This is a genomic window from Thermogemmatispora carboxidivorans, from assembly GCF_000702505.1.
Taxonomy (GTDB): domain Bacteria; phylum Chloroflexota; class Ktedonobacteria; order Ktedonobacterales; family Ktedonobacteraceae; genus Thermogemmatispora; species Thermogemmatispora carboxidivorans.
In genome coordinates, this window is the sequence record NZ_JNIM01000001.1 from 1,901,344 (window position 1) to 2,016,686 (window position 115,343).

At 59.2% G+C, this 115,343-nt stretch carries 77 protein-coding genes and 1 riboswitch (1 of these 78 running past the window's edge); of the genes, 24 read left to right on the forward strand and 53 right to left on the reverse strand.

All coding sequences use genetic code 11. The features are described 5' to 3' along the window. The first annotated feature begins 224 nt into the window (after positions 1-224). Positions 225-497, forward strand: coding sequence for a hypothetical protein (locus N688_RS07535; protein ID WP_052888708.1), 273 nt, complete (start codon positions 225-227; stop codon positions 495-497). Between the two features lie 305 nt (positions 498-802). On the opposite strand, the gene N688_RS23745 is transcribed toward N688_RS07535, so the two are convergent. The 17 genes from N688_RS23745 to N688_RS07620 all read right to left on the reverse strand — a co-directional run bounded on the left by N688_RS23745 (position 803) and on the right by N688_RS07620 (position 34,672). Next, positions 803-8,254, reverse strand: a complete 7,452-nt coding sequence (locus N688_RS23745; protein WP_052888709.1) for a non-ribosomal peptide synthetase — start codon at positions 8,252-8,254, stop codon at positions 803-805. A 69-nt stretch (positions 8,255-8,323) separates the two neighbouring features. Then, entirely contained in the window at positions 8,324-11,698 is a 3,375-nt protein-coding gene (locus tag N688_RS23750; protein WP_052888710.1) for a non-ribosomal peptide synthetase, read from the reverse strand. 10 nt (positions 11,699-11,708) lie between these two features. Then, positions 11,709-12,956, reverse strand: a complete 1,248-nt coding sequence (locus N688_RS07550; protein ID WP_052888711.1) for a cytochrome P450 — start codon at positions 12,954-12,956, stop codon at positions 11,709-11,711. Positions 12,957-13,090: 134 nt separating this feature from the next. Further along, positions 13,091-15,136 carry a non-ribosomal peptide synthetase gene (locus N688_RS07555; protein ID WP_052888712.1) on the reverse strand — a complete coding sequence of 682 codons (2,046 nt, stop codon included), beginning with the start codon at positions 15,134-15,136 and terminating at the stop codon, positions 13,091-13,093. Positions 15,137-15,510: 374 nt separating this feature from the next. After that, entirely contained in the window at positions 15,511-16,656 is a 1,146-nt protein-coding gene (locus N688_RS07560; protein ID WP_052888713.1) for a hypothetical protein, read from the reverse strand. A gap of 95 nt (positions 16,657-16,751) precedes the next feature. Next, complete coding sequence (locus N688_RS07565; protein ID WP_052888714.1) at positions 16,752-17,483, reverse strand: polysaccharide deacetylase family protein; 732 nt, start codon at positions 17,481-17,483, stop codon at positions 16,752-16,754. A 54-nt stretch (positions 17,484-17,537) separates the two neighbouring features. Then, on the reverse strand, positions 17,538-18,794 hold the full coding sequence (locus tag N688_RS07570) for a glycosyltransferase (protein WP_156025338.1): 1,257 nt from the start codon (positions 18,792-18,794) through the stop codon (positions 17,538-17,540). Further along, positions 18,791-20,059 (reverse strand): glycosyltransferase, encoded by a 1,269-nt coding sequence (locus N688_RS07575; RefSeq protein WP_052888716.1) that lies wholly within the window; start codon positions 20,057-20,059, stop codon positions 18,791-18,793. Before N688_RS07575 ends, N688_RS07570 begins: the two co-directional genes overlap by 4 nt. Further along, positions 20,056-21,738, reverse strand: coding sequence for a lipopolysaccharide biosynthesis protein (locus N688_RS07580; protein WP_052888717.1), 1,683 nt, complete (start codon positions 21,736-21,738; stop codon positions 20,056-20,058). Before N688_RS07580 ends, N688_RS07575 begins: the two co-directional genes overlap by 4 nt. Further along, positions 21,735-23,981 carry a glycosyltransferase family 4 protein gene (locus N688_RS07585; RefSeq protein ID WP_052888718.1) on the reverse strand — a complete coding sequence of 749 codons (2,247 nt, stop codon included), beginning with the start codon at positions 23,979-23,981 and terminating at the stop codon, positions 21,735-21,737. Before N688_RS07585 ends, N688_RS07580 begins: the two co-directional genes overlap by 4 nt. Positions 23,982-24,022: 41 nt before the next feature. Continuing rightward, positions 24,023-25,489 carry an O-antigen ligase family protein gene (locus N688_RS07590; protein WP_052888719.1) on the reverse strand — a complete coding sequence of 489 codons (1,467 nt, stop codon included), beginning with the start codon at positions 25,487-25,489 and terminating at the stop codon, positions 24,023-24,025. A gap of 71 nt (positions 25,490-25,560) precedes the next feature. Continuing rightward, entirely contained in the window at positions 25,561-27,624 is a 2,064-nt protein-coding gene (locus N688_RS07595; RefSeq protein ID WP_052888720.1) for a tyrosine-protein kinase domain-containing protein, read from the reverse strand. Positions 27,625-27,896: 272 nt separating this feature from the next. Continuing rightward, positions 27,897-29,438 carry a sugar transferase gene (locus N688_RS07600; protein WP_052888721.1) on the reverse strand — a complete coding sequence of 514 codons (1,542 nt, stop codon included), beginning with the start codon at positions 29,436-29,438 and terminating at the stop codon, positions 27,897-27,899. Positions 29,439-29,478: 40 nt separating this feature from the next. Continuing rightward, entirely contained in the window at positions 29,479-30,798 is a 1,320-nt protein-coding gene (locus N688_RS07605) for a glycosyltransferase family 4 protein (RefSeq protein WP_052888722.1), read from the reverse strand. A gap of 71 nt (positions 30,799-30,869) precedes the next feature. Beyond that, the gene (locus tag N688_RS07610) at positions 30,870-32,318 is read right to left on the reverse strand and encodes a nucleotide sugar dehydrogenase (protein WP_052888723.1); all 1,449 of its coding nucleotides are present in this window, start codon (positions 32,316-32,318) and stop codon (positions 30,870-30,872) included. 54 nt (positions 32,319-32,372) lie between these two features. After that, complete coding sequence (locus N688_RS07615) at positions 32,373-33,554, reverse strand: Gfo/Idh/MocA family protein (RefSeq protein WP_052888724.1); 1,182 nt, start codon at positions 33,552-33,554, stop codon at positions 32,373-32,375. Next, positions 33,545-34,672 carry a DegT/DnrJ/EryC1/StrS family aminotransferase gene (locus tag N688_RS07620; RefSeq protein WP_052888725.1) on the reverse strand — a complete coding sequence of 376 codons (1,128 nt, stop codon included), beginning with the start codon at positions 34,670-34,672 and terminating at the stop codon, positions 33,545-33,547. Before N688_RS07620 ends, N688_RS07615 begins: the two co-directional genes overlap by 10 nt. A gap of 1,012 nt (positions 34,673-35,684) precedes the next feature. On the opposite strand from N688_RS07620, the gene N688_RS07625 reads away from it, so the two are divergent. Continuing rightward, positions 35,685-36,020, forward strand: a complete 336-nt coding sequence (locus tag N688_RS07625; protein WP_156025340.1) for a hypothetical protein — start codon at positions 35,685-35,687, stop codon at positions 36,018-36,020. A gap of 260 nt (positions 36,021-36,280) precedes the next feature. On the opposite strand, the gene N688_RS07630 is transcribed toward N688_RS07625, so the two are convergent. The 7 genes from N688_RS07630 to N688_RS07670 form a co-directional block, all read right to left on the reverse strand. Beyond that, on the reverse strand, positions 36,281-37,540 hold the full coding sequence (locus tag N688_RS07630; RefSeq protein ID WP_052888727.1) for a lactate racemase domain-containing protein: 1,260 nt from the start codon (positions 37,538-37,540) through the stop codon (positions 36,281-36,283). 301 nt (positions 37,541-37,841) lie between these two features. After that, positions 37,842-38,846: a GAF domain-containing protein gene (locus N688_RS07635; RefSeq protein ID WP_052888728.1), complete on the reverse strand. Its 1,005-nt coding sequence runs from the start codon at positions 38,844-38,846 to the stop codon at positions 37,842-37,844. Between the two features lie 179 nt (positions 38,847-39,025). Further along, positions 39,026-39,865, reverse strand: coding sequence for an SDR family oxidoreductase (locus N688_RS07640; protein ID WP_052888729.1), 840 nt, complete (start codon positions 39,863-39,865; stop codon positions 39,026-39,028). A 48-nt stretch (positions 39,866-39,913) separates the two neighbouring features. Next, positions 39,914-40,603: a HesA/MoeB/ThiF family protein gene (locus N688_RS07645; RefSeq protein WP_052888730.1), complete on the reverse strand. Its 690-nt coding sequence runs from the start codon at positions 40,601-40,603 to the stop codon at positions 39,914-39,916. After that, positions 40,600-41,691, reverse strand: a complete 1,092-nt coding sequence (locus N688_RS07650; RefSeq protein WP_052888731.1) for a hypothetical protein — start codon at positions 41,689-41,691, stop codon at positions 40,600-40,602. The genes N688_RS07645 and N688_RS07650 overlap by 4 nt, the downstream gene beginning before the upstream one ends. A 291-nt stretch (positions 41,692-41,982) precedes the next feature. Further along, positions 41,983-43,464, reverse strand: a complete 1,482-nt coding sequence (locus N688_RS07660) for a vWA domain-containing protein (protein ID WP_052888733.1) — start codon at positions 43,462-43,464, stop codon at positions 41,983-41,985. 1,006 nt (positions 43,465-44,470) lie between these two features. Next, positions 44,471-44,692 (reverse strand): hypothetical protein, encoded by a 222-nt coding sequence (locus N688_RS07670; protein ID WP_052888735.1) that lies wholly within the window; start codon positions 44,690-44,692, stop codon positions 44,471-44,473. Positions 44,693-45,154: 462 nt separating this feature from the next. Between N688_RS07670 and N688_RS07675 the strand changes: the two genes are divergently transcribed. Then, on the forward strand, positions 45,155-46,468 hold the full coding sequence (locus N688_RS07675) for an Nramp family divalent metal transporter (protein ID WP_081838629.1): 1,314 nt from the start codon (positions 45,155-45,157) through the stop codon (positions 46,466-46,468). Between the two features lie 4 nt (positions 46,469-46,472). Then, positions 46,473-47,516, forward strand: coding sequence for a universal stress protein (locus N688_RS07680; protein ID WP_052888737.1), 1,044 nt, complete (start codon positions 46,473-46,475; stop codon positions 47,514-47,516). Between the two features lie 56 nt (positions 47,517-47,572). Here N688_RS07680 and N688_RS07685 read toward each other — a convergent pair whose 3' ends face one another. From N688_RS07685 to N688_RS07725, 9 genes are all read right to left on the reverse strand, one after another. Continuing rightward, complete coding sequence (locus N688_RS07685; RefSeq protein WP_052888738.1) at positions 47,573-48,304, reverse strand: metal-dependent transcriptional regulator; 732 nt, start codon at positions 48,302-48,304, stop codon at positions 47,573-47,575. A 168-nt stretch (positions 48,305-48,472) separates the two neighbouring features. Continuing rightward, positions 48,473-49,099 (reverse strand): hypothetical protein, encoded by a 627-nt coding sequence (locus N688_RS07690; RefSeq protein WP_156025341.1) that lies wholly within the window; start codon positions 49,097-49,099, stop codon positions 48,473-48,475. Positions 49,100-49,865: 766 nt separating this feature from the next. Further along, positions 49,866-51,287 (reverse strand): GH1 family beta-glucosidase, encoded by a 1,422-nt coding sequence (locus tag N688_RS07695; protein ID WP_081838630.1) that lies wholly within the window; start codon positions 51,285-51,287, stop codon positions 49,866-49,868. A gap of 510 nt (positions 51,288-51,797) precedes the next feature. Continuing rightward, the gene (locus N688_RS07700; protein WP_052888740.1) at positions 51,798-52,889 is read right to left on the reverse strand and encodes a LacI family DNA-binding transcriptional regulator; all 1,092 of its coding nucleotides are present in this window, start codon (positions 52,887-52,889) and stop codon (positions 51,798-51,800) included. A 224-nt stretch (positions 52,890-53,113) separates the two neighbouring features. Then, positions 53,114-53,890, reverse strand: coding sequence for an ABC transporter ATP-binding protein (locus N688_RS07705; RefSeq protein WP_081839177.1), 777 nt, complete (start codon positions 53,888-53,890; stop codon positions 53,114-53,116). Positions 53,891-53,940: 50 nt separating this feature from the next. Next, positions 53,941-54,723, reverse strand: coding sequence for an ABC transporter ATP-binding protein (locus tag N688_RS07710; protein ID WP_081838631.1), 783 nt, complete (start codon positions 54,721-54,723; stop codon positions 53,941-53,943). Between the two features lie 37 nt (positions 54,724-54,760). Continuing rightward, positions 54,761-55,840, reverse strand: a complete 1,080-nt coding sequence (locus N688_RS07715) for a branched-chain amino acid ABC transporter permease (protein ID WP_052888741.1) — start codon at positions 55,838-55,840, stop codon at positions 54,761-54,763. 41 nt (positions 55,841-55,881) lie between these two features. Beyond that, positions 55,882-56,754, reverse strand: a complete 873-nt coding sequence (locus tag N688_RS07720; protein ID WP_052888742.1) for a branched-chain amino acid ABC transporter permease — start codon at positions 56,752-56,754, stop codon at positions 55,882-55,884. Positions 56,755-56,912: 158 nt separating this feature from the next. Then, positions 56,913-58,247, reverse strand: a complete 1,335-nt coding sequence (locus tag N688_RS07725) for an amino acid ABC transporter substrate-binding protein (RefSeq protein ID WP_052888743.1) — start codon at positions 58,245-58,247, stop codon at positions 56,913-56,915. Between the two features lie 426 nt (positions 58,248-58,673). Here N688_RS07725 and cobS point away from each other — a divergent pair, with 426 nt between their 5' ends. Together cobS and cobU are read left to right on the forward strand one after the other, a co-directional pair. Next, positions 58,674-59,525 (forward strand): adenosylcobinamide-GDP ribazoletransferase, encoded by an 852-nt coding sequence (cobS, locus tag N688_RS07730; RefSeq protein WP_052888744.1) that lies wholly within the window; start codon positions 58,674-58,676, stop codon positions 59,523-59,525. Positions 59,526-59,549: 24 nt separating this feature from the next. Continuing rightward, positions 59,550-60,197 carry a bifunctional adenosylcobinamide kinase/adenosylcobinamide-phosphate guanylyltransferase gene (cobU, locus tag N688_RS07735; RefSeq protein ID WP_238321070.1) on the forward strand — a complete coding sequence of 216 codons (648 nt, stop codon included), beginning with the start codon at positions 59,550-59,552 and terminating at the stop codon, positions 60,195-60,197. Positions 60,198-60,275: 78 nt separating this feature from the next. Here cobU and N688_RS07740 read toward each other — a convergent pair whose 3' ends face one another. Both N688_RS07740 and N688_RS07745 read right to left on the reverse strand, forming a co-directional pair. Beyond that, positions 60,276-61,460 (reverse strand): MFS transporter, encoded by a 1,185-nt coding sequence (locus tag N688_RS07740; protein WP_052888745.1) that lies wholly within the window; start codon positions 61,458-61,460, stop codon positions 60,276-60,278. Positions 61,461-61,607: 147 nt separating this feature from the next. Next, positions 61,608-62,192, reverse strand: a complete 585-nt coding sequence (locus N688_RS07745) for a cation:proton antiporter (RefSeq protein ID WP_052888746.1) — start codon at positions 62,190-62,192, stop codon at positions 61,608-61,610. Positions 62,193-62,332: 140 nt separating this feature from the next. Next, a riboswitch (Fluoride riboswitch) is annotated at positions 62,333-62,431 on the reverse strand. A 177-nt stretch (positions 62,432-62,608) separates the two neighbouring features. Here N688_RS07745 and N688_RS07750 point away from each other — a divergent pair. Both N688_RS07750 and N688_RS07755 read left to right on the forward strand, forming a co-directional pair. Next, positions 62,609-63,940, forward strand: a complete 1,332-nt coding sequence (locus N688_RS07750) for an MFS transporter (protein ID WP_052888747.1) — start codon at positions 62,609-62,611, stop codon at positions 63,938-63,940. A 117-nt stretch (positions 63,941-64,057) separates the two neighbouring features. Beyond that, a complete protein-coding gene (locus tag N688_RS07755; RefSeq protein ID WP_052888748.1) occupies positions 64,058-64,831 on the forward strand; it encodes a dienelactone hydrolase family protein in 774 nt (257 codons plus the stop codon). Positions 64,832-64,873: 42 nt separating this feature from the next. Here the strand turns inward: N688_RS07755 and N688_RS07760 are convergent, their stop codons facing one another. After that, entirely contained in the window at positions 64,874-66,007 is a 1,134-nt protein-coding gene (locus N688_RS07760) for a hypothetical protein (RefSeq protein WP_052888749.1), read from the reverse strand. A gap of 396 nt (positions 66,008-66,403) precedes the next feature. Between N688_RS07760 and N688_RS07765 the strand changes: the two genes are divergently transcribed. The 3 genes from N688_RS07765 (at position 66,404) to N688_RS07775 (ending at position 69,745) form a co-directional block, all read left to right on the forward strand. Continuing rightward, positions 66,404-67,711 (forward strand): MFS transporter, encoded by a 1,308-nt coding sequence (locus N688_RS07765; RefSeq protein ID WP_052888750.1) that lies wholly within the window; start codon positions 66,404-66,406, stop codon positions 67,709-67,711. Positions 67,712-67,772: 61 nt separating this feature from the next. Beyond that, on the forward strand, positions 67,773-68,789 hold the full coding sequence (locus tag N688_RS07770; RefSeq protein WP_052888751.1) for a CapA family protein: 1,017 nt from the start codon (positions 67,773-67,775) through the stop codon (positions 68,787-68,789). 281 nt (positions 68,790-69,070) lie between these two features. Next, complete coding sequence (locus N688_RS07775; protein WP_052888752.1) at positions 69,071-69,745, forward strand: sugar transferase; 675 nt, start codon at positions 69,071-69,073, stop codon at positions 69,743-69,745. A 225-nt stretch (positions 69,746-69,970) separates the two neighbouring features. Here N688_RS07775 and N688_RS07780 read toward each other — a convergent pair whose 3' ends face one another. The 6 genes from N688_RS07780 to N688_RS07800 all read right to left on the reverse strand — a co-directional run bounded on the left by N688_RS07780 (position 69,971) and on the right by N688_RS07800 (position 76,392). Beyond that, positions 69,971-71,215 (reverse strand): glycosyltransferase family 4 protein, encoded by a 1,245-nt coding sequence (locus N688_RS07780; protein ID WP_052888753.1) that lies wholly within the window; start codon positions 71,213-71,215, stop codon positions 69,971-69,973. Positions 71,216-71,247: 32 nt separating this feature from the next. Beyond that, a complete protein-coding gene (locus N688_RS07785) occupies positions 71,248-72,510 on the reverse strand; it encodes a glycosyltransferase family 2 protein (protein ID WP_052888754.1) in 1,263 nt (420 codons plus the stop codon). Then, positions 72,507-74,120, reverse strand: coding sequence for an O-antigen ligase family protein (locus N688_RS07790; RefSeq protein ID WP_052888755.1), 1,614 nt, complete (start codon positions 74,118-74,120; stop codon positions 72,507-72,509). The genes N688_RS07785 and N688_RS07790 overlap by 4 nt, the downstream gene beginning before the upstream one ends. A gap of 72 nt (positions 74,121-74,192) precedes the next feature. Beyond that, a complete protein-coding gene (locus N688_RS23755) occupies positions 74,193-74,324 on the reverse strand; it encodes a hypothetical protein (protein WP_272945032.1) in 132 nt (43 codons plus the stop codon). 30 nt (positions 74,325-74,354) lie between these two features. After that, complete coding sequence (locus N688_RS07795) at positions 74,355-75,308, reverse strand: CpsD/CapB family tyrosine-protein kinase (RefSeq protein ID WP_052888756.1); 954 nt, start codon at positions 75,306-75,308, stop codon at positions 74,355-74,357. 25 nt (positions 75,309-75,333) lie between these two features. Next, entirely contained in the window at positions 75,334-76,392 is a 1,059-nt protein-coding gene (locus N688_RS07800) for a GumC domain-containing protein (RefSeq protein WP_052888757.1), read from the reverse strand. Between the two features lie 528 nt (positions 76,393-76,920). Between N688_RS07800 and N688_RS07805 the strand changes: the two genes are divergently transcribed. Then, positions 76,921-77,478 (forward strand): acyltransferase, encoded by a 558-nt coding sequence (locus N688_RS07805; protein WP_052888758.1) that lies wholly within the window; start codon positions 76,921-76,923, stop codon positions 77,476-77,478. Between the two features lie 120 nt (positions 77,479-77,598). Then, positions 77,599-78,435: a PIG-L deacetylase family protein gene (locus N688_RS07810; protein ID WP_156025342.1), complete on the forward strand. Its 837-nt coding sequence runs from the start codon at positions 77,599-77,601 to the stop codon at positions 78,433-78,435. 119 nt (positions 78,436-78,554) lie between these two features. On the opposite strand, the gene N688_RS07815 is transcribed toward N688_RS07810, so the two are convergent. From N688_RS07815 to N688_RS07830, 4 genes are all read right to left on the reverse strand, one after another. Then, a complete protein-coding gene (locus tag N688_RS07815) occupies positions 78,555-79,874 on the reverse strand; it encodes a chitinase (RefSeq protein ID WP_052888760.1) in 1,320 nt (439 codons plus the stop codon). Between the two features lie 140 nt (positions 79,875-80,014). After that, a complete protein-coding gene (locus N688_RS07820) occupies positions 80,015-82,279 on the reverse strand; it encodes a glycosyl hydrolase family 18 protein (protein WP_052888761.1) in 2,265 nt (754 codons plus the stop codon). Positions 82,280-82,753: 474 nt separating this feature from the next. After that, complete coding sequence (locus N688_RS07825; protein ID WP_156025343.1) at positions 82,754-83,998, reverse strand: carboxylate--amine ligase; 1,245 nt, start codon at positions 83,996-83,998, stop codon at positions 82,754-82,756. Between the two features lie 68 nt (positions 83,999-84,066). Next, positions 84,067-85,239, reverse strand: coding sequence for an FAD-dependent oxidoreductase (locus N688_RS07830; protein WP_052888763.1), 1,173 nt, complete (start codon positions 85,237-85,239; stop codon positions 84,067-84,069). A 473-nt stretch (positions 85,240-85,712) separates the two neighbouring features. Here N688_RS07830 and N688_RS07835 point away from each other — a divergent pair, with 473 nt between their 5' ends. Further along, positions 85,713-86,945 carry a glycosyltransferase gene (locus N688_RS07835; protein WP_052888764.1) on the forward strand — a complete coding sequence of 411 codons (1,233 nt, stop codon included), beginning with the start codon at positions 85,713-85,715 and terminating at the stop codon, positions 86,943-86,945. A 163-nt stretch (positions 86,946-87,108) separates the two neighbouring features. After that, entirely contained in the window at positions 87,109-88,161 is a 1,053-nt protein-coding gene (locus tag N688_RS07840; RefSeq protein WP_052888765.1) for a lipid II:glycine glycyltransferase FemX, read from the forward strand. 356 nt (positions 88,162-88,517) lie between these two features. Here the strand turns inward: N688_RS07840 and N688_RS07845 are convergent, their stop codons facing one another. From N688_RS07845 to N688_RS07870, 6 genes are all read right to left on the reverse strand, one after another. Next, the gene (locus N688_RS07845; protein WP_052888766.1) at positions 88,518-89,258 is read right to left on the reverse strand and encodes a response regulator transcription factor; all 741 of its coding nucleotides are present in this window, start codon (positions 89,256-89,258) and stop codon (positions 88,518-88,520) included. A 163-nt stretch (positions 89,259-89,421) separates the two neighbouring features. Further along, positions 89,422-90,228, reverse strand: coding sequence for a LuxR C-terminal-related transcriptional regulator (locus N688_RS07850; protein WP_052888767.1), 807 nt, complete (start codon positions 90,226-90,228; stop codon positions 89,422-89,424). Between the two features lie 333 nt (positions 90,229-90,561). After that, positions 90,562-91,920 (reverse strand): polysaccharide deacetylase family protein, encoded by a 1,359-nt coding sequence (locus N688_RS07855; protein ID WP_052888768.1) that lies wholly within the window; start codon positions 91,918-91,920, stop codon positions 90,562-90,564. 78 nt (positions 91,921-91,998) lie between these two features. Further along, the gene (locus N688_RS07860) at positions 91,999-93,012 is read right to left on the reverse strand and encodes a Gfo/Idh/MocA family protein (protein ID WP_052888769.1); all 1,014 of its coding nucleotides are present in this window, start codon (positions 93,010-93,012) and stop codon (positions 91,999-92,001) included. A gap of 292 nt (positions 93,013-93,304) precedes the next feature. Next, complete coding sequence (locus tag N688_RS07865; protein WP_052888770.1) at positions 93,305-94,429, reverse strand: DegT/DnrJ/EryC1/StrS family aminotransferase; 1,125 nt, start codon at positions 94,427-94,429, stop codon at positions 93,305-93,307. A 199-nt stretch (positions 94,430-94,628) separates the two neighbouring features. Next, positions 94,629-95,009, reverse strand: coding sequence for a GspE/PulE/PilB domain-containing protein (locus tag N688_RS07870; protein WP_052888771.1), 381 nt, complete (start codon positions 95,007-95,009; stop codon positions 94,629-94,631). Positions 95,010-95,511: 502 nt separating this feature from the next. Between N688_RS07870 and N688_RS07875 the strand changes: the two genes are divergently transcribed. The 6 genes from N688_RS07875 (at position 95,512) to N688_RS23760 (ending at position 105,748) form a co-directional block, all read left to right on the forward strand. After that, positions 95,512-98,886 carry an ATP-binding protein gene (locus N688_RS07875; protein WP_052888772.1) on the forward strand — a complete coding sequence of 1,125 codons (3,375 nt, stop codon included), beginning with the start codon at positions 95,512-95,514 and terminating at the stop codon, positions 98,884-98,886. Between the two features lie 528 nt (positions 98,887-99,414). Beyond that, positions 99,415-99,996: a VOC family protein gene (locus N688_RS07880; protein WP_052888773.1), complete on the forward strand. Its 582-nt coding sequence runs from the start codon at positions 99,415-99,417 to the stop codon at positions 99,994-99,996. Then, entirely contained in the window at positions 99,993-100,646 is a 654-nt protein-coding gene (locus tag N688_RS07885) for a GNAT family N-acetyltransferase (RefSeq protein ID WP_052888774.1), read from the forward strand. Before N688_RS07880 ends, N688_RS07885 begins: the two co-directional genes overlap by 4 nt. 64 nt (positions 100,647-100,710) lie before the next feature. Beyond that, positions 100,711-101,379, forward strand: a complete 669-nt coding sequence (locus N688_RS07890; RefSeq protein WP_202901862.1) for a cyclase family protein — start codon at positions 100,711-100,713, stop codon at positions 101,377-101,379. Between the two features lie 200 nt (positions 101,380-101,579). Then, on the forward strand, positions 101,580-102,779 hold the full coding sequence (speB, locus tag N688_RS07895) for an agmatinase (protein ID WP_081838634.1): 1,200 nt from the start codon (positions 101,580-101,582) through the stop codon (positions 102,777-102,779). Between the two features lie 782 nt (positions 102,780-103,561). Next, positions 103,562-105,748: a multicopper oxidase family protein gene (locus N688_RS23760; protein WP_052888776.1), complete on the forward strand. Its 2,187-nt coding sequence runs from the start codon at positions 103,562-103,564 to the stop codon at positions 105,746-105,748. Between the two features lie 293 nt (positions 105,749-106,041). On the opposite strand, the gene N688_RS07905 is transcribed toward N688_RS23760, so the two are convergent. Next, complete coding sequence (locus N688_RS07905; protein WP_052888777.1) at positions 106,042-108,645, reverse strand: glycoside hydrolase family 15 protein; 2,604 nt, start codon at positions 108,643-108,645, stop codon at positions 106,042-106,044. Between the two features lie 419 nt (positions 108,646-109,064). Here N688_RS07905 and N688_RS07910 point away from each other — a divergent pair, with 419 nt between their 5' ends. From N688_RS07910 to N688_RS07920, 3 genes are all read left to right on the forward strand, one after another. After that, entirely contained in the window at positions 109,065-113,597 is a 4,533-nt protein-coding gene (locus tag N688_RS07910) for a serine/threonine-protein kinase (protein ID WP_052888778.1), read from the forward strand. 301 nt (positions 113,598-113,898) lie between these two features. Continuing rightward, positions 113,899-114,672 carry a cytidylate kinase-like family protein gene (locus N688_RS07915; protein ID WP_052888779.1) on the forward strand — a complete coding sequence of 258 codons (774 nt, stop codon included), beginning with the start codon at positions 113,899-113,901 and terminating at the stop codon, positions 114,670-114,672. A gap of 223 nt (positions 114,673-114,895) precedes the next feature. Further along, positions 114,896-115,343: the start of an MFS transporter gene (locus N688_RS07920; RefSeq protein WP_052888780.1), read on the forward strand. It continues 1,334 nt past the right edge of the window; only the first 448 of its 1,782 coding nucleotides appear in the window; its start codon is at positions 114,896-114,898; the stop codon falls past the right edge of the window.

Here is a 115,343-nt window from a genome sequence, read left to right on the forward strand (position 1 = left end):
CTCGTTGAATAACGCTAGTGTAGCGCTTTCTTTTTTCTCTTTCGCTTGGCAAGATAAAGCCGATGCGATTGTGAACTCAGGGGCCTCTCTCAACGTATGTTGTAGTGAGGCCCCTTCATGCTTGTTTGTCAGCCTCAACGGACAAGCGAGCCTGAGCCTGGCTCTCCTGGTTGTATCGGTTGGTCAATGATCGGAAAGGCTTCTGCTGCAAAAGAGGAGTGTGCATGAGCAGACGTTTCGCCTATCGTCCACGCTACTTCTCTCTTTCTCACCGCCAGATTCGTACTCTCCCCAAACATCAACGCGCTTTCTTCCCTCGCCAAAGCCCTGCTCGGCAGCAGCCCCTGCGCTCTTCGCTGGGGCGTGGCCCTCTTCCCCAGCCTCATCTGCCTTTCGTTCCCTTTGTGCACTCGCTGGCTCTGCCCCAGCTTCCCCCTCTCTGGTGGAGGGCGGTGCAGCCTGCTTCGCAGCCGCTTCTTCCCAAGAAAAAAGGTTGAGGCTTGCGCATGGGCCACCTCTGCGCAGACCCCAACCGTGATCCCAGATCTTTTCTCCCAGACACTGACTGCGGAGCTTGCTAGCTGGATCGCCGGCTGGCGTCCCAATCCAGCCTGCCCCAGGCAGATCTCTGGGTTCTGTCTACGCCACCTCTAGTATGGCCTGACACCTCCATTATAGTAATTCCTCGAAAGCTCTGCAAGAAGGTAGGACTCATGGAGTGGCTTGCTTCCCTCAGGAGAAGTGGCTACTCTAAAGGATACCTATTGTCTGGGTACTGTAGTCAGGTGCAATTATCTCGATCTCATTCACCACGTGCCGTTGTTCTGTCTAGTGGATGATTGTCTTGCTCTTCTACAGCATCCAGGCGACGCTTGAGCTCCGCGGCAAAGACCGCGAGGTAGGTCGTGCGACTGGTAATGTGTGTGCCAGGCAGCTCCTGACTGTCGATGCGCCCCCGGCCTTCCTGCTGATGGCGCTGGGCGAAGGCGAGCCAGGGCTTGCGGCGCCAGCGCTCTTCTTCGGCGGCCCAGAAAAAGGTAATGTCCCCATGATAAGGGCCTGAGCGGTAGCGTGTGAGTATCCAGCTACACGTGCTTGTCCAGTGCTGGCGGCCCTCATTGGGTAGAGGGGGGTCATTCTCTCGTGGGCCTTTCCGCCAGCGGGCGAGCCGATAGCGCCAGAGACTGTAGCGGTACCGCCAGCGGCGGAAGTACTCCAGCTGTTGCTGCTCGTTGTGCTGCAGAAGAGTGCCCAGCACTCTGATGAAGGAGCAGGCCAAGCGGGCGCGGCTCCATCCTCGCTCGGGGGCGGTGGGATCAATGAGCACGAGTAGCTCGACCTTTTCTCCCATCGCTTGTAGCTGACGTGCCATTTCATAGGCTACCAGACCGCCATTGCACCAACCGGCCAGCCGATAAGGCCCGCTGGGTTGAATCCGGCGGATCGCCTCAATATGTGCGGCGGCCATCTCTTCAAAGCTCGGTGGTGGGGCCCCCCGGGGAAAGCGGTAGGGTTCAACGGCGTAGAATGGCTGGTCTTCTCCCAGCTGCTTTGCCAGCTCGATGCAGTAGAAGGCTCCACCGGTCCAGTCACCGTGAAGATAGAAAAGCGGTCGCTTCTTTCCCTGACGTTGCACGGCAATGATGGGGGCGCGTGAATGTTCCTCAGATGGGCCCTCTTCGATGGCTTGGGCCAGCCTCTCTATGGTCGGCTCTTGGAAGAAGAGGGAGAGTGGCAGTTGCTTGCCGAGCTGTTGCTCGATACGGGCGAAGAGGCGGGCGGCAAGCAAGGAATGGCCCCCGATCTCGAAGAAGTTGTCGCGCGTACCGATTGGCCGAACGTTGAGCAGCTCTTCCCAAATCTGCGCGAGTTGCCGCTCTAGCAGAGTCTGCGGGGTTGTCTGCTTCTCTTGCTCGCTCTCATTCGCGGGAGCTGGTAGCGAGGCAAGGGCCTGGCGGTCGATCTTGCCGGTAGAGGTGTGAGGGAGAGAGTCCAGGACGACGAAGGAGGCGGGGACCATATAGGCGGGCAGCCGCTCGGAGAGGAAGGAGCGCAGGGAGCTGGGAGTAGGCTGAGCGCCGGGGCGAGCGGAGACGAAGGCGACGAGGCGGGCGGAAGAAGGATCGTGAGGGGAAGGCTGGAGGAGGAGGACGGCGGCCTCTTGCAGGGCGGGATGAGCCGAGAGGAAGGCCTCGATTTCGCCGAGTTCGATGCGGAAGCCGCGGAGCTTGACCTGATGGTCGAGGCGGCCCAGGAAGAGGAGGGAGCCATTGGGGAGCCAGCGGACGAGGTCGCCGGTGCGGTAGAGGCGAGCGTGAGGGTCAGAGGAGAAGGGATCGGGCAGGAAGCGAGAGGCAGAGAGGGAGGGCTGGCGGAAGTAGCCGGGAGAGACGGAGGGGCCACCGATGAAGAGTTCGCCGGGGACGCCGATGGGGACGGGTTGGAGGGAGGGATCGAGGACGTAGAGGCGGCAGTGGGGGAGAGGGCGCCCGATGGGGGAGGAAGGGAAGGGGTCGGAAGGGGAGCAGAGATGGACGGAGGCCCAGACGGTTGCTTCGGAGGGGCCGTATTCATTGAAGAGGGGGGTGTGAGGGAGGAGGGCGTAGTGCTCGCGGACGAGGGCCTGTGGGCAGGCTTCACCCCCGATGATGACACAGCGCAGGGAGGCAAGCCGAGAGGGAGCCAGATCTTCCAGAAGCTGGCGGTAGAGAGAGGGCACGACGAGCAGGTGTGAAGCCTGGACCTGCTCTAAGAGAGCAGGTAGTTTGCTGAGATTTCTCTTCTGCTCTTCGGTCAGCAGTATCACCTTACCTCCTTCGCACAATGTCCAGAAGACGCCTGCCAGGGCGCTATCGAAGGTGAAGGAGAGCAGGGGCACATGAACCCCAGGCGGAAGCGACTTGTAATACTCCAGGCGTGAGGCGAGCGAGGCCATGAGGTTAGCGTGAGAGATGGTCACGGCCTTGGGGGAGCCGGTGGAGCCGGAAGTGAAGATGAGGTAGGCGAGCTGGTCAGGGGAGCCGGACCAGGGGAGATTCTCGCCTGGGAGAGAGGCGAGCTGTGCCTGTGTCTCTGCGGTATCCAGGCAGAGCACCAGGCAAGGAGTGGTCAGAGGTGGCAAGGAGGTTGCCAGGGACCGGGTTGTCAGCAAAAGAGAAGGTTGCAGCTCATCTAAAAGCGCCTGTAAACGCGCTGGGGGAGCCGTAGGGTCCAGAGGTACAAAGCAGCCGCCAGCTTTGAGGACGGCGAGCAGTCCCACGAAGAAGCTGGGCGAAGCGGGCAGGAGGAGCGGAACAGGTGCATTGACGGCGAGGCCGAGGGAGAGCAGGAGGCGAGCGAGCTGGTTGGCCTGGCAGTTGAGGGTCTGGTAGGAGAGGGAGGAGCCGGAGGCCGGTTCCAGCAAGGCGCAGGAGGAGGGGGAGCGGAGAGCCTGAGCTTCGAAGAGGAGATGGATGGTCGGAACGGGGGAGGGAGGCAGGGGCTGAGGAGAGGAGCAGAAGGAGGAGAGAAGGAGCAGGCGCTCCTGGTCGTCGAGGAGAGGGAGAGAGGCCAGAGAGCGGGCGGGATCGGAGACGAGGGAGGAGAGCAAGGTCTGCCAGTGGCGGGCGAGACGCGCAATGGTCTCCTCCTCGAATAGTTCCTGACTGTACTCAAAACAACCGGTTAGAGTTCCGTCGGCGCGCTCCTCCAGGCTCAGAGTCAAGTCGAATCTGCTCGTTCCGTTATCGATGGCCAACTCTTGAATCTGCCACACGTCACTGGTCAGCCTGCGATAAGAGTTCATGGCCATCGCTACCTGAAACAAGGGATTGCCTGTAGCGGACCGTTGTGGGAGCAGATGGCTGATCAGCAGAGGAAGTGGAAGGTCATCATGTGCCAGGGTTTGGGCCAGAGCCTGGCGGGTTCTCTGGATAAGCTCGTGTCCGCTCAGATGATCAGGATCAGTGATGCAGCTGCGCAGCGGAACAGCGTTGAGAAAATAGCCAGGGATCTCCTCAAACTCTGGCCTCTTGTGACGATTCGTGCTGAATGTTCCGATGACAAAGTCCTCCTGTTGGCTATAGCGGTAGAGGAGAATCTGAAAGGCGGCCAGCAGTACCGTATAGAGGCTGACCCCCTCCTGGCGAGCCAGCTGTTGTAAATCCGAAGCGAGCTCGGGAGATACTGAGAAGTAGTAGCAGCCGCCCTGGTGGTAGAAGGTTGGCGGGCGCGGGTGGTCTGCTGGCAGCGCGAGCGTGGTCGGCGCGTTTTGCAGATACTCTTGCCAGAAGGCAAAAAGCTGCTCCAGGCGTTCAGGGGTCAGGTGAGCCTGCTCCCAGAGGACATAGTCGACATACTGACAGCTGGGGGCGGGCAGATCAGGCTGCTGGCCCTGGCTGTAGGCCTTATAGAGCTGCTCAAGCTCGGTCGGCAAGACTGTGTAGAGCGTCTGCGCGTCGGCGATGATGTGGTGAATAACCAGGCAAAGCCAATGGAGTTGAGGAGAGAAGCGTAGCAGGAAGGCGCGCAGCAAGGGAGCCTGAGAGAGCACGAACGGGAGGCGTGCTTGTTGCTCGACCAGGGAACGAGCGGCGGTGAATTGCTCGGGAGCGGGCAGGGACGAGAGGTCGGTCACAGGGAGAGAGAGCGCAGGACAAGCTTGCACTACCTGCACCGGGGCCTCGTCCAAAGAAGGGAAAGATGAGCGCCAGAGATGATGGCGGTGTAAAAAGGTCTCAAGGCTCTGCTGAAGAGCCTCCTCATTCAGGTCTCCTGCAATGCGGATGACCAGCGGAACTGTATACAAGGGGCTCTCTTTGAACAGCTGGCAAAGGAACCAGAGCTGTTGCTGGCCATAGGAGAGCGGGGCCGGCTGCTCTGGATTGTGGTGAGGCAGTGCGGGCAACGTTGCGGGATCAGCCTGTGTCTTCTCCAGGTGTTCCTCTGCGGCTCCTCCTTTTGAATGGCGTAGTTCTTCCTCGATCACCTTGGCCAACTCTGCAATCGTTGGATGTCTGAAAAGCGTGCTCAGGTTCAGCCGAACGCCGTAGCGTTGCTCAATACGTGCAAAGAGCTGGGCGGCAAGCAGGGAATGGCCACCCAAAGAGAAAAAGTTGTCTTGGAGACCGGGCGAGCGGACCTGAAGCAACTCTCCCCAAAGTTGGGCTATGGTTGCCTCTATTGGGTTGCTGGCTGCTTGCATCTTTTCGCTCTCTGCCTCGCTTGTCTCTGGCGGAAGCAGGGAAGCTAGTGAGAGGCGGTCGATCTTGCCGGTAGAGGTGTGAGGGAGAGAGTCCAGGATGACGAAGGAGGCGGGGACCATATAGGCGGGCAGCCGCTCGGAGAGGAAGGAGCGCAGGGAGCTAGGAGTAGGCTGAGCGCCGGGGCGAGCGGAGACGAAGGCGACGAGGCGGGCGGAAGAAGGATCGTGAGGGGAAGGCTGGAGGAGGAGGACGGCGGCCTCTTGCAGGGCGGGATGAGCCGAGAGGAAGGCCTCGATTTCGCCGAGTTCGATGCGGAAGCCGCGGAGCTTGACCTGATGGTCGAGGCGGCCCAGGAAGAGGAGGGAGCCATTGGGGAGCCAGCGGACGAGGTCGCCGGTGCGGTAGAGGCGAGCGTGAGGGTCAGAGGAGAAGGGGTCGGGCAGGAAGCGAGAGGCGGAGAGGGAGGGCTGGCGGAAGTAGCCGGGAGAGACGGAGGGGCCACCGATGAAGAGTTCGCCGGGGACGCCGATGGGGACGGGTTGGAGGGAGGGATCGAGGACGTAGAGGCGGCAGTGGGGGAGAGGGCGCCCGATGGGGGAGGAAGGGAAGGGGTCGGAAGGGGAGCAGAGATGGACGGAGGCCCAGACGGTTGCTTCGGAGGGGCCGTATTCATTGAAGAGGGGGGTGTGAGGGAGGAGGGCGTAGTGCTCGCGGACGAGGGCCTGTGGGCAGGCTTCGCCGGCGACGATGCAGCAGCGCAGGGAGGCGAGCTGAGCGGGGGAGGAGTGGGTGAGGAGGAAGCGGTAGAGGGAAGGGACGGCGAGCAGGTGAGAGATGTGGGTCTGAGCGAGCAGAGAGGGGAGGAGGGAGAGATGGTCGGAGAGGGGGGAAGGAGGCAGCACGAGGGTAGCGCCGGAGGAGAGGGACCAGAAGATGCCGGCGACGGAGCTATCGAAGGAGCAGGGGGAGAGGAGGAGGAAGCGGGAAGGGGGGAGGTGGTGGTAGAAGAGGAGGCGGGAGAGGGTGGAGGCGAGCAGGTTGGCGTGAGAGATAGAAACGGCCTTGGGGGAGCCGGTGGAGCCGGAAGTGAAGATGAGGTAGGCGAGCTGGTCAGGGGAGCCGGACCAGGGGAGGTTGTCGGAAGGCAGGGCGGCGAGCTGCGCCTGAGTGCTGGGGGCGTCGAGGGAGAGGAGGGTGGTGCCGGTGGGGAGAGAGGGAAGAGAGGAGGCAAGGGACTGGCAGGTAAGCAGGAAGGAGGGCTGGACCTGGGAGAGGAGGGAGGTCAGGCGGGCTGGGGGAGTGGAGGGATCGAGGGGGAGATAGAAGGAGCCGGCCTTGAGGACGGCGAGGAGGGAGACGAAGAAGGAAGGAGAAGGAGGGAGCAGGAGGGCGACAGGGGAGGAGGAAGAGAGGCCGAGGGAGAGCAGGAGGCGAGCGAGCTGGTTGGCCTGGCAGTTGAGGGTCTGGTAGGAGAGGGAGGAGCCGGAGGCCGGTTCCAGCAAGGCGCAGGAGGAGGGGGAGCGGAGGGCCTGGGCTTCGAAGAGGAGATGGATGGCGGGAACGGGGGAGGGAGGCAGGGGCTGAGGAGAGGAGCAGAAGGAGGAGAGAAGGAGCAGGCGCTCCTGGTCGTCGAGGAGAGGGAGAGAGGCCAGAGAGCGGGCGGGATCGGAGACGAGAGAGGAGAGCAAGGTCTGCCAGTGGCGGGCGAGACGCGCAATGGTCTCCTCCTCGAACAAATCGCTGCTATATTCAAAGCTGCCGGACAGAGAGCCGTCGGACAACTCTTCCAGAATCAGTGAGAGATCAAAGCGGCTACTTCTGCTGGACAGCGCACTCTCTTGGACGCGCCAACCCTCTGGCAGCGAGGCAGGCGCTGGGGCCAGTGAAATGGCGACCTGAAACAGTGGATTCTGAGAGAGGTCACGCTCGGGGAGAAGTTGCTGAACCAGGTAGTGGAATGGCATATCGCCGTGGGCCAGCACCTCTGTCAGATCGTGCCACGTCTGTTTCACCAACTCGTGACCACTTAGCGTATTGTTCAATTGGCTCCGCAGCACGAGCGTATTGAGAAAATACCCTGGGATGGACTCAAACTCGGGGCGATGATGGCGATCGCTTGAGAAAATGCCAATCAGAAAGTCCTCCTGGTAGCTATAGCGATAGAGCAAGATCTGGAACGCTGCCACCAGGACGGTATAAAGACTGGCACCCTCCTCCTGGGCGAGGTGACGCGCCTGTTCCATGACATCTTTAGCAATAGTGAAATGATAGATGCCTCCCTGGAAGCTCTGCTGAGCTGGGCGTGGGCGATCAGTTGGTAAACTGATAGTAGTAGGAGCGCCCTCTAAATAGCGTTTCCAGAAAGCGGTCAACTGTTGGAGCCGCTCGCTAGAGAGATGGGCTTGTTGCCAGAGCGTGTAGTCTGCGTACTGATAAGGGGCCGGCTCGATGCTTGAAGAAGGCTGCTGACAAAAGCGCTGATAGAAGTGGGAGAGTTCAGGGAGCAAGATACGCTGGACAGTGTGCCCATCGCAGATAATGTGGTGAACGATCAGAACAAGCCAGTGCTGCTGTGGAGAAAAACGGAGCAGAGAGGCGCGCAGCAAGGGAGCCTGAGAGAGCACGAACGGGAGGCGTGCTTGTTGCTCGACCAGGGAACGAGCGGCGGTGAATTGCTCGGGAGCGGGCAGGGACGAGAGGTCGGTCACAGGGAGAGAGAGCGCAGGACAAGCTTGCACTACCTGCACAGGAGAGCCATCGATCATGGAGAAAGAGGAGCGCCAGAGTTGGTGACGCTCCAGAAATGCCTGCAGGCTCTGCTCGAGGGCAGCCTCATCCAGAGTTCCAGAAATTTCGATGACAATAGGTGTATTGTAGACAGGAGAATCAGGCTGTAGCTGAGAAAGGAACCAGAGCTGTTGCTGGCCATAGGAGAGCGGAGCTGGTTGCTCTGGATTGTGGCGTGGTAACGGCGGCAGCAGTGTCCTTGCAGCCTGCTGTGTCACATTCCCTTCACGCAGCTTCTCAAGTAGCGCACGTCTCTTGGCTGAAAGATCTCTCTGTGATGCCATATCTACTGCACCTGCTTCCTAGCTTTGGTCAAGTAAACTTTCTGTGAATATTTAAGCTAAATATTGCTTTTATGCAAGACCAAGGCGAGAGAGCCACTCTTCGGCCTCCTCATCGCTCATGTTCTCTATCTTCTCAAAGAGCAGCTGGTCAACCTCTGCTGCCAGCGCACGTAGCGAAGTACTTCTGAAGAGGACCTGGAGCGGCAAATTAACGCCGAATGCTTCGGAGATGCGAAGGAGAAGCTGGGCGCCCAGCAGCGAATTCCCTCCTGATCGGAAGAAATTCTCCTCAAGGTCGATGTGCTCTCTATGTAAGAGCGACGCCGCCAGCTCTGCAATCTTCGCCTCGACTGGATTGCTAAGGCTTGCTTCTGTTTGATTGTCATTGCGCAGAATATGGGCCTCCTCTGGCCTTGGCAGACGGGCACGGTCAATTTTTCCATGCTCGTTCTTTGGTAATCGCTCCAGTTTCACAAATGTATTTGGAATCATATAGTCAGGCAAGTGCTCTTTTAAGTACTGGTGCAGATTGGGCAGAGTAAGCTCTGCTTCTGGCCGAGGCACGACATAGGCGACCAGTTGGGCGGAAGAAGGATCGTGAGGGGAAGGCTGGAGGAGGAGGACGGCGGCCTCTTGCAGGGCGGGATGAGCCGAGAGGAAGGCCTCGATTTCGCCGAGTTCGATGCGGAAGCCGCGGAGCTTGACCTGATGGTCGAGGCGGCCCAGGAAGAGGAGGGAGCCATTGGGGAGCCAGCGGACGAGGTCGCCGGTGCGGTAGAGGCGAGCGTGAGGGTCAGAGGAGAAGGGGTCGGGCAGGAAGCGAGAGGCAGAGAGGGAGGGCTGGCGGAAGTAGCCGGGAGAGACGGAGGGGCCACCGATGAAGAGTTCGCCGGGGACGCCGATGGGGACGGGTTGGAGGGAGGGATCGAGGACGTAGAGGCGGCAGTGGGGGAGAGGGCGCCCGATGGGGGAGGAAGGGAAGGGGTCGGAAGGGGAGCAGAGATGGACGGAGGCCCAGACGGTTGCTTCGGAGGGGCCGTATTCGTTGAAGAGGGGGGTGTGAGGGAGGAGGGCGTAGTGCTCGCGGACAAGGGCCTGTGGGCAGGCTTCGCCGGCGACGATGCAGCAGCGCAGGGAGGCGAGCTGAGCGGGGGAGGAGTGAGTGAGGAGGAAGCGGTAGAGGGAAGGGACGGCGAGCAGGTGAGAGATGTGGGTCTGAGCGAGCAGAGAAGGGAGGAGGGAGAGATGGTCGGAGAGGGGGGAAGGAGGCAGCACGAGGGTAGCGCCGGAGGAGAGGGACCAGAAGATGCCGGCGACGGAGCTATCGAAGGAGCAGGGGGAGAGGAGGAGGAAGCGGGAAGGGGGGAGGTGGTGGTAGAAGAGGAGGCGGGAGAGGGTGGAGGCGAGCAGGTTAGCGTGAGAGATAGAAACGGCCTTGGGGGAGCCGGTGGAGCCGGAAGTGAAGATGAGGTAGGCGAGCTGGTCAGGGGAGCCGGACCAGGGGAGGTTGTCGGAAGGCAGGGCGGCGAGCTGCGCCTGAGTGCTGGGGGCGTCGAGGGAGAGGAGGGTGGTGCCGGTGGGGAGAGAGGGAAGAGAGGAGGCAAGGGACTGGCAGGTGAGCAGGAAGGAGGGCTGGACCTGGGAGAGGAGGGAGGTCAGGCGGGCTGGGGGAGTGGAGGGATCGAGGGGGAGATAGAAGGAGCCGGCCTTGAGGACGGCGAGGAGGGAGACGAAGAAGGAAGGGGAAGGAGGGAGCAGGAGGGCGACAGGGGAGGAGGAAGAGAGGCCGAGGGAGAGCAGGAGGCGAGCGAGCTGGTTGGCCTGGCAGTTGAGGGTCTGGTAGGAGAGGGAGGAGCCGGAGGCCGGTTCCAGCAAGGCGCAGGAGGAGGGGGAGCGGAGGGCCTGGGCTTCGAAGAGGAGATGGATGGCGGGAACGGGGGAGGGAGGTAGGGGCTGAGGAGAGGAGCAGAAGGAGGAGAGAAGGAGCAGGCGCTCCTGGTCGTCGAGGAGAGGGAGAGAGGCCAGAGAGCGGGCGGGATCGGAGACGAGGGAGGAGAGCAAGGTCTGCCAGTGGCGGGCGAGACGCGCAATGGTCTCCTCCTCGAACAAATCGCTGCTATATTCAAAGCGTCCGATCAATCTCCCATCAGGTCGGTCATCAACCTCCAGCGAAAGATCAAATTTGGATACCCCTGCACTCACATCCATCTGTGTAATTGTCCAGCCCGAAGGCAATACTGGCAGCTGCGGCTCAAGCGTCAGTGCCACCTGGAACAGTGGATTCCACGCAGCAGAACGCTCAACCTGGAGCTGCTCCACCAGGTAGCTGAAAGGGATATCCTGATGAGCAATTGCTCCTATTACTCTCTCTCTCACCTGGTGCAGCAGCGAGCGGAAGCTCAAGCTATCTGTCAACTTGCAAGAGAGCGGAAGCGTATTCAAAAAATAACCTGGCATGTTGGCGAACTCAGGACGCTGTTCGCGGCTTCCCAAGACAGCCCCGACTACGATCTCCTCCTGCCGGGTATAGCGGTACAGCAGAAGCTGGAGAGAGGCCATCAGGACCATATAAAGGGTTGCACCCTCCTCACGTGCCAAACTTTTGAGGGCCTCCGTTAGCTCTCTGCTCAACGCAAAAGGCACCATTCCACCACGAAAACTTTGAACTGGCGGTCTCGGGAAATCCGTAGGTAAATTCAGCAGCGCTGGTGCCTCAGCAAGTGTCTCTTGCCAATAAGCGAGCTGCCTATCAAGCAAATCCTGATTGACGGTGACCTGTTGCCACAGCGCATAGTCAGCGTACTGATAGGTTGGCTCGGGTAGGGGTGAGGGGAGACCGTTGCAAAACGCCTCGTAGTGTGTCCACAATTCTGGCAAAAAGACCTGATAAAGAGTAACTCCATCGAAAATAATATGATGTAAAGTCAAGTAGAGGCGATGAAGCTGATCATCGATCTGAACAAGTAAACCGCGCAGAAGGGGACCACTTGCCAGATCAAAAGGCAGGCGAGCCTGCTCGGCGGCCAGGCGTTGAGCCTCTTGCTCCCGCTCTTCTGGGGAGAGGTGGCGCAGATCCACGAAAGGCAAGGCCAGTGGCTCGAAAGGATGAATCTTCTGAAAAGGCTGGCCATTCTCTTCGGGAAAACTTGTGCGCCAGATCTCGTAGCGTCTAATAAACTCATTAAAGCTGCGCTCAAAAGCCTTGCGGTCCAATGTGCCTGGCAGGTGGACAGTTACGCACTCATTATAGGCTGGCTCCTTTGCCAGGCGGGACAGAAACCAAAGCTGCTGTTGTCCAAACGAGAGTGGTGCAGGCTGTCCTGACTCATGTCGGGGAAGAGGGGTTAGCAACCTCTGGGCCAATGGTGCGCCGGCCAACTTCTTCTGACGCAACTGCTCTAGCAGTAGTTGTCGTACATCCACCGCAGGGTGGTTCTCGCTCATCGTTCACCTCTCACCTTTCCCAAGATATCGGCAAACTCTTGAGGCCACGCAGGCCGAGATTCTCACGCCAGACGAGCGGGCCGGGCTTCAACTGCAAGCCGGGCAGGCGACGCACGATCAGCTCGATAGCGGTCTGGCCCTCGATACGTGCCAGAGCTGCCCCGAAGCAGAAATGACTGCCCCAGGCGAAGGCCACATGGCGGTTGTCCTGGCGTCGAATATCGAGGCGGTCAGGATCGGGGAAGCGCTCTGGATCGCGATTGGCTGCGCCCATAACCGCGATCACAGCATCGCGCTTCCGAATCTGCTTCCCACCCAGTTCCGTATCCTCGGGGGCCAGACGAGCCGTATGCTGGCTGGGACTCTCGTAGCGCAGCAACTCCTCTACTGCCGATGGGATCAGTGAGAGATCTGCGCGTAGCAAAGCAAGCTGATCCGGGTGGCGCAGCAAGCTCAGCACGCCATTCCCGATCAGATTAGTAGTTGTCTCCTGCCCTCCCACCATCGTAATAATCGTATTAGCGATAATCTCCTCCTCGCTCAGGCGGTCGCCGTCGATCTCGGCGGTCAAGAATGCCTGGATCAAGCCCTCGCGTGGATGGTGTTCCATTTCCCTGATGGCTGCGCGAAAATAGGCAGTCATCTCATTGAGGCTGCGGATCACCTGTGCCGCCCGGTCCGGGTTATGCTGGAAATTCCCGAGCACCTGTGCGAAGTCAGCTGACCAGGCTGTCAACTGCTGCCAATCGGCTGTAGGCACCCCCAGCATCTCGGCGGTCACAATGGCAGGTAAAGGATAAGCCAGATCTGCGATCACGTCCATCTCTCCCTGGGCCTGAACGCGATCGAGCAAGCTATTCGTGATCTCGCGGATATGCTCGCGCAGCACGGCCACGCGGCGAGGAGTAAAGGCCTTCGCGGCCAAACTGCGCACCCGCGTATGAGCTGGTGGGTCCAGAAACAGCATCTGCCTGACCATCACGCGGGCCAAAGGTGCCAGGGCCTGCATCCCCATAGCCTCCAGCTGCTCAGGGGTTGGCGTACGTTGGGCAGAGAAGCGCTGAAAGACCGTGATCACATCGGCGTAGCGTGTTACCACCCAGGCGTGCAAAAACGGGTCCCAGTGAACGGGGTCCTCGCGGCGCAGGCGGTGGTAGAGTGGATAAGGATTCGCCAGAACCTCTGGATCAAGTAGATGATACAGACTTAGTGGTGGTTCCTGCTGTTGTGGTGGCGTCACCGACTTCGGTTCCTGCATAATTGTCTCGGGCTCCTCTTGTCCAGAAACAAGACCGACTGTACCTTCTCCTTCCATTGGCAACTGTGCTGGCAGCGTTCTCCCCCGTATTCTGGCGGCCAGCGTAGCATGCCAAACCCTCTCCTCTCCTGGTCTTAGCTGTTCTGAAGCTGCTCTAGCAAGCTATGGGCCTCCTGCTCACTCATGGTCGCCAGGCGTTCAAGCAGTAGCTGCTCGATGCGAGCGGCGAGCTGGCGCACTGTTGGAGCGGTAAAGAGCGTGTGCAGTGAAATCTGCACTCCAAACAGCTCAGTCAAGCGCAAGATGAGCTGGGCCCCAAGCAGAGAATGGCCGCCGAGCATAAAGAAGTTAGCGTTAACATCGATAGCCGGGCGTCCCAGCAGCGAGCAGACTACCTCTGCCACCTGTTGCTCGATAGCGTTGGTTGGGGCCGCGGCCTCCTCTCTCACGGGAGACGGAGCTGGACCTGCCATCCCTGCCTCTTTCGTTTCTAACGCTGCTGACAGGATCTTGCCAGTCTCGGGTGGTGGTAGAGCCTCGCGGTCAATCTTGCCATGAGCAGTCAATGGCAGGGTTTCCAGACGCACGAAGATCGTCGGAAGCATGTAATCGGGCAACTGCTTGGCGAGCGCCGTGCGCAGCTGAGAGGCGGTGAGTTGCGTTTCGGGCGAAGTAACCACATAAGCGACGAGCTGCTTCTCGCCTGGCCGCTCCTCGTGGGCAACAACAACGCTGGCGGTAATGCCTGGCTGCTGGTTGAGCATGGTGGCTATCTCATCCAGCTCAATGCGGTAGCCCCGAATCTTGACCTGATTATCCAGGCGGCCCAAAAAAGCGATCTGGCCATCCGGCAAGAAGCGCGCCTGGTCGCCCGTGCGATACATGCGGCCCCCGGGCTGCTGAACAAACGGATCAGGAAGGAAACGCTCGGCGGTCAGCTCCGGACGACCTCGGTAACCGCGGGCTACTCCCTGGCCACCGATATACAGTTCGCCAGGAGCACCCCAGGGCACGGGGCGAAGCGCTTCATCGAGAATATAGATCGATGTATTATCGATAGGCCAGCCAATGGATGGCGGCTCTGCCAGTGGCTCGCTCACTGGTGGCACTGGTCCGGAGGTCGCTACAACCGTGGCCTCGGTTGGCCCGTAGTTATTGACCAGGGTAAAGGGCAGGCCGGGCTGTGGATAGCGATGGAGCGTATCGGCTCCTGTCAGCAAGAAGCGTAAAGCCGTTTCGCGAGGCCACGAGAGTTGAATCAGGTGCTCGGCCAGTGGGGTTGGCAAGAAAGCGATGGTGATGGCCTGTTCGACCAACCAATCGCGCAGCGCTGGTGCCGAGAAGCGCAGCTCATCGGCAGGCAGATAGACAGCTGCGCCACATGTCAGATAAGGCCAAAGCTCCCAGCCGGTTGCATCGAAAGCCGGACTGGTCACCTGGCTGGCCCGATCGGCAGCGCTCACCGAGAAGGCGCGCTGGTGCCAGAAGATCAGGTTCAGCAGGCTATCGTGTGTGACCTCCACCCCCTTGGGGCGCCCGGTTGAACCCGAGGTATAGATCACATAGGCCAGATCATCTGGCGTGGCCTGCTGCTCCTCGATCTCCCCCGTTGGCTGGACTGCCAGCCGGGCGGCATCTTGATCCAGGTAAACACGCTGCTGAGTAGGGAGCGCTGCTTCCCGCTCAAGCTGGCTGGCCAGGCGCGAAGTCGTAACCAATACGGGGGCCTGGGCATCCTCCAGCATAAAGCGAACGCGCTCATGCGGATAAGACGGATCGAGCGGCAAGTAGGCCCCACCGGCTTTAAGAATAGCCAGTAGCCCCACTACCATCTCTGGCGAGCGCTCCAGGTAGAGGCCGACGGGCACACCGGGGTAGACCCCCTGAGCTCGCAGGTAATGGGCCAATTGATTGGCGCGCCTGTTCAGTTCCTGGTAGCTCAATGTCGTCTGCGCTGTCACTACTGCTGGAGCCAGTGGGTGCTCATGTGCCTGTTGGGCAACAAGAGACGGGACACAGGCATTACGCGGATAATCTCGCCTGACCGCGATCCATAGGCTAAGTGGCTGTTCTACTTCGCTCGGCAGAAGATTACCGGGAATCTTCTCTATTGCATCTCTAGCTGTCATTGTTAGCCCTGAGAAATTGCTGCTGTACAGTTCTTCTTGCTTAAAGACCATATAAATAGTTTGCTCCTGCCACAAATTGAATCACATATTCCTTGCCTCTCCCGGGAGGAGGCTATGATTGAAACAGCCTGCTGATTGAGTGTAGACAGGCAGCACCCTTGAGGATACGTCCTTTTGAAACGTCGCTGAATCCGTTGTGGTTGTAGTTATTCTGGAATGCTACGTTTCTGCCTGGTATCCTCCCTGTCTACCAGCCTGCCTGTTCAGGTGGCGCGCGAGAGCGGACGCGCCTTCAGATGAGTTGGAAAGAAAGACGCCAGATAACAGTATACTGCTCTATTGGCTGGAAAGCTCCTCTTGGATGGCTCTTTTGGCAGAACATGATAACCGTCTTTACCGGCATTGATGACCGCTTTCTGGCGGACCTAATCTACCGTCAGGGGGGTTCCCTGTTCCGCTGTGGTCCAAATATGCTGGCAAGCAGCGATACCCTGACGGATGCCCTCCTGAATAGCGTGATTATTGGCTGGCGTTTGGGTTTGCGAGCTGTAGAGATTGGCGTCCCAGCCGTAGTAAGCGATGCCGGTGGCTCCATGCTGGCAGAAACTCTGGCTTTGCTGGACAATATCGGCGGTACTGGGCAGCGGCCAGCTCAGGCCGGCCCGAGTCGAAGGTCCGCCGAAGGCCTGCGCGATCCCAATCACCGGGGTCTGAGCGTAGTTCCAGCCGCGTTTCTGCAGGCTGGTGAACATAGCATTCAGGGTACTACGCATTGACCAGTCATAGCGGCTGGCGGAGGCATCTTCCCTGGCTTGCAAGACCGTGAAGATATAGAGGCCGATCAGGTCGCAGCCCTCGGCGGTGAAGTTAGCTGCGACCTCATCATGCCAGCCGGTATCGAAGCCTGTAGGTGGCGAAGCACCAAAGCCGCAGATGGCAGGGCGCTGAGGCGTATACTGCTGGATCAATTCGTGAAACTTGATTAACAGCTCACGAGCGCTGCCAGGGTCCCACAGCACCCAGTCATCAAGCACCCAATACCCCAGAATGAGCGGATTAGACTGAGTCTCTTCGAGGTGCCGTCTGACAAGCTGGAGCAAAGCCTCTTCGCTCGCAATCGGCACCGAATCCCGCCCGCAGTAAGGATGAGCGCCGGGTGGTGGCGGCTTGACCGTTTTGGTACGGTGGCACTCGTAATACTGCAGGTAGCTAGAGATATAGCCGTCGATGACCTGCATGTGTGCGGCCTGGAGCGCTCGCCCTAGCTCGCTCTCTGGTGAAGGTGGATCACCATACTCAAAAACCACTTGTATCCCCAATGCTGCGGCTTCTGCAACCTCGGCGGGGGTTCCAACGGTGAAGCCGCCGGTCAGATGCAGATCCTTGAAACGGCTATCCTGCCCGCTGGAACTGGCAAAGTGCGGGCTGCTCGTTGTCAGCTGCGAAACCAGCGGCGAGTGGGTGATCAACCACCAGGGATGCAGCAGCCAACCTATCCCTACCAGAATAGCCATAACCGACGCGCTGAGCAGCAAGAAGGCGCGCCTCTGCCAGTGATGCTCCTGCCTCATACGTTCGTCGCTCCCTGCTTGACTTCCTGGGCAACTACTGAGCTGGCTCAGCTACCGACCTTGCCTTGCTGCTCTTGGGCTTCCCTCTCTGGTGACTAGGCTGTCTCGGCCTCCTGTTGGCCGAAAAGCTTGGGAAGAAAGGTTTTGGCCAGCTCCAGGTTCCCCTCATAGCTGTGATAGAACCAGCTTTCCAGCTTCTGCCTGGGTGTTGCTCCCTCGGCTACCCACCAGATGGGATGCGTCAGGAGTTGAATCGCCTTCCCTTCCCGAAAAGCCGCTGACTGCAGAGGATGGCCATAGCGCCAGCGTCCGGTCGAATCGCTGATATAAGCAAGGTCGCCTCGCTGAGCTAAATGGTAGACCGCATAGATCGGCCTGGCCTCTTCTACTGGAATGCTGGCGAGTGTGCGCGGACTGTGGACACTCGCAATCTCTCGTTTGACATAGGGGTAGAAGTGTGCCAGGATCTCTATTTCGTGAACAACGTCGAGATGCTGACCATGATAGTCCTGTAAATCAATGTGAAGGGCAATATCATGCCCATAATTATGAATCTGCTCCAGAAGACGAGCACTTTCTGTACTGAGTACATTATAAAATGGGGAGGACAGCATCACAAAATACGTGGCCTGGAAGCCAGACTCATATTCCACGCGAGCAAGCTCTAACGCAGCTTTTAGACTAATATCGATATCGTGCCTCAGTAGCAATATACGCTCGCCTTGCTCTAGTCGCTCTTCAAGACCATCGAAGAGCGAGCAACGATAACCTCGACTCGCAAAGGCCGAGAGGAGTTGACGGTAACTCTGTAAAGTAAAATCTTCCAATGCTCTTCTACCTACTTCTAGTATTGAATAGATAGTTTTAATGATCTTTCGCTTTCACTGTTTGATGATCTGCCGGTAGAGTTGCAGCAAGTTTTCCTGTTCCTTCTCCCAACGCAGATCGGTGGAGGCCGCCTGTAGAGCGTTCTGCCGCATAGTGGCCAGCATGTGCGGCTTGGCAAGCATCCTGTTAATGGTGCTGGCGATGGCTTCAGGAGTGAGCTCGCTGACCACCTCACCCAGACCGTAGCGCTGCACGAGTTCCACGACTGCTGGCAGGGCTGAGGTCAGCACGGGTACGCCGGCCATAATGTACTCAAACAGCTTATTGGGTAGGAACATCTGCACGTTCAGCGAATAGTCGGGTGAGGCGACCAGCAGGCCCAGATCTGCCGAAGCTGTCCAACGCAGCAGCTCGGCGTAAGGGACGGCGGGCAAGAGCTTCACGCGGTCGCCGACCTGTTCTGTCGCAATCAGCTGCTCCAGCTCCTCGGCGGCGTTGCCCAGACCTTTTCCCAGCAGCACGATAACAATCTCGGGATCGAGGTAGCGGGCGGCCTTGACGAGAAGATCCAGCGAGCGATTGGCCTGGAGGCGTCCTTGATACAGAGCCAGGCGTATCTGAGGTGCCAGGCCGAGGGCCTCGTGTAGTCGCTTACTGCGCGTCACCTGCTGATAGGGAGGAATATTGCGCACCAGGGCCAGGTGTTTGATCCGATAGCGGCGCTGAAGCTCCTCAACAATCGGCGGAGAGACAGTAATCACGCCATCGCTGGCTGGAATCATACCTTTCATGAGCAGGGTCAGCAGATGGTGAAGCAGCCGTCGACCCCGACTCATTGAAGAAAGGGGGTGCTCCTCCAGGGGCATCTCGTGAGCCTCGAAGACCAGCCGTTTCCGGCGCAGGCGCGAGGCCAGGTAGCAAGCTGGCAGAGCGCTAACATCATGAGCGTGATAGACATCGGCGTCTGTGCTCAGCACCTGCCACGTACCGCGCACGAAGAGGGAGGCGGCCCTGAGCAAGGCATGGCGCTTGAAACGAGACGAGAAGAACTCGGGGGGCTGCCGTACGTGCTGCAGCGCAATGCCCTGGAGTTCCTCACGCGCAGGTTGCCCTTGCGACTCCAGATCGACCACGCTGACATGGCATCCGGCGGCGCTCAGAGCGGTTGCGGCCCGCATTACTCGTACATCGCTCTTGCCCTGGCCCAGCACATGCATACAGACCCGCAGAGGGGATAAGCTCCCGGGGGAGTCGCCCCGTGAAGTCTCGGTGGCCTGATTGGCATGCTGGCTGACTATCGACTCTCTCAACGTGATCCCTCCTGCTGTGGCGCTGCTGCGCTGGCTGGCCTTGCTGGCAGCAGCGCCTCATAGAGTTCGAACAGATGAAATTGCTCGCGGTTCCAGTTGAACTCGCGGTGAGCAATCTCCAGGGCGTGCTGCCTCATGCGCTCCAGTGCCTCCTGATCGTGGATGACCCGATTAATGGTGGCGGCGACGGTAGCCGGATCAAGTGATGGCTCGACTACTCCCAACTGGTGGGCTTGAATCAGCTCGGCAATCACATCGAGTTGGGAGCTGAGTACGGGAAGTCCTGCCATCAAGTACTCGAAGAACTTGTTAGGCAGGCAGTAGCGGATGCTCAGTGAGTAATCGGGAGGGAGCAAGGTCAGGCCGAGATCGGCTGAGGCGGTCCAGGTGAGGAGCTCCTCGTAGGGAACGGGAGGTAGCAATTTCACACGTTGCTCCACTCCAAGCTCAGAGATCAGCTTCTGCAGTTTCTGATGTGTTGGCTCGCGCGCCGCCCCAAGCATGACAATCACGACGTCTGGCTCTAAAAATGGAGCGGCTCGCACGAGCAGGTCGAGGCCGCGGTTTTCCTGAAGATTGCCCTGATAAAGGGCAATGCGGGTCTCACTGGATAAGCCCAATTTTTCGCGTAGCAGATTGGTGCGCGCAACCTGGCGGTAGGGTGGCACATTACGCAAGAGCGTGACACGCTGTCCGCCATACTCGCGCTCGATGAGGGAGACAATGGGGGGCGAGACTGCGATCACCCCCTGGCTGCGCCTCACGAGGTAGCCCAGTACCCGGCGCGCGATGGCGAGGAGGCGCGGCCAGCGCTGGACCGCCCGATCTGACAGTGGCAGCTCTGGCGAATCAAAGATCAGGGGCTTGCGCCGCAGTCTGGCGGCCACATAGGCGGCGAGTAGCGCATGCTCCACAAATGAATGATAGATGTCGGCCTCTTCTCGAAGGAGATGGAGGGCGCTCAGTATATTGATGCGAAGTAGCTTGACCAGGAACCAGGGCTTAAAACGCGCTGGGATAAACCAGGCGGGCATGACGATATGTTTTAGTCTGATCCCCTGGTGAATCTCCTCATGGGGGGAGGTGCGCGACCTGACAACGTCGACAATGGTCACTTGCAGACCAGCCTCCTTCAGAGCAGTGGCGGTGCGCCACAAACGCGCATCGCCGAGGGCCGGCGCAAACCTGAGCATGACAACGTGCTGCCCCTGAAAAAGCGGTGTGGGGCCAGCAGCCACATCTGTAGCTTCGGATAACGTGGTCATAGGCTTCTTTTCACACTCCTTCCGGGAAAGGAATGGCGCAGGCGGGCAAGCTGCCGCAGCGGCAGGCGTGCCAATAGCAGCAGGATGACGACATAGGTCAGCCAGATCAGCCCATAAAGGACGGCACTGCTCAGCGGATCAAGACCTTGGACCAAGAATGCGGCGATGAAATAGAGAGCAATCCCAATGGTCAAGGCGCTGAGAAAGAAGCCGATCTCGAAGGGCACAGGGTACATCTGGTTGTTCACCAGGTAGGCGAGGAACGAGAGGAACGCATAGGCCAGCAGTGTTGAGAAGGCTGCACCGAGGGCGCCGGTTAGCGGGATAAGTAGCACATTCAACACCACGTTAAAAATAGCTGCCTCTGCCGTAAGAACTACTGCATACCATGTTTTTCTCTTTATTGATATGCCCACATTGAAAACGTTGTAGATGCCGTAAAAGACCATAGACATGGCTACTAATGAGATCACGGGCGAGGCTCCGTGATAGCTGTCTGGGAAGAGGACTTCCAGCAAAAACTTCCCGGCCAGCGAGAGGCCAAAGGCGGCCAGCAGGAGGGCGACGCTGAACCAGCGGAAGATCAATCTGAAGATCTGCGGTGCATCGCGGCGACGTGCCACGGAGAACATGGTCGTAGGCCAGGCCAGATTGAAAGGTGAGATGACCAGTACCCCCAAGACGTTGCCCAGCGTATAGGCAATCGAGTAACTGGCGGTTTCGGCCAGTGAGCCAAAGCGACTCAGCAGATAACGATCCGAGAGCTGCAGCACCCAGACAGACACGAAGCTTGCCACCAGGGGCACGCCAAAGGACAACATATTGCCTGCCATTTCGCGGTCAAAAGTCAAGCCTGCCTCCCAGAGGATCACCGGTAGCATGCTGAAAACCACGATGGCATATCCGCTGGCCGTGCCCAACAAGGCCCCAGTCATGCCCAGATGCAGCGGCCCTATGAAGAGTAAGGTTGCAACAAGGCCCACGAGTAGGTTGGCGATCGAAAGGGTCGCATAGAGTGTGGGACGGTTCTCGGCTCGCAGCCAGGCCAGGCCCGGCACGCTCAGATTCTGCAGCAACACTACCAGGGCGGCGGCCTGCACTGGCGCTGTCAAGAGGGCCGACTGGAAGAGGAGCAGGGCGATGAAGGCTGCGCCTAGTGACATGGCCAGCGTTGCCACAATTGAGATCGCCAGGAGCAGCCCTACTAAGGTCGAAAGCACGCGCAGTCGCTCGCGGCGTGATTCGTAGTCGTAGCCGTAGGCGCGGAAGAAGGCGTTCCCCAGGCCGAGCTGTGTGATGCCAGCGATCAGCGAAATGGCTGCGAGCAGCACGGAGAGGGCGCCATATTCATCGCGCGAGAGTGTATGTGTCAGAACTGGGGCCAGCACAAGCGAGGTCAGAGGGCCTGCCAGAGAAGAGAGGGCATAGATCCCACTGCTCTTCACCAGAGTACGCAGCTGACCCACATAGCCATTGCTCTTCTCTTGCGCTGGTGCTGGGGTACTGGGTCCCGAGGTCGTCGGCGGGGCTGGCGCAGCTGGTGGGGCTGCCAGCGCCGGCTGTGCCGGCTGGACTGGGCGTGCTATCTGCACCGCTGGTGTTGGCTGATAGCCCGGCGCGTACTGTGGATACTGCGGCCCCGGGTAGGCTGGATAGGGCTGTTGTGTTGTTGGCTTCAATCCTCAACTTCCCCCTCTAGGCCGCTACGGGCCACCGATTCTGTAAGGAGCTGCTCCAATGCTGCCCAGCCAGAGGCCCGGAGCAGAGTCCTGCGGAAAGTCTCGGGACTATGCTGCGTGGCGATATAGGCTCTGGCTGCCCGACCCATCTGGCGGCAGAGGGCAGGATTGTCAAGCAGGCGCACGAGGGCATTCGCCGTCTCCTCGGTATCTGCCGGTCTCACTGCAATGCCGCGTCCCTCAGCGAGTAGCAAAGCATTTGAGGGGGGGCGGGTTGAAGCAATCACAGCGCAGCCGGCAGCCATTGCCTCCAGCACGGCCATTGAGAAGCAGGCTCCGCGGGTACTGGTGTAGAGAAAAATATCGCTGATCGACAGGAGACGAGCAATCTCTGGCGCAGCCAGCTCGCCCCAGAGAGCGCAATGGTCATGGAGCTGGAGCCGATCGATCGTTCGCTCTAGCTCCTGGCGCAGAGGCCCATCTCCGGCGATGATCAGGCGCACTCTGGCTCGAGCTGTAGGCTTTAACCGCTCCAGGGCGCGAGCCAGACTTGCCAGCGCAAGATCGAGGCCTTTCTCCGGGGTGAGGCGGCAGGCGACCGCTACCACCATATCGTCCTGTCTTAGCCCATATTCCTGGCGGCGGTCCACGCGCTCTTCCTCAGAGAGCATTGGGTAGCGCTCGATGTTGACCATGCTGGCGAAGCGTACCACGCGGCTGGCGGGGATGCCAAAGCGTGCGGCCATCGTCTCCACGCCGTCGCCTGGGACGCCTGGTACCAGGTACTGGTCAACGAACCGGGCTGCTAAGCGGAGCATCAGGCGATAGGAGGGCCAGTAGCACCACTCCTGCAAGCGTCCGATGAGGCGGCGCAGGCGGCTGCGGTGGGCGAGCAGGCGCCGACGCTCGGCCAGGTGCAGCGGATGAATGTCCTCCTGGAGCAGGGTCAAATGGCCGTGATCAATGCAAACGACGCGTGCGCCGGCCAGGTGACCCAGAGGAGCAGAAAGCAGGGCAGAGAAGACGGCATCCTGGGGCAGTACAAGGTCGAAAGCGGTCCCCTGACGCAGCAAGGCGAAGAGCCTGGCGGCGCCAGTCAAAACATAGAACCAGACAAATGGAAAGTGAGAGGCGCCCATCCAGGAGCGGCCAAAACGGTGGATGATGTACCTGTCGGTCTCCTGGTCAGTAATGGCTCGGGTGAGGTATTCCATGCGCCAGTGGCCCTGAGTCGCTTCTTCGATACCTTCCAGGACGGTAAGAACTCCGCCAATGGCTGGGAAGGCCGGAAGAGGGACGCAGACACGCAATCGACTGGGGGAGGCCACTGGACGTGGAAAGAGGTGCGGTTGCCAGAAGCGCCAAAGACGCGCACTCAAGGAGTGTCGGGCGTGCCACCAGCGAGAGCGCAGACGGTTCAGCCAGCTCCTTGAATAGCGCTGCCAGTGCTGGCGGGCGCGAGCGCAAACCTCGCTCTTTGTCGAGGCTGCCAGAGCATCCAGCAAAGCGATCTGGAGAGCTAACTCCTGGGGCGTAGCCAGGCAGCGCGTAGCCAGGTCGCGATAGGGCCAGAAGCGCCCAGCAAACTCTTGCAGACTCCGTTCAAAGGTAGCCAGTGCTTGCCGGAAAAGCTCTCGACATCCCTCCTCGCAGGCGGGCCAATAGGCTATCAGTTCATGGAGGCTGAGCAAAGCCAATGCCATGCCAGTGAAGCTATGGGTGGCTGGATACATGGCCAGCTCTTCAAAGAAGATCCCGTCAGCATAGAGGGGGGAGCCGATGCCCCCATCCAGAATATCGCAATGGAAAGTCTTCAGGCAGCGCTCCAGGGCCAGCGTATAGAGCTGATCGCCGGTCATGCTCAGAGCGCGCAGCAAGACGGCCAGGGCGCAGCTCTGCACGAGAGCGGAGAGGCAAAGTACGGGACTCCCACCTGACCGGAGCAAGACCAGCGGCCAGCCGCCTGCTTCCTTGCCGAGAGGCTGCTCCAGAGCGAGCAAGCGCCTCGCATCTTCTAGGAAGAGATCCTTTTCCTGGTGATCGCCGCTTGCTAGAGAGCGGTTCCAATGGATCAGAGCACGGCAGGCCGTTTGCAGGGCAGTCGTGCTGGTAACCAGCGGATTACTCTGGCTTAGACAAAGCTCTAGAACCGCCGCAGGATAGGGGCCGGGCTGCTGAGGCCAGCCGCCTTCCTGATGCTCACTACCGCTACGCACTTTTTCATATTCATAAGAGATAGACATTGATCTTCTCCAGTGTCAGATAGAAGAGATCTGGTATATCATCACTCGTGCAGAGATACAGGTGCATCCCTCGTAGCAGAATGAGAGGCCAGGCTGGCCAGCAGCAGAGGAGAAGAGAGCAGGCCGAGCATCAGCCAACCGAAGCAGGCCAGCGGTGGCAGGGTCCAGCCATTGATACTGATGCTATTGATGCACAGCGCTCCAACAGCCGCCAGGCCACCAGCGAGCAAGGCACGTTGGCGCTGATCACACAATCGCCAGGTGCACCAGGCTTTCCACAGGTAGCAAATCAGGAGAGAGAGAAAGGCTGCTAATACAGGTAGGCCGCCCATTGCTCCAAATTCCAGATAGGAATCGTGAGGATGAGCCAGGGGAACATACTGGAGTGGCGAGCGATAGGGGGCCGAGTCCTGCATATAGATACTCAAGCCGAAGCCCACGCCCGTAAGCGGATAAGCCATGATCACGTTCAAAGCTGTTTCCCAGGCGCCCAAGCGCAGCGATAGCTCTCCCTGGCCTGTCAGGTGGGCGAAGAGGAGCTGGAGTTGATCAGAGAAGAAGAGAATCAGAATCAGTGAGACGAGGAAGATGCTCAAAAGGATTTGCAGGCGCAAACCCCAGCTATCCACAAAGAGCAAGAAGAAGACCAGGCCGCAGCAGGCGGCCACCCAGGCGCCGCCGCTGAACGTGAACAGCAGTGCTGGGCCGATCACCAGCGCTTCACCAAGGTAGAGCAGGCGGGCCAGCCAGGAACGACTATGCGCATAGAGACCCAATGGAATGAAGAGGACGAAGGCGAAGAATGTGCCATTCCAGTTCGGATCTATAAAAAATCCCCCTACGCGCTGGACGCCGGTATCACCGAGAGTAAAATTCGAAACGCTCTTCAAGAAAGGGTCGTGGAGGGAGGTGCCCAGGAGAAATTTCCCTGTCAGGGCGATGACGATCGTATGAACGGCGATCAGAGCGCCGACGGCTGCCAAGAATTCCAGGATCAGCCAGAGGCTTTTCAGATTGCGTGCCGTATTTAGGCCCAGCCAGAAGAAGAGGAAGGAGCCGACAATAATATTTGGATAGTAGAAGAGGGCGTCATCCAGATTGATGGCTCCGCGCAAGGCAGGAAAGAACGTCAAGCCCAGAAAGAGAAGCCAGAGCCAGAGCGGGCGAGGCTCAACCCAGGGGCGCTGCTGGGAGCGACCGAGGAAAAAGACCAACAGAAGGGTGAGCGCGAGCAGCTGAGCCGTCGCGATGAGGGACATATAGAAATCAAGGTAGAGGTGAACCAGGGCGACGGTCACCGCCAGGATCTCGTCGCAGCGCAAGTAAAGCAGCAGAGCCAAAAACAGCAGCCCGGTGATCAAAGCGGTTGCCATCGAAGCGGCCTGACGGGTCACGCTGGTTGAGGGAATCACAGTGCCAACCAGTAAAGGAGCAAAAACCTCCACCATGCCCACCAGGATCAAGGCTCCGACAAGGAGGGCAATAAAGCCTGTGGAGGGAGTGAGCATCTCCCTCCTCCCTCCGCGCTCGCTTGACGCAGATCGCTGTGTTGTCTTCTGAACGATGCTCATAGCCCGTCTTATCGCTCTCCGCGCTGTCTATGTGGTTCTATCGAAGGCATCTCCAGCGTTTTCAAGTCGGTGATATCGGAACCGCGCTGTCCTCGAGGGGGAGCGGGGCTTTCAGCTACCTCCCCTGCAGTAGGAGCGTTGGGGCTAGGGAGACGCTCACGTGTCAGGCGAGGGCGGGCTGGCACCGGCGAGCTTTTCCCATCTCCCCCAGATCCGACTCCTGCCGTAGAAGTCATGACCCGTTGGACCTGAGCAGGAGTGGCCGGCTCCGTCGGCGGCTGCCCCGGGCCTGAACGCTGCTGGCTAGCCGTTGCAGCCAGCCCTCTCGGCTGTGGAGTGGGCGAAGGCTGGCTTACTCCCCGTGGCGATGCTGGCGAGAGTTCTCTCTCGGCCAGAGCGACCTGTGGGTGATCCTGACTCCATCGGCTGCTGGCAAGGGCTGTTCCTGCCTGCTCGCTCTGCTCGTCGCCGGCTGCCTGATAATAGTAGGGGGTGATGCTGCCGCGCTGCTGTTGCTGCTTATTGGCGACGCAGCCGATGATGCGTACGCCTGTCTGGCGCAGGAGGGCACGCGCCTGGCGGATATGCTCCTTCCGAGCGCGGGTGATATCGGCTACCAGCAGAGCACTGTCGACCCGCGAAGCCAGGATACTGGCATCGGCCAGACCCAACAGCGGCGGCGCATCGAAGATCACAATATCGAAATAGTAATCTGCCAGGTTCGACAGCAGGTTACGCATGGCCTGCGAATCCAGTAGCTCGGGAGGATTGGGTGGCAGATGCCCGGCTGGCATCAGCCAGAGATTGGCGGTCGTGGTCTCATAGAGGAAGCTATCGAGAATGCCTCCTTGCTCAGTCGGGCGCTTGCGTGAAGCCGAGACACTTGGCAGAGGAGTCGTGGATGATTGGCTCATAGCCATAATAGCGCTGCTCAGCCCGGCTTCGGCGGCGGAGACCCCAAAGAGGCGGTGCAGCGTTGGACGGCGCATATCGGCATCCACAAGCAGGGTACGTTTTCCGGCTTTAGCCATAAAGATCGCCAGATTCGCGGCCACCGTGCTCTTCCCCTCTCCCGGCACAGAGCTGGTGATTAAGAGATAATTGACAGGTGTATCAATAGAGCAGAAGCCGATATTTGTGCGAAGGATGCGGTAAGACTCGATGAGGCCAGCGTGCTCCTTGGGGTTAAAGATCTCCTTCTCCTCCGAGGAGCGCACTCGCCAGACGGTCGCGAGGACAGGATAGCCAAAGAGCTGGGCCAGCAGCTCGCCGGTGCGCACGCGCGTATCAAGCTGCTCCAGGAGCAGAGCCAGCAGCACACCGATGAGAAGGCCGGTGACCAGCCCTGCCCCAACATTGAGCAGGACGCGGGGCTGAGCTGGACTCGTCGGGGGAGTGGCCTGTTGGACAACCCGCAAAATATTCCCGTTTTCCGCCTCTGTCAGCTCCAGCTGGACAAGGGCATCTTGAACCTGAGAATAGCGGTCCTGCAGGGCCTTAAGGCGAGACTGCAAGACGCTGATCTGCTGCGCATCGTTCGTGGTGCTCTCAATCTTACTGATTTGATTGCTGACACTATTGATTTGCTGTTCTGTAGAAGTAAGCTCTTGCTGTAGCTGTTGCTGGGAACGTTGATTATCCTGTTGAAGAGCAGCATCTTGCTGCTTGATAAATGTCTGAGCGATATCATTAGCCAGAGCTGCGGCCCGTGTCGGGCTTTCATCCAGGACGGAGACCTTGAACAACTGAGTATTTGTCTCTGTAGTAGCAGAGACACGAGAAGCCAGAGTGGAGGCACTCAGACCTGGATAATGCGAAGCCACTTCTGTCAAGACTGGCTGGCTCGTGATCAGCATTGCCTCGGTATCGACGAGCTGGTCACTGGCCAGGAGATTATTATAATCAGCTAAATTGTTGCCTGTGCGGACGGTGACCTGCATAAGGACCGACGCCTGGTAGAGGGGGGTCATCAGCTTGCTGGCGATCAGGGCCCCAGCGCCGACCGCCAGGCAGCAGATGGCAACCAGCCACCAGCGCTTGGCCAGCACGGCTGCGTACTGAGCAATCGTCATTCTAAGTGTTCCTCTCTTGCAAATACCTTTGCCCTGTCTTTGCTCTCGTTGTTATATGTATCGATCTTGGCTACGAATTGTAAACTTCTGGGGAAAGAGTGGTAAGAAGGTCCTGCTCCCTGCATGAGTAGATTTGGTACCGGTCCCTGTCCGGGCTGCTCTCCCTCCTCACCAGACAGCGCGGGCTCCTGACCTCTCTTCCTGTTTACCTACCAGCCTCTCTTCGCCAGGGGTTGCCAGCCACGAGGGCTGGCTCATGGCGTCCACGCCACTTAGACACCCCGCAATCTGATTACTTCAATGATCGTTCTCAAGAGAATAAGGATATCCAGTATATATGATTGATGCTTAATGTAATAAAGGTCGTATTGTAGCTTTTCCAGGGCCTGTTGACTTGTAAAAGTATAGTGGTATTTGACCTGAGCCCAGCCTGTCAGGCCCGGGGGAACGCTCAGCCGGCAGCGATAGAAGGGAATAGTTTTTTCCAAGACGGTGACGAACTCTTCCCGCTCGGGCCGGGGACCGATCAGGCTCATTTCCCCGCGCAGAATATTGAGTACCTGGGGAAGCTCGTCCAGGTGAGTGGCCCGCAGAAAGCGCCCAACGCGCGTCACCCGTGCATCGTTGTGACTGGCCCATTGAGCTTTCCCTTCTGGCTCGGCGTCGACACGCATGGAGCGAAATTTGTACATCTTAAACTTGCGTCCGTTCTTCCCCAAACGTTCCTGGCTGTGGAAGATGGGGCCGGGCGAGTCAAAGCGGATCAGCAGCGCGAGTGGAGGAAGCAGCAGAAGTAGTAGCAGCGATCCCATCAGACCAAAGGTGAGATCGAGTAATTTTCGCCAGCAGAGGTACAGAGGGGAGAGGTTGGCGCCTGGCAAAGCGATATACCATTGGCCGCCGATCTGCTCCACCGGGATCTTCCCGCTGACGTTCTCATAGACGCAGAGGGCGGGTACGAGTGAGATCCCCAGGTGGGTCCCGGTAATGGCCTCCTGTACCAGGGCTGGATTCTCCCGATACTCGGTTGCCATAATCAGTACATCAATGGCTTGCTGCTCGATCAGGCGCTGCAGCATGAGGCGTCCGCCAAGAACAGGTACAGGCAGCGCTCGCTCGCGCTCAGCCTGTGCCTGCCGGTTCTCCTCTTCTGAGATATAGCCCACGATATCGATGGTCGAGCGCCGGGGCGCGGCCTGCAGCTCTCGTGCAATCGCCTCCCCGATGGGGCTGATCCCGACAATCACTCCCTGGCGCCGGAAGGGGGGCAGGTGCAAACATTGGGCAATAGCCAGGTGCCAACTGGCGATCAGGGGGAGGCTGACGCCGGTAAAGGAGAGGGTTGTGAGCAAGATGGTGCGCAAGGCGCGGCCTTCGAGCGTGGCACTGAGAGCAAACCAGAGACCAGCCAACAGAAGCTGTGTGATGATAGCCCGTAAGGGGCTTACCAGGCGGCTTGACATTCCATTGAGGTCGTAGGCGCGAGTCAAGCGAGCTGCAAAGCCCCAGAGAAGAGCGGCGCAGCCGATCCAGGTGAGGTGCATCTCCCACGGCATGATCAGGCGGCTACTACTTGCGACTGGTGGCTGATTACGCACTATCAGCAAGGTGAAGGTTATCAGCAGCAGTAAGCTATCGCCGCCAATCAGGATAAGCCGCCAGTCGTTGCTGGAGATGCGCCGTCTCGTTCGCAGGCTGAGCTGCCCCTGCTCGCACTGAGAGGCAGTAGACCAGGCAAGGGTGGCGCTATTCCCCTGATAATTTCGCCTTGGCACCGGTTCACTCTGTTGTGGATATTCTTGCTCTTTCAGCATATGTTTCCCTTTCTCTCCTGAATTATCCATCTACCACATTCTATCTATATGACATCGATGTATTGGGGTCGTATTCTTGTTGTCTTTGATTCTGCTGCTCTTGTGAAGAAGAAGGCGCTAAAGGAGTGGAAGAGGAAGGTGACAGGAAGGCGGCGATTTGAGCGTCGAGGCGAGCGCTCAGTTGGTCATAGTCAAAGCGCTCTTCCGCCAGTGCGCGACCGCGGGCGCTGAGGGCCTGAGCCAGGGCTGGCTGCTTATAGAGCTGCACAATGGCTTGAGCCAGGGCGGTGGGATTCTCCGGTTCGACGAAAAGAGCGGCGCCGGCCTCTTCCGCCAACCGGCGGGCCTCGCCATCGACAGCGAGCAGAATCGGGCGCCCGCAGGCCAGGGCCTCATACATCTTGCAGGGCAAAGCCCCCTCAAAGAGAGGAAGCTTGCGCATCATGATCAGGCAGGCATCGGCGGCGGCCAGTAGCAAGGGGACTTGCTCATGGGGGAATGGGTCCATGAAGACGACGTTCTCCAGCCCGCGGCGGCGTGCCTCGGCCAGCAGCTCGGGCTTGGCGCCGCCGTCGCCGACCAGACGAATGCGAATGGCAGGATAGGGGCGCAGCTGCTCGGCGGCGTCCAGTACAGTAGTCAAGCCATGAGAGATGCCGAGAGTGCCAGCGTAGAGCACAGTAAAGGACTCTTCCCAGCCCAGGTGTTGACGGGCCTCAGCCTGTGGACGAGGAAAGAACTTGCTGGTGTCAACGCCGTTCGTCAAGAAGAAAACCTTCTCAGCTGCCAGGCCGCGGCGCAACAACTGATCGCGTATCCCCTCGGTAAGGACCCAGACCAGGCTGGCACGCTTGTAGGAGGACCACTCCAGCCACTCGGCCAGACGGATCAGCAGGCGATTCCGTAGGACGCCAAGCTGAACCGCTGACTCAGGCCAGAGGTCCGAGACCGTAAACACATAGGGGCTGCCTTTCCAACGAGAGAGCAGGCGCCCGGCGATGGCATTAAAGAGGGGATGCGACTCGACAATCAGCAGATCCGGGCGACCGACGGCCCGCGCTCCCAAAATCGGAGCCAGGCAGCCAAAGGAGAGATGGGCCAGGATGCGTCGCAAGAAGCCCCGATTGGGACTCGTGTAGCTCCAGACACGCACCACGCGCACACCTGCCCGCGTTTCTTCCTGGAGCAGACGCCCGCGGTACTCGGGTGGAACCACACCGGTCGGATAGTTCGGCACGGTTGTCAGAACCGTAACCTGATGGCCTCGTTGCACAAGGTGCTCAGCGTACTGACTGATTCGTGAAGCTGCGGCCCCTTTCTCGGGAGGATAGTACAGGGTTAGAAAGAGAATATGAGCCATAAATCGTTTTGTCCTTATCTTTAGCACTGTAAGAATAAGAGCTATATGAGTCAATCAACGTCGACAGTCTCTTAAAGAGCACTTTCTGAGTGATGGTGCGTGGTTGCTGTTGTTTCCTGGCGAGAGGCTGTAGCCTCGCAGCGGCGGGAGGCCGCCAGCTGTCTCTGCTTTGTTCTGCCTGGGCTGCCATCGCCGATGGTCAGGTAGCGTATTCCGAGCGCCTCAATGGCGGAGCGTTGCCTGTGCCAGGCCTGGCGACCATCGAGCACCACCTGGCAGCTGCTAAAGGGACGAAAATCAAAAGAGCCATAAGCTGTGTGGGCTGCTTGCAAAAGAATGGCGCTCACCGTGGCAGCCTCTGAAGGAGAGAAGGGGGTATAGCCAGCGGCCTGGATTTCTTCAGGGCTGAAGAGCGGATCATCAGCCAATACGCGCGCCCCCCGTTGCTCCAGAGCGAGGCGCAGCAAAACAGCGCTGCTAAAAGCCAGCTCGCGTACATCGCCGCGGTAAGCAATACCGAGAATCAGGATGGTTTGCCCGTCTAAGGAACCGAGAGCCATTTCGAGGCGCCGGACAGCATAGGTAGCCATACTATCGTTGATGGCGCGGGCCTGGCGAGGGAGCTGAAGCAGCGGGGCGAATCCATCGACCTGCTCGCTGACTTCTTCAGCGCCGGCCAGCAGGAAGTAGGGGTAGACAGGAATGCAGTGGCCACCGACGCCAACGCTCGGCGTATGGATATGGGAATAAGGTTGGCTATTGGCGGCGGCGATCGCTGCCTGCACATCCAGGCCGTGGGCATCGGCGAAGCGAGCGAACTCGTTAGCCAGGGCAATATTCACATCGCGATAGGTCGTCTCGATCAGCTTCACAAACTCAGCGTCATCCGTCGATGGCATGACAATGATGTCAGAGGTGTCGAGCACTGAGCGATAGAAGGCCGCAGCCACCTCCGTGCTGGCGAGATTGATCCCTCCCACAACCTTGGGATAGAGGCGCAGGTCGCGGAAGATTGTGCCAGAAGAGACCCGCTCGGGACTATAGGCCAGCCAGAAATCAGAGCCGGCCTGCAGGCCAGACTCGCTCTCCAGCAGCGGGGCCAGGCGGTGGGCGGTTGTGCCCACTGGCAGGGTCGTCTCATAGAGCACCAGGGTCTCGGGCTGTAGCCCTCTAGCAATCGCGCGAGTGGCGGCATCCAGCGCTGTAAAGTTGGCGCGGTGGGCGGCATCGATAAGGACTGGAACAATGACCACAACGGCGCGTGCCTGACGCACTGCCGCCGTTGTATCGCTCGTAGCGCGCAAGCGCCCCTCCTGGACCAGCTTGGCCACGGCCTCTTCCAGGCCAGGCTCCTCCTGAACATGAGAGCGACCAGCATTGATCTGCTCAACCACGTGAGGATTCACGTCACAGCCAATGACATGCCAGCCGTGGCGAGCATACTGCACGGCCAGGGGCAAACCGATCTTTCCCAGGCCAACGATGGCCACTGTAGCTGGTGACAGGGCAGTTATTGACATGTTTGAAAATCTCTTCTCCATGCTCTTCTCTGCGCTACTGTCTCTCATCCTCGTCTATCCGTCTCCCAGAGTGCTGGGATGTTCCTCGTGCCTCTGTGGCAGATTGAGAGAGGTGGGACTGGCAAGGCGGCGAGGGAGAGCCTGACCATTTAGCCCTTGCTCGTGAGAAAGGGCCGCGGTAGATCCTGGAGCCGGACTGCGGTCGACCTCTTCACACGAGGTAGGGGATTGCTGAGTTTGAGAAGGATGACCGTTGTTCGCTAGTGCCGAAGCCAGCAGCTGCTGAACCACCTTCAGAACGGCCAGGCCATCCTCTCCCGAAACAGAGGGGTGGCTATCGGTTGCAATCGACCGAATCACATCCTCGTACTCGCGGCGCAGTGGTTCGGCTTTTTGGACCTTGAGACGGGTCATGGTGCCCTCGCTCACCCCTGTCAGGGAGCGTAGTGCATCCCAGGAGGTGGGGGAATAGTCGTTCTCATAGAAAAAGACATCCTGGGTCAAATAGTTCAGCAAGAACATTCCCTTCTCGCCGGTGATGGTCAGCTCGCGCACCTTTGTCGGCGTCAGCCAATTAACGTCCAGCACTCCCAGTGCGTCGTTGCTGAAGCGTAGCAGCCCGAGCAGCAGATCCTCGCAGGTGCGATGAATATGCTGCTGGATTTGAGCCGAAACCTGCCTGATCTCGGCATCTACCAGGTAGCGCATTGTATCGATCTCATGCGAGGCCAGATCGAGAGTCACGCCGACATCGCGGATACGCGGGGGGAAAGGCCCGATTCGTCGGGCATGCAGATGAAAGATGCGTCCGAGAGCGCCGGCACCCAAGCGATGCTTGACCTCTGTCACTGCGGGGTTGAAGCGCTCGATGTGGCCCACAGCCAGGCGAGCATTGCGCTGATGAGCCAGCTCGATCAGGGCCTCGGCCTCCTCGACTGTGCTGGTGAGCGGCTTCTCCACCAGGACGTTGAGGCCGAGATCGAGGGCGAAAGCGGCCACCTCGCAGTGAAGATGAGTTGGGACGACCACCGCGACCAGCTCGGGGCGCTGCTCATCCAGCATCTGGCGGTAGTCGCTATAGCCGGCGATGTGGAAGCGCTGGGCGGCGCGCTGTAGAGCGCTGGGATTCGTTTCGGCAACAGCGACGAGCTGAATTGAGTCCTCCAGCTCTTTCAGGACGCGCAGGTGATTCCAGCCCATTGAGCCAGCTCCGACCACTGCCACCCTCAGCCGCATAGCGCGATCACCTCCCGGGCGATGGTTTCCAGGTCATCCTGAGTCAGGGCAGGATGTACTGGCAACGAGAGCACCTCACGCGCTGCCCGCTCTGTCTCTGGCAGCCGGGCCAGGGGACTGTCACCACGTACGCGCTGTCGCTGCTCTGGGTTCACTACATAAAAGCGGTTCGCCTGGCTACGATAGAAAGGTTGCTGGTGGATAGGCGTGGGGTAGTGGACGGCGGTCCCGATGCCGCGCCGGTTCAGCTCGGCGGCTATCTCATCGCGGTGTGCTGGAACGCGGATGGTGTACTGATGGTAGGTATGACGGCAACCCGGGCGAGTAATCGGCGTCGGCACAACGCCAGCCAGCCGCTGATTCAGGTAGGTGGCGTTGGCGATGCGTCGCTGTGTGAACTCCTCCAGTTTCGTTAGCTGGACCAGACCCAGAGCGCCTTGCAGATCAGTCATGCGCAGGTTATAGCCTAAGCCGATCTGGTAATAACGGCTGGCCTGCCCGTGATTGCGCAGAAGACGCAAGCGAGCGGCCACCTCGGGGTCGTCGCTCGTGATCATCCCGCCCTCGCCGGTGGTCATGTTCTTCGTTGCATAGAATGAGAAACAGCCTGTGCCGAAGCTGCCCACCGGCTTACCTGCGAAGCTGCTGGCGTGGGCCTGACAGGCATCCTCGATCAAGATCAATTTGTGGGCCTCGACCAGGGGCAGCAAGCGGCCAAGGTCACAGGGATGTCCATAGAGATGCACAGGAAGAATGGCGCGCGTGCGCTCACTGAGGGCCAGCGCCACCTGTGCAGGATCGAGCGTGTACGTTTCCGGCTCGATGTCGACGAACACCGGTGTGGCACCCACCAACAGGATCACATTGGCGGTGGCTGCAAAGCTGAAGGCTGTGGTGATCACTTCATCGCCCGGGCCGATGTCATGAGCCAGAAGGGCGAGATGAAGGGCTGCCGTGCCAGAGGAGACGGCAATCGCAGCACCGACCTGGCACAGTTCGGCAAAACGCTGCTCAAACGCGGCGACATATTTGCCCTGAGCAAGCAGGCCCGAGGTCAAGACCTCGTGGATGGCGGCCTCCTCCTCAGCTCCCAACAGGGGGCGAGCAATCGGAATCATCGCTTTCTCACTTCTTCTCACTGCGCCATCATGCGAAGCTGGTCAAATCAACCTGCGTATGACCAAGCGGAGCAGTGCTAGAGCCGTGGATCGCTCACTGGTCAGCGGCAAGATACGGGAGGTGGCCTCTCTCTGCTGGGCAAGCGGAATACTTCTCAATGCCTGCATGCTGGCCAGATGATAGTTTTGAGACATAAGCTGAAGGATGTGGTCTCAACGCTCCTGCGCCACTTAGCAACGCTCTTTCTTGGCGAGTTGCTTAAATGAAAAAGTCTTGAGAAGACAGTCCCTTCTATCAGCAAGCACCATGTTAGAGGCGCTTCCACACTGCCAAAGACCAGTATAGCTGACCTGGTGGCAATTGTCGTCCCGTTGATAGCTATTTTTCCAGGAACTGATGACCGTTTTTTCTGGCAACTTTTGCCGCCGGCGTCGGTTAACAATTACACACCGCTCAGCAGCGGCTGGCGGTAGCCAGAAAGGCCTCAATCGGCTTCCTGAGCTGATAGAACCCGCTGATCGCTCGTAGGACCTCCCCGGCAATTCTGGCTACTCACCTATGGCTCGTCCGATGCCTATGCTATATATCCCTTCAGCGAAGGCTGTGATTGGTATGTGTCGATGCGCTCATGGATACTCCAATCGCTGCCGGGGCGTGGGATCAGTTGCTCTTCGGGGTGGAACCGACGGCCTGGTCCTGGTCCCCTCGCTGGAATGGGCAAACGTACTGACAGACAAGCCCTGCTACGGCGTGACTTGTCCTGGTTGTGGAGGAGAGTGCTGGGCCCTTCCTGGGTCTGTCAGCTCTTCTCTAGCTTGTATGACTTGGGTTGTCGCTTAGGCATGAGGGAAAAATGCTATGTCAGAGCAGACCTTAACTCGTTTGAGAAAACGTCGGAAGGGGACAGAGACGCGTATTCTTCATTTTGCTTTTCAGGATCTCTTGCCTCCTGGGCAGACGCTAGCCTTGAGCTTAGGCACGCGGACGCTCTCTTTGCTGTGTGATGGAAGAATGGTGCTCGATCAGCAATTCAGTATCAATGAGTTGCGTATCCTTGAACCTATTTTGCAAGCTTTTCCTCATTATTGTCCCTACGAGGTTTTGCTAGCCAGTTTATCGTCAGCGCCGGTCACTGGCAGTTCGGTCGCTCGTTGTCGCCAGCGTCTGTTAGAGGCGCAGGGGAGTCAGCGCTGGCAGCAAGAGCTGCGTCCGATCCGCCGTGCCCTCTCATCCGTGCGCAGCAAGCTGCACCGCTTTGGGTTGGAGATTTCGAATGTCCGTGAGCGTGGCTGCAGTCTCACATGCCTGACCTATGATGGCGATATGGCCCAGCGAGAGGTGGTCTAGACTGAGATAGGGATAGGCATAAGGTGCGCGCGCTGCTCTGGGCGGCGGCCTGCGGCACCGCTAGTGTCAGGAGATTGGGCGGGAACTCCAGAGCCGGACTATCTGATAGCTGGGGGACAAAGCCACTGGCCGAGAGAGGCAGGCTCAGCATTGCCGATGTCTCTTTGCTGATCCTGGCCTCTCTCCTGGCGTTGTCTGGTTCGTGAACCGCAAAGAGCGGTCTCTGCGGCCTGGCGGTTCTGGCAGCTGCGTCTGCCTGCTCAGGGGTGATGGAGACGGTGAAGCACTTCGCCGGCATGCTCGACTACCAGGATGCCCTCGGCCTCGCGTCCCTTCCAGGCTTCTGGGTCGATGGTTCGCGGGTCGCGGTAGCCCAGGTTAACGCGCTGGCAGCGTTCGGCGTCGATGCCGGTTGCGAGGGTGACCTGGATGCGTGGCTGTTCGCGCCCGGTTGTGGCATCGTAGCTGCCAGCGCCTTTGACATGAGTGCTATGGGCTTTAATAGTGCCGGGAAGCGTGCGAAAGCGCTCAGGTTGCTTGAGAAAGTAGTCGCGCACGTGGTAGCCGACGCGCTCGATCAGGGGGCCGTGGGTAGAGGAGAACTCGCTGATCCAGGGGGCATAGATAATGACCTCGCCGCCGTCGGCCACGATTGGCTCAGTCTTGTACATGGCTTTGGCGCCAGTCCAGAGGTCGGGATAGAGCGGTGCAGCCACCGCCAGCACCAGCTGATAGGGGTGTGGATGAGTAACGATGTTGAGGCGGGCGGAGAGGTCCGCCGCGGCCTCGAAGGCCCGCTGATAGTCGCCGATGTAGAGTCCGTGCAGATGCTGCCCTTGCACCACAAGGGCGAGGACAAGCAGGGGTCTGGGCACAAGTTCGGCGGCGCGATGCAGCAGGCGACGTACCGGGGTGTCTTTTATGCCAATGGTATGTAGGCTGGTGACCAGGGCCCCCAGCCAGTGGGTGGTATTGATAATGTCCGGTCCGGCGATGCCAGGGAAGAGGTATTTGGCCCCGCCTGAGAAGCCAGCAACCTCGTGTGGAAAGACTGGGCCACAGATGATCAGTTGATCGTAGTCAAGGATGCGGCGGTTGAGGGAGACGACGATCTCTTCTCTGAGCAGTCCCTCTGTCAGGAGCTCAACTTCCTCGGCGCTGAGGGTGCCGAGAACGTGCAGCATCTCGGGCCGATCCCACTGGTGGTTGAAGATTCGCAGACCGGGATAGACCTGAGCGCGCTCTTCCATTGAGAGGCCAACCAGCGCCGTAATGGCGGCCTCGCTGAGCGGGGGGTGCGTGCCAAGGGCGATGAGATAATCTACTTGCGCTACTCGACCGTGCAGTTGCTCATTCAGGAGACGGAAGAAGAGAGGAATAGGAGCGCTGCGTGTTCCATCGGGGATGATGATCAGGACGCGCTTGCCTGCCAGGGCGAGTGGTTCGAGGGCGCGCTGGAGCAGGTTGCTTACCTGGCTGGAATTGAGTGTTTTGTCGGTGCTTCCCTCACCAAGCAGCATCGAAAAGCTCTCTCCTTTGGTGGTTTTGTCTGAACGCTGGCTTTGTCGTCGATGGTCCCGTCTGGTTGAGCACTGCCGCATATGAATCCGGGAAAACGGTGCCAGCGGTGATCAACCTGGTATGGGCTGGGCTGAAGATGGGGTGATGCCAATGGGCTTTCTTGCTTCCCCCTATCTCCTCCCTGATTGTATCACCTGAATGGTGGGGTAGGGTCTGGTGTCGAGATGGTGGGGAGGCTGTGCTCTACTGAATCAGCTGTCTGCCTACCTATTGACTGGCCTGCCGCGCTGGCAAAGGACTCTAGTGAATAGTGAGGCCTTGCCAGCGCTGACCAAGCAGCAAGAGTTCCTCTTCAATCTCATGCAGCACACGGATCTCGGCCTGCATATGCGAGAGGGGAATGCCACGCTGAGCGGCCCGCCGCAACTGCTCCAGCACGCGACCAACAAAAGTGGAGGTATAGGGACGCTGCTCGGCTGCGGAGGGCATGATGCCCAGCGCAATCTGGCTGCTATCGAAAAACTCTTCTGGCCCACAGCTCAAAGCCAGCAGATAGGCGTAGTCGCGGGCCAGGTCAAGCTGAGCTTGATGGAAATAGTTGCGCTGGGTGCTGGCAATAGAGAGACAGCCAGCGATCTTCCCCCCTTGCAAAAGAGGATAGGCCAATATGCTTTCCGCGAAAGGCTCGCTATGGGTAGGGAAATAGTAGGTGAGATCCTCCCGGCTTGGAATGACGGCATAGTGACCAGAGGCTACGCAGTGACCAGCCAGTGATTCGGCCCCCAGAAGGAGTAGCTCCTGCTCTGGCAGCGAGCGCCAGGGCGGGGTGCCACGTCCCTGAACGATGCGCAGACTGCGCACTGGCTCAGTAACCACGCCAGGGGGCACGCACTGGATAAGACTGATTTTCAGCCCAAGCTCGTGAGGATCAAACTGACTCAGCATCTGCTGCAAAATAAGATTGCGCATGGTTATGGAGCGGAGCGCTGGGGCACATTCCAGGCAGGTGGTGAGAATACGGCGGTAAAAGGTCGACGGGATCTGTTGGTCTTCATTATTACTGGCAGCTAGCTTGCCCAACAGCTCAGGATGGGCCTGTCGCAGATGCTCCGCCAGCACTGGGTGAGAGCGAAACACGGCCTGATAGAGCTGCCGCAGATGCTCCGTGCGCGGAGTGCTCTGCCCTTTGGCCCAACGCATGATGGTGACGCTGTTGACACCGACAACCTGCGCCAGGCGCCGAAGCTCATGCGTATTGCTAATGGCCTGCTCCAGCAGTCTCCGCCAGGTCTCCAGCTTTGCCATAATCGCCTCTGCCTAGGGATTATTGAGTGCTGTCTCGCCGGTCCTGATCTGCCTACGACTGTCTCATTTTAACCCAATCCTGTGTAAATATCAACGCGAATCGACCCTTTCTGTGACAGCGAAATATACGCTCGCTTCACTATGTATTATCGATCAACGATCATCGATAGGCGATGGCTTCAGACACCGGCGTAAGCGGAGAAACCGCCATCAACCGGAACCACGATGCCTGTGACGAAAGCCGAGGCAGGACTCACCAGCCAGTGCAGGGTGCCGAAGAGGTCCTCTGGCTGGCCGAGGCGGCGCATGGGAGTATGATCGAGAATACGGTGCCCGCGCTCGGTCAGGCTCCCTGTCGAGGGATCAATGAGCAATCCACGGTTTTGCTCTGTCAAGAAGAAGCCGGGAGCGATGGCGTTGACCCGAATGGAGGGGCTGTACTCCTGAGCCATATAAACGGCCAGCCACTGGGTCAGATTTACAACGCCTGCCTTGGCGGCGCTATAGGCGGGGACGCGCGTCAGCGGGCGCAGTGCGGCCATAGAGGCAATATTAACGATGCTCCCTCTCCCCTCAGCAGCCATGCTGCGCCCGAAGACCTGGCAACAGTAGAAGGTGCCGACGAGGTTGAGGGTCAGCACCTCCTGAAGAGCCTCCGGCCTCAGATCGAAAAAAGGCAGCTGTGAGGTTGTCGAAGCGGCCTCGCGATTCCCACCGGCAGCATTGATCAAGATGGTCGCCCGTCCGAAGGTCGCCTCGATCTCTTTGGCCGCTTGCTCAATAGCTTGACGATCGCCTACGTCGCAAGGCAGGCCCAGGACCTCCCTACCCTCGTCGCGAAGCGCGCGCACGATCTCGCTTGTTGGGCTGGCGCTGCGGCTGAGGAGGGCGACGCGGACTCCCTGCCGGGCCAGGAAGCGGGCCATGCTTCCCCCAAGCACGCCGGTGCCTCCCGTGATCACGGCTGTCTGGTTGGCAATGGTGAATAGCTCCTGTTCGTAAGCAAGACGATCACTCATGCAGCGATCCTCATTTCCCTCTTTCTGGTGGAAAAGGTGAAGAAGACCCTATGGTTTGCCCTGCTCTTCTTCCGTAAAAGTAGTGGGACGGTAGACGAGGTGCAGGTCATTCCAGGTAACCTCGAAGGTATAGGCGATGCCCTGGCGGAAAAAATCAGCAATGGCCCGCCCGGCCAGGGCGACCAGCAGTAGAGCGAACGGGCGAGTGAGCGGATAATCACAAGGGTCGCTGGAGCCGGCCTGTGGCGGTTGATAGTCAGGCTCCCACTCGCCGCTACCATAGAGACCGTCGGCGCTGAAGCCGACGTGGAGACAGGGCAGGGCCAGCGCACGACTGGCAGCGCTCACGGCGCCGCGGGCGGCCTCATTATCAAACGTGTCAACGACGAGATCGCTGCCTTGCAGCAGCTGAGCGGCGTTCTGTTCCGTGAGCGTTGCCGTTACTGGCTCGAGGCGGGCCTGCACGGCGCGATAGAGCGTTGCGGCTAAAGCGCGAGCCTTGGGAGCGCCGATCTCGCCGCGCAGATACGGCTGCGTTGACAGATTGCGCATCTCGACCCGATCGTGGTCGATCAGTCGCAGGCGTGCAAAGCCCATTCGGGCCAGTGTCTCGCAGAGATTGGCGCCGAGCGCCCCCGCGCCGCAAATCGTAATCTGACGCCTGGCGACTGCGGCCAGCGAGGCGTGGCGCTCCTCATGGAAAAACGGATCGTTTGGGTTAAGATTGATTGTGCTCATTCTTCCAGCTCCTCCTCGCTCCAGGGCGAGTCGCGCATCACGCTCACAATACTGGTCAAATCAAAGTCACGGTCACGTCCACTCAAGCAAATGCCGCTGGAAACGATCGTCAGCTCAGGATCGATCACAGAGCGATAGCGGTAGGGTCGTCCCTCTTCGCTCCACTCAACAATGATTTCTGAGGTCGAGCCAGAAGACGCTGGCAGCAGTGTATAGCTATGTAGCACCGCGCCGGCCTTAGCCAGGGCGTGGCGCAGGCGCTCGCTGAGCTGGAGGCGCAGGCGCTCCTGTTGTAGCCACGCCAGTTGGGCCCGGCGACTCTGGGCCTGCGCCACTTGCTCTGGCACAGACCTGCCAGCTGTAGAGACAAAGTGGCCTCTGGTTCGCTGCTCGGTGTCGAGAGCCTGATCATGGCCGAGGCTGCTAGTCCGCAATTCCTGGCGGAGAGCTTCCTCCTCCAGGCGGTGGAGGTCCCAGAGCAGCAGAGCGCGGCGCTCCGAAGCGCTCAAGCCGGCAGGAAAACGCTCGTGCCCTTCCCCGGGGGTGGCAACGGCCTCGCGCATCCAGACGGCATGCGTGGGATCGGCCCGCGGATCAGGACCATCGAACCAGAGGGTCTGGCCATCAACACGGGCTACAATGCGCTCAAAAGGCTCTGCCCCATTGAACGGATCACAGAGTAGCACTGGCAACGGTTCGTCGGGAAGGCCGAACCGCTGACGGGCATCGCTGGGATTAAAAGGCAGCGCCAGCCAGAGTTGAGCCTGGCTGGCCCTTGGCCCTGAGACGGGCCAAAGTAAGATCATTCGGAGCGCTGGCAGCAGCTCCAGGTAGGCCCCACGCTGCCAGGGCAAAGCTTCCCCCAGTAGTTCAGCCTCCTGTTCGTCGCGAGGACGGAAGCGGCCCCAGCCAGCAAAGGAGGCCCGCACCTTGAACTCATAAACCAATCCTTCGATGCGTGTGCGAATACGTCCACCGGGCAACAAGGGAGCAATGATTTCCTGCTGGCGCAAGCGCTCTGCTGCTGCGCTCAGGCGACTGATCAGGCGCAGCAGCTCCTCTGGCGATGGAGGTGGTGGGGTTGGCATGGGCAGGCCTCTTTCTTCTCTCAGAAAGCGCTTGAGTGCAAGCGGAAAGCAGCTCGTCGGTCATTCCGAATGGGTGCCTGCCCAGGTGGGGGACAGGCAGGACAGCCAGGCAGACGAACTGGCAGCACTCAGCTCAGGCTCCTCTAGGAGCATGATAGCGCTGGCAGTCAATGGCAGAGAAGGCCCAAAGAAGGGCGGGATCACGCTCCTGCGTGCGCTCCGCTAAGAGCTGGCAGGTAGCGCAGGAGCGTGACCACTACCAGAGCAGGGTCGCCATGCAACAGTAGCCACTCACGCTTGAGTGACCGCCTGTGTTGAAGAGAGTGGCCGCTGTGGCAAAGGATAGGCCATGATTTCGTCGACCAGCTCGGCGCGCGTTGGCAATGCCAGCAGAGGGAGCAGATTGGGCAGACTATAATAATCGCCGGTGAAATGGTAGCTCGTTACCTCGATACCGGCTTCTATCAGTTGCCTCTCAAAGTGCTCCCCGTACTCCCCGACAACAACCAGAATCACTGACGGACCAATGCCCAGCGCCCGGCGATACTCCTGCCAGGCCGTGTGGAAGAGCGGAGGAGTATTCTCGCCACAATCGGTAACTACCAGAATCTGCTCGACATACACCTGCTCACGGGTCATCTTGGCCAGCGGAGCACCAATACTGGTGCCGCCGTCAGCTCGCACAAACTTAAAAGCCTGCTCCCAGTCACTCAGCCTTGGGCGCCGCTTTCTCGCTGGCGGCTCGATGGAGAAAGCAGCCAGGTCGAAAGCATAGACGTAGAAAGGAGCCTCGATGACAGCGCTGATCAGAGCGGCCAACTGCTTGGCCAGCTCGATAGCTGACGTCATAGATCCGCTCTTGTCGATAAAGAGCGCTGTTGGTCGTCTAATCACCACCTTGTTGGCCACGCGCTCATCGGCGACGTGCAGCAGACTGCGGGTGGTTGCCTCATCGGGCTGAGCGGCCTCGATGGCCTTCTTGACCTTCATCGTTGAGACACGCTGATCGCTGCTGGCCAGGGCCAACTTCTGGTCGATCAGGGCCTTGACCTCTGGGTGATCGAAAGCTCCGCGGCGCTTCAGCGAGGCCAGGGCATTAATAACCTCCTGGGGAGACATTGCATTGATCAGCGCCACAAGCAATGCTGGAGTGATGGTGCGCACAGCCCCGATGGCCGTAGTATACGGGATGCTCCCCTCGATGATCAGGCGAGCCTGCTCCTCTGCGCTCTCTGCCCTGGCCAGCTGCTTCAGCAGCGCCTGGGGGCTATCAGCTGGAGGCTGCTCGTCGAAGAGCAGAGCCTGGGCCCGTGGTCCGGGCTTAAGGCGCAGGCTAGCGTACAGGTGCTTCAGAGCTGAGCGAGCGCGGAGAGCGGCCCTGTCGAGCTGACGTGGATTCGCCTCGCGCGTCCGCAAGTAGTGCTGGATGGCGCTGCGCAGCGAGCGCGGAGTCTTACCGATCACCTGCTTCGTATGGTCGAGCACGCGCGCCACCTCATAAGGGGCCAGCTGCTGCAGCAGCACCCAGGCGGCTCCGCGAAACTCCGGGTAGGCGCTGGTCGCCAGGTGAGCCACAAAGAGCACCTTGTGATCGCGCACCTCGCCGTGCTCGAAGTACCACGGAGCCAGGTGACCGTAAAAGAGCGGGTCGCGTTCCAGCGCATCACGATGCAGCGACGCCAGACCTTCCAGCTTACCGTGCGGTGTGCTCAAAAATGAATTCAAGATCTGCACTCGCGCATCCTGCTCTTGCCTAGAGCGAAACTGAGTCATGATGTGATCATCCCCTCTTTCATAGAGTACAGAAAATGCCAGAGGCGAGCAGACGGACGGGCAGGCTGGCTGTTACACCTGTAAGCCTCGCGTCGCGTGATGATCCTGCCCTGATAGCGCTCTAATAGCGCTCTACAAGAAGGCAGGCCCAGGGAATGTGCCCAATAGAAAGAAACCCAGTGCCCGGGGATGGCTATCCCCGAGCACCAGGTCTCAGAACGCGCAAGTTGAGAGAGCTTTCACGCCCTTATAACGACAGCGCTGCAAGGTCGCGCTGACGGGATTCGAACCCGCTTCCACCCAAAGGGTGGATATACCAAAGAGTATGTACGCTCGCTCGGTCAGAGCGCGTTCAGATGAAATAGCACTTACTACGTGACAGTTACAGCGGAAAGGGAGCGACAGGACCACAGCCTCTGACATAGCAGGGCTTGGATGCGAGGGGCCGCTCCTACCGCCAGGCAGGTGCACCAGGCTCAGGCGGGCTGGTGTACAGGTCAGACTGGAACGCGCGAGTTGAGAGGGTGGCTCTCCCACTGAGCTACAGCCTGAGAAGGCTGTAGGGATTCGACCCCGTGACCGGCGTGGATGCTCGCTCGGTCAGGGCAGGTTCCAGCCTGGAAATAGCGCAAAGCACGGTGATTGGCGTACCTCATCAGCAAGCGCGTGAGAGGAACTAAGCCTGAGACGCGCAAGTCCAAAGAGCTTCCAAAACATTGGCGATCAAGCTCCGCGGGCATGACCTATAGAGTGTTTGTACGCTCTTTGCGTCGGGGCACGTCTCAGAACAAATACCGTCCAGATCCAAACTGTTCTGAGGGGATCAGGCTGAGACGCACGAGTTGAAGGAGCCGCTCGTGTTTCTACCCGCGAGAGTAGTAGGAGCGGGTAGACCGTCAGAGCTGGTTTGTAGGCTCCATCGGTGAGAGTGCGTCTCAGATAGGAGTGCAAACCTGCTAAACGCTGATACAGCGGCAGAGGCCGAAAGAGCGGGCCGCAAGGCCAATCAGCCGTAGAGGGCCTCCGGGCGCACGATAATCGCCTGTCTCGTGCGTACCACCACATGAGAGGCAAGCCACTCGCTCGCGATATCAAGGTGCTGCGCCAGAGCCTTCTTGATCTCCGCGTCCGAAGCCTGCCCGTTCAGACCCAGTTGCGCCAGGGGTAGCTCTTCGCTGCGACCATCGTAACGCAGGTGCAGGGTCGTCACACTTGACTGCTGAGCCATAAGCGCTCACCTCCCTGGTCGCCCTGCTGGCGAGCCGAGCGAGAACTGGAATGAGACTAATCGCTAACTCTTTGTGAAATGTCAGTCACTACTTCTGGGAGTAATATACTCGCTTTTCTTATGTTTGTCAAGGGGGTTGGCTGACGAATTTCGAGCGAGCTACCAAATTCCTGCGCAGCCTCTCGCGGTTCTTCTGCCCAGGCTTTTGTCTTCTCTTGACAGCGGTTACCTTGGGGCGTATACTTCTCTTTTAAGAGAAGGAAAAATTAGTTTTAAAAATATAAAAATTCTGGGCAAAGAGCGGACGGAGCAGGACCAGGGCCAGGCCCTCAACGTAGGCGGTGGCAGGAGCGTGAGTCTGCCTGGTTAGGGGCGGGCAGGCTCTGTCAGTCCTGTCAGTCAAGTCCGTGAAGTGGTCAACGCGATCTACCGATCAAGAGAACGTCATAGGAGCAGATTTTTATGCGGTCCGAGTCCTCGAAAATCGCAGTCAACGGAGGGGGAGAGAGCCGGGGGACAGTGAGGGCGGCCAACGAAGTTCTGAGTGGCCAGACCAGGCGTGGTCTGCTGCGTCGAGTTCTTCCTTTTTTGGGGCCGGCCTTCATTGCCAGCGTAGCCTATATTGACCCTGGCAACTTCTCGACCAATATTCAGGGAGGGGCCAGCTTCGGCTACCTGCTGCTGTGGGTGATCGTTGCCAGTAACCTGATGGCCATGCTCATTCAGGCCCTCTCTGCCAAGCTAGGAATTGCCACCGGGCTGAATCTGCCCGAGATGTGTCGCACCTATTTCCCGCGTCCTATTGTATGGGCCATGTGGCTTCTGGCTGAAATCGTAGCGATGGCCACCGATCTTGCTGAATTCCTCGGGGCCGCCGTAGGTTTTCAGCTCCTCTTTCACATTCCCCTCCTGCTTGGTGGCCTACTGACCGCCATTGTCACCTTCCTGATCCTGGGGCTAGAGCGCTACGGATTTCGCCCCTTGGAAGCGGTCATTAGTGCGCTAGTGGGTGTCATCGCGCTTTGTTACGTCATCGAGACCATCCTGGTGCGGCCTGCCTGGGGGACCATTGCCTATCATGCCCTCGTGCCGCAATTTGCCGGTCCCGAGAGCATTCTCCTGGCCTCGGGCATCCTGGGGGCCACCGTCATGCCCCATGTCATCTATCTGCATTCGGCCCTCACCCAGGGGCGGATCGTCGTCCGTGACCCTGTGCGTCTCAAGCGCCTCTTCCGCTATGAGCTGCTCGATGTTATGATCGCAATGGGCATTGCTGGCTTTGTCAATGCGGCCATGCTCATTATGGCTGCCGGAACCTTTTTTCAGGCTGGACTGCGCCAGGTTGGCACGCTCGAAGAGGCCTATCGAACCTTGCAGCCTCTCCTAGGGAGCGCCGCCAGTTGGGTTTTTGCCATTTCCCTCCTCATTTCGGGGCTTTCATCCTCGACCGTAGGCACAATGTCGGGCCAAGTCATTATGCAAGGCTTTCTCCACCGCCAGATTCCCGTCTGGGTGCGGCGTCTCGTGACCATGCTGCCATCTCTACTCGTGATCATGCTCGGCCTGGAACCGACGAGAACGTTAGTCATCAGCCAGGTGGTGCTCAGCTTTGGCATCCCTTTTGCTCTTGTGCCACTGATACTCTTTACGCAGCGTCGTGATATCATGGGGGTATTAGTCAACAGCCGGCTGACGACCGTTCTCGCCTGGTTGGTTGCCGGGCTGATTATAGCTCTCAATGTCTTTCTCTTGTATCAGGTCTTGACAGGAGGCTAAGAGAATGTTGCTTGTTAGTGAGAAAGGAGAAAACGATAGCAGTCGGCAGCCGGCCATCAAGCGAGGAGCGGAGGAAGGTGTTGAGCAAGGTGCCGGGCCGGACCTGGGGAGCGAGTGTGACAAAGTCTTTGCAGGGAAGAGCGGCAGGCTAAGACTACTCGTTCCTTTAGATGGCTCGCGTCTGGCCGAGGCTGTGCTCCCGAGTGCAACGGCTCTGGCCCAGCGCTATCAAGGCGAGATCGTGCTCCTGCATATTCTGGAGCAACATCCGCCGTCTCAGGTACATGGTGAACGGCATCTACGCGACCTTGCCGAGGCAGGGATCTACCTTGAGGAGGTAGCTGCGCGTCTGCGCCTGGAAGATCTGGCGGTTGCTGTGCATGTCCACGAGAATCGGGAGCAGAGCGTTACGCGGGGCATTGTGGAACATGTGCAGGAGTTAGAAAGCGATCTCGTAGTCATGTGCACACATGGCAATGGAGGCGTACGTGATCTTCTCTTCGGCAGCATTGCCCAGCAGGTATTGCAGCGAGGTCCCTGCCCTATCTGGCTAGTCCAGCCGCGCAAGGATGGAAGCGCGCCGTCTTTCAAGCTAAGGCGCGTGCTGGTGCCTCTTGATGGGACCCCGGAACACGAGCCGGCGCTGCCGGCGGCCATTGCTCTGGCGCGCGCTTTTGCAGCCGGGCTCTGCCTTGTCTTTGTGATTCCGACGCTCACAACCTTAGTGGGAGAGGCGGCAGTCTCAGGTACCATGTTGCCTGCCACTATGCGTGCTGTCCTTGACCTGGCTGAACAGGGGGCACGCTCCTATCTACAGCAGATTGTCGAGCAGTGTCAAAAGCAGGGGGTCAGGGCTCAGGGGGAAATCTTGCGAGGAGAGACTGTGCTGGAGGTTGTCAAACTGCTTGAGCGCCAGGAGATAGATCTGGTTGTTCTGGCCAGCCACGGTCGGGCCGGCCTTGATGCACTGCTGAGCGGCAGTGTGGCCCCACGCCTCGTAGGGCGCGTGAGCGTGCCGCTGCTGCTGGTGCGCGCCACAAGCCTGTGACGGCAACGTTCATGGCTGACGGCCAGCCAGCGCCCCGGCCTGGCTGCTACCTCCATTCAAGATGAGAGGCTGGGCTGGAGGCAGTCCGTTGAATCGTCCTCGTCTTCCTGAAGGCTCACCGTAATCTGTTCCGCCAGTTCGGCGCTCAGCAAGTGCTCAGCGGCCTGGCTCTCCTCGCCAACGAGGATGCGCAGCGGCCCACCGAAGGGTACCCGCTCAATCACACGCACTTGCACTTCTGGATACAGGCCCATCTGTCCCAGATAGCGCAGTTTGGCCGCATCTTGATCGTTGACGCGCAGAATACGGGCCGTTTGTCCTTCAGGCACCTGCAATAAGGGCTGGCCTGGGCGCTGGGCAATGACCCCTTCCTTACTGGGAATGGGGTCCCCGTGGGGGTCAACGGTTGGGTAGCCGAGGAGAGCGTCGAGCCGCTCCTCGAACTCTTCTGAGATTACGTGCTCCAGGCGATCGGCCTCCTCGTGCACTTTGTCCCAGCTATAGCCCAGTTCGCGCGCCAGATACAGCTCTAGCAGCCGATGATGGCGAATGACCTCTTTCGCTTTGCGCTCTCCTAGCGGGGTCAGACAGACCCCCCGGTAAGGGGTATGCTGGACCCAGCCGGCCTTGGCAAACTCTTTGAAGAGCAAGGTCACGGTGGCGTCGCTGACCCCTAGACGCTCGCTCACCGCCGAGGTTGAGACTTTTTGGCCGCGCTCCTGCATGGTGTAGATGACCTTCAAGCAATCGCTGACGCGCGGAGCCAGTGCCTGTATCGGTTCATCCATGCGCTCATATCCCGATCTCTGAAATTTCTAATGCAGGAAATCTATATCACATCTTCAGCATGTAAGCAAGGTATGGCGAGAGGCCGCCTGGCAAGGATGGGCAACAGTTGGCCGGGCCGGTGGAGGCGCGCCGTTGCGCGGTCTACCGCCCAGATCTCAGAGCTTTTCTTACCAGAAAGCCAGCACCATTGTCACCACCCCGTAGAGAAGACACACCAGGCCCAGAGCATAGTAGGCCAGGGATTCAGCGATGCCATCCAGGGCTGCAGCCAGGAGCAGAAGAGGGATGCCGATGAGCAGGGTCAGGCCCTCGGCCAATAGACGTTTACCCAGACGCAGATGGGGATAGCGATGAAGGAGCAATACGAAGGGGAGAATTACCAGCTCGCAGGCGCCGACTCCCAGTATGAGGGTGCCCATCACTATCGAGGGCATCGAGAAGCAGAGGCCGGCCACGCCGAAAAAGGCGAGAAAGGCCCCCCACAGGTAGAGTAAGGTGCTGACCAGACTCTCGCCCCAGCCCCGACGCCGTTGCTGCTGCTCTGATGCGAAGGGGACAGGCAGTGCCCCAGAGAGAGGATACGGTCCTGGCGTCTCTTCTCTCGCTCCCTGTGCATAAGGATCAAAGGTCGCCCCTTCCAATGAATAGGAGGGGACTGCAATCTCTGGTGAAGCAAGCAGAGGTGTCAAAGACCTGTACTGCCGCTCGTCCAGGGGATTAGGCAGATCCGAGGCGAGTGGGAGCCGGACATTCGCATAGCCTGCCTGCTCTTCTTGTGGCAGCAGCTCAGTCAAATCGGTGTACGCCTCTGCCAGGGTACTGCCGCAAAAGGCGCAGAAACTACTTGCCGTATCATTCTCACGACCACAGCTGGGACAACATCTTTTCATCGCACTTCTTACGCGGCAGAGATGAGGGCCGCGCCCTCCCCAAATTTCAAACGCCAGAAACCAGCACGCCACATAGCCTGACCCCCTGCAGGCACTGGCGTCGGCGGTCGCTGCGCTACCAGACGGAACCGCAAGCATGGCGTCAATTCTGTCTGGTTCAACGCTCGCCGCAGCCAGGGAACGTGTTGGTTCTCTTCCCTCTCTTTCGTGGCGGCCACCGGGGGCCGGTGCAGATAGGGAAAAACAAGAGAGATAGGCCCTCCCTGGACAGAGCGCCTGGCTCCACAGGTGCCTCCCTCCTATCGATCAGCGTCTGACCTTCTAGCCTCCCGGCCAGCCAAGGCAGACAATAGATCCCTGTGGTTCGGGTATCCGCTTTACTGCCTGGGAGAGCTACTTTTTCATTCTAATCTGACCGTGGGGAAAAGGCAATGGCGAGCGAGAACAAAAGGCTGCTCCCTCCTGATTTTATCGCTTACAACCGTTCAGCCTGGTGCTCGCGTCTGCTATACTGCTATGGTTCGAGAGGGAGGGAGGCCATACGCTGAGCAGCCAGATGGAGAGGAAGTGAGGGCTAGCCCGAGGGCAGCTCGGGCTTTGCGGTGAGCCAGAGCGGAGCGACCGGCTGTTTGGCCGCCTGCTCTGGCTCAGCACCTGCCTTGCCCTTTCATCAGGAGTGGGGGCGGCGGGCGGCGATGAAGGAAGCATACCAGTAGCCGCTATCCTTGACAATGCGCCGTTGAGTGGGGTAGTCCACATAGATGATGCCGAAGCGCTTGCTGTAGCCGAAAGCCCACTCGAAGTTATCCAACAGCGACCAGACAAAGTAGCCGCGCACAGCAGCCCCTGCGGCCAGGGCTTCGCCCAGGGCCTGGATATGCTGGCTCAGGTAGGCAACCCGACAACCATCGTGGATATGCTCGTTGCCATCCCATTCATCATGAAAAGCGGCCCCATTCTCGGTGACCACCATTGCCTTTGGTTGATAGTCCTGTTGAAGGCGCAGCAGCAAGTCCTTTAAACCGGAAGGATAGACCTCCCAGCCCATTTCCGTATAGCCGGAACCGGGGACCGGGGCCAGTGTTGCCTGGGCCAGGCGAGCAGAGATCGGCTCACCGGTGGCCGGAGCGTTAGCGCGTACCAGCAGGCGGGTATAGTAATTGACCCCCAGGAAATCAAAGGGAGTAGCAATCAGCTCCAGGTCAGTGGGCTCCATCGTTGGAGGTTGGACCTGCAGAGCCGAGAAGAGCGCTTCAGGGTAGCGGGCGCAATAGAGAGGCTCGATGAACCAGCGATTATGGAAGACATCGGCCTGCCGCGCGATTTCCTGAGTCTCGGGCCGCTCATCGGCTGGATAAACGGGTGTGAAGTTCAAAACAATGCCCAGCTGAGCGTCGCTGCGAGTATGGGCGCGCAGGCGTGGCAGGGCCAGGGCATGGGCCAGCAGCAAATGGTGACCGGCGGTGATAGCGGCCTGGAGGTCGCGCAGGCCCGGAGCGTGCTCACCAGAGCCATGACCAAGATAGGCACTGCACCAGGGTTCATTGAGCGTTGCCCACCAGCGTACGCGGTCGCCCAGGCGACGGGCCACAATCTCTGCATAGTCGGCAAAGGCCAGGGCCGTCTCGCGGTGAAGCCAGCCACCATCTGTCTGGAGCGCCAGGGGCAGATCCCAATGGAACAGCGTAATCAGCGGCGTGATCTTGTGAGAGAGCAGACAATCAACAAGGCGCTCATAGAAATCAAGGCCACGGCTGTTGACGGGACCTTTGCCCTGGGGAAGCACCCGCGGCCAGGAGATCGAGAAGCGATACGCTCCGATGCCCAAACGGGCCATCAGAGCGACATCCTCCTCCATACGGTGATAGTGATCAGCGGCGATATCACCGGTGTCGCCCTGGTAGGTCTTGCCAGGTGTCCCTGAGAAAGCGTCCCAGATAGAAGGGCCACGTCCATCCTCGTAGGCCGCCCCCTCAATCTGATAAGCCGAGGTGGCCACTCCCCAGAGGAAATCAGACGGGAAACTGGCGCTGACCTCCAGAGCGTCTGGATGCTGTTGCATAGCAGGTGCTGTACGCGCTGGTTGACCCATTAATCCTCCTTGTTCAGATGGAGCGGCGAGGAGCCGCTTCCTGGAATAGGACAGTTCTGGCCGGGCTGCGACCGGCTGAATCGCTGTGGCTGCCATAGGTAGTGTCTCTGTCTCCCCCCCGATGCTGCTGATAGGACGTCAAACAGATGGAGATCGTTACATTCTCCATTGTGGTATATTGCATGGAAACTCGGCTTGCCCGCGCCCAGGCCCGGGCTGACCGAGGCTGATGAATGCTTCTCCCTGGCTCCGGTGCCGCAAGGAAGCAGACGAAGTTTGAATAAGGATGGGGCGACCGCAAGCGCAGTCGCCCCATCGGTTAGTGATTGGCGATTACCCCTGCGGCATCCCTGCCTGTCAAACTCACATCCATGTCTGCTTTCCAGGCGAGAAGAAGCGTCCCTACTAAGCTGAAGGGGTAATAAGCGGATCAAAGAAGCACCGGAGAGCTGCCGTTGCCCTCTCGCTGCTCGCTTACTTACTCACTTACTTACTCACTCACTCACTCACTCACTCATCGCTCAGAGAATGCTCTTGTTCCTGACGACGATGCAAAGTCAATGCTCCGCACGACTCGCGAATGACCAGGCGAGTGGGAAGCTGGATACGGATAGGAGGCTGATATCCACCCTCCGCGCCGGTGGTGGGCTGCAATGACTGCCCGTGCAGCAGTGAGAGCAGCAGCTCGACTGCGTTACGCCCCATCTCATAGAATGGTTGCTTGATGGTAGTCAATGTTGGCCTCACATGCGCCGAGAGGGGAATATCATCGAAGCCAACGACAGCAAGATCCTGCGGAATGCGCAGGCCCAGGGCCTCAGCAGCACTCAAGAAGCCGAAGGCCATCTGATCATTGGCGATGAAGAGAGCCTCGGGGCGCGCCGCAGGTGGTAGCGCGGCCAGCGCGGCAGCGCAAGTTCGCCCACTGCTCGTCTCGAAGGTGCCGTTGAAGACAAGGGCAGGATCAAAGGGAAGGCCAGCATCATCGAGGGCCTGGCGATAGCCCTGGTAGCGCTCCTGTGCGCAGCGAAATTCGGCGGGACCTTGCAGGTGAGCAATGCGCCGGTAGCCGAGGCGAATCAGGTGCAGAGTGGCCTGATAGGCACTGACGCAGTTGTCAATGCCGACCGACGGGAGCTCCGGCGAAGGTCCCTGGTCGTCGATCACAACCACCGGCAAGCCCTGAGAGGCGAGCTGCAGCAGGCGCGGGGTTAACGGTCCTGGTTGAATGACCAGCAGGCAGGAGGTCAGTCCCAGCGCCAAAATGCGGTTGACAATCGTCGTCGGACTCTGGCCGGCATTCGTGCTGTAGAGCACAATCTCATAGTCGGTGTGCTCGATCGCTTCGGCCACGCCGCGCAGTATCTCAGGAACAGTCGGCTGCGTTAAAGGCGGAGCCAACACGCCTACCAGGCGACTCCTTCCTCCGGCCAGCCCCGCTGCTGCCAGGCTGGGTACAAAACCCTGTTCTTGCATGATACGCAGCACTCGCTCGCGAGTCTCTGCCTTCACATTACTGCGCTCGTTGAGAACACGCGAAACTGTGGCCTTCGATACACCTGCCAGCCGGGCAATATCCTCAATCGTCACCTTCGGCTTCATGCTGCCTACTCCCTCCCTGCTGCATTCAGAGGCATACCCTCTACCCGCTCTTCAATGCCTTCCATCGCCACCTTCTCATGGCTTTCAGGATGAAAGCGGTTTCATTGCCTTCTACGTAAGCATAATATGAAACCGCTTTCATGTCAAGAGGACAACGCTACGCCAGCGTCACTGCCTGAAGGCGGGCGGGCTGAGAGAGCGTCAGAAGCGAGCTACTCTGGCGCTCAGGCTCCCAAATAGGCAGTGCGCACGCGCTCGTTTTGCAGTAGTGCGCTACCTGTTCCTTCCAGGACAATGTGGCCGTTTTCAATGACATAAGCGCGATCAGCTCGCTCAAGGGCAATTTGCACGTCTTGTTCGACCAGCAAAAGGCTCAGCCCCTTCTCGCGATGGATGGCGTCGAGCGCGCTAAGCAGATCATCCACAACCTGGGGGGCCAGGCCCAGTGAAAGCTCATCGATCAGCAACAGCTCAGGGTGGCTCATCAAGCCGCGGCCAATGGCGCACATCTGTTGCTCGCCGCCCGAGAGCGAGCCAGCCAATTGGCGGCGGCGCTCTCGGAGCTTGGGCAGGAGCGTATAGACTTCCTCCAGCTCCTGTTTGATGGCCTGCTGTGAGCCGGCGCGCCGGGTATAGGCCCCGAGCAAAAGATTTTCCTCCACAGTCAGTGCACTGAAGAGGCGCCGGCCCTGGGGGACATGGCTCAGGCCCAGCCGGACGATCTCCTCAGCTCGTCGGTGGGTAATATCGTATCCAGCGAAGCGAACGTGGCCTATCCAGGCTGGTAAGAGGCCCGAGAGGGTGGCCAGCAAGGTCGACTTTCCAGCGCCGTTGGCGCCGACCAGGGCCACCAGTTCGCCGCGGTGCACTTCCAGCGAGATATCCCACAGCACGCGCGTTTCATCGTAACCGCTCTCCAGATGTTCCACTTCCAGCAGTGCTGTCTCGTGCTTCTGGTCCGAATTGAGCGCTGCTGTGAGCTGTCTAGAAGCGGAGTCCATGTGAGTGCTCGCAGTACCTGGTCTCGACCGTGGCTCAGGTGGCTGCATCCCTACTCCTCCTTCTCATCCTTTTGGGAGACCGAGCGCGCTGCGCCCAGGCGAGTCTGCTGCTCACGGGCGTAGCGCTCGCCCAGGTACGCTTCGATGACGCGCTGATCTGTTAGCACCTGTTCTGGAGGACCCTCAGCGATCTTGCTGCCCTGGTGCAAAACCATGATGCGCTGTGACAGGCCCATGATCGCCTGCATCACGTGCTCAATGACCAGCACAGTTACCCCGCTAGCGTGGATGGCGCGAATCAGCGTGATCGCTTGTTCCACCTCGGTAGGTGTCAGGCCGGCCATAACCTCGTCGAGCAGCAGCAGCTCTGGCTCTAGTGCGAGTGCACGGGCCAGCTCCAGCCGCTTGCGATCGGCGACCGTGAGCTGATCCGCCCGGAAATGGGCTTTGGCCGCCAGGCCGACGCGCTCCAGTACCGCCTCGGCGGCCTCGCGCGCAGCCCTCTGTTTGAGGCCACGGCGTCCGAAGAGGGCGCCGATCATCACGTTTTCGTGCACGCTCAGGCCCTTGAACGGCTGAGTTACCTGAAAGGTGCGGGCAATACCTAAAGAAGCCCGTCGGTGAGGAGGCTGGCGACTGATATCCTGACCGCGGTAGCGAATCTGTCCGCTGCTCAGGGAGAGCGAGCCGCTGATCAGGCCGATCATGGTGGTCTTGCCGGCGCCATTGGGGCCAATAATGCCTACAATCTCCCCGCGCCGAACGGCAAAATCGAGCTGCTTGACGGCGGGGAGTCCGTCGAAGAACTTGCACACGCCCCGCAGCTCTAGCAATGGCTGCGGCTCCTGCTGCCTTCCTGTGCCTGCTAGCTCAGACGCCGTTGGCGGCGATAACACGTCGGACACGTCGCACTCCTTCTACCAGCAACTGCCGGCGGCTTACTCCAGGGGCCAGCGGGCGGAAAAATTCCTGCACAAGGCCCACCAGGCCCTGGGGAATGAAGATGGTGACAATGGCAATCGTCAGGCCCAGCAGCGAGTTGTGGAATGCCGAGCCACTGATTTGAAACTGGAACGAGAGCAGCTCGAAGAGAATGGCGCTGATGAGGGGACCGAGCAGGGTGCCTGCTCCACCGAGGACGGTCAGGAGGACCATCTCTACTGAAATGCCAACATCAAAGACTGTCGGCGGGTCAAAGCCGGTCGACCAGTAGGCGTAGAGGCCGCCTGCGAGCGCCGTGGGCACAGCGCTGAGCACAAAGGCCCCTATCTTATACCAGTAAGTTGGAATACCCATTGCCTCGGCGGTCTCTTCGCTCTCGCGAATGGCGATCAGCGCATAGCCGGGTTTGCTGCGCGCCAGATAAGCAGCCAGCAGGAAACATGCCAGAGCTAGCAACCAGAAAAGAAAGTAAAAGGCGGTATCAGAGAGCGCTGGCAGAGGCAGCTCGACCTCGCCGCCGCTGCCACCAAGGTTGCGAATGGCGACGAGCTCGCGCGTAGCTTCGGCGATCCCTAACGTAGCAATAGCGAAATAGTGTCCTCTTAAGCGAAGAACGGGTAAACCGAGTAGAAAAGCGAGCAAACCAGCAATTCCGGCTCCGGCCGCGAGTCCGAGCCAGAATGGACGGCCAGCCAGCACCAGCAAGCCAGTGCTATAGGCGCCAACGCCGAAGAAGAAAACGTTCCCAAAAGAGGCATAGCCGGTGAAGCCGCCCAGAAAATTCCAACTTTGGGCAAGGGCGGCGAACATCACAATCAAGGTCCAGGTATGGAGCGTAGCGGCGTCGCCGCTCAGTGGAATCAGGGCTGCCAGAGCCAGGATGATCAAGCCCGTCAGCAGCGACCAGAGCCAGCGAGTGCCTGATTTTGGCTGGGCTGGCCGCTGCTCAGCAGTTGGCTCAGAGGTAGCGGTGGGCGACGTTGAAGGCTTACGCCGGGGTCCAGACATTGTCTCTCTCCTTCTTGCCTTTGGCTCACCGGGATCGTCGTTCAGGCATAGAACGCCTTGCCCAGAATACCGCGCGGACGGATAATCAGTACCAGGACCATCAGGGCAAAGGCGATGGCGTCGTCATAGCCGGGGCCGATGCCTGGGAGCAAAGGCACAACCGTTTCGGCCAGGCCGAAGACCAGGCCGCCAGCCAGGGCGCCCCAAGGGGTGCCCAAGCCCCCGAGCACGACGATGACGAAGGCTCGCAGCGTGAAAACGCCCCCTTGTGACGGGTCAAAGGGGTACAGCTCAACCAGCATAGCCCCTGCTGCGCCGGCCAGGGCCGCCCCAAGGCCAAAGGTCAGCGCGTAGATGCGGTCAATGCGGATGCCCATCAGGCGTGCCGCATCGCGATCCATGCCGGTGGCCAGAATAGCGTTCCCTGTGCGAGTACGTTGCAGAAAGAGGCTCAGGGCGGCTGTCAGTAGCACGGCAATCAGAGCAGCCAGCAGACGATCAAAAGGAATATGCAGGGTCCCCAGCGTCAGACCGAAGCCACTGTACGCAGTATTAATCGAGCGTCGATCGCTAGTGAACAGGAGCTGTACCACATCGGCGATGAGCAGATCGAGGCCGAAGGTGAGCAGGAACGTCATCAGAAAAGGTGCACGAATAACGCGATTAATCGCCACATATTGCACGATCCAGCCCAGGCAGAAGAGCAGCAGCATGGTCAAAGGGAGGCCGAGAAAAGGATCGATGTGCAGCTGCGTAAAGGCCCAGTAGGCAGCATAGGCCCCGACCAGAATGAAAGCGCCGTGGGCGAGATTGACGATATTCATGATCCCCCACACCAGCGAAAAGCCCAAGGCTACCGCGGCGTAGAGACTGCCCAACAGCAGCCAGTTCACAATCACCTGCACAATCAGCATTGCAGTACCTCTCTGTGAAAGGGAAGCCTGCGCACAGGCAGGCTTCCGACAGCTAGAACCAGCATCGCTTTGCCCCTCATTGGCTGGTAGCGGTGGGCCAGGGGCAGCCTGCTCGCTTGGCTAAGAGCGAGGGCGAGCTGAGGCACTACGGCGGCATGCTAGCGCTGAGAGAAAGGAGGGGTTGGGTAGAGCAGCTGTGCGTTAGCGACCTCCTTCGGGTAGACGGTCACTACCTGGCCATTCTGGATCTGGATGGTGGCCATCGGCTTAAACGTATTGGCTCCAGTGGCATCGAAACGAATGACACCATAGAAGGTCATAATATTGAGCCGGGCCAGGGCGTCGCGTACCTTTTGAGGATCGATCGAACCAGCATTCTGGAGCGCGTACTGGAAGGCCAGGCCAGCGGCGGTGGACTCAGCAGACTGATAGGAGGGTTCATGACCGAAGGTCTGCTTGTAGATCCGCTCATAGTTGGCTGGAGTCCCAAAGAAGTCGATACCCTGGTAGTGCTCCTGGGGAGTCCACTGCGAAGACCCCAGAACGTAGTTGGCATCGGGCCCGAGCGAAGTGGTAAAGTCAGGGGTAGCAGGGCCGACCGTGAAGGCATAGAGTTTGGCGTTGATATTGAGTTGCTTGCACTCCTTCATGGTCGTTACGGCTTCGCTTTCATGGCCCGAGCCAAGCAGCATGTCGGGGACACCGCCGTGGGCTGAAGTTTTCAGGGCTGTCAGTACTCCTGTCAGGTCAGTGGCCCCTGATGGATAGGTCTGGTAGTAAACGACCTCCATGCCCTGGCTGCGGGCGAAGTCGCGGGCGGCAGTAGCCACCTCCTCAGAGAAGGAGTCATTGGCCGAAATGATGGCCACGGTCTTCGGGGGGGTGGGCAGGCTCAGGGCTGCTTCCAGCATCACCTTAGCGTACTCCGAGGCCGGGCTGAGCACACCGAAAATATAGTGGAAGCCGCGGGAGAAAATCGCTTTGGCGGCGCCGTTGGCTTCGACCATAGGGATCTTGTAGCGTTCAGCGATGGCTTCGTCCTGCAGGGTGGCCGATGTGCCGTAGGGGCCGAGGAGGAAATTGACCTTGTCAGCAGTAATCAATTGCTGGGTAAGCTGAGCGCTCCTGGTGGGACTACTCCCGTCATCATAGTACTTGAGAGCGACCTGGTAGGTGGTGTTCCCCACTTTAATGCCGCCGTGGGCATTGACCTCTTTCACCCAAAGCTGGTAGCCTTCCAGAGTAAGATGGCCTTCGGTCGCTGTGGACCCCGTGAGCGAAATCGGGGCCCCAAAGAGCAAGGTATTGCTACTGCTCGCTGTCCCACCGCAGGCCAGCAGTCCTATCGAGCAGAAGAGAGCGAGAAGTAGCGAGAGAAGAGCTGTCGGCAGCGGCGAGCGCGCCGCGTTGCTGCGGGACTGAAAGGTCGAGTTGTGTCCCGTGTGCGCAAGATGGCGCCGCGGGAGGTGGAGGTAGCTGAAAAGGCGAGTCATGGCTTCTCCCCCATCGTTGGGTTCTCCAGGTGGCGCTGGAGCTGTCAGCACCGGCCTGACAAGATGACTGGCGCTGCGCCTGGCCCGAGGCGGGGCGCGGAGAGCACGAGATGGGTCAGGCGATGAGGCAGTCGCACAGCACGGTCAGTCAATCCTTGCCTGACTACCCCTTCCAGGGCTGCCTGCCAACGGCAACGCCTGGCATGAACGCTGTCCCCTTTGCTTCGCTTCACTGCCTGTCCATCTCTGCAGTGCATCGCTGCGCTGGTTAAATAGATTGAACAATTTCTATTATAATAGGTCAGACAGGGAGCGGTAAACTGGTAACAGGCTAGCGTTAAGCGTTTAGCTGCTTATCTACGCTCGACTGGCTGTGTAAAGTCTGAGATTAGCCAATGCTGCCTGCAAGCGAAGAGGAGGAATGGTATGCACACGCACTCCGATGAGTCGCGGTCCGGCCTGGCCTTACAGGCCAGCTGGCGACCGTGGACCCGGCTGGGTCGCTTCTGCCGCAATCAATATGCTGAGCTTGTTGCGGCAGTTCTCTTTCTGACCATCTTGCCGTTACCTGGACGGCGCTTATTAGCAGGCAGTAAAGAGGAAAGTGCCGCGCTGATCGTAGGGAGCCTCTATTACCCCCTCGTCGGCCTGCTACTTGGTGCCATTCTCTGTTTGCTCGCTACCTTGTTCGCCCCCCACGTTCCCGCCCTTGTACTGGCGGCCCTGCTGGTCGTGGCCGAGATCATGCTCACGGGGGGCCTGCACCTCGATGGGGTCATGGACAGTTGTGATGGTCTCTTTGGGGGTATTGGGCGCGAGCGTCGTCTGGAAATCATGCATGATAGCCGTGTTGGTAGTTTTGGGGTTCTGGGTGCATTTACGCTGTTATTGCTGCGTTTCGCTATTTTAGCCAGTCTCCCCTTCTGGAGTTTGCTAGCGGCTCTCCTGGTTGCGCCGACCCTTGGGCGTTGGGCGATGGTGCTGGCTGGCGGCCTCTTCCCGGCGGCGCGTCCCGATGGTCTGGGGGCCGCTTTTCATCAGGCAGTGACCCTGCGTCGTCTCCTTCTGGCTGGCCTCGGTACTGTGCTCATTGCCCTCCTCTTCGCTCATCTCATCGGTCTCTTTGTCTGGTTGCTGAGCAATCTTCTCATCGTTGGCCTGGGCCTGGCTGTGACCCGCTCACTCGGCGGTCTCACGGGCGACATTTGTGGGGCCTTCGGTGAAATCTGCGAAGTTTGTGCCTTGCTACTCTTCCTCCTGATGCATGTTTCTCTTTAGACGAAGGTAAGGAGCGTGTTCCACGTGAACAGAGAAGAGACTGGATCTGAAGCCGTCATCGCGCAGCTGACATTTGTCCTGGGAGGGGCACGCAGCGGCAAGAGCCGCTTTGCTCTGCGTTTGGCGGCAGCCAGCAGGCGGCCTGTGGCTTTTATTGCCACAGCGACCGTGAGCGATCAGGAGATGGCCGAGCGAATTCGTCGACATCGAGCCGAGCGTCCTGGCGACTGGTATACCTTTGAAGAGCCGCTACGACTGGACCGGGCTATCCTGCAAGCAGCCAGTGTTGCTGATGTTCTGCTACTGGATTGTCTAACGCTTTGGCTGAGCAACCTGTTGCAAGCCCATGAGCAAGCAGAGCCAGAGATGGCGGTGATCAGTCCCGAACGAGAGGCCCAGGTCCTGGGAGAAGTTGAGCGCCTTCTGCAGGCGGCACGCGCCCTACGATCTGATCAACAGCTCATCGTCGTCTCTAACGAAGTGGGATTAGGCATCGTGCCGCTCTCTCCCCTGGGACGAGGTTACCGCGACCTGCTAGGACTGGTCAATCAGCGCCTGGCCCGGGCCGCCGTGCGGGCCTATTTCCTCATCGCCGGCCTTCCCCTTGACCTCAAGCGCTGGCAGGCCGAAGGGCTAGAGGCCATCCTCGACAATGACCGGCCTGGCCTCTAGCCTTGTCTCTCGCTGGCTGGTAGGATAGCTGGTAGCTGGATGAAGGAGAGTCGAGTCGGCAGCGGCACTGAAGCAGGCTCAGGCTGGCCGGGCAGCCCGCTGCAACTGGCGACTGGCGATGAGGAAGAAAGGGATGGCCAGCAGCTCGGCCAGCAAGCAGAAGGTGATAGCGAGCGGCAGCGCCACGCTGTAGAGCAAACCGATCAGGGCGCTGCCCAGGAACCAGCAGATACCATAGCCGGCGGTGAAGATGCCATAGGCGGAGGCACGGCGTTGACCAGGTACCATTAAGGCCACGGCGGCGGGAATAAGCGACTCGTGGACACCCATGCCGAGGCCCCAGACGACCACCCCGAGCAGTGCCAGCCAGAAGCCCCCCAGGAAAACCAGCGGTGCAAACAAAGCTGCCAGAACTGTCAAAGGAATCAGAATGCCCATCCCCAGACGATCGAAGAGTCGTCCACACAGGAGCGAGCCTAAGCCGCTACTTCCCATTGCAATGGCATAGAAGACTGGGACCAGCGTGGAGGGCACGCTGGAGACACGGGCGAAATGATAGGCTATCAGAGGGAAATCGACGAACCCGGCGGCCACCAGAACGGCCCCGACCAGATAGACCCAGTACGTAGCTGGCAGCGCTTGGGGGGTAGCCACCTGGGGGGCGGGGGCCAGCTCGTGAGGGCGGGGGTAGAGCAGACGAGCCAACAAGAGAAGCAGCAAAGTTAAGGCAGCACTGACCGCCAGCGAAGCAAAGGCCAGGCGGTAGTTCCCCTGCCAGGCCAGTACCGCAGCTACAGCGAGTGGTCCCAGCAAGGCCCCAAACTGATCGAGGGCCTCGTGAAAACCAAAGGCCCAGCCATAGCCCATCTCGTGGGCAGCCTGCGACAGCATGACATCTCGCGGCGGATTGCGGATCGCCTTGCCGGCGCGTTCGAGAATGATCAATAAAGCGGCCAATGGCCAGCTACCCGCTACAGCCAGCAGAGGGACCGAGACCATCTGTACCACATAGCCCACAATTGTCACCGGCCAGTATTTACCAGTGCGATCGCTCAGAGGACCAGAGACGAGGCGCAGCCCGTAACCAAGTAGCTCACCCAGCCCGGTTACGGCCCCAATCAAGGCGGCCCCAGCCCCGAGCAGCGCCAGATAGGGACCGAGGATGCCCCGGGCTCCTTCATAGGTGAAGTCCGCAAAGAAGCTCAACAGACCGATCAACAGCACAAAGCGAAAGGCCGCTCTTTTGAGCGTCAGGCTATTCATAATCAACCTTTCTCCCCTGTCTCCTCGGCGGTTCACGGGGTGAGAATAACCGGTCGTTGTCAAAACGAGCTCTTCTGGCTCAGGGCACGGCGGTAGTTGGGGAAAGTGACCACCGCCGTGCCTCTGCTCCTTATTCTATGCGTTCATTCACCCACACAGGGAGAGGGGGAAAGACTCCTTGTCTCTCTTCTGATCCTGGTGGTCCAAGGCCAGCATCCAGAGCGAGAAGCCGGCGAAGAGTAGTCCCAAGGCCAGCACTGTTCCCAGGTCAGTCACAAAACAGGCTGCCAGAATGAGCTTGCCAATCTCGCGTCGATTGAGGCCCGTCTCGACCATCACCGCGTACACCACGGCTACGGACGTCGTTGAGAGAGCTATCCCGGCCAGCTCTGAGGCTCGCCAGCTCCAGTGGCTGATCAACAACGTGAAGGCGCAAGCCCCGGCGAAGGGTGCCATAAACGAAGCGCAGCCGATAAGCAGACTGGGCCAGAGATGGCGACGAAAAACCGCCGGCTCGATTTCCGCTCCTGCCAGGAAGGTCAGCAAGACCGAGCCGAGGCTTGCCAGAAAGTCGCTCCAGGCCGTCGAGTAGAGCAGGTGGCTATTGCCACCGATGACCCCCAGAACGATTTCCACCAGGGCAACAGCGAGGCCCGTGCGAATCGAGATCAAGCTGGCTGAGAGAGCCAGCGCCATCCAGATAGCCGCGATGAACCACAGGTTTTCCGACACTCTTCTCCTCCTGATTGGCACAGAACCAGTGATTGCTGGCAAACAGACAGGGCCTGGGAGACGCAGACAGAGGAAGAAAAGAGTGGGGAAGAGGCCTCTCTGACGGGAGAGACAAAAAACCCCTGATTTGCGCCTCCAGGCGTAAATCAGGAGCCATCAGCAGTGCTGGCTGCGGTTTCGCCACTTCGCTCGCTCAGCGCAAGTCAGGTGGCGCGGCGGACTCCATCGCCTTTCCCATACGTTGCATGCAGCTGCTTGTTCTCTCAACTGCTTTAGTAATTATACCATAGCTTGCAAGAAGCTGGGGAAGATTTGCGATCTGGGGGGCAGGCAGCCTATAATGAAAGGGCAGCCGCTCATGATGGAGGCAAGCTTCGCCTCCCTTTCCCCTCAAACCTCATCTCTGGAGCAGAGCATTGAAACAGGCATCAGCTGATGCAGAGATCCGCCCCATCTCCAACTGGGGCATGATTCTCTGCTGTGGCCTGCTTACCCTGGTTGGGTTTAATCTCCGATCCATCATCCTGGGAGTCCCTCCAGTACTCCCACTGGTGCAGCACGATCTGGCGCTCTCTTATTTCGAAGTGGGCCTGTTGACGGCGCTCCCGCCACTGACTCTTGGCGTCAGTGCCTGGTCGCTTGGCCTGGTCATCGAGCGTCTCGGAGAGCGGACCTGCGTCGCCCTTGGCCTGCTTCTGCTTGGTCTAGGGGCGATCCTGCGGGCCTTGTGGCCGTCGGCGGTGACGCTCTTCTGCTTTACCCTGCTGCTCTGTCTTGGTATTGTGCTTGCTCAGACAGCTGTCCCGCCCCTGGCGCGTCACTGGTTCCCGCGCTCTGTTGGTCTAGTAACGGCCCTCTTTAGCGACGGCCTGATCATCGGGGAAGCGCTGGCCGCTGGACTAACTGTTCCCCTGATGCAGCGCTTCTTTGGTGCTGGCAACTGGCGAGCCACCTTTATTTTCTGGGGAGTGCCTGCGCTCATCCTGCTTCTGGCCTGGCTGGTGCTCGCGCCACGCACAGCGAGCGGCCAGCTCCCGACGCTGGCCACAGCCCAGCGGTCTCTGCGGGAAAGAGAGACTCATCCTGCAAGAGCAAAGCCAGAGCGGCATGTCAATGCCTGGCATCTGGGCATCTTACTTGGTGGAGGAAGCCTGATCTATTTCGGCATGAATGCCTGGATTGCCCCCTATAACGCGGCCCTTCAGCGAGCAGCGGCCACACCCCTGGTGCTAGGTGTGTTCAACACTGCCCAGTTGCCATCGAGCCTAGTGGTCACCCTCTTCGCCCAGCGACTGGCGGGGAGGCGCTGGCCCTTTATTGGGGCTGGCATAGTCTGTGCGATCTCGCTTATTGGCTGGCTCCTCTCGCCTGCCGGGCTGGGAGTCATCTGGGCGGCCCTCATTGGCGCTGGCTCGGCTCTCGTCTTCACCCTCGGGGTTGCGCTGCCCGCCTTGCTGGCCTCGCCTGGTGAAGTTGCTCGCCTGACCGGCATGACCCTCTCGCTCACCTATGCAGTGGCCTTCATTGGGCCGCTCATTGGCGGAGCCCTCTGGGACCACTTCGGGCTACCAGCTCTTGCCTTTCTTCCCGTCCTCATCGCCTGTCTGCTGCTGGTGATCCTGGGGGCTTTGCTGCCTGAGCGCCATCCAGATCGAGAGGTCCCTCGTGCTGCTGAGCAAAGCCGGATCGGCCTGGCCGTACGAAGTGGCGCCGACCAGGATGAGCGGAAGCCGCCAGCCACCTCCTAGCCCATTGTTGCCCTGCTTGTTGCCCGGTTGAATGAAGACCCATTGCAAATCTTGCGCGATGCGCTATCATCAGGGAAGACAAGGAAACAGAGATTAGCAAGGGAGGCCACTCACGCCATGTGCTACGACGACAATGCCCGTCCACCCGTGCCAGACGGTGCGGATGGGCAAGCCCGGGGAGAAGACCTGGTTCTCACTGCCGCAGATGGCAACCGCTTTGCAGCCTACTTTGCCCGTCCTGCGGCCCCTACGGGAGCGCAGGTAATCATCTATCCTGATGTCCGTGGCTTGCATCAGTTCTACAAAGAGCTAGCGCTGCGCTTTGCCGACATAGGAATCGCTGCCATCGCGCTCGACTATTTTGGGAGAACTGCGGGATTAACAGCGCGCGACGATTCCTTTGAATTCTGGCCCCATGTCCAGCAACTCAAATTAGAGAACTTCTTTCTAGACGTGAGGGCGGCTCTTGACTACCTGCGTAGCCATGCCAGCGCCGAGGGAGCGACCTTCCCTGTTGGCTTCTGCATGGGGGGTAGTTTAACGATCCTCTCGGGCTGTGATCGCTCCTTCGGCTTTGCCGGCCTGGTGGCCTTTTATGCAGGGCTGAGCCGACCTCTTGCGGGCGGTGGTACAGCTCTGGAGCGGGCCGATCAACTAGCGTATCCGCTGCTCGGTCTCTTTGGAGGAGCTGATCAGGGTATACCTGTCAGCCAGGTTCACGAGCTAGAAGAAAAACTGCGCCAGCGAGGTCTTGAGCACCAAATTCACATCTATGAAGGGGCACCTCATAGCTTCTTTGACCGTCGCTACAGCGAATATGCTGAAGCCTGTGCCGATGCCTGGCAGCGCGTTCGCGACTTCATTGCTGCCCATAGTCGCAGCCGTACCTAGGTCCTCTCCCCTCAGAGAACTGCATAGCAGCGCTACGCTTCCCTAGTTGGTTTCGCAGGCTGTCCCCTGTGAAGCCAGGTAGGGGAAGCGCAGCGCCTCCTTCAAGCTACCCGTCTGGCGGTAGCGCGCGATCATCTGGTGAGCAGGTGTCTGACGCCGCTCAAGAAGTGTGAAGAGCGGGTCCAGCAACGAGCGACTCCCCTCCTTATCCAAAGCTCGTGCAGCGGCGGTCAGCAGCTGCTGCGCTCCCGCAAAAATCTCCTCGTCCTCAAATCCGCGCAAGGCCGCGCGCTGATGAAGGCTAGCATCGGGTACGATGGCCCGACCGGGCAAGGTATCATCGAGGGTCAGGCCCTGAAGGAGGGCCAGCAGGGCGGCATAGAGCGAGAAGTCTCCACAGCTATCGCAGGCTTTAAACTCCAGCCTCCCGATCTCTGCCGGAATACGCGCCAGCTTTGTCAGCGAGGGGCTGCTGTAGAGCAGCTGAGTTTCATCGGCAATGAAGACCAGGGCTGCCGGGCGCTGACCGGTCCGGAGAAAGGTACGCACCGAGAGGCCTTCCCAGAGCTTGCCCTCGTAAAAGGGGGAACTGAAGCTAAAAGGCACAATGTAGGGACTATAATAAGTCAGTTTGCGCCCCCGATCAATCAACACCGCTGTCGACCAGCTGGCGCATGACAAACTCAGGTCGGGACCATAGGTCAGGAAGGTGCTGAGAGCGGTGCGATCTTCTGGCGAACGATCAAGCAAGCGCCACTCATAGGCATTGAGCGGAGGATCGAGAATGAGGCAAGTCTGGTAGGGGTTGTAGCTCGTCAAGACGGGAGTGAAGCCATGACGAGCAGCCACCTGGCAAAGCAGGGCGAAGCTCTCCTCTAGCTCTTGGATAGTACTCTGGATGTCAGGATGAATGGTCGTCCTGATTTCTATCCCCTTAGGAAGGCAGGTCAGCCACTCGCCTTGAGGGCTGAGGCGCTCTAGTGCTTCAAGGTACCAGCGCTTGAGACGGATACCGGCATCGCCGATGCGTAGCTGCTGCTCATCGCCGGGATAGAGCGGCAGCTCATCGATCACGGCCTGAAGCTGGCTGTAGGAAGTTGAAACGAAATCCACAAAGCGTCCATTGTGGTCGAGAAAAGCCACCTCGTGTTCAATGCCAAAGCAGAAATCGCTCATCTATCTTGTCCTTTGCTCGAAATAGAGACCAAGAGAGAGCTACCTCGGAGTGGGAGTCGCCCTGGAGTGGAGAGGGGAGATCCACCTCCACCAGCCACACACCACCTGAGAGGGAGAAGCGCACTTCCCTTGCGGCGGTGCAAGGAACGATCCCAAATCAGAGTAGGCAACTCAGATATTAGCATGGCCTAACATTGGCGTCAAGGGGAAAGGCACTACTGGTGTAGAGTGTACTATCAGGAATACATCATTGTACAGTGCACAAGAGCAACCAACCGGCTGCGGTGGGATCTTCCTCCTCTTGCTTTTGCTGAAGAGGGTGGGGTAGAATAGAACCCTGCCCTTTGCACTGTGCTATTGGTGAGTGCAGGAGGGGGGCCCATTACGAGCATACCTATGACTGCACACAATCGATACCAGCGAACATCAGCCCTTCAGCGTCTCGTCAAGTCAGCTCTCGACGGTCCTGGCTTCCGCAACCGAACTCTGCTGGCCATCTCTTTTTCTGTGCTTGGGGCCTATATAGGCACGGCGATGATCAACCCGGTGCGTGTCCTGTATGCTCAGGCGCATGGGGCCTCATTGCCGATCATTGGGGCGATGGCCTCTGCTTATCTGGTCTCTGACTTTCTCTTCGGCTACCCATTAGGCTGGCTTGCCGATCGCTGGGGACGCAAGCAAGTGATCCTCATCGGCATGGCGGCGCAGGCGTTGCTCTCGGCGCTCTACCTGCCAGTTTCCGATCCGGTCCTCTTTATCGTGCTGCGCTTTCTGGAAGGCATGGCGGCGGCCTCCCTGTTGCCGGCGGCGCGGGCCTTGCTCATTGACGCTGTGCCTGTTGAGCAACAAGGTGAAGCGTTTGGAGTGTTTAACGCCTTTTTCAATGCCAGCTTTCTACTCGGTCCGGCGCTTGGGGGATTGATGGCTGCCTTGGGCTACAGCTGGGCCTTTATAGGGGCAATCGTCATTCGTCTGATAGGCATTGTTCTCGTTGTACTGCTCATTCGGGACAGACCGGGGACTCGCGCCCGCAATGCAGAACAGCCTGCTCTCAGCAGCGTCTTCAGAGAGCTATTTACCTGGCCGCTGCTGGCTGCCTATCTGATTGCTTTTGGCGATTATCTCTATTTGGGTTTTGACCTTACCCTGACGCCGATCTGGATGCACGATCACTTACAGGCTTCCGTGGCCCTGATCGGCCTGACATATACCGTCTGGGCGGTGCCGAACACGATTTTCTCCCCTCTTGGGGGGAGAGTAGCCGATCGCCGGCGACGTTCCACAATGATCTTACTCTTTGGTCTGGTCCAGGTGCCCCTCTACTTCTGCTATGGGATGCTGAGCCAGGCTCTGGTGGCCTTGCTGCTCTTTGCTGTGCATGGAATCGTGTATGCCTTTGTCCAGCCAGCCGTTGATGCGCATCTGGCGGCCTTCTCTGGAAACCACGTGCGCGCGCGTATTCAGGGCCTCTACAGCACCTTTGGTCTGATTGGAGCCTTTGTCGGAAGCAATCTGTTCATTCCTCTTTACCTGATCAACTTCCGCTTTCCCTGGTTTATGATGGGACTTTGCTATGGTCTCTGTATTCTCGTCGGAGGGCTGATCATTCGGCGCCAGGAGGCCAGCAATCTCCCTCAGCCTCAGATGCTGCAAGAGGATCAGGCCGAGGTGACGACTGTGAGATCATCAAGCTCTCATCCCTAATCAAAGATGCTCGCCTGACCTCCCTCTTCACCCCTCTCTGCTGCGACTGGAGAAGGAAGACATGGCGACTCTCTCTGGCGATTCCACGCCGCTCCGACTGCTGTTCCTGGGCGATGTGATGCTAGGGCGCCTGGTGAACCAGGTGCTCCAGCAAGTTGATGTGACCTATCCCTGGGGTAATACGCTGGAGCTTCTGTTGCAGGCGGATACACGGATCTGTAACCTGGAATGCGTTCTTGCCGACATAGGTAGCCCCTGGTCGCTGACGCCCAAGGTCTTCCATTTCCGTGCAGATGCGTGCAAGGTGGCGGTGTTGCAAGCGGCGCGCATCGAGACAGTCTCGCTGGCGAATAACCATACGCTCGACTTTGGCTACGAGGCCCTGCTACAGATGCTTTCTGTACTGCGCCGGGCTGGCCTTCACTTTGCTGGTGCGGGGAGCAATCGGCTGGAAGCCAGGCAACCTGCCCTCTGGGAAGCCGCTGGCAGGAAACTGGGGCTGCTGGCGCTCACCGATAACGAGCCGGCTTGGGAGGCTGGCCCCGAACGAGCGGGCATCTGGTATATGCCAATGACCATGAGCGACTCGCGTGCTCTAGAGCTGCGCGCAGTACTCAAGGCTGTGCGCGCTCAAGTTGATTGGTTAATAGTCTCCCTACACTGGGGAGGCAATTGGGGCTATACTCCACCGGCAGAACATCGAGCTTTCGCACACGCCCTCATCGATGCAGGGGCGGATATCGTCTATGGCCATTCCTCGCATGTCGTACGTGGCATCGAGATCTATCGAGGGCGCCCTGTGCTCTACAGCTGTGGCGACTTTGTCGACGATTACGCCGTTGATCAGCACGAGCGTAACGATCTCAGCTTCATCTTTAGCATCGAAGTGAGCGGATCTCAGCTTACGCGCCTGCAGCTCTATCCGACGGTGATCCGGGCCTTCCAAGCCCGGCGCGCCTACGGCTCCGATCGTGAGGAGATTGTCGCGACAATGCTGCGCCTCTGTACGCTGCTGGGTACAGCTGCGCGCTGGTCTGAGCAAGAGGGCTGTCTGGAAATAGCGGTTGGCGAGGTCTGAGCCTTGCCTGTGAGGTTGCGTCTGGCGACTGGTGTTTGCTCTTCTCTGGTGGAGGCCGATGAGCACGAGGCCGGATCCAACCTCAACAGGTGCCCCGCAATGAGGACTCAACCATTGTGTACCATCCCGGCTCCAGTCAGAGCTTTCTTTATCCATATCTTTATGAGCACCTGCACCCGTTCTCTACCTCAGAGCGCTATCCTCTTAAACAGAACGTGGGCCAGTATGTGACGACAACTATCCACACACTGTTTCTATGCTCTGTGGAGGGAGGATGCTCTATGGCGGTTCTCTCGGAGCCTCGTTTGCAGATTCCTGTTGACCCTGGCTACCTGCGTCTCAAACGATTGGTCGATGTAGCGGTTACCCTGGTCTTGTTGCCCCTGCTCCTGACAGCGATGGGGGTGATCGCCGTTCTGATCCGGCTCGATTCTGCTGGCCCTGTCTTCTTCCGCCAAAAGCGCTTGGGATTAAACGGCAAAGAGTTTGTTTTGCTGAAGTTTCGCTCTATGTATGCTGATAGCGATGATTATCTGCATCGAGAGGCCATCAGACGTTATATGAATGGTGACCGACTCAGCAATGGTCAGCAAGTTGCCACTCCTTACAAGTTGAGCGATGATCCGCGCATTACGAGAATCGGTCGTCTGCTCCGTCGTACTAGCCTCGATGAGTTACCTCAGTTCTTTAATGTGCTGCGTGGCGAAATGTCGCTCGTCGGACCACGTCCTCCCCTGCCGTATGAGGTGGAGCAGTATAGTGAGCGGGATTGGCTGCGCCTGGCAGGCAAGCCTGGCCTAACCGGCTACTGGCAGGTCTATGGACGCAGTAAGGTCGATTTTAAGACGATGGTAGAAATGGACATTGCTTATCTGCAGCGCCAATCGATCTGGGAAGATCTCAAGCTCATCGCTTTAACCCCGCTGGTGATGCTGAGCGGTCGCGGTGGCGCCTGAGTCTCCGCTTCATCTTTTGCTTTGCCAGGCTACTACCGATCGCCTTCTTTCCAGGCCTTCGTCTCTTCCTTTCTTGGAATTCTTATAGTCATAAGGATATTCCCCTGCAGAAGCGAAGCTGAGGGGTGAGCTATTGGGGACCTCTTCCTCCCCTTACCGCCTTGCTGGCAGCCGGCAGCCCCATTGGGAGGCGCCCGCTGCGCTGGCAAGTGGCTGCTGGCACAGCTAGTGCAAGTGCTGCTTGCTGATCTCCTGCGAGAGGGAGACAGAGCGTTGAGAGCGACGGCGGTCGCAGATTCTCTCCAGCAGCTCGTTATAGCGCTCGCTCATCAGCTCCCAGCGGAACGGTTCGAAGTCTTTCGCGGCGTTCTCAACGAGCTGAGCGCGCTTTTCGGGATGATGATAGAGATCGACAATAGCTGCTGCCAGGCTGAGTGGATTCTCTGGCTCACAGAGAACGACCGACTCGGGACGGAACATCGAGCGGATCGCTTTAGTATCCGTGGCGATAATGGGACGATGGAGCCAGGCGAACTCATAGGCTTTAGTGGGCAAGAGGAGGTCCATAAATCCATCGCAGCGGTAGGGGATAATGCCCACATCCCCGTGGGCGATAAAGTGAGCCACCTCTTCAACCGTGCATGTCTCTCTAAAGGTGACGCGATCGCTGATCCCCAATTCCTCTGCCAGAGTATGAAGAAAAGGAATTTGCTCGCCGCGTCCCAAAAGATCGAGGCGGAGGCGTGGGGCGGCAGGCAGAGCCAGAGCCAGGGCGTGTAGAGCCACATCAAGGCCATGTCGCTCCGCCATCGTGCCATGGTACATCAGGATGAAATCGCCGTCCTCCTCGGTGGAAGGCACGCGGGTGCGTTGTGAGGGTGGGAAATAGCGCGGGTCTGGACTGTTGAGGATGACAGACAGCTTATGGCGGGGAACGCCGCGCCTAAGCAGCAGCTCCTCGAAAGGCCAGCCCACCGTGATCACATGGTTGGCGAACAAAGTCGACACGCGCTCCTGCAAAGCGGCCAGTCCCCGGGCCAAGGAGCGCAGCCGTCCGCGAGTCTTGACGGCCATCAGCTCTGGCGAGGCGTCCTGTACCTCCAAAATCACGCGTGCTCCAAAAAGGCGCGGAATGAGTGCAGCGAAGACCAGGAAATCCGGCATGTTATGCACTTGAATCACATCATAGCGCTTACGGAAATGGAGCCGTGTCACTGTCCAGGCAGCGAGAAACAGGAACCTGAGCCAGCCGAGCACGGTCAGCGGCAATGGCTGGCCGAAGCCCCGATCCAGAGGGACGCGGTAGACCGCGACGCCGTGGCATTCTTCATACGAAGGCTCGGAGCCATGACGCAGACAGATGACATCAACCAGGTGACCTCTGGCGCGGGCAGCCTCAGCCAGACGGCGCACCAGAGGATCAAAGCGATACCAGTCGTAGCTAATGTGAACAATACGTAGCGGCGGCATTCCCAATCTCCCCTTTCAGACCGAACCACAATTCAGGCGGGTGTGCGATCAGTTCTCAGCCAATCTCTTTTTTGCCTCTGGCTCTGGCGAAGCACAAGATAGACCCAGAGTTTCCAGAGCACGAAGACGGGCGCAAAGAAGAAAGCTCGATAGATCCCTTTAGGCGGATCTAAGAGAGCCAGAGGGGAAAGCACATAGACACTCAATCCCAGCAGCAAGAGCAAGGCCAGCGCCATAGCGGGCGGCCAGCGCAGTAGCAAACTGGCCAGGAGCACCAGCATGGTCCCGGCCAGCAAGACAGAGAGAGGAGGCGTCAGCAGCTCGGCCACCGCCTCCAGCCGGCGCCAGTCGCCGGCCTGCAGTCCAGCCCGTAGCAAGCGTGAGGCACGTCTGAGAGCGGACGTATTTGCTTCAGCGGCCTCCCAGCGCAGATCTTGCGAACGCATCTGAGCAAAGCGCAGCGGCATCTGAGAGCGGACGATCGCTTCGGGCACGTAGCGTACGCGAATTCCTTGTTCCACGAGTTGCAGGTAGTACTCATAATCCTCGCCGCGTGAAAAAGCCTCCCAGGGATAGCGCTCCAGCAGAGCGCGGGTTAGACACATGCCATTGCCTGTGAGCGTCGACGAAGCGCCCAATCTGGTCCGTCCCAGGGGGCGGACGTGATTCATCAAAGAGAGTGCCAGCCAGCGCAGCGCTGTTCCCGGCGAGGCCGAAGCATTGAGCACCGTATTTCTGGCCTGCAGAGCCTGCAGGTCCTCGCCGCGAGCCAGACCTACCCGTAAAGCCTGCTCCAGGGCCTGCAAAAAAGATGGCTCGACCACAGCATCAGCATCCAGGAACACGCAGGCGTCGTAGATCACGCCGTCCTCGGCCAGCCGCATCAAAGCCCAATTCAAGGCGTAGCCCTTGCCGCGCCGCTGAAGATCACAGCGCTCGTAGACGGTAGCCCAACCGGTAGAGCGGACCAGGCTTGCTGTCCCATCGGTGCAGTTATCGGCAATCACACAGACCTGATAGTGGCTGCGCGGATACACAAGTTGTTGCAAGCTTGCCAGGAGCGTTTCGATGACCAACTCCTCATTGTGGGCGGGAATCAGCACCACAAAGCGCAGTGGCTCTGTGGCGCTGGGTGGTGGAGCTGAGGCAGGAGCCTGGAGAGGCCAGCGGGTCAGCAGGGCGGCTGCTGTCACTACTGTCAGATAGCCGACAGGCAGAGCTAGCGCCAGCTCCGCCAGGAGGAGAATCCACGAAAGCAAGGGAAGAAGCGTAGCGAAGGACGTCGTAAGCGTCATAAGGCGACCTCGCTCAAAACCGCTTGAGCCTGCGGCGTGGTGGGCGTACCCTTCTGGGCCGTCTGCTGCTCGGAGCGCTCTTGTTCCAGGGCTGGCAGGCGCATCAACAGACCAGCCAGCAAACCCAGATAGATCACATTGCGATAGAAGAAAAGCTGGTAGTCCGCGTAGGCTACCATGACTTCCATGACCGTGATTGCTATCACATAGACGGCCATCAGGCGCAGATAGGGATCGTGGAGCTGGCGAGCGATCAGACCGCCGCGCACAATCAGCGAGCCTAGCAAGAACCAGAGAGCCACATAGCCAGCGGGTCCGAGGCGCATCCAGATCCAATAGATTGTATTGTGTGGCACATACAAGTAAGGATTGCCACCGAAATTGGGATCATCGCTCGCCAGGACCGGCAGCGGCTCGGGCTGTAAAAACTGCTTCCCGAAGCCCAGTCCTAACAAAGGATTCTGCTGGACTGTGTACTTCAGATCATAATTTTCGGTGTTGCGGTACGCATTTGATGCCTGATCGCGAGTATCGGAAGCCGAAGGATTAATGACTGAGACAATCGCCCGGGCAGGCTCCGCAAGGCTGCCCGTTGCATGAGCGAAAGCGAGGACGTAGCTGACGCCCACAACAGCGCAGATCGCCAGTCCAGCTAGCAGAGGCTTGCGCAGCTGCGGCTTCAAGTAGAACACAAAGGCCCAGACCACAAGCACACCCACGATCAAGGCGATATAGTCAGCGCGTCGTTTATTGGCGATCAGCGCAATCAGCACGACTGGGAGCACGGCCAGAGCCGCATACAGCTGTGGGCGGTAGCGATACAACAGACAGAAGAGAATGATGAGCAATAAAATGGAAACGAAAAAGAAAGACTCCTCGTGTGACATAATCTCGTTCTGATTCGTCAGATCGCCATGTAACACGAAGAGATAGATATAGCAACCCTGAAGACCCTTAAAGGCGGCCCCCAGGATAGCAAACCACAGGAAGAGGCGAACGTGTCGCACCTGCGAGATCAAATTGTAGGCCAGTAAGTAAGAAAGGAAGAGATACCAGAGCGGTCGCACTTCCAGAACAGTGATCTTCAGATCGCCGCCGGTCGCCAGGCCATGAAGAACGCCAACAGCCACACAGAGCAGAAAGGCCATGAAAGGCCAGAATAGGGGGCCGCCCTCCAGGCCCTGGCGGCGCTTCGCCAGGCGGTGGCAAATGCTCATAAAGAGCGTAAACAGCATGAGAAAACCGATTGGGCGCTCGATCATCCCGGCCATATTTGGAGGCCAGTAGAAGATATTCAGCTGATCGGTGCCGATATGGAACTGCAAAGGATTCTGCTCGATGAGCAGCACACAAGCCAGGCAGAGGAAGAGGCCAGTGACGGGCCAGCGCATAATCAGCAAGCCGGCGGTGCAGGCGGAGAGCAAAGCCACGAGGATGCTGAAGCCGAGGGAGGAACCGGCCAGCATCAGCAGAGGAAGAACGGTCAAGCCCAGCATGAGAGCGATCCAGAAAGGAAGGATGCTACGTCCTCGCGGCTGGGTCTCCGGCTCATCGGGGTAGGCTCGATAGAGCTGTCTCGACCGTGGCGGTGACTCTGGTAAAGAAGGCATAGGCTTTCACTATCTCTTGTGAGAAGACAACAACAAAGCCGGGCCTGCTGCCCCTATGCTCTGCTGGGCGTATTAGAAGAACGTACTATAAGCGACCAGCAGGGCGATAGCTAGCAGCATAATCAATCGCGTTGTTGCATTATATTTCCTGATAAAGAGGCTCAGCGTTAGAAAAAAGCCGAGCAAGATCACGATCGTTTTCATAGGCCAGGCGTTCCTCTGAGTGAGACAATCTCACAGCAGCTGGCGTATCCAGCGCGGAATAGAGCTCTCGATCTGGTTCAGCAAGATCCCCTGGACAGGGAGGTCTCGCAGCTGAGCGCAGGCTTCGCTGACCAGCACCTCAGAAGTCACGCCGGCGTGCACCACCAGGATGAGGGAATCGGCCAGGCTTGCAGCCAGGGCGCCGTAGCCTGACGTCACCAGCGGGGGCAGGTCCAGGATGAACAGCTCCTGGGAGGTAGGCAAGCGAGAGAGAAGCTGGCGTTCAGCGAGCAGGTGGATCAACTTCATAGCCTGGCCTGCGGCATTGCCGGCTGGGATAACCGTCAGCTCGGGCGACACCTGGTAGCGGATCGCCTCCTCACTGCACTCGCCGCGCAGCCATTCCGCCAGGCCCTGGCGGCGTGGCAGATTGAACAACTCCTGCAAGCAGGGGCGTTCCCAGGTGCATTCCAGCAGTGTCACAGGTCGCCCGCTATCGTTAGCCAAGACCGTAGCGGTTGCCAGGGCCAGGAGCGTCTTACCCTCGCCGGCGGTAGCGCTCGTGAAGCCGAGACTACGAATTGTCGAGCGCTCTCGGAAGAAAGTAGCGGCACACAGCTGGCGGCAGCGCTCGCGCAGAGCCTGGGCATTGAGCAACTCGCGTGTCTTTTGGCTCTTGGCAGCAGTCTCTGGCTGTTCCGGCTTCGTCTTTCCGGGCCTGCCTGGCACCGGTGTTTCTGGCACCTTGACCTTGCTAAGGGCCTCGCTCTGCGTCCTGGTCTCTTTAGTCTCTTTCAGAGCCAGCCCAGGCTCATCTGGGTTGTCTAGGACCTGTTCTTCTGTTGGTGTTGATGTTGACGAAGCCAGGGCGGCAGCAGTCGGCTGTGAGCGGAGCGCTGGCAACTTAACCGTATCGCTGTCCGAGTCGTGCGCACTTGTATTCTGCTTCGTTTTATTCTTATTGAGTCGATCATGTTCTGCCATAAGCGCTATCCTCTCCTCTCCTCAGCTAGTTAGGGATACCGTCCCTGCCGGGTAGCAGCTCACCAGAAGCGGCGGAAGGGAGCAAGGCTGCAATACCCTCCTTCCCCAGGCGCGGAAGCTGAGCCAGCACCGGCAGGGTTGTGATCTTCTGCAGATCGAGAGGCGTATAGACCGCGCGATTGCGGCGAACCTGAATGATCACCAGGGCGGAGCAGCTAACGAGCGCTGCCGCCAGGCCAATCGCGCCACCGATCAGGAGCGACTTCATTCGTGAGACCTGCTGTGTGCCCACGCTTGGGGAATCGATGACCTTAAAAAGGCTATTGGTGCCAGTGCCCTGAGAGCTAATCTCCTGATTCAGGCTGGCGATAAGCGACTGCAAGTTTTCCACCGTTGCCTGAGCCTGCTTGGTCTGGCTATGGAGCAGGCCGTAGGCGGGGTCCAGGGTAGCAGCGTAATCGGGGCCAGAAGTCAGCACCTGATGAGCCAGATCGGGGTGATTGGTGAGATAGCGGGCCTCAGCGGCAGCGGCGTTGGCGGCGTCCTGCTGAGCCTTCACGAGCTGGCCCTGATAACTTTGGAGCAGATACTGCGCTTCCGCAATGCTGAACTGCTGGCTTTGTTGACTGTAGTTCTCGATGACAGCGCTTACCACCTGTTGGGCAATTTGTGCACTCTTATTCTCATAGGTAATGGTGAACAGGTTATAGCCCACTGCGCGTACGAGGACATGCTTGGAGATTTCCGTAAAGAGAGCATCATCGCGCAGGAGCGGATCGGAGCGTGTGCGTGCATCGAGCGTCGAGGCGAGCTGTGTTTGAGAAGCCACCTTTAAAGCGAAGGTTCGGCTTTGCAGCAGCTCGCTCAGAGCTGTAGCCTGGGTCTCTGCTGGTGTTGCCTGGAGATTTGTCTCTGGTCCGGTGGCTCCGATAACCTCATAGCGTCGCAAGGCCCACAATGAAGCCGTTGTTTCGTACGATGGAGGAAGAATCAAGACAACTGCGATGGCCAGAGCCGGGAAGATCACGAGCAGCAGAATGAGCTGCAGGGGCCGGCGGAAGATAGCTTCAAGTACATGCCCCACAAGATCAGACCTCCTTCGCTTCGCGTAGCATCGGGTAACCTCTTGTTTTTTTCTGCTGGTGTGTGGTCTGCTACAAGGGTACTACTGGTTCGATAGTAAAGTGGTATTCATGTATGTGAAGATGTCGTTTCCGCTGGGGGTTCGATGTGTACATCGCGCTACCAATGGGCCGAGGCGAGAGCTTGTGAAGGCGCGGGTACTGTTCGTCTACCCTGCTCTAAGAAAAAGACTTGTTCTTTACCGGATTCGCAATCCTGTCACTACAAAGGCGTGCTATAACCCGATTAGACCAGGAGTAAGCCAATTGACAGAGAGCTGCACACCTGACTAGCGCGACTTACTGCCAGAAAGACAGCTGGAACCTGCGTTGCTGGTGGGCCTGGGCCAAGCTGGTGGGCAGAGCAGGGAGTCATAGTCTGCCGCAAGCCGCTCGATGAGCCTGCTCCAGGGTCCCCTAAAGAACGCTGGCGGGCTGCTCCCGGTCTAGGGGGCGATTGCGTCCCTGGCTGCGCTGCCGGAGGTGCTCACATGAGAGATGCCATCCGTGAGTTGATCAAATATCTTACGAACCGATTTATCAACCATATTCCTTCGTATACACTGCGCTATGCCTGGTATCGTGCGGTTCTAGGGTGGGAGATCGGCCCCCAGGTGACGATTCTCTCTGGCGTGCGCGTTCAGATGGCAGGTCTGCGTGGTCGAGGGCGTCGCGTCGTGATTGGGAAAGGTTCTGTCATTAACTATGATTGTTTGCTCTATGTAACGGGGGGGCTGGTGATCGGCGAAAATGTCAGTCTCTCGCCGGGGGTCTGGCTGATCACCGGTTCGCATGATATCAATGATCCAGAGCACAAGGATATCTACAAGCCAATTGTGATTGGTAACTACGCCTTCCTGGGAGCGCGGGCGACGGTGCTGGCGGGAGTGACCATCGGTGAAGGGGCTGTTGTGATGGCGGGAGCAGTCGTGACCCACGATGTTCCTCCCTATGCAATTGTGGGCGGTGTGCCCGCGCGCGTGGTTGGAGAGCGCCAGCTGCGCAATCCCTCCTATTCGCTGGCCCATTTTCATCCTCTGTTTGGATAGCGCCCTGTGAAGCTGAGGGCAAGGGATTGGATTGACCTGGCTTGATCCCTTCCTTTCCCTTTCCTCACCATGCCAGCTGGCTCAGGCGCTGCTTGGTCGTGAGCTGAAAGGAGTTGAGGGTTGCTTGTCTCTGCTATGGACGCTGTCGGTCCAGAGTATCAGCATGTCTATCTCTCACCACACTTTGATGATGCTGTCTATTCTTGTGGTGGAACTATTGCCTTACAGACGCTCCAAAAGGAATGTTCGCTGATTATAACCGTATTCGCCGGCCTTCCTGGTCCCGATTTAAAGCTAAGCTCCTTTGCTCGACGCATCCAGCGCACGATGAGCAGTCAGCACGAAGCATTTAGCCTGGTAGAGCTTCGCCGCCAAGAAGACCAGCAAGCCTGCTCCTTGCTGCGGGCCGATTGCCTCTGGTTCGATTATCTCGACGCCATCTATCGTGGTGCTCCGACTCTCTATCGCTGGAAGCGAGCTATTGGCGGGCGTATGCTTCAGGCCGATACCTGGATTGTTGAGGATTTGCTTCGCCTTTGTCTGGCCCTCCATCGTCGTCTCCCCTCGCTCCACTGGTATGCGCCCTTGGGTATCGGCGGTCATCTTGATCACCGCCTGGTTGCCGCTGCTGCCTTCCGGCTTCTCGTATATGGGGCCGATGTCGTCTTCTACGAGGATTTCCCCTATGTTCTGCGTCCCTCTGCGCTCAAGAGGCGCCTGCGGGAGGTGGGGGTCATCATGCAGCCTCAGCTGGTGGAGGTCTCGGATACGCTGGCTTTACGCCAACAGGCTGCCAGCCTCTATGCGTCGCAAGTGCGCATGAACTTTGGATCTGCCGCAACGCTTTATCGGAGCATCGAATGTTACAGCAGCCAGATTAGTCCGAAGCAGGGGGCGCATGTGGAACGCTTCTGGCGGGCGGCCTTGCAAGCTGATTACCATCGGTTGCAGCAGTGAAACGACTGGCGGAGATCCTTCACCCCCGCCAGTCGGCTTCAGGAGCAAAGGACGATCTGAATCGTCCTCTGTGATCCAGTGAGCCTGAGAGGAATGCGCAAGACTTGTTTGCTTGCTTGCTAGCAGTGGCCCAGCTGGACCCAGACGCCTGCTGGCCCGCCCGGCACATCGTTGTATGTCCACCATTTGGCTTGCCAGAGATAGCCATTATACGTCACTTTGCTGCCCCCAGTGTAAGCCGTAGTAGAACTCCAGGGAGCGATGCCGGTGCAGTTGCTGCTGGCTGGTGGTGTGGGCGTCGGTGAGGGAGTGAGTGTCGGGGTGCTGGTGGCGGTGGGTACCGGCGTTGACGATGGGGCCGCTGTAGGAGTCGCAGCAGTCGCCTGGGCGAACTGGGTGACGATGCGGGTGAAGTCCCAGTCGTTCTGCGGCACGCTGCTGCAGGTGGCCGAGAGGTTCCCATTGTTATTTGGCGGGGTACACTGTCGATCGCGGTTCACCGACCAGAAAGTAAAGCGGGCCAGGTGATTGCTGTTGACAAAGCTCAGTACGGTCTGGAAATCGGACTGATAGAAGTATTCCCCGCTATCGGTGCGCCCATTCATAGAAGAGATCCCCTCATGGGCGTAGGCGGTTGCGCTATCCCAGCCAAAGGTGTTCATGAGGATGGTGTGAAAACTCTGCAGGGCACTGATTTGGCTGCTGGCGCCGTTGAAGCCGCCATCAAAGGGCATGATGGAGTAGCTGCTAGGCGTATAGCCGAGGCTCCGTGCGGTGTTAAGGAGCTGCTGCCCAAAGTAGCCAGTACCCGAGGTAGTGCCTGGCAGAGTAATGGTGATCATGAGGCCAGGGTTGTTGGCCTGCAGAATCTGAGCGGCCCCCAGCTCGTTAGTAATGGCAGTGGCGTTCTCGTATTCTGGCTCCTCCAGGTCCAGATCGATGGCGCGCAGACTATACTTGGTAATGACCGCCTGCTCTGCGGCGGCGGTAGCCTGGGGAGTGCCACAGACCTGCCCCAGCTTCGTGCCATTATAGCCACCAAAAGAGACCACTACATCGCCGCCAGCTGCTCGCACGGCGTTGATCATTGGGCCGACCTGGGTATCGGCGGAGACATCGATCAGGCCGCTATCGGCCTCCCAGGCGGGAGTGCAGCCGTTGTCTGCGACGATGAAAGCCAGAGTGAAAACGCGGGCGCTGGTCGCGGCCATCACTGTGGTCAGAGATGGCGGATTATTAGCAAGGGGCATGACGTAGGGGGCTGCATTGTACCAGACTGTGCCTGGCGATGTAGCCGCCTGGGCTGGCCGCTGCTGGTGCAGGAGGCTGAAGGCTGCCGCTGCCAGGCAGGCCACCAGGAAGGTGGCAGAGACGAGCAGCCAGACTCGCCGTGTTGGCGTTGGGGGTCTCCTTTTGCGCAAAGCTCTGAGAGAGAGCATGTCCTCGCTCCTTTGCTTACTGTTGATGCTGGCCAAGCCGCCTGGCAAGGTCAGCGTGGGAGAGGAGAGTGGCGGGCTTAGACCTGGATGAGGCCCTGCTGCGCCTTCTCGCTCTCCCGCTGGTCGCCTTGGGCTGGAGGCTATTGAAGCGAGACGTCGTCTACGTAGACGTTCCCCTGCAAGTACCAACCATGCACATAGATAGTGACGGTGGTTGTTGAGGCGCCCGTAGTGAAGGAAACGGAAAGCAGCGTATAGCTACTGCTGCTGGTCCAGTTGCTCGCTCCCCCGCTGATGCCCAGGTAGGCATAGGGGCCATTCACATAAGCCTTCAGCGTATACGTATGGTTCGGCTGAACGCTGATTGTCTGGGTGCACTGACCGGTCGTCGAACTGGTTGGAGCCAGTCGCAGAGCGTAAGAGCCGCTATGAACAGGTGAGGAAACGACCGAACTGCCAGCATCGCAGGTCCAGGGTGCCAGTGAGCCGCTCTCGAAGCCAGGGTTTGCGACCAGATTCCCGCTGGCTGGGGGAGAGGTCGGGGTCGGGCTGGGAGTAGGGGTAGCCGTTGGCGCAGAGGTGGGTGTCGGTGTTGGCGTAGGCGTACTGGTCGGCTTGGGAGTCGCGGTCGCGGTCGGCGCTGGTGTGGGTGTTGGCGTCGGACCAGGGTTCGGGCTGCCCCCTAAACCATTGACGATGGCATTCAGCAATGTATCGGCGGAGTCCTCGTCTTCCAGGGAGAACATCATGGCGCCAGCCAGGCCCTTGTTTTTGAGATAAGTCGTTTTCGCGGCAATCGACTGCGGCGTGTCGCCTGTGTAAAAATTGGTGCCGTCGTAGATCCAGGAAGCCTGAGTCGTCGGATCGAAGAAGTTCACACTCGCGTTGCTGGTCAGACCGGCGGCGGCCAGCTCCTTGTAGAAGGCGATACCTGGGGTCTGGCTGTAGGAGAAGGATGGTGAAGCGCCGGTAGCGGACTGGTAGAGGCCATGCGTGCTGCCGGCGGCTACGCCTGTCCAGCCGCGGTAGTAGAAGGGGAAACCCATCACCAGTTTGCTGGCAGGGAAGCCACCAGGAATACTGTAGGCCGAGAGACCGCTTATCCAGGCCTGAATGGAGGTATCAATACTATACTTGGCCTGGCCGGGAGGGATAGAGGCCGAAGGATCTTGTGGGGAGGTATAGAGCGGGTCCTGGAAATTCGTTGGGCCGCTGCTTTCCCAGGCGCCGTGCATATCGTAGGTCATGACATCGGCGTAATCCAGATAATTCCCGATCTGATCGGTCTGGATCTGCATGATCTTATCCTGTCCCGAAGGAACAGCCGCGGTCAGCATAAAATGCTTGCCGATGCTTGCCCCATAGGCATCAAGCTCGCTACGGAACTCCTGGAGCAGGAGCGTGAAATTCGCTTTGTCCTGGGGGCCATAGTGGTTGCCGACATGCCCGAGGACGCCGGGATATTCCCAGTCAATATCGAAGCCGTCGAAGATTCCAGCAGCGGCAGCAGGGCCGCCCGATGGGTCACCGCCAATGCCGGTGGGCAGATTGCCCTTGATGAACATGTTGATGCAGGAGCTAACGAACTTCTGGCGCGAGGAGGCCGTTGCAGCCACATCGGAGAAGTACTTCGAATAGGTCCAGCCTCCGATGGAAAGCAAGATCTTCAAGTTGGGATATTTGGCCTTCAGCTCGCGGAGCTGATTGAAGTTGCCCTTAATCGGCTGGCTGTAGGAGTCCGAGCTGCCGTCGACGGAGTTCGTGCTGCTATAGCTCTTCTGATAGTCGGCAAAAGCATCGCCTGCCCCATCTCCGGCATTGGGGTTGTTCTCATTGCTGGAGTCAGAGGCCTTGATCGCCTCGAAGCAGGTCAGGTTTGTGGGGTCGATGTTCTCGAAAGCATAGATAATCGTGGTAAGACGCGAGGCGGCTCCCGATGTATCAACGGTCGAGGGATAGTAAGCATTCCCGTAGATGCTCCACTGGTCAAAGTAGGCGATTTTCTGGTAGCTTGGAGCACTGGCCGCCTGGGTGGAAGCCGTAATCGGAGCGCTCGATGCCGAGGTGTTACCGTCCTTGTCGTAAGCCTGAACAGTGAAGGTGTAGCTCGTCGAGGGTAGCAGCGAGCTGATCGTCACTGCCGTCCCCATCGAGGTGGCAACGATGTTACTGCCGTTATAGACGTAGTAGGCCGGTACATCACCAGTGCCGGAGTTGTCAGTTGAAGGCGACCAGGACAGGGTAATCGATTGCGCTCCGGTAGCAACCACATGGACATTGGTCGGTGTAGTAATCGCTGTGGCACCCCGTACCTGGAGCGGGTGGGTGTAGAGTAGAGCGGCCAGGCCCGAGCAGAGTAGAGCCACCGCTATTCCAAGCTTGAAGAGTCTTTCCTGTCGTCTCATGGTTTCTCCTTGCTAACATTCCTTGCTAGCAGTTTCGGCTGTGAGATCCTGACAAAGGCGCGCGGCAGCCGACCCACCGCGCGCTGAGCGTCGAATATGCTGGTCGAGGTAGGGCTGGACACGCTGCCTGCAAGCGAGCAGCGCAGCCCGCTGGCCACTCTCTCCTCCTTTCTCCTTTTCTCAGACTCAGGGAGAGCAGTGCCTGCCTTCTGCCTATGAAGGCCCGGGCAAATCTCTCGCAGTGTTCAGGCGCTCTTTCGGCGGAAGCAGCTGAGACCTTGTCTTCCATCACTGATATCTCCACGTCGCTTGTCGACAGAGAGGCAAGACTGCTACCTGGTATGAAGAGGTCCCGGCAGGCCCCAGAAGCCGGTTGATCTCCTCTCCTTTTATCGAGTGTACCCATTCATGGTGTATATGTCAAGATGTATAGACCAGATAGGTTGGAGGGGAAGGGCGTAGCGGAGTGAAGAGTTAGCGTGTTGAAGGGGCTGTCTCTTGGGGGATGGAGGCGGGGTGAGGAGCTTGGAGGCGGCTAACGCGCAGCAAGGCGACGAGCAAATCGCCGACGGCGGGCAAAGGATCGGTCAAAGAAAAGACAGAGAAGGTTGTGGGGCCGAGCAGTGAGCGGAGGTAAGCGAGAGGGCTGGTGAGGCCGGCGCGTATCTCCTGGATGCCGGCGGGCAGGTCGGTCAAAAGGCGCAGCCAGCGGACGCCATAGCGGGTAGGGCCGGGAGGGGGGGGGGTCTGACCGGTGGCCTGGCAATACTGCAGATAGGGCAGGTCGAGGCCGCAAGCCACGCAGAGCGTGTGCCAGCCCCAGGGGCGCAGATTGATATCGAGCAGCTTATAGAGGCCATCGCGAGGATCGAGCTTAAACTCGACCTCGACCATGCCACTTGTGCCCATGAAGTGGAGCAGCTTCTCGGCCAGAGGGTAGAGAGCTGGGACCTCGACGGCCTCGACAAAGCTAGAGCCGAGGCCATAGTCGATGGGATATTGCCGCCGGCGGCGGGCGGTCAACGCATAGAGGAGCTGGCCGTCCTCACAGAAAGCGCCCAGCGAATATTGAAACTGGCCTCCACCGGGGATAAGCTCCTGAAGCAAGATCTCATCGGTATCCAGGACTGTGCGGGCCTGGCGGTAGGCGCTAAGCAGCTCGGCGTAGTTCCTGGCTTCCAGAGCCTTCAGGCGCAACGTATACTGCAGATGGACCGAGATGGCCGGCTTCACGATCACAGGAAACTGGAGATCGAGGCTGGCGAGGGCCTGCTCATCGGCGGGATACCAGGTACGTGGGGCGGGGATAGCCAGTTTCTGGGCCATGCGATAAGTCAGGCGTTTATCGAGGGCCCAGCGAGCCACCTCCCAGGGAGGCGTGGTGAGCCGGTAAAGGCCAGCCAGTTCCGTATAGTGGCGGCTGATCAGCTCGACGGCCTCATCCTGCATCGGGAAGAGGACCGCACCCTGCAGGTTGCTGGCGGGGCCAGACGAGAGCAAGAATGTCAGCAGTGCCTCATCGCCGAGGGAGCCGGACCAGCGAATGCGCTGGCGCGTATAGCGTGAGAACCAGGCTGAGCGCGGTACGGCATCGAGCACCGTGCACGCGATGCCCCAGCGGCCCAAGCGGCGAGCAACTCCCAGAGCTTTGAAATCGCTTCCCAGGATCAAGGCAGGGGGGAGCCTCTTCTCTCCCCCCTCAACAGATCTACCAGGCATCAGCGTACCTACCGACCTAGAATAGCGCGTCGACCAGCTTCAAAAACAGGCAAGGTGCTAAGCCGAAGCTAGACGAAGCGGCGGTCGCGCTGGACGCAGCGCAAGATCTGGCGAGCGGGAATTTTCGCCCCGGCCACGAAGCGGCAAATCGGCCCGAAGCTGTGGTTAGCCAGCGCGCCAGCAAAGTGGAGGCGGGGGACCGACGACTCGAACCACTCATTGAGCACCGGATAGCCATCCCGTGCCAGAATCTGCGTCCGCAGCGCCTCGTCAAGGTAAGTCAGCTTATGGATATTCGGACGATAGCCAGTCCCCAAGAACAGGTGATCGACCAGGCGTGTCCTTCCGTCACTCAGCGTCAGCTCCAGGCGCTCGCCGCGGGGAACGGCCTTCACGACCTCTGCCGTATCTGTGACACGGACATGGCCCTCTACCCGTGGGCGCAGCCACTCTGCTCCTGCTGGCCGGACCGCGCGACGGTCGAGAGCATAGCGCGTCTTCTCTGGGAAGAGGCGGAAGATCAGTGGCGAGGCGACCAGCCAGTTGAGGCCCGGGGGCCCGACATCGCTGGGGGGATAGAAGATGCGGCGAGCGGGACCAGTGCGGTGGTAGAGCGCGCGGTTAATCCAGATCACGGGACCGCGAGCGATCAGCTCCACGCTGGCACCGGCCTCGTGGAGCAGGGCAGCGCACTCCAGGGCGCTCTGGCCCCGTCCAACCACAGCGACCTCGCGGTTCGCAAAGTTGGAGAAATCGCGATGGACCTGCGTATGGGAAGCCAGCTCGGGCGGCAGGTGGCGAGCGAACTCAGGCACGTAGCAGAACGGGGCAATCCCGCTAGCGACCACAACGCGCCTTGCCTTTAGAGAGCGGCCATCTGCCAGCTCAATCACGAATGTTTCGCCATCGCGGGCCAGCCTGGTGATATACGTCGGGTCTACGTCTGGAACTGCCTGGCGCTGAAACCAGCAGCAATAGTTTAGAAAGAGCGTGATCGGCAGCGGCTCCTGACGCGGCGTGCCAGTAGCGGTGCAATAGCTATCCAGGCTATAGCGGCCATCTGGATCGAAGAGCGTCGAAGCGCTCCAGACTGACTTCAGGTGAAAGCCAGTGGGCATTTGCTGCCAAAATTCCATTGTGCGACCAAAGACCAGGGTGGCCTGGTTGCGCCCCTTGAGATAAGCGCCAATCGAAAGCCCATATGGTCCGGCGCCGATGACAACTGTGGTGTCGTTGCTCACGCAAGCACCCTCCCTCTCTCGCAGCTGATCATTGCAGGTCACTCCGATGGGTGACCTGCTGGCGAGCGCGATCTTACTGTCTCTGACAGCATACTGCCCGGGCGTTGGGAAGCGATGTTTCTTCTGGTAAAGAAGATGTCGTGGTGGTAGAGAGGGTTATGCGAATTGGTAGAGATAGCCAGAGGCCCTCTCTCGATTGCGAATATGCACTGGCTGGCCTCTTCAGGAACACATTCTTGACCGGAAGGTCAACCGTTCCGCGATCAGCAGGCGCTATGCTTACTGACTGAGCAGGTCCTTTGGTGAAGCAGCAATACCAATGAAGGGGTTGTGGAGAGTCCTATGCAGAGCGTCTGCTCTCCAGAAGATGTTTGGCTGCAATGGCGACGGAACCGGAAGGAGTATCTGCTCGGAGGGGCCAGTGTCTCTGCCCGTAGCGCTGGCAGACAACGCCGAGCGAGAGAGGTGCCTAGATGAAGCTATTGGCGGTGATCCCCTACCTGCCTGCTCCAACCTGGGGAGGTGGAGCGCGCAGCTTCTATGTCTTAAAGGCTCTGGCGAGCAAGTACTCTGTTTCGCTAATCGCGCTGAGTCATGGAGAGGAGTCGCAGGAGACTGCAAGCTGGGGGCCGCTGTTAGAGCGGTTGCAGAGCGTTGACCTGGTCTCGTCCTCTACCTCACGCTGGAGACGCTGGCGGCAGGCGCTGAACGTAGTGCGGGGAAGGTCAAGCGCCATCGCTGAGCGTTGTCCGCCTGGTTTGCAGGCCGCGCTTGATCGCGCTTTGGCCACGGACAACTATCAGGCGATCTATGTCGATGGTGCGCTGACCGCTGCTGGTCTGCGCCTGCCTGCCTCTCTGCCTCTGTTTATTCTGCAGCACAACCTTGAGTACGAGCTGCTCTATCGCACCTATCTCGCTGAGAAGGGCTGGTTGCGCAGGTGGTATAACAGGCGTGAGTATCGCTTGGTCAAACCACGCGAGCTGGCGTGCTGTCAGCGAGCGGCAGCTGTCTTAGTGGCGAGCGAGCGCGAGCGCCAGCTCTTGCAGGAACTGCTCCCGCAGGCTCGTGTTGGCGTCGTCCCCAACGGCGTAGATCTCTCCTTCTTTGCCCCCACCCATATGGGTGAGGAGGAGGAGGGGCGACGGATCGTCTTCACCGGTTCGCTGGACTATTATCCCAATGAGCAAGCTGTTCTCAGCTTTGCGCGCCAGTGCTGGCCGCTCATCCGCGAGCGAGTACCTGGCGCTGAGTGGTGGATTGTGGGGCGCAATCCGCCTCGCTCGGTACAGCGTCTGGCCAGGCTGCCAGGGGTAACGGTCACTGGTACGGTGCCCGATGTACGCCCCTATCTGGCAGGGGCCAGCGTTGTGGTAGTTCCCTTACTCATCGGCAGCGGAACGCGCCTCAAAATTCTAGAAGCGCTGGCAATGAGCAAGGCAGTGGTCTCGACGACGTTAGGAGCGGAGGGCCTGGCTGTGACCTCTGATCGCCATTTGTTGCTCGCTGATACCCCTGAAGACTTCGTAAAAGCGGTTGTCTTACTCTTCGAGGATACCAGGCGCCGGCGGGCCCTGGCGGAGGCTGGCAGGCGATTGGTGGAGCAAGCCTATTCGTGGGAGAGCTGCGAAGAGCGCCTGGCGGCCCTCCTCGCTGAGGAGGAGCTTCTGGGAAGGAAACCGCTCTTCCGTGGCTCCTTTCTCTAGCCAGATAGCAAGACCTGGAAGCAATGGCCTTCGTGCATCGCGCGCTTGCTGGTGGCTGGATGCTTGGCCAAAGGGCGCTTGGACCCTCTTACTGACTGGTGGCAGGAGGGGTGGTAGTAAAGGTAGCTGGTAGCTACCAGGCTAGCACGGGCTAGGAGCAGTGATGATGACACAGGCAACGCTCTCTCTTTCACAGACATGGTCGCCGGCCCTGGCACAGGAGGCCAGCGAGACCTTCTATCTCATGCCTGAGTGGTTAGAGTTGATCAGCCGTCTCTATGGCTATCAACTGCTGCCTCTGGGACTGCGCAATGAGGCTGGCCAACTCTGCGGCTTTTTGCCGCTCTGTCTCGTGCAGAACCGCCCAGGGAGCCGGCGGTTAGTGGCCTTCCCATTTTCGGATTACTGCCCGCTACTGGCTGACAGTGCTGCGCATGCTCAGATCCTGCTCGATCAGGCTCTAGCGCTGGCCGCGGAGCAGAAGGCGGACTGCTTGGAGCTACGCTGTGGTCCCAATGAATTGCTGCAGGCGGAGAGCCACTTTGTAACCAGCGATCTCTACGTGCGTTGGCTGCTCCCGCTCGCGCAGGATGCTCAAAAGGTCTGGTCCCAGTTGCGGAAGCCAGTACAGCGCCAAGTGCGCAAAGCGGCCCAGTTGGGGGTCCAGGTGCGGCTGGCAGCGCGCCGCGAAGAGATGCTGAGCTATTATCAGCTCCATCTGCGCACGCGCTGTAAGAAACACGGATTGCCTGCTCAGCCACGGCGTTTCTTCCTGGAGCTGTGGGAGACTTTTGCGCCCAGCGGACGATTACGGCTATGGTTGGCGGAGTATGAGGGGCAGCCGATTGCTGGGATGATCTTCCTGGCGGCGGGTGGAACACTGCGTTATGCCTATGGGGCGTCACACGAGCGCTACCTGCATCTGGCGCCCAATAACCTGTTGATGTGGCAGGCGATTGAACAGGCATGCAAAGAGGGATTCAAGGTGTTGGACCTTGGGCGCACGGCCTGTGCGAATCAGGGTTTGATGGAGTTTAAGCGTCGCTGGGGAGCTGAGAAAGTGCCGCTACCCTATTATTATTATCCGCGCCAGGCGGGTCCAGTCAGTACCTCTGAGGAGAGCCGCGCCTATCGTCTCTTGACAAGTTGCTGGCGATTGCTGCCTCTCCAGGTGAGCGGGCCCCTCGGAGGGCTGCTTTATCGTTATCTGGGATAAGCGAGCAGGAAGCGACAGGGTGGCTACCTAGGCCAGCCCAGGCCGATAGATCGGCAGGGTGCTGGCCTCCTTCCTGGATCGATCAAGTGAAGACAGGTGAGAGAGGCAAACAGAGGAGCCAGGAGATGGATTGAGCAAGGCCTTTCACCGTCCAGCTCCTCTGCCTGCCCGACTGATGTTGAGTGTTCTCGGCTGGCTTTGTGGTCATGGCGCGAGCGCTCTCGCAGCGCTTGTGATCAACGAGCCGCGGCGCTCATTGGACGAGAGGATCATCGCGTGCTTGACCAGCTGGTAAGCGACAGGCAGGGAGGCGATGCCAGCAGTGACAAGCGTCCCATGCCGGATGAGCCTGGCACTTAGCTGGAGGCTCGCTGTGCGTGCTCGGATGAGCTAGCTGGGGCCTCGGCCTTCTCGGGGTGACGTACCAGCGTGTAGCCTACCCCCGGTACGGTGAGAATGTAGCGCGGATTGGCCGGGTCCGGCTCGATTTTCTGTCGGAGATGGTGGATATGGGCCTTGATCAGACTGGCATCGCCGTCGTTCCCAAAACCCCAGATGTGGGCCACAATCTGGCCCGCTGTACAGACGTTATTGGCGTTGATTCCTAGCAGATGCAGTAGCTTGCTCTCGGTGGGTGTGAGATGCACCGTTTTGCCAAAGATGCGCGCCTCGTTGTGAAGAGAGTCGATGGAGAGAGGGCCAACGGTGATGACGGCGGGAGGACGTAAGAGAAGGGTTGAACGCCCACGCCGACTGACAGCTCGGATGCGTGCCAGCAGCTGAGCCGGGAAGAAAGGCTTGCGCAGGTAATCGTCTGCGCCCCCCTCCAGACACTGGATCTCATTGTGTACGTCCTGCTCTTGAGAGATGACTAGCACAAGGGCATCGTGCCGCGTACGCATCTCGCGGCACAGAGCGAGAGCATCGGTGTCTTTGAGTGCCGTGTCCAGAAGGACCAGGTCTGGTTTGTGCTCTTCCCACTCACGACGCGCCTGCTCACCAGAATACGCGCGTCGCACCTCGTGTCCCAGTGTCTTTAACCAGCCTGTCAACATTTCAACAAGATCACGGTCTTCATCAATAATAAGCAATTTCATCAAAATACCCCGTTCTCATAGCTGCCGATACTCTACCGGATTTCGTATAGTAGAAGATTTTGCCTTCCCGGGAACACTCAACTCTCTAGTATTAAAACACAATGACCTGCAGATTTACAACTCCTCAATTGAAGTATTCTGAAAAGCATGAACTTGTCAATAATTACTGCTCATCCCATACTTGAGGTCCCTCAAATGAGGTATGAGAGGCAGCCTGAGTGCGATTGCTGGCTCCAAGCTTTCGCAGAATGTGCTGAACATGCTTCCCTACCGTGTAAGGGGAGATCGACAGGCGGGCCGCGATCTGCTTATTGCTCAGGCCGAGTCGCAGGAGGCGAAGGATCTTCTGCTCCTGCGCGGTGAGATGAGGCCGGACAGCTGGCCTGCGGGGTTCTGTGGAAGCTTGCTCGGAGCGGAGATGAAGCTGATCAGCCTGAGTCTGCTCCGGGGTGAGGGCCGGGCCTGTGGTGGCGATGGTTGCGGACAGGGTGGCGGCCAGGCGGTAGCACTCCCAGATCAGCAGGCGGATAGCAGCGCTAGCTACCTGGGGGGCCAGGGCCAGCTCGCCCCTGCGCAGTCCTTCCAGGCAGGCGAGCACCTGGTGGCCAGGGGTGTCCTTCGTCAGGTAGCCGCTGGCACCGTTGAGCAAGGCACGCAGGAGTAAGTCATCGTTGATGCTGGAAGCGAGCAGGACCACATGAGGAGGAGAAGGCATTTCACTCAGGCGGCGTGTCAGTTCGATGCAATCTCCGTCAGCTATCGTACAGTCGATGAGAACCGTATCCACGGCGGTCGTCGCTACAGTCTCTAGCAGAGCGGCGCAAGAATTCACCTCCGTCAGCACTTCGAACCCCTCGCTAGTTGCCAGCAGGCTGTGCAGCCCGCGGCAGAAGATATCAGCTTCATGTGCGATGACTACGCGCTGAGTCCTCCTGTAAGAAGGCAACTGCTGTCTGTCTTGAGACGGCATACGCTCATCCTTTTCCTCATGGCTCTAGTCAGTGCCATTTCGTTAACCCCCTAAGTATGGACGTAGTAGATCGAAGTTTTTTACAGATGAAGTAGCTGGTGAGTATTCTTGCTGACTTAAGGACTGAGAGCACCAGACGATACCAACGTGTGGCACTTTCCCAGGTGTTACCTGCTAGAACGCTGGCCCGGGACAGGAAAGAGGCTCCTGCCGTGCTCTGGCGCATCTTGGGGCAGGTTATCTGGGCCTGGTTCTATCCTCTCCCCCCTATCGCCGTTGCTCCACTCTGCTTCAGGGGCCTTCCCTATGCTCTCCTGGGGCTGGGCCTGTCTGTTATGGCGAGGGGCGGCTGGCGCGGGCAACCTCGACGATGCGGAGGAAGAAGTCCTGGATGGTTACCGAATCGATATCGCTGCTGATGGCCAGGGCGGCGCGATAGTGGGCGGGCCAGGGAGCAAAGGAGAGCAGGGGGGCTGACAGCGCTTCGAGCCGGGCGACGAGCTGGCGGCGCTGCTCCCGCTGCTCCCTGGGAGAAGCTCCCAGGCCGGCGGGCAGATCCAGAAATAGGCTGTAGCTGGTCGCCTCCTCGGGGCTGGCGCGAGTCACAGCGTAGCCCTGCTCCTGGAGAAAGGCCATGACTGCTGGCGGAGTCGCTGGCGAGAGGGCTATGGCAGGGCAGCGTTCGGCCTCCACAAGCCACTCTTGTTGTTGTAGTTCTCCTGGGACCCTTTGACCGTCGGTGGCTGCACTGGAGCGAGCGAGCACCGTGAGCTGACGGGTCTTGACGTAGGCGCGTGGTGAGCTGAGCAGGCGAACCTGCCAGCGTTGAGGGCCGGCGGGATTGATGTCGAAGCGGAAATGGCAGCGCTCACGCCACCAGCGAGCGATCTCCTCCAGACGGGCGATCCAGACCGGTTCTGGCTGGCTGGTGGCGTAGTCGAGCAGGCCACGGAGCGCAGCCTGGCAGAGCAAGCCACGCTCCGGGTGAAGATTGAGGACATACAGACCACCCAGGGTGTAGACGTGGGCCATGACCTCGGACCAGATAGCGGCGATGCGTTCTGGATCAGTGATGCGCAGGCGGTCGAAGAGCATTTCATCATCGGGGATGCTGGTGGGCAGGCGTACTAATGCCCCCTCGCAATGTGGGCGCAAGTCATAGATGCTCGGAGGCACTGCCTGAAACAAGCGTAGGGATTTCTCGTAGCCGCTGCGCAGCAGAGGCGAGAGGGTTGTCAGATCGATCACATCGTGAATGACTGCCTCGTTGCTTTCATAGGTGAAACCCAGCGAAGCGAAGATCTCCAGAGCCTCCTCAGTCCAGCCAAGGTAAGGGTTGCGGAAGCCGGCAAAGGAGATCTGACTGTGGCTGAAGACGGCGATGGCCAGCTGGGTCTGACGCTCCTGCTCCTGGCGGGTCAAGGTGCGATAATCGTTGTGGACGTAGCCGTGAATCCCGATTTCGGCGCCGCTGGCAGCGATTCGGCGTAGTAAGGGAACGTGGCGGCGCAGCACCACGGCGGGGATAAAGAAGGTTGGATAAGCCCCATACAGGCGCAGCGTTGTCACCAGGGCTTGGAGGGCCTGGGCAGTGCGCTGCTCTGTCAGGCCAAAGCGAGCGAAGACCGTCCATAGGCGGCGCAGGAAATTATGCGGGCCCTTCGTGCGCAGAGAAAAGGCGACCAGATTCATGGCAGCTGTCTTTCCTTCTCTGATTCAAAGCGTTTCTCTCAGGAGAGTCTGGCAAGATCTCTGCTGTGCTGTTCTGACCTAGCTGGCGGGGCTGATCGCTGTCAGGGGCTGATGGGCTTGGCCTTCCAGTTCTTGCTGAGCTGCGGCCAGAATGCGAACGACCTCCAGTCCGACCAGGCCATTCGCTCGTGGTTGCCTGCCTGTGCGGATCGCCTCGGCGAAGTCCTCGCACTCCAGGCGGAGCGGCTCAATCCAGTCGATATGAGGAATGGTAATTTCGCCGTTGCGGTAGGAAACGATTGGATCGGCATGGACATCGGCCCCTTTGTTATAGATCTTCAGCATCTCTGCGGGGTTAGTATCATCATAGACTGCCATACGCTGGTCTCCGATGACCGTGACCCGGCGGATCTTGCAAGGATGGAGCCAGCTCACATGAATATGGGCCGTCATGCCGCTGGCAAAAGTCAGATCGAGGTGAGCGATATCGGGAATACGCGGCTGGATATGGGCATGGGCCTGCACGCGCACCGACGCCGGCTTCTCACCGAGCAAGTAGAGCAAAATGGAGATATCATGAGGGGCGAGATCCCAGATAACGTTAGTATCCTGGCGGAAGAGTCCCAGATTCACGCGGATCGCCTCGAAGCAATAGATCCTGCCCAGGTCATTATTGCGGATCAATTTGCGCAGCTCGTTGACTGCCGGGCTGTACTCAAAGGTATGGCCAACCATCAAGATGCGCTGTCGCTCCTGAGCCAGATTGACCAGTTCCTCGGCCTCGACTACGCTCGCGGTCAACGGCTTTTCGACCAGCACATGTTTATCGTGTTGTAGGGCGGCGCGGGCAAAGGCGTAGTGCGTGCTCACTGGGGTGGCAACGACGACGGCGTCTACGTCGGAGCGATAGACCTCCTCAACGGAGGTGGTGAAACGGGCCCGAGGATGATGGCGCAGAGCGGGCGAGAACTGGCAGGCGGGATTGCTATCGGCAATCAAGGTGACGCTTGCATACGGAAGCGATTCAAGGTTGCGTGCCAGCCTGGGACCCCAATAGCCCCAGCCAATGATGGCGAAGCGCAGTGTGTCCATAACAGTCTACCTCTTCCATTCCATAAGCCATAGCTCTGGCCAATGACGATCAATCAACAGGTGGACCAGGCAGGATTGCCTTTGCTAGCAGGATGGTGAGACTGCGCACGAGCCGGCAGCCTGTCACCGGCTTGCGCGCCAGATAAACAAAGGTCCGGCTCGCTGCTCTGTTGGTCCAGAACGTCCTGGGTCACCACAGAGCAGGGAAGCTCGACAGAGGCCAGCAGACCGACTGAGGACAGCTGACCAGCTGGCCCCGCCGCTGGGCCTGGCCACGGACAGTGTGAACAGCCTAGCGATCAACGACGGGTGCGCACAGCGTCAGACTTTTGTTGATTGTCTCCACCACGTAAGTCAGCTGCTCTTCCGTGAGCTCGGGATACATTGGCAGCGAAACAATACGAGCAGCGCAGGCCTCGGTCTGGGGGAAGGACCCGCGTTGATAGCCGAGATAGGCGCAGGCTGGCTGCAAATGCAAAGGAATCGGATAGTGGATACCGGTACTAATGCCTGCCTGCTCCAGCAAGTGACGGAATTGATCACGCTGTTCAACCTGGATCACATAGTAGCAATAGACATGGGTAGCCCAGGCCCTCGTCACTGGCAAGACTACCGCTGCCGTGCGCAGCTGCTCGCTATAGAAGCGAGCGTGAGACTGGCGGGCTGCGTTCCAACGTTCCAGATAGCGCAGCTTTGTGAGCAGCACAGCGGCCTGCAGCTCATCGAGGCGGGCATTGCTGCCCAACAGTTCATGGTGATAGCGAACACGCGAGCCGTGATCGCGCAGCATGCGCAGGCGCTCCGCCAGCCTGGCGTCGTTGGTGACGCAGATGCCGGCCTCGCCGTAGGCGCCCAGATTTTTACTGTAGTAGAGACTGAAGCAGCCAACGTCGCCCAGGCTACCAACGCGGCGGCCCTGGTAAGTGGCACCGTGGGCCTGCGAAGCATCTTCGATGACGCGCAACCCGGCGTGCTGCGCGATAGCCAGCAGCGGCTCCATTTCAGCCGGATGGCCATAGAGGTGCACGGGCAATAGCGCGCGCGTGCGAGGTGTCAACGCGGCACCGACCTGCGCGGGATCGAGCGTATACGTTTGGGGGTCGATGTCCACAAAGACCGGCCTGGCTCCGACCTGGGCGATCGCCTCGATGGTAGCGATAAACGTATTGGCTACGGTGATCACCTCATCGCCGGGGCCAATGTCACAGGCCCGCAGCGCCAGCGCCAGGGCATCGGTGCCCGATGAGACGCCGATGCCGTAGCGGCAGCCGCAATAGGCAGCGAAAGCCTCCTCGAAGGCGCGGGTACGTGGCCCAATGAATAACTCCATGTCGGCCAGGACCTCATTCAGAGCGGCCTGGACCTCCTCTTTGATTGTCTGATACTGTGCCTGCAGGTCCACGAGTGGTATGCGCATAGAAAGCCAGCCTCCTGCAAGAGCCGTGGTGGCAGCTACCAAAGCGAGCGAACTGAAAAGTGGGGTGCTTGCCGCCGCTGGGAGAGGTGGCTACCCAGCTCTTTTCAAGAAGCACAATAGCACCCACCGGTTTTGGCCCGATGCTTATGCGGGTTGAAATGCGGTGATGCCGAGGGGCCGCACCGGCTATCGTCTGGCTTTAAAAGTGAAGAGGAAGGCGCGACAAAGTGCTGAACTGACGAGGATGCAGAAAATAGGCGGGAGGTATAGAAAGGCTCGGGCGGCGTTGATCGCGCTCAAGGCGCCTGATTGCCAGGCGCAGTGAGGATGGAGGAGCGAGTACAGGGAAGACGGTGCAGGAAGTGATCTCCTCGAGCAAGGCATAAAAAGCGGCATTGCCCGGGCGAGCCAGGGCCACCGTAACCACGCCCTGAGCGAGGCCAATCACCAGACACTGGTAGCGTCTGGCCACGGACTGAGGCAGCCAACCACGGTAGCGCAGTGGGATATACCTCAGCGAAGAGAGGCGTGGGAGAGGTCCCTGGCGAACGAGATAGGCCATCTCTTTCAGTGTCCCCATGCTGGCAACGCTCTCTTTTGCGCATAATGGAGTGCCACTAGCCAATTGCCTGGCTATGTACTCCTCTCGCCCCTGCTGCGTGACCTCCCGACCTACATAGTTATGCTGATCATGCCTGGCTGATGGGCTATACATGCCAGAGGCATCCTGTTACGAAGCTTCTTGTGAAACGGCGGACGTGGTAGCGAGTTCCTGCATTTTCACTCCAAGTGTAGTTTGCAGTTGTGCTGATGAGATGTTGATTTGGAAAAAGATATGGTGTTGTCTCATCCAGTTATGTAAAGACTCCGTTGTTTCGAAGATGGCAGTGTGCAGGACTGGCGAAGGCGGCCAGTGGCCTGTGCTGCGGACGAAGAAGCACTTGCGGGACCCGGTGGGAGGAGGGCAGGGACCGTAAGAATGCTCTTGCGAATGCGGGGGGATGGCGATAGAGTAAAAAAATAAGCACTTTCCTCAATGCTGCGAGGGGATCATTGCAAGCCAAAAGCAGCAGTGCACAGCTATGAGCATATCTTCCAGACAGCTGGTGTTCCGTCTTTTGGGTGTTCCCGAAGTGCGCATCGCCGGTGTACCGTTGGTGTGGCATCATCAGAAAGCGCAGGCGCTCCTCTACTATCTGGCGGCCTCTGAAGGCCCTCAGCCGCGCGAGCACCTGGCAGCCTTGTTATGGAGCGAGGTGCCCGAAGATAACGCTCGCCATTCGCTGCGCTCCAATCTGTACGTCATCCGTCGGACCCTCCAATCGTATGGCCTGGCTGAAGCGCTGGTGGTCGATGGCCCTTATGTCTCTCTGGCCGAGCAACTGCTGGTCTGTGACGTGCGCCGTTTCCGGCGGCTCTTGCAGGAGGGCAGCAGGCAGGCTCTGGCGGAGGCTGTGCAGCTGTACCGCGGGCGGCTCTTGCAGGGCTTTACGCTCAATGGAACCCCGCTCTTCGATGAGTGGTTGCAGACGGAGGAGGCGGCCCTGAGCCGGGGCTATCTGACGGCGTTGAGCCATCTGGCGACCTATGCTGAGCAAGCAGGGCGCTGGGACGAGGCCATTGAATACCTGCAGCGTCTGGTTCGCGAAGATCCCTTCTCTGATGCTGATCAACGCCGGCTGATTGAGCTATCTCTGCGCGCTGGCTCTCTCGGGAGGGCCTGGCTGCAATATACGCAGTACGAGAAATTTTTGCAGCGGGAGCTTGGTCTTCCGCCACCGGCTGATCTGCAGGAGCGTATGAGAGAGGCTTTGACAAAACGTCGGGTCGCTGCTGCCTGCGATGGTGGCCGAGCCGGGTTAAGGTACTCTGGGTCCAGTGGGCCTGGTGGGCAGATGCTGCCGTTTGTTGGGAGAGAGGAGCCGCTTGACCATCTGCTGCAGCTGGCTGCCCAGGTGGCGAGAACGAATCTGGGAGCCACTGTCTTGATTCAGGGCGAGGATGGCAGCGGTAAAACACGGCTCTTGGATGAGCTGATGGCGCGGCTTGAAGCGCTCTCGGTGGATTGGATCGTGCTGCGAGGGACCTGTTCGCCGTTTGATGAATTGCTGGCTTACGGCCCTTTTTGGGAGGCTTTGCAAGGACTCGGCTTAGATCCTCTCGCCGAGACGCCAGCGTCGGCCTCTCCCTCCCTCGGGAGCGCTCTACCAGAGGAGCAGGGTCGCTTGATATGGTCGCTCTGGCAGACGCTACGGACCCTGGCACGCACGGCTCCCTTGCTCCTGGCGATCGACGATCTCCATTGGGCCAATAGCTCAACGCTCCAGCTTTTTGGCTTTCTGGCCCTGCGTGTTCACCAGCTGCCTATTCTGCTCATTGGAACGAGCGCTTCGGTTGAGCTGGTTCCTGCTTTGCAGCGCTTACTGACGCTCGGGCGACGGCATGGATATGTACAGGTGCTCTCGCTGGAGCCTCTGGCGCCGGAGGCGGTGACCGCTCTGGTGGAGGCCCTGCGCATTGTGACCTTGCCAGGAGCCTCCACCTTCCCGGCGTGGTTATATGAGCGCTCGGGGGGGTGCCCATTTATCCTGCTGGAGCTGCTGCGCCAGCTGCAGACCGATGGGGTCCTGAGCGAAAGTGCAGGAGAAAGGCGGCTAGACGTGCGGCGCTGGCTGCGCTGGCGAGTCATGCATGCTCTTCCCGAGACCACCTATGATTTAGTGCTCTGGCGCCTGATCGATCTCGATGCTGAGGCCCGCCTGCTGCTGGAGATCCTGGCCATCGCCAATCAGCCCTTGCCGCTGGCCCTTTTGCAGGAGATGCCTGAAATGCGAGATTTGCCAGTCATGCCTATCGTGGATCAGCTGCTCTGGCGAGGTTTGCTTATAGAGACGGCTTCACGCTGCTATGGTCTCTCGCATGCTCTCTTGCGTGAGGCGGTCATGCATCGACTGAGCCAGGTGCGGGTCCAGCAGATTCACCGTGAGTTGGCGGCCATGCTGGAACGCTGTCCGGAGCTGCAGCAGGATTTTCCGCGGCGGCAGATTGCTCTGCATGCGGTGATGGGGGGAGACAGTGAGCGAGCCCGACGCTATGGACTGCAGATTCTGGATGAGCTGGCGCGCGAAAACGTCAGCACGGAAGTGGTCCTCTTCTTACAACAGCTCTACGACCTGGTGGCACCAGCAGCGGCCCTGGAGGAGGAACTGCGCCTGACGATGGCGCTGGGGCGGGTCTACCGTGCCTTGGGACAGCTCCAGCAGGCGGCTGACTGGTACCGGCGCTGCTTGACGCTGGCCCGCCAGCTGAATGATCGGGTGGCCTGCAAGAGTGCCTATTTCGAGCTGGGAGAGCTGGCTCTGATTATGAACGATTATCGCGAAGCCATCGCTTGTGCTGAAGCCGGGTTGGCTGTGCCTGATCCGCCTCGGGAAGGCGAGCGGCTGGCGCTCTTTGCTGCTGGTCAGCGCCTGCTGGGGGCGGCGCTGGCTATGGAGGGCAGCGATCTGGTGGCCGCCGAAGCTCATCTCCAAGAGGCGGCGTGTGCTCTCCGTCAGTGTGGTAATCTGGGGGACCTCTGCGCGGCTCTCTTTGAGTTGGGCAATATTGCGGCCCAATATGGCCAGCTGCGTCAGGCTCTACGTTTCTATGGAGAGGCGGCTGAAGCTGCCCGGGCAACCCATAACTATTATTTTCTAGCGCTCTCTTACAATAATGCTGCCTATCATCATCTCCTGCTAGGGGAGCTGGAGGCGGCCAGAACCTCTTTAGCTGAGGGGCGAAGGATCGCTGAGACCTACGAGCTGCTGGGGGCCTTGCTCCACCTCTCGAGTACGCAGGGGGAGTTGCATCTCTATGTCGGGGAGTGGCGCGCTGCGACCGAGGTTCTGAGTCAGGGGCTAGCTCTGGCCGAAGAGCTGGGCAATCTTGAACGGCAGGCAGGCTATCGCGGGGGCCTGGCTCTCTGCGCGCGCAGTCAAGGACGCCTGGAGGAGGCGACGGCTCTGCTGAAGGACGCCCTGGCGCTCATCGATGACTATGGTTATCACCATCTGCGCACACGTCTCCAGCTGTGGCTGGCTGAGGTCTGGCTCCTGCGTGCTCAACCTGCCGAGGCTGCTCCTTATCTGAAGGCAGCCCTGGCCACGGCTCAGCGGCAGCAGCGCCGGCTGCTGGCAATGCGAGCAGCGACTTTGTGGGCCTGGTATCGAGCCGCATGTGGGGCCTGGGAGGAGGCCGAGCGGCATTTCCGTGAGGCGGCCAGGCAGGCTGAAGACCTGGCTCTGCCGCTGGAGCTAGCACGCATCCAGGTACTCCAGGCCCAGGCGGCGCTGCAGGAGAAATCGCCTGCACTGCGCGCGAGAGCGCTTCTGCTCTTGCGGGAGGCGCAGAGCACGCTGGAAAGGTACCAGGCGCGCGGCGACCTGGCTCAGCTGCCGTTGGTGGCGACATTTTAAGCCTGGCCAGGCAATGACGCTGCGTTGACAGCTGGCGCTTATGCTAAGTAATGGCAGCTTGCCAAACGCGCGTGGAGAGCTACTGACGGATCCTCGTGTTGGCCCGAGCGGGATCAGCGGGGCTCTCCGCGCGCGATCCAGTTCTCTGCTTGAGGCAAGGCCAGAAAGCCCCGTGGTCCGGGCGAGCGGGTTGCAGCCTGGTTCCCAGGAAAGCCGAGTGAAGGAAGTCGCAGATCCCTCTCTAGAGAATATCCCCACCAATTGCCACCCAGGCTCTCATCGAGCCATTGTCTGCTTTGGTTGACTTCATCATCTCGTTCACTGATTGCCGCTCTGCCAGCCCAGGCTGGTTCGAAGCAAGAAGAGGCGGTCTGACACGGATCTGTCTGAGGCTGCCAACGCTAGCTTCCCCTTGGAGCAGGAGCGCTCTCCTGGTTCGCAGATAGTTGATTTCGCAAGTCATCTTTTTTGAGAATATAATATAGCAAGCTGGTAAACACGAGATTGCATTGTCAGGGAAAGAGAGAGATGGCAAAACTTCAAGTCCAAGGAGTTCACCATATTACCTTTGTTGGCTCCAATCGCGAGGCCATCATCGAATTCTATCGAGACTTCCTCGGTATGCCCCTCATCATGGAGCAGCCCAATCTTGATGTACCGGAGGAGACCCATCTCTATTTTGATGCTGGAGATGGGCGTCTGATTACCTTCTTCGTGCGGGCTGACCGGGTGAATGATCCGGCGCCCAACCCCGAAGGCGTTGGAAACCTGCATCATTTGGCCTTCACAGTCTCACGTGCCACCTATACCCAGGTTGCCCGGCGGCTCAACGAACGTGGCATCTGGAACACAGGCAACGTTGACCGCGGCTTTATGGACTCAATCTATTTTCGTGATCCAAATGGGCAGCTGTTAGAGATGGCCTGCTACAAATTTGAGCCGCCGCAGGGCTATACCATTGCCGATGTGCTGGCGATGGCTCACAAGTTACGTGTAGCGGCGGGGGCGTACAATATTCAAGAGGAGCATCTAGCTGAAGCAATTGCCGAACTCAGTCAGCGACGGGCGCCTGTGACGGTAGAAGAGGGAGTGGAGGCAGGCCCCCGATGAGTCATGTGGCTGCTTCTGTGGTGCAACACACAGGAACCTTCTGGGCCTTCGATCTTGACCGTCCGATCATGACCGGCTTGCCGGCGCGGCTACCGGCTATCTTCCTGCGAGCCGGCCCGGAGCGGGCTGAGGAGTTGGCCGCGGCGATGCAGGTGGCCAGTCCTGCCGTAGTAGTCGAGCGCTTTGCGCGGGGATGTCAGTGTTATGTGGCCTATCTAGAGGGGGGAAAGACCCTGGCCTCCTACGGCTGGATCTCCTTCAATCACGAGGAAATTGGTGAGCTAGAACTCACGATCCGTCTCCGGCCAGGGAGGGCTTACATCTGGGATTGTGCCACCTTGCCGCCATACCGTGGCCGAAGACTCTATCCTGCTCTGCTCGTCTCTATAGCCAGGGTATTACAAGAGCAGGGTCTGCGCCGTCTCTGGATAGGGGCTGATGCCAGCAATTATGCTTCGCGGCGAGGCATCGAAGTGGCCGGCTTCCAGGCGGTAGCAGATGTAACGTGCATTGCTGGCCCTGAACAACAGAAGCGCTATCTGCTGCGCCCCTGGCCTGGAGTGCCAGAGGAGAGGCTACAGGATCTGAGCCAGTCCCTCTCGCCCAAGGTGGAGCTGGTCGCGCCGCAAGATGAAAGCCAGTCGGCGTGATCAGGGGGCAGGCAAGGCTGAGCGAAGGCAATCAACCAGTGAGGGATGAGAAAAAGCAACTGGCATGCGAAAGGAGGGAAAGGTCAATCTGATGCAATTCATCGACCTTTCTCATGCGATCGAACAGGGAATGACGGTCTTTCCCGGTGATCCGGAGCCGCGCATTGAGGTGGTAGAGACTGAACCCCCCTGGCAGGTGTCGCGCCTGGTATTGGGGACGCATACCGGCACTCATATTGACGCAGCTTCCCATCTGGTTCCCGAAGGAAAGACCATTACGCAGTATCCCCCTGAGCGCTTTCTGCTGACTGGCATTGTGGTCTCCCTGGAAGGATATGGAGAGGATGCGCCGATCACGGCGGAGGCGCTGCGGCCTCAGTTGGAGGGGCTGCCGGCGGGTGGTGCGGTGTTAGTGCGTACCGGCTGGGACCTCTATTGGAAGAGCGAGCGCTACTTACGCCATCCTTATCTCTCCCCGGAGGCGGCGCAGCTGCTGGTCGAAGCAGGGGCTTCGCTGGTAGGAATCGATGCCCTCAGCGTCGACTCCAGCGTACAGGGTACCCGGCATGCCCATGCTACTTTGCTTGGCAATGATGTGCTCATTGTCGAGAATCTGGCGCGCCTGGATCGGCTGGTCAGCGGCGTCGTCTATCAGTGTTCCTTCCTGCCCTTGCCGCTGCGTGGCCTTGATGGTTCCCCAGTGCGGGCTCTGGCCTGGCGCGCTGCCTCGTAAACGCCTGTAGCCCGCCGTGTCGCTCGCTGAGAGGACGCACGGCGGGCTGACCAGATCAGAGGGCCTGCCCAGCGTTGAAGCAGCGGCTGCTCTTTGCTCCCCAGAGCTATGATCTTTCCCCACGATGCTCATCGCAACTCACAAGGGGAAAAACGGTCGTTCGCTTTGCAGAGAAAACGGAAGGAAAGGATGGTCTTATCATGGTGGACAGCGCTCGCAGTCATGGCGAAGAACAGCAGAAGGATGACTGGCAGCTGCGACGCGAGGATCTGCGGGGAACATGGGCCATGCACTGGCAGGCTCAGCAGTCGGAGGGTGATGAGGTCAGGGCGCGACGAGAGCAGGCCCGGCGCTATGGGTTGGAAGCGGCGGCCAGCATCGAGGATCGCACCCTGACCCTTTTTCGGCGCGAACCCTGGACATTGGGGGGAGGGACGGGGGAGGCTACCTTTCTGCAGGTGCCCTTTCTCCATGATATGCAGCAGCTGGGGGGGCAGGATGTAGTCATTGTTGGCGTCCCCCTGGACAGTGGTACCACCTGCCGACCAGGTGCGCGCTTTGGGCCGGCGGCCATTCGCCGGGCCTCCGCGCTGAGCTACGGCTACAATCCTGAGCGCGGCATTGATCTGCATGCTGCGCTGGTCATGGTTGATGTCGGCGATATCCAGGTCATCCCCTCACACATTGAGAAAAGCTTTGATCAGATCTCACGCGCTCTCAGCTACATCGTTGAACGGGGGGCCTTTCCTGTTGTCCTCGGCGGTGATCACTCCATCGGCTACGCCACTCTGCGTGGGGTCGCGCCGCACGTCGAGGGTAAGCTGGGCGTCATCCACTTTGACCGGCACAGCGACCTGAGCGAGCGAACCTACGACGAGCGCATGCACGCCTCGCCTTTCTTTCATGCCACTGCCCTGCCTAATGTGCCCCCGACCAACCTGGTGCAGATCGGTATCGGTGGCTGGACCGGCTCCAAGAAAGGTATGCGCCTGGCCCATGAGCGGCAGGCGACCGTGATCACGCTCGACGATATCGATCGCTACGGCCTTGAGCGTGTGATGGAGTACGCCCTGGAAATAGCCTGGAAAGGAGCGAGCGCGGTCTGGCTCTCCTTTGATATTGATGTGGTGGACCCGGCCTTTGCCCCGGGAACAGGAACGCCTGAACCAGGGGGACTGCAACCGCGTGAGGTTTTCAGGATGGTTCGTCTGGCGGCACGTGAGGGTCTGCAGGGGATGGAGCTGGTGGAGGTCGCCCCTCCTTATGATGTGGCCGATCTCACGGCGCTGCTTGCTGGGCGGATCATTATGGAAGTGTTGGGGACCTTAGTCGTAGAGGGGAAGCTTGGGCGTTGGCGCAAAGCGGCAGGCGGAACCGGGCCAGGCTCCCAGCCAGACTAGTTGTTGCTGTCAGGTATGCTCCTATCAAAGGAGGAGTGCTTTCCTCCCACTACAGAGGATAATGGCGTGCGGGCTTTCCCCTTCTGAGAGGGGGATAGCCATTTATGGCTATTTCTCCGGGAAGGCTTGTGAGGAGAAGGGACCATCCTTTGAGTGGCCACAGCCAGGCAGAAACTATGTTTGACTCATTTTCACTTACGAGAAGGGCATAGCCTGCTTGGGAGATCTTGGTTGACAGTTTCTGTATAAGCAGTACTCCTTGACAGCAGGCGACTCTCTTTCTTATCCTCTCATTAGAGGGTCTGCAGACCTCAGACTCTCTGAATGGGCCAGGGTCAGTCAGGGAAAGCAAGGATGAGCTTCCTGGCTGATCTGCCTTGGAAGACGTCAAAAGCGTGTCTACCCAGTGGGCAGAAGTCGTAGCGATTGTGTCATCCTCGCTGGAGCATTCCACCAAGCGGAAAGGAATTCGCAAGACTATCCCCAAGAGAACAGAGAAGCCAGAAAGAAGCAAGACAACAGCTCTTCACGTTCGGCGGCGTGGCCATTCTCTGGAAACTGGCCTTGGAGAGGTCATACAAGACCGGCCAGCTCTCCTGGCCCCCAAGACATCAATCTGCCTTTTCCACTCCTAACTACTGCTCGATATATCCCTATCCTCTTTGAGCAGCTTGAAGGAGCATGCAGATCTGACTGCTTTTTAAGATATTTGTATCAATTGCATGTATTGCGTCTTGGGAAGAACTTACCATCGACACGTCCTTTGGAAAGGAGCATCAGCTATGACGACTCGCAGGCAGCTACTTAAGATGGGGGCTGTCCTGAGTCTCGGGAGCTTGTTGCCGCTCTCGCTCTCGATGGCTTCGCGCGTCTCCGCTTCGGTGCGTGTCGCCCAAACACCCTTACTGGGGGCCGAGATCCCCCAATTTGTCGAGCCTCTCCCCACTTTTGCTGGTGCCCGGGTCAGTGGCTCACATTTGCAAGTACGCATCGTCGAATTTCAGCAGCGCATTTTACCAGCCAGCCTCTATGCCCGCCTTAGCCCGCCGTTCAACGCTGGAACCTATGTCTGGGGCTATCAGGTAGATGGGTGTCCGCCGCACTACCCTGGTTACACAGTCGAGGCGCGCCGCGGGGTCCCGACGGTGGTAACCTATGTCAATGCGCTGCCGTTGGCGGAGCAATCGAAGCTCTTGCCGCTGCTCACCGTTGATCAGACCATTCACTGGGCTGATCCACAAGAGCAGATGGGATCGATGGAGCCGTTTATTGGGGCCTTCCCGGTAGTGGTCCATCTCCACGGAGGAGAAAACCCTTCCGCCTTCGATGGGGCCCCCGAAGCCTGGTTTACTGCCGATGGCCGGCATGGCAAGGGCTACAGTACCTACCTGCCGACGGCCCCAAATGCTGCGGTCTACTGCTATCCCAACCAGCAACCGGCGACAACGCTGTGGTTTCATGATCACACCTTGGGCGTCACCCGGCTGACGCTGTTCTCTGGATTAGCGGCTTTTTATCTGATCCGTGATGCCTATGATACAGGGCAGCCGCACAATCCCTTTGGCCTGCCGGTTGGCGCTCACGAGATCGAACTGATGATCCAGGATCGCCAGTTCGACACGCGTGGCCAGTTGCTCTTTCCCGACGGAACACCTCCTGATCAGCCTACAGGCCTGAACGGAGCGCCGCCCAATCCCTCAATCCATCCCTATTGGATACCCGAATTCTTTGGCGATGTCATTGTCGTCAACGGCAAGGCCTGGCCGTATCTCAATGTGGAGCCACGCCGCTATCGTTTTCGCTTCCTGAATGCCTCTAATGCGCGCTTCTTCCAGATGCGCCTGATAGAGGCCAGAACTGAGGAGCCGGGGCCGATCTTCTGGCAGATTGGGACGGATGGAGGGCTGCTAGATAGGCCAGTAAAGCTCAATGATCCCCATAACCCGGCGTCTCCGGCGCTCTTACTGGCTCCGGGAGAGCGCGCCGATGTGCTCATCGACTTTGCGCCCTATGCTGGTCGCACCTTGCTTTTGACCAACAGTGCGCCGGCTCCTTTTCCCGACGGTGACCCGCCTGATCCGGCCACCACTGGGCGGGTCATGCAGATCCGGGTTGCATGGCCGCTAAAGGAACCCGACACGACCTACAATCCGGCCCACGGTCTGCCCCTGCGAGGAAGGTTCAATCAACCACCTGCTATTGTGCGTCTGGCCAACCCGAAGACGGGAGCACTGGCCGCTGGGGTCAAACCGGAGGCCAAAAGGTTGCTGGTGTTGGTTGAGGTCGAGGGGCCAGGCGGGCCTGTTGAGGTGCTGGTGAATAACACCAAGTGGAGCGGCGTACGCGAAGGCAGCCAGGAGCCGGTTTCGGGAGCGCACCTTGATAGGCAGGGACAGGGCTTTTACCTGACCGAGCTCCCGCGCGTTGGGGCGACCGAGATCTGGGAGATCGTCAATCTCACGGAGGATGCTCATCCTATCCACATTCATCTTGTTCAGTTCCAGCTACTCAATCGCCAGGCGCTGGATGTCGACGGCTATCGAGCGCATTACGACTCACTCTTTCCTGGGGGGACCTATAACGGTCTCCGCTCAGATGGTTCCTGGGGGCCGGTACAGTATCCGCCGGGGGTCTTTATTCCGGGCTATGGTCCTCCATTGCCCTATAGCCAGCCAAACGCCCGGGGCGCGCTGGGCGGCAATCCCGATCTGACGCCGTATCTGCGTGGCTCGCTGCGGCTTCCTGACGCGGGTGAGGACGGCTGGAAAGACACTATCAGAGCCTACCCAGGCCAGGTCACGCGCCTGGTCGTGCGCTGGGCGCCGATCACAACGCCGGTTGATGGAGTCAGACCGGGCCAGAATCTCTACCCCTTTGATCCTACCCGCGGGCCGGGCTATGTCTGGCACTGTCACATCCTTGATCACGAAGATAACGAGATGATGCGTCCCTATCTGCCCGTGTCCTAGGAGGCCGCTGCTGCTCTCTAGCTGGTCCTCTTAGGCCCATGCTCTCCTTGGTGCGTGCTGCCAGGCTGGGCGAGAGCATTAACTAACCGTCTCACTCTCTGGGGCTGGACAGGATCAAGAGGGAGAGAGGGAAGGAACGAGAGGAATTCACGGAGGAAGTGGGCGCAATTCTCTCGCTCCTTCCCTACCAGGGCCAACTGTGCTCGTTGGGGAAAGGGAGGATATCTAGCGAGCATTGCCAACGAGCAGGGGCGTCCTGGTCTGGGCCTGTTTACTGGCCGGCGTCAGCATGCTCAGGCCGTGATCGGAACATTCCAGTTCCCGCCGCCGTTGTTATCCCAGTTATTCGCATCGTCATGGAAGGCGAAATTGATCTGCGTAGCGTTGGTCGGCACGCTGATAGTGACCTGCCAGAAGCCGTCGCTACGCTTCACCAGGGCTGCATCGGGGGGAATATTCTGCCAGCCGTTCTCTCCCCAGCGGATATAGACATGGGTATGGGAGGCCAACCAGCCGTTGTAGTAGATGGTCAGGGCCTTGCCGGGATGGAGCTGATTGGTGTCGTAATCGACCACCCAGCCGCTATGGGGCTGGTAAGCGTTTGTCACGTAGCGACTGTAGGTGATTGAGGGCATATCCGCCACGCGGTGATTGGCCTGGGAGAAGAGCAAGACGATATACTCGCCCATTGCCCAGTTGAGCGGATTCATCGACTTTGTTGGGGTTCCGGCTGTGTAGCCGCTGGGAGCGGCCACATCCCAGATCTGCTCGGGGATCATGCCAGAGGAATTGGCCGCGGCCATGAGTGCGCTCAGGTAGAGGTCGGCGTCGCCGCCAGCAGCGATCGTATAGATCCCGCGCTCAGCCGTCAAGACTGGCCACAGGCGCCCGGTACCTGTACCATTGTAGTTCGAGCCATCGCTATGCTCGCCGTAGCCATCATGGTTGTAGCGGAACCAGTAAGGATAACCATTCATCGTTTCCTTGATGGTGGCATCGACCACTGGCAAAGAGAGCGTAATATAGGGTGAAGTGGCCGGCATCACTCCCAGGCGAACCAGCTCCAGGAAGCCGGCATCCACGATTGTCCGCTCATCGTAGGTACCCCCGCCGTTGGCGATCGTGATGGAGGCGCCATCGTTGGGGTTGCCATTGCCGTCGATGCGCTCAAAGTAGTAGCCGCTGCTCAGCGGACCGGTGGTCGTGAAGGTCCAGTTTTGGACCATGCCTTGATAATAGTCGGCGGTATTGGTATAGCGCGTCTGGTCGCTCGTATCTCCATTGATCCGGGCAATATCGGCGGCGCAGAGCAGGCCGGCGATCTCTGCCGCAATCGTTGAGGGGCTATAGCCGCTGTTCTCCTCCCAGCGTTCTTGACCGGTGCGCGGGCCATTATTGACGATATAGTCGGCGGCCTTCTTGATGTGGTTCACAAACGTGCTGTTATCGGTCACGCCGAGCTTCCAGGCCAGGATGATCGGAAAAGCCTGCTCATCCATCTGGATGCCATTCCAGTAGGGTGTCCCATTGACATAGCTATTCTGAGGGAAGTGCCCATCGGCCTGCTGCTGAGTATTAAAGGCCCATTGCACGGCACGTAGGGCATCCGCGCTGTCGCCGGCCACAATCAGAGCGCTGGCGATCTTGTACATATCGCGCTCCCAGACCAGGTGATAGCCGGCGTCGCTATCGCCATTGCTGTCACCCCAGGGGGCGCCCAGACCGGCCACAAAGGCTCCCGTCTGTTTATCCTGGGAGGCCTTCAGCACATTCGCGGCCAGGTAGTACTCCTGCTGACGAGCCTGCTGGATTGCTGTCGTGCTACCGACGGCTGGCGGGCTGGTGAGACTGTTGTCGAAGCTGTTCCACTGGGCCACATAGGTCGCCAGCATATTGGATGTATCGCTCAGCGTGGCATTGAGTGTCTGCTCAGCGACTGTGGCTGCGGAGGTGCTGCCGCTGGTCTGACCGAAAGAGAGGACGAGGTTAAAGGTGATCGAAGTGGCGGTAGTCGTATTGACGCTGCCGCCGTTTGAGAGATCGAGCAGGCCCGTCTGGGCCGTATTCCCATTGCTGGCCAGGCTATACGTATAGTTCATCGTATAGTCTGGGCAGGTGCTGCCGCCGCAGTTACTAGAGGCTTTCAGGTCGGTCCAGCCATCATTGACCCCGACAAAGCCTGAGCTGGTCATGCCGGAGACATAGGGGAGGGAGGCGGCCAGGGCGCTGGCGTAGTTGCCTGTGCTATCGGTTGTCACCAGCACGGTGCGACCGCTGTAGGTCTGGGTTGAGCTCGTATTGTTGTTGCCGGCGTTGTGAATGGCCGGGTTATAAAGAACATAGAGCAAGTAATTGGAGAGCGTGCCGCTGAGAGCAGTGAAAGTCACCTGCTGAATCAGCGAGTTGCGGCTGGGATCGGTGTAGATAATCTTTGTGATCCGGTAACGCCCATTCTTGGCTGTGTTTGTCACCTGCCAGGCGAGGGAGTGGGCATTGTAGAGCTGGACAGTAGAGGTTGTGGCGACCTTCTCCTCATCGACCCAGGTATGGCCGCTGTCGCCAATCAGGAACTGGAGATCGGTGGTGTTGGCCGTATCGGCAGTAGGGAAAAAGACCTCGCTGATAATCCCGTTGAAGCCAGTGAACCAGACGTCGCTGGTGGTGTTGGCTGCGGTGCCAAGGAAAGCCTTGTTTGAGGGCGCCCAGGTAGAGGCATAGCCTGGCCCGTTGGGTGCTGTGCCGGCTGCTCTTGCTTGGGGAAGGCTGCTGGAAAGAAGCAACGCACAGACAAGCAGAAGTGCCAGCGGGCCAGAGCGCCCGAGGCGCAAGAACCAGGCACAAGCAGCGTGCCAGGGCACAGAGTCGGGAGGTGCTGCAGCATGCGTCTTGCTGCCCATGAAGTCTCTCCTTTGTTCGGCTTTGACTGGTTGCTCGAAAGGTCGTCGGCGACTCAGGTCGATCCGATCAGCCGTTGCCAGGTCCATCCCGTGACCTGGAGCGAGGGGCAGGCACTCTTTTGCCGCCCTGGCTGACACTCTTCAATTACTGCAACAACCATGCCAAATTTCTGTGTGACACACTTCGACACGGGAGAGACCGGCACAAGTCGTGAGAAAAGCCTGAGAGGGCCGACCCCAAGAGACCTTTGCAAGAGGTTCGTCTTCTGTGAACTGAATCACTTGACAGTAGCAAGCAAGAGGAGTAACCTTTTCTTGCAAGCTCATATGCTGGGTAAGTAAGGCATAATGAGCGTCGCAGGGGTACCTTTCGTTCTTGACCAGCGAGGTCTATCTGCAAGCAATGGAGGAGCCTGGCAATGATACGCCAGGGCCAGCGACTTGGCAATTACCGTCTGATACGTCTGCTAGGCAGCGGATCATATGGAGCAGTCTACCTGGCTGAGCACCTCTACTTGAGAACTCAGGTTGCGATCAAGGTTCTCACACAGCTCCTGAAAGAAGAGGATGAGCAGGCTTTTTTGCACGAAGCCCAGATCCTGGCCAGCCTGCGCCACAAACACATTGTGCCCGTGCATGAGTTTGCCATCGAGCGTGGACAGCCCTATCTGGTCATGGACTATCTGCCGGGGGGGACCCTTCTCGACAGGCATGCGCGCGGTGCGCGTCTTCCTCTTGCAACTGTTGTCAGCTATGTCTACCAGCTGGCAAGCGCTCTGCAATATGCCCACGATCATGATATTGTCCATCGAGACGTCAAGCCGGCCAATATCCTCCTTGGGAGAGAAGGGCTGCTCTTAAGCGATTTCGGGATTGCTCTGCCACTGTTAGGGAAGGATGGTATGTCGGCTGGGGAGTCTGCTCTGGTTGGCACGCTGCCCTATATGGCCCCTGAGCAGTTCCGCAGTCAGCCAACGTTTGCCAGCGATCAGTATGCCCTGGCAGTCATCGCCTATGAGCTATTGTGTGGCGTGCGGCCTTTCCAGGGCCGAGGTGCTGAGCTGATCGGCCAGCACCTCAGTCAAGAGCCGCCATCACTACGCGAGCACGATCCCTCACTGCCAGAGTCAGTCGACCGCGTGATTCTCCGTGCCCTGGCCAAGAAAGTGGAGGAGCGCTATCCGGCCATCATCCTTTTCGCTCGCGCCCTGGGCAGGGCTGCCGAGCAGGCACTGTCGGATTCGGATGTCGAGCGCAGCCTGACCTTGGACCTAGAAACGCTACTGCCAGTTGTGCCGCCTGGACCTGGGGACGGTGAGCGCAACTGGCGCGTGATTCTCGCGATTGGGGATGAGCAGTCTCCGGCCAGTCAGCACTTGCAGCAAGCGCTGCAGGAGCGTGGTCTGACCGTGATCATGGCCCGCAGCTGTGAGCAAGCGGGAGAGCTAGCACTCCGGCAGGCGATGCGGGCGGCTCAGCTCTTGCTGGTAGCGCTTACTACTCAGGATCAGACTCTGCCTGTTTCTGAGCAGCTCTTGCAAATGGCCCACCTCTATCGGCGTCCAGTACGCTATCTCCTCGTCGGCACGCCGCCCCCCACTGGGAGCACCTGGCAGCTAATCGAGGCTGTGCCTCCAGCCCTCCTGAGCGATGGAAGTGGTCTCCGCTATCGGCAGGCCCTGGATGAGCTGATCGGCCAGATCAAGGATGAACAGGGGGGAAGACAGAGCCAGAAAAAAGAGATACTGACTTCTGGAAGAATAGCGACACGCAATCCTTACAAAGGGCTGCGGGCCTTTACTCAAGATGATCAAGGTGATTTCTTTGGACGTGAACGGCTCGTGCAGGAGCTGTTATCGCGGCTCTTTGCTCTGCTGGGCAGGGAGCCATCTCACTCCTCGGCTGCGCGTCTGCTGGCGCTCATTGGGGGTGTTGGAGTTGGCAAATCGAGCCTCCTCATGGCTGGCCTGCTTCCCCGGCTGCAAGCGGGGGCGCTGCCAGGCAGTCAAAACTGGCGTTATCTGGCCGTTTTCAGGCCGGCCTATCGGCCATTAGAGGCGCTCGCTGAAGTACTGGCCGCCGGTGGAAGCCAGCAAGAGAAGGATGCGATCCACACCACCCTGGTCCAGGGAGATAGTACTGCCCTGCATCGTCTGGCCCTGACCCTGGCTCCTGATCATCCCTATGTTGTCCTGGTGATTGATCAGTTTGAAGAATTATTCTCTCCCGAAGTCACCGAAGCTGAGCGGCGGCGCTTCATTGAGCTGATCGCCACAGCGGTCTCTGTCCCTTACGGCAAGCTGATCCTCCTCCTCACTCTGCGGGCCGATTGTTATGATCGTCCTCTGGCCTATCCTGCCCTGGCGCAGCTCTTGCAGGGGCCAGCCCATTGCCCGATAGGCCCCATGACTCTCGATGAGCTGCGGGCCGTCATCGAGCAGCCGGCTCTTCTGCCCGACGTCCAGCTCGTCTTCGATGAAGATCTGGTGGCCGATTTGCTGCTGGATATTCGCGACCAGCCTGGTGCTTTGCCCCTGCTTGAATTCACCCTTGATCAGCTCTTTGAGCAGCGGCGTGGAAACCGTCTCACGCGGCGGGCCTATGAGGCCATTGGAGGGGTACGCGGAGCCCTGGCACGTCATGCCGAGGCCACCTACGCTGGACTCCCCACTGATCGTCATCGCTTCCTGGCGTGCCAGCTCTTCCTGCGCTTAATTCAGCCAGGGCGCGAGGGCCTGGCGCCCCTGCGTCGCCAGGCTCGTCAGAGTGAATTTGCTCTGACAGACGAGCAACAGACTCGTCTAATGCAAGAGACGTGTCAAGCCTTTGTGGCGGCGCGCTTGCTGACGGTTGAGCGTCGCGCGGGAGAAGTGACGCTAGAGGTCAGCCATGAGGCCCTGCTACAGGAATGGCCGCGACTGGTGGACTGGGTGCGGCAGGCTGGCGAAGATCTTCCTCTCCAGCAGCGGGTCAGTGCTGATGTGCAGGAATGGTGGCGGCGTGGCAAGCCGCGGGACCGTCTCTACCGGGGCTCGCAGCTCAAGGAGGCCCTGCGCTGGCAGGAACGCACGCCTGTCAGTGCCCAAGAGGCGGCTTTTCTACGGGCCAGTCAGCGGGCGCGTACGCTGGCGCGGGTCAGATTGGTGCTGGTTATCTTCCTCATTCTGGCTCTCCTCATTCCGGCTGGCTGGCTACTCTATCAACAGGTAGCTCCATTGCAAGTCACCTCGCTCCAAGATGACGGGCCGGGTTCGCTGCGCCAGGTCATTGCCGAGGCGAAGCCTGGCCAGACCATCAGCGTGCAGCCTGGACTGAGCGGCGTTCTCTCTCTCACGCACAATCTTGATATTGGCAAGAACCTCACCATTCGTGGCCCGGGAGCTGCCAGGCTCACCATTAGCGGCCAGCCTGGCCTTGAAGCCAGCTATGCCATCCGCATTCTGGCTCGGACAAGCGTCACCTTCAGCGACTTCAGCTTCAGCGAGAGACAGCCCAGTCCAGGGGATTTCTTTCTCAATCAGGGGAAGCTAACCTTACAGCGCTGCCGCATTGCGCAGATTGCCATCCCGCCGCTCAATGGCAGCGGCGGCTCAGAGCAGGCTGGAGGCAGTGCCATTGACAATAGCCGGCAAGGGGAACTGACGTTGCAGCAGAGCGTCATTACGCATATCCAGAACAGAGGGCAGGCTGCCCATGCTGCCGCCATTCTCAACGATGGGGGCAAGACAATCGTGAGCGCCAGCCAAATCACGGATAATAGCGTCAATGACACTGGTCGTGGTGGGAACGATGCCGCCGGAGGGGTCATCGTGAGCCTCAAAGGTACACTGACCATGACTGATAGCATTGTCTCTGGTAACCAAGTCGACAGCCTGGAGCATGCCTATGGCGGTGGGATCTTTGCCCTCGATAGCACCGTTCAGCTTACGAACACGCGACTGGTCAACAACAGCATCGTTGCGGCCCAGCAGGGGGCGGGTGCAGGGCTCCAGGCCTCGGGAAGCCAGGTGACCCTGAAGAATACCCTGGTCGCAGGAAACAGCGTAAAAGCTCACTTTGCGATTGGGGGTGGTCTCGTCTTGTCAGGGGGAGCGAGTGGAAAGCTAACCCTTATAGGGAGCACCGTGACCGGCAACCGCGTCAGCACTCAGGATGACCTGGCTGTGGGGGGCGGGGTGCTTGCCGAAGGGGAACTGGTGATCAACAACAGTACCATCAGTCGGAACGTAGCTGTCTCAACGACCTCCTCCGGATCTGCCAGCGGCGGTGGCATCGCCATTATGGGCAACCTGGTTATGACGGCCAGCACCGTGGCGAATAACCTGGCTCAGTCTCTTGCCGACGATGCTGAGGGAGGAGGGATCTTAGCTCTGCCCCCAACTTCTGGGGTAGGACTGCAAGAGACGAAGCTCTCGCTGGTCAATTCCACCCTTTCCGAGAATAGTGCGCAGGGAAAACGGGGGAGCCTTGGGGGTGGCTTGCTCGTCGACGGGAGCAGTGCCCGTCTCGACTTCTGCACGATCTATGACAACCATGCCTCTGCCGGCGGCGGCCTGACTGTCGTCACAGAGAGCGGACACAGTACGCAGGTGACCCTCTTGAACTCGCTGGTGGCCGCTAATACAGCTGATCAAGATCCCGACCTGGTGGGCCAGGTGACGAGCGGGGGCTATAACCTCATTCAGCGGACCGCGGGAGCCACCTTCCTCGATCCCTTTAAACGCCACCATCTTGATCTTGTGGGCACAGGCTCAACACCGCTCGCCATTGATTCACAGTTGCGCGCTAACGGAGGGCCTACACAGACCCATGCCTTGCTGATCGGTAGCCCTGCTATCAACCGCATTCCTGCCGCCGACTGCGACGTGAAGACCGATCAGCGCGGCCTCCCACGGCCCCAGCAGGGTGCTTGCGATATTGGCGCCTACGAATATAGTCCAGCGACCCAGTGAGAAAGGCGCGTCGCTCCCCGGTTCTCCGCCGGGCTCCCTTTCCTGCGCTGCCCTGCTTACCTCTCCGGGATCGTCATCAGCCTTAACTACACCTGCCCGGCTTCCCCTGCACCTTGCATCCGCTCTCTGCCCTCCCACTCTGCAACTGCAGGAATCGCTGTCCTGCTGACCTTGATCATTTAGTTTGAATGTAGTATAGTTGGTAAGTGAGATAATTTGAATATCAAATTAAAGGCCGGTCGCTTTCGCGTGCTGGCGCGTGAAGAGCGTTGGCACAGCGGCCAGGTCAAGGAGGGAGGGTATGAGCGGAGAGTCTGGTAGCATTGACCAGATGAGAGCCGTGACCATCTCACGTGAATATGGAAGTGGCGGAGGGGAGATTGCCAGAAGGCTGGCTGAGCGGTTGGGGTGGCATCTGGTGGATCACGAAGTAGTGGTACAGGTGGCACGTGAGTTGGGGGTTAGTGAGGAGGAGGCGGCAGCGCGGGATGAGCGCGTCGAGGGTCTTCTCTCGCGCATCCTGACCAGCATGCAGGGAATTGCGCCGGCGGTTTATCCGGCCATCTATGATGAGAGCACGCCGGTGGCCCTCTTTACCAACCCTGAGGAATATCGCGAAGCCGTCAATCGCGTCATCAAGGGGGCCTTTGCCGTCGGACACGTCGTCATTGTCGGGCGTGGGGCTCAGGTAGTACTGGGAGAGCGGCGGGATGTCCTGCATGTGCGCATTGTCGCCTCGCTGGAGAGGCGTGTGCCCTACGTGATGCGCCGTGAGGGCCTGGATGAGCATGCGGCCCGCTCGCGTATCCAGAGCAAGGACCATGATCGTGAGCGCTATCTGCAGACCGAATATCGGCGGCATCCTGCCGATGCGCATCTCTATGACCTGGTGGTCAATACGGATGTGCTTGATCTAGAGAGTGTCGTCGAGCTGATCGTGCTGGCCCTGGAGCGCAAAGCGCGTCGTCTGAGTGTGCCGGAGCAGGAACTCGGTCCAGGCGCGGGCCTGGCTCCTTATAGTGGACGTCCCGGCGATCTGCGTCCTCCTTACGAGCGAGCCTCAGGCAAAGGCTAGGAGTGCTCTGCCAGGCAGCGAGGGCAACGTGACAGCGGCGCAGGGTGGCGCGCGCCAGCCCGGTGACAGGGCCAGCAAGAGCGGGCCGGGCTGGCGCGTTCAACATCCGTGGCTGGAGGCTATCCCCGACGCTGGCAGCCTTTTTCTCTAGTCATTGTATTCATAAAGTGAAATGTATTGTATGAAGAGTAAATAGAGCAGGAAGAAGGTGAGCGAGAGCGGTATGGCACGGAGTGAGACGCTACAGCGACAGGGACAGGTGAGCGGGGAGCAACCCCAGCTTAGTCCCCATTACAAGTGGATTGCGCTATCGAACACCACGCTAGGCATGTTGATGGCCACCATCAACTCCAGCATCTTGCTGATTGCTCTCCCGGCGATTTTCACCGGCATCGGCATCAATCCGCTAGCGCCTGGGGAGACCAACTATTTCCTCTGGTTGCTGCTAGGCTACATGGTTGTCACGGCCACGCTTCTGGTGACCCTTGGGCGCATCTCTGACATGTTCGGGCGTGTTCGCATGTACAACCTGGGGTTTGCCATCTTCACCCTGGGGAGCATTCTCCTCTTCTTGACGCCAGGCAAAGGCAACACAGCGGCCCTGGAGCTGATCATCTTCCGTCTCATCCAGGGTGTGGGCGGTGGTTTTCTCTTTGCCAATAGCACGGCCA

Coding starts and splice junctions, on each gene's coding strand:
- N688_RS07755 (WP_052888748.1), top strand. CDS start 64,058: ATGTGCTACGACGACAATGCCCGTCCACCCGTGCCAGACGGTGCGGAT.
- N688_RS07685 (WP_052888738.1), bottom strand. CDS start 48,304: ATGGATGAACCGATACAGGCACTGGCTCCGCGCGTCAGCGATTGCTTG.
- N688_RS07780 (WP_052888753.1), bottom strand. CDS start 71,215: ATGCCGCCGCTACGTATTGTTCACATTAGCTACGACTGGTATCGCTTT.
- N688_RS07610 (WP_052888723.1), bottom strand. CDS start 32,318: ATGTCAATAACTGCCCTGTCACCAGCTACAGTGGCCATCGTTGGCCTG.
- N688_RS07915 (WP_052888779.1), top strand. CDS start 113,899: ATGAGCGGAGAGTCTGGTAGCATTGACCAGATGAGAGCCGTGACCATC.
- N688_RS07835 (WP_052888764.1), top strand. CDS start 85,713: ATGAAGCTATTGGCGGTGATCCCCTACCTGCCTGCTCCAACCTGGGGA.
- N688_RS07850 (WP_052888767.1), bottom strand. CDS start 90,228: ATGCCGTCTCAAGACAGACAGCAGTTGCCTTCTTACAGGAGGACTCAG.
- N688_RS07560 (WP_052888713.1), bottom strand. CDS start 16,656: ATGAGGCAGGAGCATCACTGGCAGAGGCGCGCCTTCTTGCTGCTCAGC.
- N688_RS07880 (WP_052888773.1), top strand. CDS start 99,415: ATGGCAAAACTTCAAGTCCAAGGAGTTCACCATATTACCTTTGTTGGC.
- N688_RS07885 (WP_052888774.1), top strand. CDS start 99,993: ATGAGTCATGTGGCTGCTTCTGTGGTGCAACACACAGGAACCTTCTGG.
- N688_RS07620 (WP_052888725.1), bottom strand. CDS start 34,672: ATGATTCCGATTGCTCGCCCCCTGTTGGGAGCTGAGGAGGAGGCCGCC.
- N688_RS07705 (WP_081839177.1), bottom strand. CDS start 53,890: ATGGACTCCGCTTCTAGACAGCTCACAGCAGCGCTCAATTCGGACCAG.
- N688_RS07600 (WP_052888721.1), bottom strand. CDS start 29,438: ATGCTGAAAGAGCAAGAATATCCACAACAGAGTGAACCGGTGCCAAGG.
- N688_RS07845 (WP_052888766.1), bottom strand. CDS start 89,258: ATGAAATTGCTTATTATTGATGAAGACCGTGATCTTGTTGAAATGTTG.
- N688_RS07680 (WP_052888737.1), top strand. CDS start 46,473: ATGTTGCTTGTTAGTGAGAAAGGAGAAAACGATAGCAGTCGGCAGCCG.
- cobS (WP_052888744.1), top strand. CDS start 58,674: ATGCACACGCACTCCGATGAGTCGCGGTCCGGCCTGGCCTTACAGGCC.
- N688_RS07695 (WP_081838630.1), bottom strand. CDS start 51,287: ATGGGTCAACCAGCGCGTACAGCACCTGCTATGCAACAGCATCCAGAC.
- N688_RS07550 (WP_052888711.1), bottom strand. CDS start 12,956: ATGCAGGAACCGAAGTCGGTGACGCCACCACAACAGCAGGAACCACCA.
- N688_RS07865 (WP_052888770.1), bottom strand. CDS start 94,429: ATGCGCATACCACTCGTGGACCTGCAGGCACAGTATCAGACAATCAAA.
- N688_RS07585 (WP_052888718.1), bottom strand. CDS start 23,981: ATGTCTATCTCTTATGAATATGAAAAAGTGCGTAGCGGTAGTGAGCAT.
- N688_RS07625 (WP_156025340.1), top strand. CDS start 35,685: ATGGTGCTCGATCAGCAATTCAGTATCAATGAGTTGCGTATCCTTGAA.
- N688_RS07605 (WP_052888722.1), bottom strand. CDS start 30,798: ATGGCTCATATTCTCTTTCTAACCCTGTACTATCCTCCCGAGAAAGGG.
- N688_RS07820 (WP_052888761.1), bottom strand. CDS start 82,279: ATGAGACGACAGGAAAGACTCTTCAAGCTTGGAATAGCGGTGGCTCTA.
- N688_RS07740 (WP_052888745.1), bottom strand. CDS start 61,460: ATGAATAGCCTGACGCTCAAAAGAGCGGCCTTTCGCTTTGTGCTGTTG.
- N688_RS07660 (WP_052888733.1), bottom strand. CDS start 43,464: ATGACTCAGTTTCGCTCTAGGCAAGAGCAGGATGCGCGAGTGCAGATC.
- N688_RS07825 (WP_156025343.1), bottom strand. CDS start 83,998: ATGCCTGGTAGATCTGTTGAGGGGGGAGAGAAGAGGCTCCCCCCTGCC.
- N688_RS07535 (WP_052888708.1), top strand. CDS start 225: ATGAGCAGACGTTTCGCCTATCGTCCACGCTACTTCTCTCTTTCTCAC.
- N688_RS07840 (WP_052888765.1), top strand. CDS start 87,109: ATGATGACACAGGCAACGCTCTCTCTTTCACAGACATGGTCGCCGGCC.
- N688_RS07790 (WP_052888755.1), bottom strand. CDS start 74,120: ATGCCTTCTTTACCAGAGTCACCGCCACGGTCGAGACAGCTCTATCGA.
- N688_RS07860 (WP_052888769.1), bottom strand. CDS start 93,012: ATGGACACACTGCGCTTCGCCATCATTGGCTGGGGCTATTGGGGTCCC.
- N688_RS07635 (WP_052888728.1), bottom strand. CDS start 38,846: ATGGCAAAGCTGGAGACCTGGCGGAGACTGCTGGAGCAGGCCATTAGC.
- N688_RS07630 (WP_052888727.1), bottom strand. CDS start 37,540: ATGCTGCTTGGTGAGGGAAGCACCGACAAAACACTCAATTCCAGCCAG.
- N688_RS07675 (WP_081838629.1), top strand. CDS start 45,155: ATGCGGTCCGAGTCCTCGAAAATCGCAGTCAACGGAGGGGGAGAGAGC.
- N688_RS23755 (WP_272945032.1), bottom strand. CDS start 74,324: ATGAAAACGATCGTGATCTTGCTCGGCTTTTTTCTAACGCTGAGCCTC.
- N688_RS07815 (WP_052888760.1), bottom strand. CDS start 79,874: ATGCTCTCTCTCAGAGCTTTGCGCAAAAGGAGACCCCCAACGCCAACA.
- N688_RS07875 (WP_052888772.1), top strand. CDS start 95,512: ATGAGCATATCTTCCAGACAGCTGGTGTTCCGTCTTTTGGGTGTTCCC.
- N688_RS07640 (WP_052888729.1), bottom strand. CDS start 39,865: ATGAGTGATCGTCTTGCTTACGAACAGGAGCTATTCACCATTGCCAAC.
- N688_RS07910 (WP_052888778.1), top strand. CDS start 109,065: ATGATACGCCAGGGCCAGCGACTTGGCAATTACCGTCTGATACGTCTG.
- N688_RS07650 (WP_052888731.1), bottom strand. CDS start 41,691: ATGCCAACCCCACCACCTCCATCGCCAGAGGAGCTGCTGCGCCTGATC.
- N688_RS07615 (WP_052888724.1), bottom strand. CDS start 33,554: ATGCGGCTGAGGGTGGCAGTGGTCGGAGCTGGCTCAATGGGCTGGAAT.
- N688_RS07785 (WP_052888754.1), bottom strand. CDS start 72,510: ATGACGCTTACGACGTCCTTCGCTACGCTTCTTCCCTTGCTTTCGTGG.
- N688_RS23750 (WP_052888710.1), bottom strand. CDS start 11,698: ATGAGCGAGAACCACCCTGCGGTGGATGTACGACAACTACTGCTAGAG.
- N688_RS07770 (WP_052888751.1), top strand. CDS start 67,773: ATGGCGACTCTCTCTGGCGATTCCACGCCGCTCCGACTGCTGTTCCTG.
- N688_RS07590 (WP_052888719.1), bottom strand. CDS start 25,489: ATGCTCACTCCCTCCACAGGCTTTATTGCCCTCCTTGTCGGAGCCTTG.
- N688_RS07765 (WP_052888750.1), top strand. CDS start 66,404: ATGACTGCACACAATCGATACCAGCGAACATCAGCCCTTCAGCGTCTC.
- speB (WP_081838634.1), top strand. CDS start 101,580: ATGGTGGACAGCGCTCGCAGTCATGGCGAAGAACAGCAGAAGGATGAC.
- N688_RS07555 (WP_052888712.1), bottom strand. CDS start 15,136: ATGGTCTTTAAGCAAGAAGAACTGTACAGCAGCAATTTCTCAGGGCTA.
- N688_RS07890 (WP_202901862.1), top strand. CDS start 100,711: ATGCGAAAGGAGGGAAAGGTCAATCTGATGCAATTCATCGACCTTTCT.
- N688_RS07645 (WP_052888730.1), bottom strand. CDS start 40,603: ATGAGCACAATCAATCTTAACCCAAACGATCCGTTTTTCCATGAGGAG.
- N688_RS07725 (WP_052888743.1), bottom strand. CDS start 58,247: ATGACTCGCCTTTTCAGCTACCTCCACCTCCCGCGGCGCCATCTTGCG.
- N688_RS07575 (WP_052888716.1), bottom strand. CDS start 20,059: ATGACCACGTTATCCGAAGCTACAGATGTGGCTGCTGGCCCCACACCG.
- N688_RS07905 (WP_052888777.1), bottom strand. CDS start 108,645: ATGGGCAGCAAGACGCATGCTGCAGCACCTCCCGACTCTGTGCCCTGG.
- N688_RS07795 (WP_052888756.1), bottom strand. CDS start 75,308: ATGGCAGAACATGATCGACTCAATAAGAATAAAACGAAGCAGAATACA.
- N688_RS07595 (WP_052888720.1), bottom strand. CDS start 27,624: ATGACGATTGCTCAGTACGCAGCCGTGCTGGCCAAGCGCTGGTGGCTG.
- N688_RS07855 (WP_052888768.1), bottom strand. CDS start 91,920: ATGAATCTGGTCGCCTTTTCTCTGCGCACGAAGGGCCCGCATAATTTC.
- N688_RS07760 (WP_052888749.1), bottom strand. CDS start 66,007: ATGAGCGATTTCTGCTTTGGCATTGAACACGAGGTGGCTTTTCTCGAC.
- N688_RS07670 (WP_052888735.1), bottom strand. CDS start 44,692: ATGGCTCAGCAGTCAAGTGTGACGACCCTGCACCTGCGTTACGATGGT.
- N688_RS07700 (WP_052888740.1), bottom strand. CDS start 52,889: ATGAAGCCGAAGGTGACGATTGAGGATATTGCCCGGCTGGCAGGTGTA.
- N688_RS07715 (WP_052888741.1), bottom strand. CDS start 55,840: ATGTCTGGACCCCGGCGTAAGCCTTCAACGTCGCCCACCGCTACCTCT.
- N688_RS07805 (WP_052888758.1), top strand. CDS start 76,921: ATGAGAGATGCCATCCGTGAGTTGATCAAATATCTTACGAACCGATTT.
- N688_RS23760 (WP_052888776.1), top strand. CDS start 103,562: ATGACGACTCGCAGGCAGCTACTTAAGATGGGGGCTGTCCTGAGTCTC.
- N688_RS07720 (WP_052888742.1), bottom strand. CDS start 56,754: ATGCTGATTGTGCAGGTGATTGTGAACTGGCTGCTGTTGGGCAGTCTC.
- N688_RS07870 (WP_052888771.1), bottom strand. CDS start 95,009: ATGGGGACACTGAAAGAGATGGCCTATCTCGTTCGCCAGGGACCTCTC.
- N688_RS07775 (WP_052888752.1), top strand. CDS start 69,071: ATGGCGGTTCTCTCGGAGCCTCGTTTGCAGATTCCTGTTGACCCTGGC.
- N688_RS23745 (WP_052888709.1), bottom strand. CDS start 8,254: ATGGCATCACAGAGAGATCTTTCAGCCAAGAGACGTGCGCTACTTGAG.